The 114,642-nt window shown below is 58.5% G+C and carries 106 protein-coding genes, 1 pseudogene and 3 riboswitches (2 of these 110 running past the window's edge); of the genes and pseudogenes, 41 read left to right on the forward strand and 66 right to left on the reverse strand.

Annotated features, from left to right (window positions below; all coding sequences use genetic code 11):
* From QUE41_RS11685 to QUE41_RS11705, 5 genes are all read left to right on the forward strand, one after another.
* Positions 1-400, forward strand: partial view of a vWA domain-containing protein gene (locus tag QUE41_RS11685; protein WP_286339221.1) — the final stretch only. Its footprint begins 764 nt before the window's first position; the window shows 400 of its 1,164 coding nt (coding positions 765-1,164); the start codon falls outside the window, past its left edge; the stop codon is at positions 398-400.
* Positions 401-409: 9 nt separating this feature from the next.
* Positions 410-1,519, forward strand: coding sequence for an AAA family ATPase (locus QUE41_RS11690; protein ID WP_286339222.1), 1,110 nt, complete (start codon positions 410-412; stop codon positions 1,517-1,519).
* Between the two features lie 106 nt (positions 1,520-1,625).
* Positions 1,626-2,465, forward strand: a complete 840-nt coding sequence (locus QUE41_RS11695) for an AraC family transcriptional regulator (protein ID WP_286339223.1) — start codon at positions 1,626-1,628, stop codon at positions 2,463-2,465.
* An 11-nt stretch (positions 2,466-2,476) separates the two neighbouring features.
* Positions 2,477-3,208 (forward strand): AzlC family ABC transporter permease, encoded by a 732-nt coding sequence (locus tag QUE41_RS11700; protein ID WP_286339224.1) that lies wholly within the window; start codon positions 2,477-2,479, stop codon positions 3,206-3,208.
* Entirely contained in the window at positions 3,205-3,510 is a 306-nt protein-coding gene (locus QUE41_RS11705) for an AzlD domain-containing protein (RefSeq protein ID WP_286339225.1), read from the forward strand. Before QUE41_RS11700 ends, QUE41_RS11705 begins: the two co-directional genes overlap by 4 nt.
* A gap of 23 nt (positions 3,511-3,533) precedes the next feature.
* On the opposite strand, the gene QUE41_RS11710 is transcribed toward QUE41_RS11705, so the two are convergent.
* Positions 3,534-3,845 carry a YciI family protein gene (locus tag QUE41_RS11710; RefSeq protein WP_286339226.1) on the reverse strand — a complete coding sequence of 104 codons (312 nt, stop codon included), beginning with the start codon at positions 3,843-3,845 and terminating at the stop codon, positions 3,534-3,536.
* Between the two features lie 317 nt (positions 3,846-4,162).
* Here QUE41_RS11710 and QUE41_RS11715 point away from each other — a divergent pair, with 317 nt between their 5' ends.
* The gene (locus QUE41_RS11715; protein WP_286339227.1) at positions 4,163-6,073 is read left to right on the forward strand and encodes a methyl-accepting chemotaxis protein; all 1,911 of its coding nucleotides are present in this window, start codon (positions 4,163-4,165) and stop codon (positions 6,071-6,073) included.
* Between the two features lie 29 nt (positions 6,074-6,102).
* Here QUE41_RS11715 and QUE41_RS11720 read toward each other — a convergent pair whose 3' ends face one another.
* The 3 genes from QUE41_RS11720 to QUE41_RS11730 all read right to left on the reverse strand — a co-directional run bounded on the left by QUE41_RS11720 (position 6,103) and on the right by QUE41_RS11730 (position 8,118).
* Positions 6,103-6,408, reverse strand: a complete 306-nt coding sequence (locus QUE41_RS11720; protein ID WP_286339228.1) for a hypothetical protein — start codon at positions 6,406-6,408, stop codon at positions 6,103-6,105.
* A gap of 137 nt (positions 6,409-6,545) precedes the next feature.
* Entirely contained in the window at positions 6,546-7,496 is a 951-nt protein-coding gene (locus QUE41_RS11725) for a phytanoyl-CoA dioxygenase family protein (RefSeq protein ID WP_286339229.1), read from the reverse strand.
* 121 nt (positions 7,497-7,617) lie between these two features.
* Complete coding sequence (locus tag QUE41_RS11730) at positions 7,618-8,118, reverse strand: CIA30 family protein (protein WP_286339230.1); 501 nt, start codon at positions 8,116-8,118, stop codon at positions 7,618-7,620.
* A gap of 869 nt (positions 8,119-8,987) precedes the next feature.
* On the opposite strand from QUE41_RS11730, the gene QUE41_RS11735 reads away from it, so the two are divergent.
* Complete coding sequence (locus QUE41_RS11735; protein ID WP_286339231.1) at positions 8,988-9,566, forward strand: histidine phosphatase family protein; 579 nt, start codon at positions 8,988-8,990, stop codon at positions 9,564-9,566.
* 4 nt (positions 9,567-9,570) lie between these two features.
* On the opposite strand, the gene cobA is transcribed toward QUE41_RS11735, so the two are convergent.
* From cobA to QUE41_RS11805, 14 genes are all read right to left on the reverse strand, one after another.
* Positions 9,571-10,896, reverse strand: a complete 1,326-nt coding sequence (cobA, locus tag QUE41_RS11740) for a uroporphyrinogen-III C-methyltransferase (protein WP_286339232.1) — start codon at positions 10,894-10,896, stop codon at positions 9,571-9,573.
* Complete coding sequence (gene cobM / locus QUE41_RS11745) at positions 10,889-11,671, reverse strand: precorrin-4 C(11)-methyltransferase (RefSeq protein ID WP_286339233.1); 783 nt, start codon at positions 11,669-11,671, stop codon at positions 10,889-10,891. Before cobM ends, cobA begins: the two co-directional genes overlap by 8 nt.
* On the reverse strand, positions 11,668-12,498 hold the full coding sequence (cobJ, locus tag QUE41_RS11750) for a precorrin-3B C(17)-methyltransferase (protein ID WP_286339234.1): 831 nt from the start codon (positions 12,496-12,498) through the stop codon (positions 11,668-11,670). The genes cobM and cobJ overlap by 4 nt, the downstream gene beginning before the upstream one ends.
* A gap of 92 nt (positions 12,499-12,590) precedes the next feature.
* Positions 12,591-14,120, reverse strand: coding sequence for a cobalamin biosynthesis protein (locus QUE41_RS11755; RefSeq protein ID WP_286339235.1), 1,530 nt, complete (start codon positions 14,118-14,120; stop codon positions 12,591-12,593).
* Positions 14,117-14,869 (reverse strand): precorrin-2 C(20)-methyltransferase, encoded by a 753-nt coding sequence (gene cobI, locus QUE41_RS11760; RefSeq protein ID WP_286339236.1) that lies wholly within the window; start codon positions 14,867-14,869, stop codon positions 14,117-14,119. Before cobI ends, QUE41_RS11755 begins: the two co-directional genes overlap by 4 nt.
* Positions 14,866-16,122 carry a precorrin-6y C5,15-methyltransferase (decarboxylating) subunit CbiE gene (gene cbiE / locus QUE41_RS11765; protein ID WP_286339237.1) on the reverse strand — a complete coding sequence of 419 codons (1,257 nt, stop codon included), beginning with the start codon at positions 16,120-16,122 and terminating at the stop codon, positions 14,866-14,868. The genes cobI and cbiE overlap by 4 nt, the downstream gene beginning before the upstream one ends.
* A complete protein-coding gene (locus QUE41_RS11770) occupies positions 16,119-16,772 on the reverse strand; it encodes a precorrin-8X methylmutase (protein WP_286339238.1) in 654 nt (217 codons plus the stop codon). The genes cbiE and QUE41_RS11770 overlap by 4 nt, the downstream gene beginning before the upstream one ends.
* Entirely contained in the window at positions 16,769-17,920 is a 1,152-nt protein-coding gene (locus QUE41_RS11775) for a cobalt-precorrin-5B (C(1))-methyltransferase (protein ID WP_286339239.1), read from the reverse strand. Before QUE41_RS11775 ends, QUE41_RS11770 begins: the two co-directional genes overlap by 4 nt.
* 90 nt (positions 17,921-18,010) lie before the next feature.
* A riboswitch (cobalamin riboswitch) is annotated at positions 18,011-18,150 on the reverse strand.
* A 99-nt stretch (positions 18,151-18,249) separates the two neighbouring features.
* A complete protein-coding gene (locus QUE41_RS11780) occupies positions 18,250-19,020 on the reverse strand; it encodes an ABC transporter substrate-binding protein (RefSeq protein ID WP_286339240.1) in 771 nt (256 codons plus the stop codon).
* A complete protein-coding gene (locus QUE41_RS11785; protein WP_286339241.1) occupies positions 18,989-19,741 on the reverse strand; it encodes an ABC transporter ATP-binding protein in 753 nt (250 codons plus the stop codon). The genes QUE41_RS11780 and QUE41_RS11785 overlap by 32 nt, the downstream gene beginning before the upstream one ends.
* Entirely contained in the window at positions 19,734-20,684 is a 951-nt protein-coding gene (locus tag QUE41_RS11790) for a FecCD family ABC transporter permease (protein ID WP_286339242.1), read from the reverse strand. Before QUE41_RS11790 ends, QUE41_RS11785 begins: the two co-directional genes overlap by 8 nt.
* On the reverse strand, positions 20,681-21,418 hold the full coding sequence (locus tag QUE41_RS11795; protein WP_286339243.1) for an ABC transporter permease: 738 nt from the start codon (positions 21,416-21,418) through the stop codon (positions 20,681-20,683). Before QUE41_RS11795 ends, QUE41_RS11790 begins: the two co-directional genes overlap by 4 nt.
* A complete protein-coding gene (locus QUE41_RS11800) occupies positions 21,411-22,280 on the reverse strand; it encodes an ABC transporter ATP-binding protein (protein WP_286339244.1) in 870 nt (289 codons plus the stop codon). Before QUE41_RS11800 ends, QUE41_RS11795 begins: the two co-directional genes overlap by 8 nt.
* Positions 22,281-22,323: 43 nt before the next feature.
* Positions 22,324-23,295 (reverse strand): sirohydrochlorin cobaltochelatase, encoded by a 972-nt coding sequence (locus tag QUE41_RS11805; protein ID WP_286339245.1) that lies wholly within the window; start codon positions 23,293-23,295, stop codon positions 22,324-22,326.
* Positions 23,296-23,400: 105 nt separating this feature from the next.
* A riboswitch (cobalamin riboswitch) is annotated at positions 23,401-23,603 on the reverse strand.
* Between the two features lie 173 nt (positions 23,604-23,776).
* Between QUE41_RS11805 and QUE41_RS11810 the strand changes: the two genes are divergently transcribed.
* A complete protein-coding gene (locus QUE41_RS11810) occupies positions 23,777-24,187 on the forward strand; it encodes a DsrE family protein (protein WP_286339246.1) in 411 nt (136 codons plus the stop codon).
* 36 nt (positions 24,188-24,223) lie between these two features.
* Here QUE41_RS11810 and QUE41_RS11815 read toward each other — a convergent pair whose 3' ends face one another.
* Positions 24,224-24,655, reverse strand: a complete 432-nt coding sequence (locus QUE41_RS11815) for a hypothetical protein (RefSeq protein WP_286339247.1) — start codon at positions 24,653-24,655, stop codon at positions 24,224-24,226.
* 387 nt (positions 24,656-25,042) lie between these two features.
* Between QUE41_RS11815 and QUE41_RS11820 the strand changes: the two genes are divergently transcribed.
* Positions 25,043-26,257: an NnrS family protein gene (locus QUE41_RS11820; RefSeq protein ID WP_028111093.1), complete on the forward strand. Its 1,215-nt coding sequence runs from the start codon at positions 25,043-25,045 to the stop codon at positions 26,255-26,257.
* 74 nt (positions 26,258-26,331) lie between these two features.
* Positions 26,332-27,687, forward strand: a complete 1,356-nt coding sequence (locus QUE41_RS11825; protein ID WP_028111092.1) for an ammonia-forming cytochrome c nitrite reductase subunit c552 — start codon at positions 26,332-26,334, stop codon at positions 27,685-27,687.
* Here the strand turns inward: QUE41_RS11825 and cobD are convergent.
* The 14 genes from cobD to QUE41_RS11895 are packed head-to-tail and all read right to left on the reverse strand — an operon-like array spanning position 27,678 to position 41,316.
* A complete protein-coding gene (gene cobD, locus QUE41_RS11830) occupies positions 27,678-28,727 on the reverse strand; it encodes a threonine-phosphate decarboxylase CobD (protein ID WP_286339248.1) in 1,050 nt (349 codons plus the stop codon). The two genes, QUE41_RS11825 and cobD, sit on opposite strands and share 10 nt — an antisense overlap.
* On the reverse strand, positions 28,727-29,641 hold the full coding sequence (cbiB, locus tag QUE41_RS11835; RefSeq protein WP_286339249.1) for an adenosylcobinamide-phosphate synthase CbiB: 915 nt from the start codon (positions 29,639-29,641) through the stop codon (positions 28,727-28,729). Before cbiB ends, cobD begins: the two co-directional genes overlap by 1 nt.
* Positions 29,635-30,609 (reverse strand): TIM barrel protein, encoded by a 975-nt coding sequence (locus QUE41_RS11840; RefSeq protein ID WP_286339250.1) that lies wholly within the window; start codon positions 30,607-30,609, stop codon positions 29,635-29,637. Before QUE41_RS11840 ends, cbiB begins: the two co-directional genes overlap by 7 nt.
* Entirely contained in the window at positions 30,609-31,370 is a 762-nt protein-coding gene (gene cobS, locus QUE41_RS11845) for an adenosylcobinamide-GDP ribazoletransferase (RefSeq protein WP_028111089.1), read from the reverse strand. The genes QUE41_RS11840 and cobS overlap by 1 nt, the downstream gene beginning before the upstream one ends.
* Positions 31,367-32,677, reverse strand: a complete 1,311-nt coding sequence (locus QUE41_RS11850; protein WP_286339251.1) for a cobyrinic acid a,c-diamide synthase CobB — start codon at positions 32,675-32,677, stop codon at positions 31,367-31,369. The genes cobS and QUE41_RS11850 overlap by 4 nt, the downstream gene beginning before the upstream one ends.
* The gene (locus QUE41_RS11855) at positions 32,674-34,140 is read right to left on the reverse strand and encodes a cobyric acid synthase (protein WP_286339252.1); all 1,467 of its coding nucleotides are present in this window, start codon (positions 34,138-34,140) and stop codon (positions 32,674-32,676) included. The genes QUE41_RS11850 and QUE41_RS11855 overlap by 4 nt, the downstream gene beginning before the upstream one ends.
* A gap of 4 nt (positions 34,141-34,144) precedes the next feature.
* Positions 34,145-35,209 (reverse strand): nicotinate-nucleotide--dimethylbenzimidazole phosphoribosyltransferase family protein, encoded by a 1,065-nt coding sequence (locus tag QUE41_RS11860; protein ID WP_286339253.1) that lies wholly within the window; start codon positions 35,207-35,209, stop codon positions 34,145-34,147.
* Complete coding sequence (locus tag QUE41_RS11865) at positions 35,206-35,823, reverse strand: histidine phosphatase family protein (RefSeq protein WP_286339254.1); 618 nt, start codon at positions 35,821-35,823, stop codon at positions 35,206-35,208. Before QUE41_RS11865 ends, QUE41_RS11860 begins: the two co-directional genes overlap by 4 nt.
* Positions 35,820-36,329 (reverse strand): bifunctional adenosylcobinamide kinase/adenosylcobinamide-phosphate guanylyltransferase, encoded by a 510-nt coding sequence (cobU, locus tag QUE41_RS11870; RefSeq protein WP_286339255.1) that lies wholly within the window; start codon positions 36,327-36,329, stop codon positions 35,820-35,822. Before cobU (QUE41_RS11870) ends, QUE41_RS11865 begins: the two co-directional genes overlap by 4 nt.
* Positions 36,326-37,144, reverse strand: a complete 819-nt coding sequence (locus QUE41_RS11875) for a cobalamin-binding protein (protein WP_286339256.1) — start codon at positions 37,142-37,144, stop codon at positions 36,326-36,328. Before QUE41_RS11875 ends, cobU (QUE41_RS11870) begins: the two co-directional genes overlap by 4 nt.
* Positions 37,141-37,662, reverse strand: a complete 522-nt coding sequence (gene cobU, locus QUE41_RS11880; RefSeq protein ID WP_286339257.1) for a bifunctional adenosylcobinamide kinase/adenosylcobinamide-phosphate guanylyltransferase — start codon at positions 37,660-37,662, stop codon at positions 37,141-37,143. Before cobU (QUE41_RS11880) ends, QUE41_RS11875 begins: the two co-directional genes overlap by 4 nt.
* Entirely contained in the window at positions 37,659-38,657 is a 999-nt protein-coding gene (locus QUE41_RS11885; protein WP_286339258.1) for a FecCD family ABC transporter permease, read from the reverse strand. The genes cobU (QUE41_RS11880) and QUE41_RS11885 overlap by 4 nt, the downstream gene beginning before the upstream one ends.
* Positions 38,644-39,477 (reverse strand): ABC transporter ATP-binding protein, encoded by an 834-nt coding sequence (locus QUE41_RS11890; protein ID WP_286339259.1) that lies wholly within the window; start codon positions 39,475-39,477, stop codon positions 38,644-38,646. Before QUE41_RS11890 ends, QUE41_RS11885 begins: the two co-directional genes overlap by 14 nt.
* 42 nt (positions 39,478-39,519) lie before the next feature.
* Positions 39,520-41,316, reverse strand: coding sequence for a TonB-dependent receptor domain-containing protein (locus QUE41_RS11895; protein WP_286339260.1), 1,797 nt, complete (start codon positions 41,314-41,316; stop codon positions 39,520-39,522).
* Positions 41,317-41,505: 189 nt separating this feature from the next.
* A riboswitch (cobalamin riboswitch) is annotated at positions 41,506-41,689 on the reverse strand.
* 261 nt (positions 41,690-41,950) lie between these two features.
* Between QUE41_RS11895 and QUE41_RS11900 the strand changes: the two genes are divergently transcribed.
* Positions 41,951-43,243 carry a MipA/OmpV family protein gene (locus QUE41_RS11900; RefSeq protein WP_286339261.1) on the forward strand — a complete coding sequence of 431 codons (1,293 nt, stop codon included), beginning with the start codon at positions 41,951-41,953 and terminating at the stop codon, positions 43,241-43,243.
* A 90-nt stretch (positions 43,244-43,333) separates the two neighbouring features.
* Complete coding sequence (locus tag QUE41_RS11905; protein ID WP_286339262.1) at positions 43,334-43,930, forward strand: DUF5610 domain-containing protein; 597 nt, start codon at positions 43,334-43,336, stop codon at positions 43,928-43,930.
* Positions 43,931-43,992: 62 nt separating this feature from the next.
* Here QUE41_RS11905 and QUE41_RS11910 read toward each other — a convergent pair whose 3' ends face one another.
* Together QUE41_RS11910 and QUE41_RS11915 are read right to left on the reverse strand one after the other, a co-directional pair.
* Complete coding sequence (locus tag QUE41_RS11910) at positions 43,993-45,201, reverse strand: DUF5692 family protein (RefSeq protein WP_286339263.1); 1,209 nt, start codon at positions 45,199-45,201, stop codon at positions 43,993-43,995.
* 9 nt (positions 45,202-45,210) lie between these two features.
* Positions 45,211-46,104 (reverse strand): DUF5692 family protein, encoded by an 894-nt coding sequence (locus QUE41_RS11915; RefSeq protein WP_286339264.1) that lies wholly within the window; start codon positions 46,102-46,104, stop codon positions 45,211-45,213.
* 571 nt (positions 46,105-46,675) lie between these two features.
* Here QUE41_RS11915 and QUE41_RS11920 point away from each other — a divergent pair.
* Positions 46,676-47,515: a class I SAM-dependent methyltransferase gene (locus QUE41_RS11920; RefSeq protein WP_286339265.1), complete on the forward strand. Its 840-nt coding sequence runs from the start codon at positions 46,676-46,678 to the stop codon at positions 47,513-47,515.
* A 72-nt stretch (positions 47,516-47,587) separates the two neighbouring features.
* Here the strand turns inward: QUE41_RS11920 and QUE41_RS11925 are convergent, their stop codons facing one another.
* A complete protein-coding gene (locus tag QUE41_RS11925; RefSeq protein WP_286339266.1) occupies positions 47,588-47,980 on the reverse strand; it encodes a hypothetical protein in 393 nt (130 codons plus the stop codon).
* 507 nt (positions 47,981-48,487) lie between these two features.
* Between QUE41_RS11925 and QUE41_RS11930 the strand changes: the two genes are divergently transcribed.
* From QUE41_RS11930 to QUE41_RS11940, 3 genes are all read left to right on the forward strand, one after another.
* Positions 48,488-49,906, forward strand: coding sequence for an Ig-like domain-containing protein (locus QUE41_RS11930; RefSeq protein WP_286339267.1), 1,419 nt, complete (start codon positions 48,488-48,490; stop codon positions 49,904-49,906).
* Between the two features lie 197 nt (positions 49,907-50,103).
* Positions 50,104-51,333: a M1 aminopeptidase family protein gene (locus QUE41_RS11935; protein WP_286339268.1), complete on the forward strand. Its 1,230-nt coding sequence runs from the start codon at positions 50,104-50,106 to the stop codon at positions 51,331-51,333.
* A 139-nt stretch (positions 51,334-51,472) separates the two neighbouring features.
* The gene (locus QUE41_RS11940; RefSeq protein ID WP_286339269.1) at positions 51,473-52,675 is read left to right on the forward strand and encodes a DEAD/DEAH box helicase; all 1,203 of its coding nucleotides are present in this window, start codon (positions 51,473-51,475) and stop codon (positions 52,673-52,675) included.
* A 75-nt stretch (positions 52,676-52,750) separates the two neighbouring features.
* On the opposite strand, the gene QUE41_RS11945 is transcribed toward QUE41_RS11940, so the two are convergent.
* From QUE41_RS11945 to QUE41_RS11955, 3 genes are all read right to left on the reverse strand, one after another.
* Complete coding sequence (locus QUE41_RS11945; RefSeq protein WP_286339270.1) at positions 52,751-53,269, reverse strand: TlpA family protein disulfide reductase; 519 nt, start codon at positions 53,267-53,269, stop codon at positions 52,751-52,753.
* A 189-nt stretch (positions 53,270-53,458) separates the two neighbouring features.
* A complete protein-coding gene (locus QUE41_RS11950; RefSeq protein WP_028111071.1) occupies positions 53,459-53,692 on the reverse strand; it encodes a DUF350 domain-containing protein in 234 nt (77 codons plus the stop codon).
* Positions 53,689-54,774 (reverse strand): hypothetical protein, encoded by a 1,086-nt coding sequence (locus tag QUE41_RS11955; RefSeq protein WP_286339271.1) that lies wholly within the window; start codon positions 54,772-54,774, stop codon positions 53,689-53,691. Before QUE41_RS11955 ends, QUE41_RS11950 begins: the two co-directional genes overlap by 4 nt.
* A gap of 231 nt (positions 54,775-55,005) precedes the next feature.
* Here QUE41_RS11955 and QUE41_RS11960 point away from each other — a divergent pair, with 231 nt between their 5' ends.
* Positions 55,006-55,881, forward strand: a complete 876-nt coding sequence (locus QUE41_RS11960) for a zinc metalloprotease HtpX (protein WP_286339272.1) — start codon at positions 55,006-55,008, stop codon at positions 55,879-55,881.
* Here the strand turns inward: QUE41_RS11960 and QUE41_RS11965 are convergent, their stop codons facing one another.
* The 4 genes from QUE41_RS11965 to QUE41_RS11980 form a co-directional block, all read right to left on the reverse strand.
* Positions 55,882-56,967, reverse strand: coding sequence for a glycerol dehydrogenase (locus QUE41_RS11965; protein WP_286339273.1), 1,086 nt, complete (start codon positions 56,965-56,967; stop codon positions 55,882-55,884).
* A gap of 650 nt (positions 56,968-57,617) precedes the next feature.
* A complete protein-coding gene (locus tag QUE41_RS11970; protein WP_286339274.1) occupies positions 57,618-59,132 on the reverse strand; it encodes a DUF1254 domain-containing protein in 1,515 nt (504 codons plus the stop codon).
* A gap of 432 nt (positions 59,133-59,564) precedes the next feature.
* Positions 59,565-60,089: a hypothetical protein gene (locus QUE41_RS11975; protein ID WP_286339275.1), complete on the reverse strand. Its 525-nt coding sequence runs from the start codon at positions 60,087-60,089 to the stop codon at positions 59,565-59,567.
* 10 nt (positions 60,090-60,099) lie between these two features.
* Positions 60,100-61,029, reverse strand: coding sequence for an SDR family NAD(P)-dependent oxidoreductase (locus QUE41_RS11980; protein WP_286339276.1), 930 nt, complete (start codon positions 61,027-61,029; stop codon positions 60,100-60,102).
* A 92-nt stretch (positions 61,030-61,121) separates the two neighbouring features.
* Between QUE41_RS11980 and QUE41_RS11985 the strand changes: the two genes are divergently transcribed.
* Positions 61,122-61,814: a TetR/AcrR family transcriptional regulator gene (locus QUE41_RS11985; RefSeq protein WP_286339277.1), complete on the forward strand. Its 693-nt coding sequence runs from the start codon at positions 61,122-61,124 to the stop codon at positions 61,812-61,814.
* A gap of 183 nt (positions 61,815-61,997) precedes the next feature.
* Here QUE41_RS11985 and QUE41_RS11990 read toward each other — a convergent pair whose 3' ends face one another.
* Complete coding sequence (locus QUE41_RS11990) at positions 61,998-62,534, reverse strand: HEPN domain-containing protein (RefSeq protein WP_286339278.1); 537 nt, start codon at positions 62,532-62,534, stop codon at positions 61,998-62,000.
* A gap of 265 nt (positions 62,535-62,799) precedes the next feature.
* Here QUE41_RS11990 and QUE41_RS11995 point away from each other — a divergent pair.
* A protein-coding gene (locus tag QUE41_RS11995) for an IS3 family transposase (protein WP_286339200.1) occupies positions 62,800-63,962 on the forward strand; the annotation gives its coding sequence in 2 pieces (ribosomal slippage) (positions 62,800-63,055 and positions 63,055-63,962; 1,164 coding nt in all).
* An 8-nt stretch (positions 63,963-63,970) separates the two neighbouring features.
* A pseudogene (locus QUE41_RS12000) lies at positions 63,971-64,270 on the forward strand (transposase); the annotation flags it as partial.
* Positions 64,271-64,744: 474 nt separating this feature from the next.
* Here the strand turns inward: QUE41_RS12000 and QUE41_RS12005 are convergent.
* The 3 genes from QUE41_RS12005 to QUE41_RS12015 form a co-directional block, all read right to left on the reverse strand.
* The gene (locus QUE41_RS12005; RefSeq protein ID WP_286339279.1) at positions 64,745-65,725 is read right to left on the reverse strand and encodes a DUF6602 domain-containing protein; all 981 of its coding nucleotides are present in this window, start codon (positions 65,723-65,725) and stop codon (positions 64,745-64,747) included.
* 647 nt (positions 65,726-66,372) lie between these two features.
* Positions 66,373-67,497 (reverse strand): M14 family metallopeptidase, encoded by a 1,125-nt coding sequence (locus QUE41_RS12010; RefSeq protein ID WP_286339280.1) that lies wholly within the window; start codon positions 67,495-67,497, stop codon positions 66,373-66,375.
* Positions 67,498-67,633: 136 nt separating this feature from the next.
* Positions 67,634-69,622, reverse strand: a complete 1,989-nt coding sequence (locus QUE41_RS12015; RefSeq protein WP_286339281.1) for an SDR family oxidoreductase — start codon at positions 69,620-69,622, stop codon at positions 67,634-67,636.
* Between the two features lie 136 nt (positions 69,623-69,758).
* Here QUE41_RS12015 and QUE41_RS12020 point away from each other — a divergent pair, with 136 nt between their 5' ends.
* The 3 genes from QUE41_RS12020 to cls all read left to right on the forward strand — a co-directional run bounded on the left by QUE41_RS12020 (position 69,759) and on the right by cls (position 73,069).
* A complete protein-coding gene (locus QUE41_RS12020; RefSeq protein ID WP_286339282.1) occupies positions 69,759-70,607 on the forward strand; it encodes a helix-turn-helix domain-containing protein in 849 nt (282 codons plus the stop codon).
* Between the two features lie 61 nt (positions 70,608-70,668).
* Positions 70,669-71,520 carry an endonuclease/exonuclease/phosphatase family protein gene (locus tag QUE41_RS12025; RefSeq protein WP_286339283.1) on the forward strand — a complete coding sequence of 284 codons (852 nt, stop codon included), beginning with the start codon at positions 70,669-70,671 and terminating at the stop codon, positions 71,518-71,520.
* An 85-nt stretch (positions 71,521-71,605) separates the two neighbouring features.
* Positions 71,606-73,069, forward strand: coding sequence for a cardiolipin synthase (gene cls / locus QUE41_RS12030; protein WP_286339284.1), 1,464 nt, complete (start codon positions 71,606-71,608; stop codon positions 73,067-73,069).
* Positions 73,070-73,173: 104 nt separating this feature from the next.
* Here cls and QUE41_RS12035 read toward each other — a convergent pair whose 3' ends face one another.
* The 8 genes from QUE41_RS12035 to QUE41_RS12070 form a co-directional block, all read right to left on the reverse strand.
* A complete protein-coding gene (locus QUE41_RS12035; protein ID WP_286339285.1) occupies positions 73,174-73,848 on the reverse strand; it encodes a TorF family putative porin in 675 nt (224 codons plus the stop codon).
* 86 nt (positions 73,849-73,934) lie between these two features.
* On the reverse strand, positions 73,935-74,870 hold the full coding sequence (locus QUE41_RS12040) for a carbamate kinase (protein ID WP_286339286.1): 936 nt from the start codon (positions 74,868-74,870) through the stop codon (positions 73,935-73,937).
* Between the two features lie 12 nt (positions 74,871-74,882).
* The gene (gene aguA, locus QUE41_RS12045) at positions 74,883-75,992 is read right to left on the reverse strand and encodes an agmatine deiminase (RefSeq protein ID WP_286339287.1); all 1,110 of its coding nucleotides are present in this window, start codon (positions 75,990-75,992) and stop codon (positions 74,883-74,885) included.
* A gap of 110 nt (positions 75,993-76,102) precedes the next feature.
* Positions 76,103-77,200 carry a Rossmann-fold NAD(P)-binding domain-containing protein gene (locus QUE41_RS12050; RefSeq protein WP_353506846.1) on the reverse strand — a complete coding sequence of 366 codons (1,098 nt, stop codon included), beginning with the start codon at positions 77,198-77,200 and terminating at the stop codon, positions 76,103-76,105.
* Between the two features lie 48 nt (positions 77,201-77,248).
* A complete protein-coding gene (locus tag QUE41_RS12055) occupies positions 77,249-78,625 on the reverse strand; it encodes an APC family permease (protein ID WP_286339289.1) in 1,377 nt (458 codons plus the stop codon).
* Positions 78,626-78,703: 78 nt separating this feature from the next.
* Positions 78,704-79,717 carry an ornithine carbamoyltransferase gene (argF, locus tag QUE41_RS12060; RefSeq protein ID WP_286339290.1) on the reverse strand — a complete coding sequence of 338 codons (1,014 nt, stop codon included), beginning with the start codon at positions 79,715-79,717 and terminating at the stop codon, positions 78,704-78,706.
* A gap of 24 nt (positions 79,718-79,741) precedes the next feature.
* Positions 79,742-80,836, reverse strand: a complete 1,095-nt coding sequence (gene aguA, locus QUE41_RS12065) for an agmatine deiminase (protein WP_286339291.1) — start codon at positions 80,834-80,836, stop codon at positions 79,742-79,744.
* An 80-nt stretch (positions 80,837-80,916) separates the two neighbouring features.
* Positions 80,917-81,516 (reverse strand): TetR/AcrR family transcriptional regulator, encoded by a 600-nt coding sequence (locus QUE41_RS12070; protein ID WP_286339292.1) that lies wholly within the window; start codon positions 81,514-81,516, stop codon positions 80,917-80,919.
* Positions 81,517-81,935: 419 nt separating this feature from the next.
* Here QUE41_RS12070 and QUE41_RS12075 point away from each other — a divergent pair, with 419 nt between their 5' ends.
* Both QUE41_RS12075 and QUE41_RS12080 read left to right on the forward strand, forming a co-directional pair.
* The gene (locus QUE41_RS12075) at positions 81,936-82,109 is read left to right on the forward strand and encodes a hypothetical protein (protein WP_286339293.1); all 174 of its coding nucleotides are present in this window, start codon (positions 81,936-81,938) and stop codon (positions 82,107-82,109) included.
* A 97-nt stretch (positions 82,110-82,206) separates the two neighbouring features.
* Positions 82,207-82,839 carry a hypothetical protein gene (locus QUE41_RS12080; protein WP_286339294.1) on the forward strand — a complete coding sequence of 211 codons (633 nt, stop codon included), beginning with the start codon at positions 82,207-82,209 and terminating at the stop codon, positions 82,837-82,839.
* On the opposite strand, the gene QUE41_RS12085 is transcribed toward QUE41_RS12080, so the two are convergent.
* Complete coding sequence (locus QUE41_RS12085) at positions 82,833-83,330, reverse strand: lactoylglutathione lyase family protein (RefSeq protein ID WP_286339295.1); 498 nt, start codon at positions 83,328-83,330, stop codon at positions 82,833-82,835. The two genes, QUE41_RS12080 and QUE41_RS12085, sit on opposite strands and share 7 nt — an antisense overlap.
* Positions 83,331-83,447: 117 nt before the next feature.
* On the opposite strand from QUE41_RS12085, the gene QUE41_RS12090 reads away from it, so the two are divergent.
* Positions 83,448-84,323 carry a LysR family transcriptional regulator gene (locus QUE41_RS12090; protein WP_286339296.1) on the forward strand — a complete coding sequence of 292 codons (876 nt, stop codon included), beginning with the start codon at positions 83,448-83,450 and terminating at the stop codon, positions 84,321-84,323.
* Here QUE41_RS12090 and QUE41_RS12095 read toward each other — a convergent pair.
* Entirely contained in the window at positions 84,320-86,083 is a 1,764-nt protein-coding gene (locus QUE41_RS12095; protein ID WP_286339297.1) for a putative bifunctional diguanylate cyclase/phosphodiesterase, read from the reverse strand. The two genes, QUE41_RS12090 and QUE41_RS12095, sit on opposite strands and share 4 nt — an antisense overlap.
* A gap of 220 nt (positions 86,084-86,303) precedes the next feature.
* On the opposite strand from QUE41_RS12095, the gene QUE41_RS12100 reads away from it, so the two are divergent.
* The 5 genes from QUE41_RS12100 to trhA all read left to right on the forward strand — a co-directional run bounded on the left by QUE41_RS12100 (position 86,304) and on the right by trhA (position 91,966).
* Complete coding sequence (locus tag QUE41_RS12100) at positions 86,304-87,929, forward strand: amidohydrolase (RefSeq protein ID WP_286339298.1); 1,626 nt, start codon at positions 86,304-86,306, stop codon at positions 87,927-87,929.
* A gap of 20 nt (positions 87,930-87,949) precedes the next feature.
* Positions 87,950-89,560: a VRR-NUC domain-containing protein gene (locus QUE41_RS12105; RefSeq protein ID WP_286339299.1), complete on the forward strand. Its 1,611-nt coding sequence runs from the start codon at positions 87,950-87,952 to the stop codon at positions 89,558-89,560.
* 91 nt (positions 89,561-89,651) lie between these two features.
* A complete protein-coding gene (locus tag QUE41_RS12110; RefSeq protein WP_286339300.1) occupies positions 89,652-90,548 on the forward strand; it encodes a DUF808 domain-containing protein in 897 nt (298 codons plus the stop codon).
* A 223-nt stretch (positions 90,549-90,771) separates the two neighbouring features.
* Positions 90,772-91,212, forward strand: a complete 441-nt coding sequence (locus tag QUE41_RS12115; RefSeq protein ID WP_286339301.1) for a protein-tyrosine phosphatase family protein — start codon at positions 90,772-90,774, stop codon at positions 91,210-91,212.
* Between the two features lie 106 nt (positions 91,213-91,318).
* A complete protein-coding gene (trhA, locus tag QUE41_RS12120) occupies positions 91,319-91,966 on the forward strand; it encodes a PAQR family membrane homeostasis protein TrhA (protein ID WP_286339302.1) in 648 nt (215 codons plus the stop codon).
* Between the two features lie 7 nt (positions 91,967-91,973).
* On the opposite strand, the gene QUE41_RS12125 is transcribed toward trhA, so the two are convergent.
* From QUE41_RS12125 to imuA, 5 genes are all read right to left on the reverse strand, one after another.
* On the reverse strand, positions 91,974-94,154 hold the full coding sequence (locus QUE41_RS12125; RefSeq protein ID WP_286339303.1) for a DUF6351 family protein: 2,181 nt from the start codon (positions 94,152-94,154) through the stop codon (positions 91,974-91,976).
* A gap of 147 nt (positions 94,155-94,301) precedes the next feature.
* Positions 94,302-94,511 (reverse strand): cold-shock protein, encoded by a 210-nt coding sequence (locus QUE41_RS12130; protein ID WP_028111056.1) that lies wholly within the window; start codon positions 94,509-94,511, stop codon positions 94,302-94,304.
* A gap of 144 nt (positions 94,512-94,655) precedes the next feature.
* Complete coding sequence (locus QUE41_RS12135; protein ID WP_286339304.1) at positions 94,656-97,748, reverse strand: error-prone DNA polymerase; 3,093 nt, start codon at positions 97,746-97,748, stop codon at positions 94,656-94,658.
* The gene (locus QUE41_RS12140) at positions 97,735-99,132 is read right to left on the reverse strand and encodes a Y-family DNA polymerase (RefSeq protein ID WP_286339305.1); all 1,398 of its coding nucleotides are present in this window, start codon (positions 99,130-99,132) and stop codon (positions 97,735-97,737) included. Before QUE41_RS12140 ends, QUE41_RS12135 begins: the two co-directional genes overlap by 14 nt.
* Positions 99,132-99,797, reverse strand: coding sequence for a translesion DNA synthesis-associated protein ImuA (imuA, locus tag QUE41_RS12145; protein WP_286339306.1), 666 nt, complete (start codon positions 99,795-99,797; stop codon positions 99,132-99,134). The genes QUE41_RS12140 and imuA overlap by 1 nt, the downstream gene beginning before the upstream one ends.
* Before the next feature lie 162 nt (positions 99,798-99,959).
* Here imuA and QUE41_RS12150 point away from each other — a divergent pair, with 162 nt between their 5' ends.
* On the forward strand, positions 99,960-100,313 hold the full coding sequence (locus QUE41_RS12150) for an MGMT family protein (protein ID WP_286339307.1): 354 nt from the start codon (positions 99,960-99,962) through the stop codon (positions 100,311-100,313).
* A 23-nt stretch (positions 100,314-100,336) separates the two neighbouring features.
* Positions 100,337-101,062 (forward strand): DUF3108 domain-containing protein, encoded by a 726-nt coding sequence (locus tag QUE41_RS12155; protein ID WP_286339308.1) that lies wholly within the window; start codon positions 100,337-100,339, stop codon positions 101,060-101,062.
* On the opposite strand, the gene QUE41_RS12160 is transcribed toward QUE41_RS12155, so the two are convergent.
* Positions 101,025-101,807 carry a class II glutamine amidotransferase gene (locus tag QUE41_RS12160; protein WP_286339309.1) on the reverse strand — a complete coding sequence of 261 codons (783 nt, stop codon included), beginning with the start codon at positions 101,805-101,807 and terminating at the stop codon, positions 101,025-101,027. The genes QUE41_RS12155 and QUE41_RS12160 overlap by 38 nt on opposite strands.
* 270 nt (positions 101,808-102,077) lie before the next feature.
* Here QUE41_RS12160 and fadE point away from each other — a divergent pair, with 270 nt between their 5' ends.
* Positions 102,078-104,528 (forward strand): acyl-CoA dehydrogenase FadE, encoded by a 2,451-nt coding sequence (gene fadE, locus QUE41_RS12165; protein WP_286339310.1) that lies wholly within the window; start codon positions 102,078-102,080, stop codon positions 104,526-104,528.
* 116 nt (positions 104,529-104,644) lie between these two features.
* Here the strand turns inward: fadE and QUE41_RS12170 are convergent, their stop codons facing one another.
* Positions 104,645-105,511 carry a flagellar protein MotY gene (locus tag QUE41_RS12170; RefSeq protein ID WP_286339311.1) on the reverse strand — a complete coding sequence of 289 codons (867 nt, stop codon included), beginning with the start codon at positions 105,509-105,511 and terminating at the stop codon, positions 104,645-104,647.
* A 144-nt stretch (positions 105,512-105,655) separates the two neighbouring features.
* Here QUE41_RS12170 and rnt point away from each other — a divergent pair, with 144 nt between their 5' ends.
* The 3 genes from rnt (at position 105,656) to QUE41_RS12185 (ending at position 108,965) form a co-directional block, all read left to right on the forward strand.
* Positions 105,656-106,336, forward strand: coding sequence for a ribonuclease T (rnt, locus tag QUE41_RS12175; RefSeq protein ID WP_286339312.1), 681 nt, complete (start codon positions 105,656-105,658; stop codon positions 106,334-106,336).
* 158 nt (positions 106,337-106,494) lie between these two features.
* Positions 106,495-107,505: a sensor domain-containing diguanylate cyclase gene (locus QUE41_RS12180; RefSeq protein WP_286339313.1), complete on the forward strand. Its 1,011-nt coding sequence runs from the start codon at positions 106,495-106,497 to the stop codon at positions 107,503-107,505.
* A gap of 134 nt (positions 107,506-107,639) precedes the next feature.
* Positions 107,640-108,965: a Na+/H+ antiporter family protein gene (locus QUE41_RS12185; RefSeq protein ID WP_286339314.1), complete on the forward strand. Its 1,326-nt coding sequence runs from the start codon at positions 107,640-107,642 to the stop codon at positions 108,963-108,965.
* 62 nt (positions 108,966-109,027) lie between these two features.
* On the opposite strand, the gene QUE41_RS12190 is transcribed toward QUE41_RS12185, so the two are convergent.
* Positions 109,028-109,366 (reverse strand): Grx4 family monothiol glutaredoxin, encoded by a 339-nt coding sequence (locus QUE41_RS12190; protein WP_028111045.1) that lies wholly within the window; start codon positions 109,364-109,366, stop codon positions 109,028-109,030.
* 189 nt (positions 109,367-109,555) lie between these two features.
* On the opposite strand from QUE41_RS12190, the gene sodB reads away from it, so the two are divergent.
* On the forward strand, positions 109,556-110,140 hold the full coding sequence (gene sodB, locus QUE41_RS12195) for a superoxide dismutase [Fe] (RefSeq protein WP_286339315.1): 585 nt from the start codon (positions 109,556-109,558) through the stop codon (positions 110,138-110,140).
* A gap of 103 nt (positions 110,141-110,243) precedes the next feature.
* Here the strand turns inward: sodB and QUE41_RS12200 are convergent, their stop codons facing one another.
* Positions 110,244-110,444, reverse strand: a complete 201-nt coding sequence (locus QUE41_RS12200; protein WP_286339316.1) for a hypothetical protein — start codon at positions 110,442-110,444, stop codon at positions 110,244-110,246.
* Between the two features lie 409 nt (positions 110,445-110,853).
* Here QUE41_RS12200 and QUE41_RS12205 point away from each other — a divergent pair, with 409 nt between their 5' ends.
* The 3 genes in view from QUE41_RS12205 to QUE41_RS12215 are tightly spaced (at most 20 nt apart) and all read left to right on the forward strand, a layout consistent with a single transcriptional unit that may run on beyond the window.
* The gene (locus tag QUE41_RS12205) at positions 110,854-112,788 is read left to right on the forward strand and encodes a PrkA family serine protein kinase (protein ID WP_286339317.1); all 1,935 of its coding nucleotides are present in this window, start codon (positions 110,854-110,856) and stop codon (positions 112,786-112,788) included.
* A gap of 18 nt (positions 112,789-112,806) precedes the next feature.
* The gene (locus tag QUE41_RS12210) at positions 112,807-114,075 is read left to right on the forward strand and encodes a YeaH/YhbH family protein (protein WP_286339318.1); all 1,269 of its coding nucleotides are present in this window, start codon (positions 112,807-112,809) and stop codon (positions 114,073-114,075) included.
* A 20-nt stretch (positions 114,076-114,095) separates the two neighbouring features.
* A protein-coding gene (locus QUE41_RS12215) for a SpoVR family protein (RefSeq protein ID WP_286339319.1) crosses the window boundary here: on the forward strand, positions 114,096-114,642 show its beginning. The gene runs 962 nt beyond the window's last position; only the first 547 of its 1,509 coding nucleotides appear in the window; the start codon lies at positions 114,096-114,098; the stop codon falls past the right edge of the window.

The following is a 114,642-nucleotide window of genomic DNA, read 5'->3' on the forward strand; positions in this document are numbered from 1 at the left end:
CCATCAGCACATCCTGGTGGCCGTCGATACCTCCGCCAGCGTCGACGATGGCCAGCTGCAGCTGTTTTTCGAAGAGCTGCACCACATCTGGCGCGCCGGTGCCCAGCTGACCGTGGTCGAATGTGACACTCAGATTCAGCGGCAATACCTCTACCGCGGCGAACCACCCGCAGAGGTCCAGGGCCGCGGCGGCACCTGCTTCGACCAGCCCATTGAGTGCGCCAACCGGCTGCGGGTCGACGCCATCGTCTACTTCACCGATGGCGAGGCACCACCGCCGGAGGTGCCTGCCCGCGCCCCATTGCTGTGGCTGATCCACAGCGACCGGGTTGCGCCCATCAACACACCACTTCGCCACTGTGGCCGGGTGATCCCCATGGCCCCGGCCGAACACAGATAAGAGTTATCCATGACACACAGCCACAACTACAGCTACTACGGTTTAACCTGCCCCGCTCCGGAAGTTCGGCGCTTCATCGAGCACCTGTTGCCTCAGGCCGGACAACGCAGCGTCCCGGTGTGCATCTGGGGTCGTCACGGCATCGGCAAGACCCAGATGGTGGAGCAGATCGCCAGAGACAAGGGGATGCAGTGGCGAGCCATCGCACCCGCCCAGTTTGAGGAGATGGGCGATCTGCTGGGAATGCCGCAGATTGCTGAAGATGAACAGGGCGAGAGCATCACCCGGTTTGCCGCGCCTCACTGGGTGCCCACCGAGCCCGGTCCCGGGATCCTGCTTATCGACGACGTCAACCGCGCCGACGAGCGCATCCTGCGCGGCATCATGCAGCTGCTGCAGAATCATGAACTGATCAGTTGGGCCCTGCCAGAAGGGTGGCAAATTGTGCTGACCGCCAACCCCGACGGCGGCGATTACTCAGTCACCCCCATGGACGACGCCATGCTCACCAGGATGATGCACATCACCATGGAGTTTGATCCCAAGGCCTGGGCCCTGTGGGCCGAAGGCGCCGGCATCGATCCCCGGGGCATCGACTTTGTTCTGACTTATCCGGAGCTGGTCAGTGGTGAACGCACCACTCCCCGCTCCCTGGTGCAGTTTTTCCAGGCGATCGCCCCTATCGAGGACCTCAAAGAGCAGCTGCCTCTGGTGAACATCCTGGCCCGCTCCTGCCTGGATGAAACCACCTGCAGCGCCTTTATCGCCTTCGTGGAGCAAAACCTCAGCAAACTGGTCTCTCCCCAGGCCATGGTGGACGCCAAGGCCTTTGATAAGGAGATCGCCCCGCAGATTGATCGCATCGCCGGTGGCAAAGCCCCGAGAATAGACATTCTGGCAACCCTGTGCACCCGCTTGCATCACTACCTTAAAGTCAGCGGCATCAAACTCAAGCCGGCTCAGGTGGCCAACATCCAGGCCTTCCTGAAGATGCCCCTGCTGCCCAACGACCTGCGCCTTGGGCTGATGCAGGATCTGATGAACAGCGGAAATGCGTCTCTGAAAGGGGTTTTGGCCGACGCCGAGCTGGCCAAGCTCTTTTTGACCAACGCCGCCTAACCTGTGTTGACCGGCCTCGGTGGCCGGTCCGCCTTCCCGGCAATTTTGTACAAGCCATCGCTGTCATCTCGGTTACACTGGTGAGCCGTCAACAGTGAGGCACCCAATGAGCACAGAGCAGGCAGAGTATCGACACTGTCCGGACCTGGGAGGTCTGGAACTGCTGCATGCTCGATATCACAAGCAGAACTTTTCCCGCCACACCCACGAAGGCTACACCGTCGGTCTTATTGAAACCGGCGCCCAGCGCTTCTTTCGCAGTGGTGGCAATCATGTGGCGCCCACCCACACCATCATCCTGGTCAATGCCGATGAGGTGCACAACGGCTGCGCGGCCACCGAGGGCGGCTGGTCCTATCAGGCCATGTACCCCACCCCGGAGCAGTTTGACCTGCTGAGCAAGGAACTGGGCTATCCGGGCGCCCCCTATTTTTCCGAGCCTGTGGTGCGCGACCCGACTCTGGCGGGTCAGCTCAAACTGACCTTCGATGCCTTCAAGACGGAAAACAACGCCCTGTTCAGGCAATCCCTGCTCTATTCGGTGATGGTGCAGTTGATGAGCCGCCATGGCCGCCAGAGAGTCAACGAGCCGCGCACGCCCCGCCCACAACTGCAGATGGCCAAGGAGTATCTGGACGCCCACTGTGCGGATGATGTGGACCTGGAAAGCCTGGCGGCTGTGGTGGGCCTGAGCCCCTTCCATCTGCTGCGGCAGTTTCGCAAGGAGTTTGGCCTTCCCCCCCACGCCTACCAGTTGCAGGCACGGATCCGCCTGGCCACCAGGCTGATTCGAATGGGACTGCCACCCCTCAAGGTGGGACTGGATTGCGGCTTCTATGACCAGAGTCATTTCAGCCGTCACTTCAAGCGGGTGGTGGGCGTTCCCCCTGGGGTCTACGCCCGCTCATGGTCCGGTAACAACCAGGCTCGAACAGCCACAAATTGAGGAGCCTGATCATGTCACAGCATCCCCAACCCGGCAGGGAGGCCCGTCGCGGCGCGCAGCTTTTAAAAGGCACCCTGGCCATGAGCCCCCTCACCCTGGCAGTGCTGCCCTGGGGCCTGCTGGTGGGCTCTTTGGCCATGGACGCCGGACTCAGCCCGCTGCAAAGTCAGGGCCTGTCGGCGATCATCTTCGCCGGCGCGGCGCAGATCGCCATCATCGGTCTGCTCAAGGCCGGTGCCGGGCTCGGTGCCATCCTGGCCACCACCGCCCTGATCACCTCCAGGCACCTGCTCTACTCCATGACCATGAGAAGCAAAGTCAGTGCCCTGCCCTTGCGGTGGCGACTGACATTGGGGTTTCTGCTGACCGATGAGCTGTTTGCCATCGCGCATCCGGGCAAGGAGGAGGCCCAGGATCCCTGGTATATGCTCGGCGGAGGACTGAGTTTCTATCTCGGTTGGAACCTGGCGACCCTGGCCGGGGTGCTCCTCAGTCACCAGTTGCAGGCGTTCGATACGTCGGGGCTGGATTTTGCCATCGCCGCCATCTTCATTGCCCTGGTGGTCCCTGGACTGAGGCGACGCTCTCATTGGGTTTGCGTGCTGGTGACCATGCCCCTGGCCGTACTGGCCGAAGCCATGGCCTGGCCCATGGGGCTGCTGCTCGCCTCGGTTTCCGGAATGGTGGCCGGAGCCCTGTTTGCCAATCTCACCGGCGAATCTCTGATGGAGGGTAAGGGATGATCTGGTTAACCCTGCTCTGTTGTGCCCTGCTGGTGTTTGCCAGCCGCTACCTGTTTCTTGAACCCAAACTGCCGGTGCGCCTGGGACGACGTAGCCAGCAGCTGCTCAGTTACAGCGCCCCGGCGGTACTGAGCGCCATCGCCGCCCCGCTGATCTTCATCAGGGAGCAGAGCATCGACCTCCACTGGCACAACCCCTACCTGGCCTGCGGCCTGCTGGTGGCTGTGCTGGCCAGGTATGGTGCCAATGCCCTGGTCGCCATTGCCGCAGGCATGGGACTGTTCCTGCTCTGGCCTTTCTAGCTCAAAGACAATAGCACCACGGACTAGCGAGGATCTTCTCCCCATAGGGCAACCCGAAACGGGAAGAGTTCGGCCCCCATGACCCCTTCGGAGACGGCAGGGTCGAACTCCATCAGCTTCAGGGCTTCCTCTTGAGTTTCTGCCAGCACAATGACAATGCCAAAGGTGTGCTCATCTTCGGTCAAGGTGCGCCCCGCCATGGCCACTTTGCCCTCATCCTTGAGGCGGCTGAGATAGGCAAAATGCGCCTCCACCGCACTGGCTTCCTGGGGGGTTGGCCCCTGACTGAGCATCTCCGGCCTAAGTGGCCTCAACTTATATAAAAACTGGTTCATCCCTGCTCCTTATCAGACCCGTGTCACCTCAGTGTATGTGAGGAGCAAGCCCGGCACAATTTCCCGCCAAAACAATAACCTTTCCAGGCTCCGTTTCAGGCATCAACACAGAGCCAACCAGAAAAGATTCTCTTTCCGCCTCAATGAAGAACTTGGCCAGGGATCCCACTTTGGCGACACCGAAAAAAAACATCAAAGAAACATGCTCTTGCTCCCATATTCCCGCCACCTTCTGTCGCTAATCTGAAGCCATAAACAAACATAAATCCTGAGCCTCTGACGGTGCTCTGCCGCCTGAAGAACTAACGGAGTCCTTCATGTTAAGAAAGCCCAACATCAAGAACCGCATCATCATCGGCATCAGCTTGCTCGTCTCTCTGCTGATGGCCTTTATCCTGCCGCTTATTATCGTTCAGTTTTCCAAAGCCATAGACTCAGCTGAGCTCAAGCAGCTTAAGGAGCTCAACGAAACCGCTATCACCGAACTCAACGCCTCGGGTCGCCTTGCCCAGGCGCTGGCGACCGTGGTATCACTGACGCCGCAATTCCAGCAGGCTTTCGCCCAGCAGGACAGGGACACCCTGGCCCAGGCAACCCTACCCATCTTCAAGGTGATGAAGCAGGATTATGGCGCCCGCCAGTTCCAGTTCCATAACCCTCCGGCGACCTCCTTCCTGAGAGTGCACAAACCCGCCAAGTTCGGCGATGACCTCTCCTCTTTCCGCCATACAGTGGTAGAGACCAACACCAATCGCTCCCCCATGATGGGACTGGAGCGAGGCGTTGCCGGCATCGGCATTCGCGGTGTGGTGCCCGTCTCCTACCAGGGCCAGCATCTGGGTTCTGTGGAGTTCGGCCTCTCCTTCGGTCAGGCGTTCTTTGACCGGTTCAAACAGACCCATGGGGTAGAGATTGCCCTGCACCTCCCGGATGGCAACAACTGGAAGCCCTTTGGCTCCACCCTGGGAGAACGCCGCCTGGGTTCAGACGCTCAACTGGCCCAGGCCTTTAATGGCCAACCTCAGGTGTTGCAATCGGAGCTGGAAGGCGCCCCTGTCGCCGTCTATCTGCACAGCATCAGCGATTACTCGGGGAAACCCATGGGCGTGCTCGAGGTGGTGATGGATCGCAGCGAAAACCTGGCACTGGTAACCCAGATGCGCAATACGGTGATCCTGGCAGGGTTGGCAGCCCTTGCCATCGGCATCGGCGTCGCCTGGTTCATTGGCCGGGGCATTACCCAGCCCATCGAGGCTACCACGGCCACCATGGCCAACATCGCCGACGGCGACGGAGACCTAACCCTGAGGCTCGATGACAAGGGCCACGACGAACTGGCGGATCTCGCCCGTGCCTTCAACCGCTTCGCCGCCAAGGTGCACAGCACCATCAGCGAGGTCACCGGCGTGGCTGGGCAGCTGGACAGCTCGGCGCAACAACTGGCGTCCATCACCGGCGAAACCCAGGCAGGGATGGACAAACAGCTGCAGGAGACCGAGCAGGCTGCCACCGCCATGAACCAGATGAGCGCCACGGTCGACGAGGTGGCTCAGAATGCCACCCTGGCGGCAGATTCGGCGCAAAACGCCAACAAGGCCACCGATGGTGGTAAGGCCGTGGTCACATCGGTGTCCGACAGCATCCATCGCCTCTCATCGGAGATCGACGGCGCCGTCACCGTCATCCGGGATCTGGAGTTGGAGACCGGACGCATCGACGGGGTACTGGAGGTGATCCGCAACATTGCAGAGCAAACTAACCTTCTGGCTCTGAACGCTGCCATTGAAGCGGCCCGTGCAGGAGAGCAAGGCCGCGGCTTTGCGGTGGTGGCCGATGAGGTGCGCACCCTGGCCAGCCGCACCCAGACATCGACCCAGGAGATTCAGCAGATGATTGAGCAGCTGCAGGGACAGTCTGCCAAGGCGGTGTCGGTTATGGACAATAGCCGCGCCACCTCGGAACAGTGCGTCGCCCTTGCCGCCGACGCCGATCAGGCACTGGGGCAGATCAGCGAGGCGGTCAGCAGCATCACAGAGATGAACATGCAGATCGCCAGCGCCGCCAGCGAGCAATCGGCGGTCTCCAATGAGATCAATAAGAACGTAAATAACATCAATGAGATCGTTGCCGAAACCAGCCAGAGAACCCACAGGGCCGCGTCGGCAGGAGAGGCGATGGCTCAGCAGTCGAACACCCTGAGCAAACTTATCAATCAGTTCAAACTGTAAACGAAAAAGGGGGCGTTTAGCCCCCTTTTTCATCTGACGGATTTCACTTTGAACGAGACATCGAGGGGGTCCCCTCTGAACACCTGGCCAGGTTGGCGAAGGGGTTCCACCTCGAACTCCAGTTCCTGAATACGCTGCCTGAGCAGCTGATTCTCCGCACTGATCTGATTCAGTTTGCGCCGATACTCTTCCAGGTGTTGCCGAATCCCGCTATCCCTGCTGGTTTCGGGCCTGTGTTGCCCTTTGCTACTGAGAGCCAGTGCATTACACAGTATCAGAGCAAACAGGCATCCAATGGCGATGCCGCCAATGAAAGCAACTGCATCCACGCTCATAGACACCTCCTTATACGTCCCTGTTCTGTTTTAAGCGTAGACCAAACCGACGCTATATAAATGTAATAGAGAAATGATAACGTTTAACAACAACTCGGCTTGCCCATATTTTGCCCACAATCTGCGGGCAGATGCTGCTAGGTGACAAGCTGCCTCATCTCGGTTTTGTGCTCTTGTGGCCGCAGATCCGAAGGAACCGGGTACTCGGGATGATAGACATCCCGGCTGGCCCAGACCGCCGGCAATGGCGGCTCCCAGCAGGCCTCTATCTCAGACACCAGTTCCGACAGCGCCTCCTCCTTCCGGGGATATTGCCCCCAGTCGAGCGGCCAGTCGGCTTCATCGGCTCTGGCCAGCACCTGACTCATCCAGCGTCGCCTCAGGTCGGCCCATTGGGAGGACTGGGAACCACTCTCCATCACTGCCTGCCAGGGACGCACCTCCACATAGAGGGTGCGTCGCACCCCTTCAGAACGCTTAGGCTGTGAGCCATGAAGGATCATCATGTCCTGCACCAGGATGTCCCCGGCCCGGGCCGGTTGCTCCACGACGCCTGGGGGCGACCAGCCATAGTGCTCCGACAGGGCTTCAATGGGCTGGGCGCCGTGCTGGGTACCCGGCACGTAGCGCAAACAGCCATCCCCCTGGTCAGCGTCATCCAGATAGAGGCCGATATTGAGATAGGGAAAACGCCTGTCGTGCTGAGCGCCCTGGTGCCAATTGATCACCGGATGGGGGTGCTGATGTTTGTAGAGCAGATCTGCGTGCAGGGGAACCGCTCCCGGGCCACACAACTCTCTGGCCAGTGCCATCATGGCAGGACAGGCCAGAGTCTCAATCAACAGCTCAGAGGCGTGGGCAAGCAGGTTGTCGTATCGCATCAATCTGGGACCCACACGGTCCTCAACGACACAGAAATCCCGGCCATGCAATCCCTGACTGTGCACCTCCAGGGCCTGCTGCTCGAGATGGTCCGCTACCTGGCGCCAACGACGAACCAGGTGGGGGGGAAATGACCCGGGCAGGCGCAGGAAGCCCTGTCTGGAGAACAGACGGCGCTGGTCCGGGGTCAACTGATAGTTTCTCATAGGCCCTCCGTGGCTTGGCTATCAGTGCCTTTCTCTATTTACACTACCGAGTTTGAGAAAAGGAGCAATCCTCTTGCATAAAAAAACATCACAAATAGCTGGGGCTTGTCCGAGCTTGCGCTCAGCTGCTCTGAAGCTGACTCACTGCCGTCAATTGATACAGATTGAGGGCAAAGGGACCACTTTGGCCCTGCCCCATCAGCAACCCAAGCTGCTCGACCCGGCTCTCATCCAGAGGTTCGGCTCCGGCAACGGCGCGACCGCGAAACCTCGGCTCGAACTCGCTCAGGGGCAGTTCAATCACCTCTTCCCTGCCCGGCTGAGTCGCAAAACCGGCTACGTAGAGCACCCCGTCGTATAAGCCATCCATCTTCAGCCTGAGCTGATAGCTGTTGCCGTCTCCCCTGTGCGTCAACCTCAGAGCGCGGCACCCCTCAGGCAATACCAGGGGGCGGCGCATGGAGGCAAAACCTCCGCCATTGTCCAGGGAGACCACGCCTTCAAAACGGCACCCCTGCTCGATGGCCACCATCTGGCTTTGAGACACGCCCCCCATCACGCCATCATTGATGGCGCGCCACCTGCTGGCTTCTTCAGCCTGAGAGAAATCCACAAGTTGCATACTGCCCTCACTGTTTGAGAGTGATCTGGTGTTGAGCCCGCCTCCCCCACCAAAGAGAAAAAGGCGCTCCACAGACACCGCACCAAGGCCTTCAATCCCCGGGTAACCAGTTCTCTCTCTTCAGAATATCCCCTTAGGGGCCATTATTGTAGGCGCATCCGCCGTCCGGGGGACGCCCCGCCTAGTGACGTAATGGGTGGCAGGTAATGAGGAACACAGAGAGTAAAAACCTACTTTGCACGCTTCTTTAAAAGAACTTACAACCAACTCGTCAAAAACCACCAAAACGGCTGAATCGGCAAAATTTAATGTTAACGCCTTGTATGGCATGCCGTCATTGAGCTTAATTTTCAATCGCAAAAGTGTAATTAAGTTACAGGGCGAGCACAGCAGATCAGCACGGCAATCCATCCACAGGCGCATTAGAAATTTGCGATATAAACTTCAGGAATTCTGAACACACAAACTCAACACCGGCGCGGGCTGGAGCGAAGATAAAAAAAGGCAGCGCTGATGAGACGCCGCCTTTTGCAGGGAAATGATAATGAACCTAACACCGTAGAATTGTAGTTAAGTTCACAAATCATCTTACTCATTACAGACTCAATTGGAACTGGCATTTGTCACATATTTTCACTAAATCAGGCTCGATTGTCTGTTTTGCAGCCAGAAAACGCTACCAGTCGATAACAAAACATCTCTCATCACGGATTTGGCGAAAAGTTTGATACGAAACGCATGATTTAAACAGGCAACCATCCACATCTGCGTGAGAGCTGCATCACCAATGGAAAACTACTGTGGAAAGTAACATTGTCATCACACACCAGGGACTGGTGTACTGTCGGGTCTGAAGTTGGAGACCTCTCATGTCCCTTATCTACTGCCGCCACGGCAGAACCCAGTGGAATGAACTGGGCACCTTGCAAGGCACTTTTGACAGCCCGCTTACAGAAACTGGCAAAGACCAGGCTCGTGACAGCGGCCGTCTGGCCGCCCTCCATGCACCCCAGCTGATCTACTGCAGCGAACTCGGCCGTGCCCGGCACAGTGCCGAACTGGCCAACCTCGCCCTCTCTGTGCCTGTGCTGACCTCGCCCCTGCTTAACGAACGCTGCTTTGGCGCCCTGCAAGGGCTGGACAGAACCACTCATCCAAAATGGTGGCAGGCTTACACCCACAGGGAGCAACAGGACTGCATGGCCATACCCGGCTCCGAAGCCGCATCCGAGGTAGCTTATCGAATCAGTGCGTTCTGGACTGAGATGCGCCAGATGCACGGCGATACGCGCATTCTGGTGGTGGGTCACGGTGAGTGGCTTAAGATTGCCCTGAGCCTGGCATGGGGCATCCCCCCTTGGAGCGGCGTGCCTCCTTTGCCGGATAATGGCCAGGTGTGGCGATTGGAGGAGATGCGCGGACTGATGCCACAGCAGCAGTCCGCGTAAGAATCTAGGCTGCCACGCGGCTGGCCTCTGGTGCCGCATCGTTGACCCTGAAGCCAAGGCGCTGCGCCTCAGAACGCACCCGTTCACAACCGCTGAACACCAGGGCATCGGGGCTCAAGAGATCATGCTCCACCAGATAGTGGAACGCCTTCTCCTCCTCAGCGGTAACCATGGAAGCCTGAACCAAGGGGTAAACAGGCTCAATCACGCGGACCTGACGCAGGCACAAGCCTTCAGAGGCATACTTGGTGATGCTCAAAGCCTCTGAAACGGGCTCTTCCGCCTGATTGATGAACAGCCCCTGTTGCGCCATCCAATGACAGGCCTGCTCAGTGCCCGACAGCCGCCAATGCCAATGACGGCAGTCCAACTGCTGCTCCAGACAAAGGCGGTACAGGCTCTGAGCCGCTTCCCGGCTGTCCAGCCACAGTTCCTTGGCTGCCAGCAACTTGTGCCAACCTGGCTCATCCAGTGCAACGCTCTGTTCAATCTGAGGCGCCTGAACCACTACTGCGCCCTGCTGGCGCATGGACTCCAACAGAGCAGAGTCCCCACCGCAATCGAGCACCTGAACCCCGCTGAGAGGCAGTTTGCCTCGCCAGTCCAGCTCTTCAGACAAGGACACCACCTGCCCCATCACCACCAACATGGGATCCCCATTATCAAAGTCGGCAATGCGCTCACCTATCTGCTTCAGTTCTGCGGTGATCATTCGCTGCTTATGACTGGTGGCGGCTGCGATCACCGCCACCGGCGTGCCTGGGTCCCTGCCTCTCTCTATCAGTTCCCTGGCATGCTGAGCCAGTTTTTTCGCCCCCATGTAGAGCACCAGGGTGCCTGAGCTCTGGCCCATCGCCGCCCAGTTGCTGATGGTGGTGGATGCCCTGTGGCCGCTGGCAAAGGTCACATCAGATGCCATGCCATTGCTGGTCAGCGGAAAACCGGCGTAGGCCGCCGCCCCCAATGCCGAGCTGATGCCGGGCACCACCTCATAGTCGATGCCATGATGCTGCAAACAGCGACACTCTTCGGTGGCGCGGCCGAAGATGAAGGGATCGCCGGCCTTCAGGCGCAGCACACTGCGCCCGGCCAGTGCCTGCTCCACCACTTCGGGGTGCATACCATACTCGATGCTGGTGCCGCAGTAGCCCCGGTACCCCACGGGGATCATGGTGGTGCCCGCAGGCACCAGTGAGAGCACCGCCGCATCAATAAGCAGGTCATAGCAGACCACGTCACACAGATGCATCAGTTCATGGGCGCGGCGGGTCAACAGGCCAGGGTCACCTGGGCCGGCTCCCGCCAGATAGACCTTTCCCGGCTTAGTCATGACTGACCTCCGCGTCGGTGATCCGCGCCCGGCGAAAGCCATGGGTAAACTCGGCGGCGTAGAGGCGCGAGTCCCGAAACTCTGTGGTATCCAGCACCTTTGAGACGATGATCATCGCCGTCGCGCGGATCCCGGCACCTTCGACCTGCTCCACTATGGTGTCCAGGGTGCCACGCAGAATACGCTGCTCGGGGTGGGAGGCTTTCTCCACCACCGCCACCGGCCAGCTTCCCGGATAGACCTCCTTGAGCTCCCTGGCCACCTTGCGGATCAGGCTGGCAGAGAGGAACAGGCACAGGGTGGCTTCATGCTCGGCCAGAGACTTGAGGTTTTCCTTCTCCGGCACCGGGGTGCGACCGGATGCCCGGCTGAGGATGATGGTCTGGCACTGCTCAGGCAGGGTCAGCTCCTGACCCAGCGCCGCCGCCGACGCCTGGAATGAGCTCACTCCAGGCACCACCTTCCAGTCGATGTTCAGCTTGTCCAGCCTGCGGGTGGTCTCTGCCAGGGAGCTGTAGATGGAGAGATCCCCGGTCTGGACCCGGGCCACATCCTGACCCTTCTCTTGGGCATCGACGCACACCTGGATGATCTCATCCAAGTCCATGTTTTCGGAGCTGAGCACCAGGGCATCTTCCCGGGCACGGGCTACCACCTCTTTGGGCACCAGAGATCCGGTGTAGAGCACCACGGGGCAGGACTCCACCAGGCGGGCACCCTTGACGGTAATAAGATCCGGATCGCCTGGGCCGGCGCCAATGAAAAATACGGTCATGCTGATACCTCCAATTGAGTTTCGTCCAGGGAGCGTCCCCGCTTCTGGCCCGCCTTCACGGAGCCATCGTTCAAGTCGTACTTCTTGCTGTACCCGCGAGGGGTGATGATGAGATCGGCAAATCGGTAGCTCTGACTGTTGCCCACCACCACGGCGGCGGTCATGCCGAACTCCAGATCGGTAAAGCTGTCCAGGGTGGAGAGCTGCACCGATTGCTCCGGTCGATAGGCGTTGTCCACGACGGCGACCGGCGTATCCCCGCTACGGTGCTTGAGCAGGATCTGCTGCGCTTCGATAATTTGTTGGGTACGGCGGCGGGATCTGGGGTTGTAGAAGGTGATGGCAAAGTCCGCCATGGCCGCCCCCTCGATGCGCTGACGAATCAGGCTCCAGGGGGTCAGCAGGTCCGACAGAGAGATGGTGCAGGCATCATGGCCCAAAGGCACCCCAACCAGGGACGCACAGGAGTTGGCTGCGGTGACGCCTGGGATCATCTGTACCGGCAGATCGTCGTTGCCGCGCCAACCCTTCTCTGCCAGTAATTCATACACCAGAGGCCCCATGGCGTAGATCCCCGCATCACCACTGGAGATGATGGCCACCCGTCTGCCGGACAAGGCTGCCTCGACGGCGAGGGAGGCTCTGTCCACTTCCCGGGTCATGCCACTGGCACTGGTTTCCTGACATCCCAGCAGGGGACGAATCATATCCAGGTAGGGCTTGTAGCCTACGACCAGGTCGGCTTCTTTGATGGCCAGAGACGCCATGGGGGTTAACAGCTCCAGAGAGCCGGGGCCGATGCCCACAATACTCAGGTGACCACTCATGGTGGTGCCTCCTCAAATCAGGTTTATTTCTCTGTGTGGACCGCTGCCAATCAGCAGACCACTGTTCAATGGGTTTGCCGGTACCCGGGGCATCACGGGCAGGGCTCCATGGTGGCCAGGCTCTGGGCAGGCACCACCTCAGCCAGGGCCCGCCCCTCACTAAGGGCCTGGAACACTCTTTGCCACTGCTCTTTGGAGAACCCTTCCAGGGATTGCAGCCACTGGCTGTGATTCACATCCACACCTCTGGCGTAGATCACCGCCGTGGCCCGCTGGCGACAGGCTCCGGCGCAATGGCTTCGGGTCACCTTGATGCGGTTTTGGCCCTTGGAGAGGTTCATCTCCTTGAGGATCTGCCGCAGCTGATGGGCCAAACCATCGGCACCGGACTGCTGGCAACGGCCGCCCTCGCACACCACCAGGTGATGGCGGTAATGGCGCACGGGTTTCGGCGCCCCACCTGTGGCCAGGCCTTTGTGACTGGCGCGAGTGCGCGAAGGCCCGGAGACAAAGTTCTTCATTGCCCTGCGAGCCAGGGGCTCCTCAAAGGGGATGACACAGGCGGCCAGGGTCAGGTTGTACCCCTGCCCCTGGTATTTGAATTTGGGCACCAGCAACTTGTCAGCGCCACTGCTGTGCAGACAGGCGGCCTCGGCAACGGACGACACTCCGATGCAGCGCAGGACGGTATCCGATGGGTTTTCAACGCCCTTGACGTCTCTGAGGGTGTCGGCGCCGAAACATTCAAAGGGCAGTTCAAGGTTTTGGGCCGCACCCAGGATCCCCACTTCATCGGCCTTAAGGTCGATGGAGGCGAAACGCGCTAGCGATTGCGGGTGCAGGTTGTGGGCCTGCAAAAATGCCTCGATGCCCTGCTCTATCACCGCCTGGGGGGTGTTGCGATCGCAACCGATGCCGAGCACCAGATCCCTGGGGCGCCACAGCGCCACCGGCAGGGTCAGCTTGGGCAATGTGCGGCTGCGGCTGATCACCACCGCCGCGTCCATGGCTTCCACCGGCGGCAACTCGGCTGATTCGCTGACCTTGAGGTGCTCGGGCATGGGCTCCTGCCCCTGCCACCAGGCTTTCTCTCCCCCCTGCTGCCAGATTAGGGTGGGACGATGGTTGACCACGGCGCTGGCCACCCGAGTCAGGTCGTCTTCGCAGTCAGGGTCGAGGTGCCAGCCGAAGGGCTCACCCAGGGTGTCGACTGAGATAAGCCCTGAGCTGTCGGAGGCCGTGGTAAGGGTGGCGGTGGCGCCTAACAGCGCGGCGACCCGTATCGCCATCTGGTTGGCACCCCCTCGGTGACCACTGAGCACAGGGATGGCAAAGTGGGCATTTTCATCGATGCACACCACACCGGGGTCCTGCCGTTTGTCCTGAAGCAGCGGGGCCAACATGCGGGTGGCGATGCCGGCACTGAACAGGAACAGGTGATGGTCGTAGGAGCCAAACTGCTGCTTTAGGTGTTCCGCCAGAGGCAGGCTGAGCGCCTGCTCGCCGCCCCAGTCACCCTGCCTGTCCAGCACAAACAAACGCGCACCGGGCAACTGAGCAATCAGCTTTTGCCCCAGCTCTGCGCCTTTGCGGGTGATGGCATGGATGGCAATTCGGCTCATTGCTGGCCCCGACGCAGGATGCCCTTACGGCCGCGAATGGAGAGCTGAACCATGGCGAAGTAGCGATGCTCCTCGGGCACCTCTCGCAGATCCCGGTACACCTGCTGATTCTCGCCAGTGGCGTGGGAGACATAGGTGGCGCAGTGCAGCAGCCCCATGGGCTCCAGCATCTCAATCAGCGGCTTGACCATACGCCCGGCCTTGATGAGGATGATGGTGTCGAACTCCTCAATCAGCTTGGGCAGCATCTCGATGCCGTAGGTCGCCGGCACCACGCAGAATCGCTCCTCGCCATCGGCCAGAGGGATGGTGGTGGCCGCAGGCACCGCGGTGATGGAGCTTACCGCAGGCACCACTTCCACCTGCAGGTCGGGCAGGCGCTCTGCCAGCTCCTCCTGAAGGTAGGCCCAGGTGCTGAATACCGACGGGTCCCCCTCGGTGATGAAGCCCACGTCCAGCCCCGCCTGCAGTCGACTGACCAGAGCCTCGGCGGCCGCCTCCCAGGCGGGGACGGTGATGGAGACATCTCGAGTCATGGGAAACCACAGATAGAGCGCTTCACCGCGCATGCTCTCGGCATCCAGCTCCTGCTGGGCAATGGCCCAGGCAAAGGAGTCTGCCTGGCCTTTGTTCTTTTCAGGAATGGCGATCACATCCAGCGACTGCATCAGGCGCAGGCTGCGCAGAGTCATCAGATCGCCGGCGCCTGGGCCAACACCAATGGCGTAGAGTTTTCCCGTTTTGTTCATTGGCCTTTGGCCCTCTTTTCAATGGTAAACAGATGAATGGGGTTATCCCCCTGGTATCGGGTGTAGTGCGCCAGGCTCTGACCGTGGGCGGCAGAGAGCATCAACACCTGGGCATCGACGCCGGCGTCACGGCACAGTTGGTGCAGCTCGCTGAGGCTCTCTAGGGTGACCGCGCTGAACACCAGCCGGCCTCCGGGTTTGAGTCTGGCCAGGGCCAACTCGAAGATGGCCTTCATCTCTCCGCGGCTGCCGCCACAGAACACGGCGTCGGGGTCGGGCAGTTGCTCCAGAGCCTGGGGCGCCCGCCCCTTGATTAAGGTGAGGTTGTCCACCCTGTGGGCAAAGCGGTTTGCCTCCAGGGTGGGATAACATTGGTCATTGCACTCCACCGCGTACACCTGACCCTGCCAGGCCTGCTTGGCGGCTTCGATGCCGATGGAGCCGGAACCGGCGCCCAGGTCCCACACCACGGAATCCGGTTGAACCCTGAGGTTGGCCACCGCCACCGCCCGAACCGGCGCCTTGGTGATCAGCCCCCTGTCTGGGGTGCGCTTGGCGTAGGCGTCATCCGGACAGTGACCGGGATACCCGCCCCAGCGCAGAGCGTCTGTGCGCTCCAGCATCATCAGATTCAGAGGCTGAACAGGCTCGGCCTTCCCCTGGGTCAGTTCCTCGACACTGAAGCTGCGCACCCGCTCGTTGACCCCGCCCAGGGCTTCGCACAGGTGAACCCGCCAGTGGGTTTCCCCGAACTCCAGCAGGTGTTGAGCCACGCTCTTGGGGTTGTGCTCGGCATCGGTGAGCAGGACGAAACGCCCGCCCTGCTGAAGCCTGGCCACCAAACCGGCCAGGGGTCGGCCATGCACCGACAGCAGGCCGGTCTCCTGACTGGCCCAGCCAAGTCGGGCACAGGCCAGTTGCATAGCACTGAGGCTGGGAATAATCTCCAACTCCGGAGGCTGCTCCAGGCCATCGAGGAAGGTTTTGATGCGGCTGCCGATGCCGAAGAACATGGGATCGCCTGAGGCCAGCACACAAACATCCCTCTGCTGGGCCGACTCGGAGATGGCCTGCAGGTAGCCCTCAATGGGGGTAGTCAGTTTCAGCCGCTCTCCCTGAAACTGGGGAAAGAAGGCCAGATGGCGGCTGGCACCGGCCAGCACCTCGGTTTCGGCCACCGCATTGATGGCGCGGCTGGTCAGGCTAAGGCAGCCATCATCGCCGACGCCAATGACCCGGATGCGCCCTTTCACTGTGCCGCCTCCACCATCAGGGCATGCAGGGTGGACACCACCAGGGGGCTGCCCCCTTTACGGCCCACAGAGGCGATGTAAGGCACCCCGCTCTGAGCCACCAGGGCATCTTTGGATTCGTCGGCACGGACAAAGCCCACGGGAATGCCGATGATCAGGGCGGGTTTGGCCTCGCCGGCCTCGACCATGCGAAGCACTTCAAACAGTGCAGTGGGGGCATTGCCCACGCCGACGATGGCGCCATCGAGCAGTCCCTGGTCCCGGGCAAAACGCATGGATTCGATGGCTCTGGTGATCCCCTGCTCCCTGGCCCGTTCGATCACCTGGGGATGGCTGATGAAGCACTGACAGGTGACGCCAAAGCGCTCGCTGCGCACCGGGCTGACACCGGCGGTGATCATGGTGACGTCGGAGATGATGTTGCAGCCACGGCGCAGGGCCTGGACTCCGGCCTCCACCGCGTCCTGGGAAAACTGGAACAACTCTTTAAACTCAAAGTCTCCAGTGGTGTGAATGGCGCGCCGCACCACATTCCACTGACCAGGGGTGAAGGGGTGACCCCCCATGTGTGCCACCTCCTGATCGATGATGGCGAAAGAGTCAGACTCGATTTGCCGCCCCTGGGCGGTCAGTTGTTGCATGGCACTCATTGAGGCTCTCCATGGCGGGCGCAGGCCAGGGTGGAACCGTCGAAGTCCACCAGGCGAACACTCACCGAAAAGGCGTTGTGGGAATAATCGGCGCAGTGGCGGGCGGCCTCGGCGCAGAGGGATTGCAGATAGGATTGGGGTAACACCCCACGAACCAGATCCAGGATGTGGCGGCCGGTATTGGCCTGACGAATCTGGTCAATGACCGCCTTGTCCTGACAGTGGTCTGCGGCCAGGCTGGCCATGAGGTCAAAATCGATGGGGCGGCCACTGACATGGGTCATCATGGTGCCGGAGACCAGCTTGCACAGCTTGCCGATCATGGTCACCAGCTCCAGCCGCCGAACCCCGTAGCGGGTGCTGGCGCGCAGGCCCACTCCGGTAAAATCCCCCACCTGAATAAAGGCGGTGTCGGTGAGATCCGGATGGTGCGACATGGCCGCCTTTTCGGTGCGACTGCCTGTGGTCAACACCACCTGCGACAATCCCTGGGCGCGGGCCACCTGGATACTCTGGCGAACCGATGCGGCATAGGCGGAGGTGGAGTAGGGATTGACCGTGCCTCTTGTACCCAGAATGGACAGGCCACCGATGAGTCCCAGGCGACGGCCTATGGTTTGCTCCGCCAGGGCCTCCCCGCCGGGGATGCTGACGGACACCCGGGCTCCGGACAGCCCGGATTGCTGAAGCAGAGGCAGCAGGTGCTCACGCATCATCTTGCGGGGCACCGGGTTGATGGCCGGCTCCCCCACCGCCAACTCCAGTCCAGGCAGGGTCACAATGGCCACTCCCTCCCCCGCTTCGAAGCGGATGCCAGGCTGATCTTCCAGTTGCACGGTGGCGGTGATGGCCGCCCCGTGGGTGCAGTCGGGATCGTCCCCCGCATCCTTGATCACCGCACAGCATGCGCGGCCCGGTTCAAGACATTGGGGAATGACGTCGAAACTGGCCTGCTCGCCAATGGGCAGCTGGATGGTGACCCGCTCAGGTGCAGAGGATTCGCCACCACACAACCACTGCAGGGCAGCCAGGGACGCGGCGGTTGCGCAGGCGCCTGTTGTGTAGCCCCGTCTGAGCTCACCCCGGTGGCGGCTCTTGCGGATTCGGGTGACCCCGGCGGCGGATGGCGATTGTTGTGTATTGGTCACTTGAAGCGTTCCACTAGAATCTTTGGAAGCTCAACGACAGGGGGCGGGTGCAATGATCTCTCACTACTGCCGGGTAGGCCCGCCTGGCGTTTAGCGTCAAGGTTCGAGGTGGGTATTCTGGCTTTCAGCGATGCTGACTACAGTTGCGGGTACAGCCCGGAATTTCGATCCGGTTCCCCCTGCCCGGCTCCGATTTTGGAGACGGGCCGCCCTCTTGCGGGCCCCTTGAACTGTGCCCAGTCTAGAGAGCCCGTCTGTCAGAAACACTGTGGAAAGTTGAAGTGATTTTTGCCCGTGAAGCTGATCAGCCTGGGCGAACCGAATTCTGTCTACAAATTGGGCTTCAGCGAAGACTCCTCGTCCAAAAACAGGCGGTTAAGCTCCAGGGCCAGGTCAAAGGAGTGGCCATTGGCCCGGGAGAAAGCGAGCTGATCCACCACGACCTCTTTCGCCTTGAGTCTGGCGTAGTGGGGCCGGCTCAAAGGCTTTGAGGGACTGCGGTTCATCGGGCCCACCTGATAGAGGTAGAGATCCGGGCGATTCATCAGCACCGCTTCCGGACTGAACTTGATCAGTTTGCGACTGGAGGGGGCCAACAACTCTCCCCCGGCGGCCTTGATGATGTCGGCGACAATGTTGCCCCGACCTGCAATGGTCAGGGGCATCTCGGTAACCTCAAAGATCACTCCAGGGGCCCTGGGCACAGGCCGCAGTTGCGCTCGCAAGGCGCTGAGCTCGGCAACAAGCCGGGCAGCCCTGGGCTGACACTCCAGGGCCTGACCCAGCTCCGTCACCCCACTGAGTACCCCGTCCAGGGTCACCGGGTTATAGATCAGGATTTTCGCCCCCACCAGGCTCTGCATCTCTGAGCTGAAAAAGCGCTCCGAGCCCAGCACAATCAGGTCCGGATTGAGGCTGCGCACCAGCTCCAGGTTGGGCTTGATGTGACTGCCCACTTTAAGGGCATGGGGAAAATCCTCGTTGGACCGGGTGACGCCCACCACCTTGTGGGCCTGCCCCAGCCGCTGAAACAGATCCCCCGCCGCCGGTGCCAGCAGCACCACCCGCTCATGGGCCTGGGCGGTGGCGGCGAAAAGCAAAAGCGCGAGAATCCACAGACACCGATACATCGTACACCTCTGATAATATTTCCGGAGTCACCCCTGCTCGGGGTACGTCAAACAGCAACTGCCCCTGCTTGAAAAACAGGAAGCGGTCAAAATGGTCATAAGCCAGATTGATGTCGTGCACCGCAGTCACCACGGTGGCATCCAGGCTGGCCAGATGGGCAAAGATTTCCAGGGTATGGCGCACATCCAGGCTGGCGCTGGGCTCATCAAGAAAGATCACCGGCGTCTGCTGGTTCAGCACGCGGGCCAGCATCACCCGCCTCTGCTCACCACCGGACAGCTCTCCGTAGCTGCGATGGCGATACCTCAGCATGTCCACCCGCTCCAGGTTGCTGAGGCTGAGTGCCCGGTCCTCCTGGCTGTAGCCCTGGGGCCCCAGGTGGGCAAAACGCCCCATCAGGGCCACCTCCTCCACGGTAAAGGGGAAGGAGACCTCGGAGAACTGGGCCAGCAGGGAGAAGGTCTGAGCGCGCTCGCCGAAAGGGATCGCTGCCAGCTCGCGGCCGCCATAGGCGATACTGCCCGCCCGGGGCTGGGTCAGGCCAGTCATCAGGGACAACAGGGTGCTTTTGCCGCAGCCGTTCTCGCCCATCAGGGCCACCTTCTCTCCCGGTGCAATCACCAGGTGGTCGAGCTCCAGCTGGAAACCGGAGCGGTGAAACGACAGTTGAGTCAGTAGGATCTCAGCCATGCCACAGTGCCTCGCGACGGGTTTGAAGCAGATAGAAGAAGAATCCGCCGCCTAAGATGGCGGTGATGATCCCCACCGGCAGCTCGGCGCCACCGGGGATCACCGTGCGAGACAGGGCGTCGGAGGCCACCAGCAGGCCACTGCCCATCACCGCCGAATAGAACAGGTTGAGTTTCATGTCACTGCCGAACAGACTGCGGGCCACATGGGGCACAATCAGCCCGACGAAGCCGATGATGCCGGAGAAGCTCACCGCCACCGACACCATCAGGGTAGAGAGGACAAAGGCCCAACTGCGCAGCTGCTTGACGTTGACGCCCAGACTCTGAGCCGACGCCTCATCCAGGCTGAGCAGGTTCAGCGCCTGGGCCCGGCGGCTGAGGAAGAGATAGACCCCGGCCAGCAGAGCGGCACACAACACCAGCCTGTCCCAGCTCACCAGGAAGATCCCTCCCATCAGCCAGTAGACAATGGCATTGAGGGAGTCCTCGAAGTAGTACTTGGAGAAGCTGATGATGGCGGAGGCGACAATGTTCATCACCACCCCGGCCAGGATCATGGTGATGGGATTGATGCGCCCCCGGGTCTGGGACAGGCGATACACCAGGCCAAGGCCGCCCAGTCCGGTGGCAAAGGCGCACAAAGCGACCCAGTGGCCCGGCACGCCCAGGGCGATGGCCAGCACCGCCCCCAGTGCCGAGGAGGACGCCGCGCCGGTGGTGAAGCTGTCCGCCAGGGGGTTTTTCAGAGTCAACTGATAGACACTGCCGGAGAGCCCCAGCATGGCTCCGATGAGAGCGGCAAACAGCACCCTGGGCAAACGCAGCTCGGTCACTATGCCTCTGCCCACCTCATCCAGTTCCAGGGGGTTCAGCCACTGGGGACCGGCCAGGGTCGCCCCGCCGCAGGCCAGCAGCAGTAACACCAGGCTGAGGGTCCTCAAGGCTCCATCCTCTTCAGGGTGTGCAGCGCCACCGCCGCCAACGCCAGGTTGAGTCCCGCCAGAATCCCCATGGACAGCAGGTCGAGGCTTTGCCCCAGCAGGGCGTGGCGCAGCAGATCGGCGCTGTAGGTCAGGGGCGAGAGTGTCGCGACCCACTGAATCAGCAGTGGCATCTGCTCAACAGGAAAGAAGGTGCCGGAGAGGAACATCATTGGGGTGATGACAAAGGCGTTCATCGACGCCTGGTCCCTGTGGTTTTTCATCTTCAGTGCCACGATAAAACCGATCTGGGCAAACGCTGCCAGGTGCAGCAGCAGAGAAAACCAGAATCCCAGGCCAAAACTCAGCTGAATGCCACACAGCACCGCATAGACCATGATGATCGCCACCGGGATCATCCCCCGGGTAACGCCGTAGAGCATCTCCGCCACCAGCACCTGCCAGCGCTGAACCGGCGCCAACAGAAACTCCTCGAAAATCTTCAGATAGAAGCGGCTGATGTTGATCTCCGTGGCAATGTTGTAGCTCTGGTTCATGCTGGCCATGGCCAGCAATCCGGGCAGCAGGAAACTCAGGTAGTCGGTTCCCTGAACTACTGAGTCCTTGCCCACACCAAAGCCGAAGGCCATCAGGTAGAGGAAGGGGGGCACCGCCGCCGCCAGCACCACCCGGGGCAACTTGCGGGAGAGCACGCGTACCTCCCGATAATAGATTCCAACAATGCCATCAACCATGGGTCACCAACCGAGTGCCCGTCATCTGTAAAAACGCATCCTCCAGGGTGGTGGGGCGCACGCTGCCGGACTCCTCTATCTCTCCCAGGCGGGACAAGGCCAGCTCGCGGCTGTCGAAGAACTCCACCCGGTTGCCCTCCCCCACACGCTCGAGGGCAAAGGGCCCCAAGGCCCGAGTCAGGCTGGTGACATCGCCGTCGGCGATGACCCTGCCCTTATCGATAAACAGCACCCGGGAAGCCAGTCGCTCCGCCTCCTCCAGGTAGTGGGTTGTCAGCAAAATTGTGCACTCCTGATCCCGGTTGATGCGGCTGAGAAACTGCCACATGCTGCGGCGACTGTGGGGATCCAGTCCCACACTGGGCTCATCCAGAAACAGGATTTTCGGCTTGTGCATCAGGGCACGGGCGATCACCAGCCGCCGCTTCATCCCGCCGGAGAGCTTGTCGGCGGTCACCTCTCTTTGCTCCATCAGTTCGGCAAAGGCCAGGCTGCGATCGACGGCGGATTTCAACTGCTGGCCCCGCATGCCATACAGCAGCCCATGCACCTTAAGGTTCTCGGCGCAGCTAAGCTCGCGGTCCAGGTTGTTGTGCTGAGGCACCACCCCAATCAGGCGCTTCAGAGCCAGTCGATCGCTGCTGTAGGGCTCCCCCATGTAGCGAATCTCGCCACAGTCCGGTTGCAACAACCCGGTGAGCATCTTAATCAGCGTGGTCTTTCCCGCACCGTTGGGGCCCAACAGAGCACAAAACTCGCCAGAAACGAGTGAGAAGCTGACATCGTTCACGGCCCTGCGCTTACCAAAGGTGCGCGTCAGTTGGGCCCCCTCCAGCACCGGGCTGGGTTCAAAGGTCATCATGGCTCTCCAAAATGCCGGGCTGACCCTCAGCCCGGCGAAGGGATCAGTTCAATACAATGCCCGCTGCATCTGCAGCGTCGGCCAGGTGTGTCAGGTAGCGCTGGCGCACTTGTGGGGTTTCGCCCAGCCCCTTGAGCACCGGCGTCACCTCGATGCCCGCGCCCAGGAGCTGAACCTTCCATGAGTCCTCTTCGTCGCCGGCCATGTCATTGGTGGCGTGGTCTCCTGCCACCACCATCATCGGCTTGAGCACCACCTTGGTGACGCCATCCTCGCTCAAGCGGGACTTGAGGCGGTCGAAATCGGGGTGTCCCTCCACCAGGCCCACATAAGTGCTGACCTGGGGATACTGCTGGTTCATCAGCTCCTCAAGTTCGTAGTAGAGACCGGTGGACAGGTGGTCATTGCCGTGGCCCATGTAGACCAGTGCCGCGCCCTGCTCTTTCGCCATCGCCACGTCTGCCGAGAGCGACTCGGCCAACTTGGCCAGATCCTCCCGATATTCGAATGCCGGACCCCAGCTGCCCATCAAGGGACGGCCTACGGCGATCCTGTTGAACGGCTTCCATCTGGCCTTAACGGTGTCGATGCCGGCCAGGGCATCGGTGTAGGCCAACAGGTCGGTGAACTCCTCCCCATGGGTCAGCAGGGTGGTCTGTACCACAATGTCGCGATAGCCCTGGTCCTGTAGGTCCGCCAGGGTGCCCAGTACGTTCTTCACCGAATAGAGGGATTCCGGGACCTCAGGGTGAGCCGCCCGGTACTGGGCATCATCACGGCGGGCCTGCCAGCGCTTACGAATGATGTTGGAGGTAAAGGCAAAATGCACCGGAGTGTCCGGGTAAGCCGCCTGCACATCCTGCTGAATCTGCAGAAGTGAACTGAGCGCGGAATCATAGGTGGTGCCGAAAGCCGCCAGGACAATGGCGCTGGAGTGATCCGATTCATTGAGAGGCGCCGCAGAGAGGTTGGCGCTAAGAAGAGCAGCGGCGGCCGCAATCTTAAGGGGTTTCATGGAGGTGAATTTCCTTTCGTGCCCAAGGGCACTGTGGACGGCCAATGTCCTGAACTGTTGCTGGCGCCAGAGACTGGCTGCTCCAGGGGTAGGCCCGCCCCGGGATCCAGCACGACAGCAAGGGCAGGTCTCCTGGCTTACGACTCGCGCTCCGCTGCCCTTCCCGGCCTGGGCCAGTGGCGTTTCAGCGGTGCGTTACCTGTTGGTAGGGCCGATTACAGTTGCGGGTACAGCCCGGATCTCTCATCCGGTTCCCTTCGCGGCCAGTTGGCAGCGGCACGTATGGCTCCCTTGCTGGGGCCATTGTAGAAACTGGCTTTGAGGGAAACACTGTGGAAAGTTGAAGTGATTTTGGCGAGTACTTCAGGGCGTGATCCAGGTCCGCTTCGGTTTTTGCCGCTCCTCCTTGCCGCGGATCCGGACACTATCTAGAGTTAAATGTGACCTTCCATCTGCCCCGATTGCGGGGGGAGGAAACACCATGACCATCATCCGCACCAGTCTGCTCATGCTGCTGCTTCCCATGGCAGCCCTAGCCCAGCCAACCAAGGTTGTCTTCCATATCGATGATCCCACCCAGGGACGCTTCGCCCTCTACATGGCCCAGGATCATCTTCGCCTCAATCCGGAGATGAAGATCACTCTGGTCGCCTATGCCGGCGGCGTAGACTTCCTGCTCAAGGGGGAAGCGGACAGGGATGACAAGGCTTACGCTCCCAGAGTGGAGGCTCTGATGGAGAAAGGGGTGCAGTTCCGTTTCTGCGCCTCCACGTTGCGATTCAGGGAACTCAGCAAAGACCAGGTATTGGCCGGTGTTGAGTTTGTCCCTTCGGGCACATTGGAGATAATCCGGCTGCAATCGGAAGAGGGCTACGTTTATATCAAGCCCTAGATAGGAAAGGGGAGCTCAATGCTCCCCTGGTTTCCACTACAGACAGATCAGCGCGTGCTGACGGATCGCCTTTTCAAGATCCGGGAAATCGTTGATCTGCTCTGACACCACAAACAGCGGCTGCTGCCTGGCGTCCTCCACCACCATCACCTGAGAGGTGCGGTCGTAGTAGGCGTCATCCACCTCCTGCCACAGGTGACGGATGAAGTTGCCGTCGGCACTGGTGAGGGTGAAGCCTACCGGGTCCACCTGAATCTCGGTATTGAGGTAGGGGATGAGTCGCAAGATCTGATAAGTCATGCGAAAACAGCACAGCCCCAGGGCGGCACAAAACAGAATCAGCGACCAGTGGGGGGTGTCCACCCAGGTCGGAAACATCAGCGTGAGAATGCCGGCGATGGCCACCAGCGGCAGTTCGATGTGAACCCGTTGTTTTACCTCATCGGGGTGAGTAAATACATGAGTCATAGTTCCGCTTCCCTAACTGAGGCGCCATGGCTGCCGCCTTTCCTACTCCCTAAGCCTATAACATGGCCCCATTTCGGTCACTTTTCCACCAAATATCACCCCCTTATACAAATACAGTATGAATTTAGATCGCCGAACTATTGCCTGATGCCGCATAACTGGCCTGTATTTGTTCAGTCAACGGCCGGGAGAGTGGAGGTATTTACCCCTTAAGTAATAGGCACTTGGTGAACCAGTTCACACTTTGCCCTAGCCCTTAAGACAGCTCTTGAGCATTCCCGAGTATTTCACTAAAGTATAACTGTCATTTTGAATGCATCTTTAGAGTTTGAGTTAGGCCTTCTCTTAACAGTGCCCAAAGTGACACCCAATTTTGCAGGTGACCCTATGCTCAATATCGATGATCCCAACTTCAAAGATCCGACCCCGGCGCTGTTCCGGCTCGGCTTCCGTCCCATGTTCCTCGCCGGCGCCGCCGCTGCCGCGTTGCTGATCCCCTTGTGGTTGCTGGTCTGGTACCTGCCAGGGCAATCGCCGATTCTGAGCCCTAGCTTCTTTACCCCGGTGATCCCCATCTGGTGGCACCCTCATGAGATGCTGTTCGGGTTCGCCATGGCCATCGTCGCCGGGTTCCTGCTGACCGCCACCCAGAACTGGACCAATCAGCCTGGCCTCAAGGGTTGGCCCCTGGCCCTGGTGTTCTTGCTGTGGCTAGTGGCACGGGTCAGCCTGATGCTGCCTACCGCCATTCCCCTGTGGTTGCCCGCCGTGGCCGACGCCGGCTTCCTGCTGATCACCGCCGCCAAGATTGGCCACTCCATCATCAAGGTCCATCAGTGGCGCAACCTGGGTTTCCCTCTGCTGCTGCTGTTGGCCACCGGTGCCAACCTCTACAGCTACTACGCCCTCTACCAGAGAGACATGGTGCTCTCCACCACCCTGTGGCAGGCGATGATCTGGTGGATGGCACTGATGATCACCTTCGTGGGCGGTCGGGTGGTGCCGTTTTTCACCGCCATCCGCATCAAGAGGGGCAAACCCTCTCCCCTGCCCTATCTGGACTGGCCTCTGTTTATCGCCCTGGCGGTGCTGGCCGTCAACTCGGTCACCCATACCCTGAGCGGCGTGGCCCTGCAGGCTCTGCTGGTGGCCGCAGGTGCTCTGCAACTGGTACGTCAGGCCCGTTGGTTCCCCCACAAAACCCTGAAAGAGCCCATGTTGTGGTCGCTGCACCTGAGCTACCTGTGCATCGCCCTGGCCCTGCTGGGGATGGCCCTGTTCCTGGATAACCCCCATGTGGAGCGTCAAATGCTGCATCTGGTGGGGGTGGGCGCCATCGGCGGCATGTGTCTGTCGATGATCTCGCGGGTCTCCCTGGGTCATACCGGCCGCAACATCTATGAAGGCCCGGCCATGGCACCTGGATTTATGATGATCCTGGCCGCGGCCCTGATTCGCGCCTTTGGTCCCATCCTCTGGCCGGAGAACACCGTCGTCTGGCACTGGCTGGCCGCCAGCCTGTGGACCGCCGCTTTCGGCTTGTTCCTGTGGCACTATACCGGCATGCTGAGCAAGCCCAGGCTGGACGGACGCCCCGGATAAGCGAAGTGGGTGCAGGCGAGGCCTGCACCCTCGACTAAATTTACAGATAATCAGAAGAAGATAACGAGAACCCCATGCGCATCATCACTCCCCTGCTGCTGTCGGCCCTGAGCTTTAGCCTGCACGCCGCCGACGCCGTCCCCAATAGCTTCTGGAAGGAGCGCGCTCCCCTGGAGTACCAGTCCTGGCAGACCACGGAAAGCCAGGGCGAGCGTGAGGATATGCTGGCTCAGCGCCCCCAACTGGTGGTGCTCTGGGCAGGCAGTGCCTACGCAAAAGAGTTTCACAGCCCCAGGGGGCATCGCTTCGCCATCTCAGACGTGGCACAAACCCTGAGAACCGGGGTAGCGCCTGCACAGGGCCAGAAGGGGATGTCCGCCAGTTGCTGGACCTGCAAAGGGCCGGATGTACCCAGGATGATGGCCAAGCTGGGTGAAGAGGGGTTCTCTGGCAAGAACTTCACCGACCTGGGCACCGAGATGGGCAACACCGTCGGCTGCAGCGATTGCCATGAAACCGATTCCACCAAGCTGACCCTGAGCCGCCCCCATGCCCAGAAGGCGATGGCCAAGGTCAGCCTGCCCTTCAACGAACAGAACGCCGCCATGCAGGGTGCCCAGACCTGTGGCCAATGTCATGTCACCTACTACTTCCAGCCTGAAGCCAACAACAAGGTCAACATTCCCTGGATCTTCGGCAGCACCGCCGATGACATTGAGCGCTACTACGACACACGTCGTTTCTATGAGTGGTCCCACCCCATCTCCCGCACCCCGATGCTCAAGGCTAGGCACCCGGAGTTTGAGCACTGGAGCCGAAGCCACCACGCCAAGGAGGGAGCCACCTGCATCACCTGCCACATGCCTCAGGAGCAGGGTGAAAACGGCAAGAGCTTCAGTGAGCACCGGGTAGGCAACGCCCTGGATCGTTTCGATCAGGCCTGTGCCGGCTGCCACGACAGCAAGGCCGGCGTAGAGGCGGCCCTGAGGGTGAACAAAGAGAAGATCGACACGCTGCGGACCGAAGTGGAGATGCTGCTGGTCAAGGCCCACTACGAGGCCAAGGCGGCCTGGGATGCCGGCGCCGAATGGTACTTTATGGATGAGCCGCTGATGAGCATCCGTCACAGCCAGTGGCGTTGGGACTTTGCCGTCTCCTCCCACGGACTGTATGCCCATAATCCTAAAGAGGGGGTGGAGCTTCTGACCACCGCCCTGTCTCAGGCGAAACAGGCCCGGGCTCAACTGGGTGAGATCCTGCTTCGCCTCAAGGTGGAGAAGGTGAGCTACCCGGATCTCTCCAGCAAAGAGGCGGTCCAGGCTGCGGTGGGGCTCGACATGGAGAAACTCACCGCCGAGAAGAAGGCCTACATCGACTCAGAGATCAAGAAGCACTGGCCAGAAGCGGCCAGCCGATTGCCTCACGAGTAAGTGATCAGCAGTGGCAGCGCCTCGGCCAGGCGTTGCCACTGACTCTCATCCAGGGGCAGACCAAATCTCAGCCCATCCCCCTCATCGGTCAGCCGCACCAAGATCCCTTCACCACACAACTGTTTGTGCCAAATCGCCGCCCTGGGGTGATAGAGGGTCTGAAACAATCCGGTACCACAGAGTCTGCCCCCCAGGGGTTTGAGCTGTTGGTGCAAGCGATTTGAGGCCGACGTCAGCCGCTCAGCTTGCCGCGCCTGCCACTCCTTGTCTTCCAGCGCTCGGCGACAGGCGATACGACTGGGTCCCGCCAGGGTCCAGGGCCCCAGCTCATCGGTCAGCTGTGCCAACAGCCAGGGTTCAGCCAGGACAAAGCCGGCGCGGATTCCTGCCAGACCGAAGAACTTACCGATGGAACGCAGCACCACCAGACCAGGCTGAGGGCACAAGGGTGACAGGCTCTCGGCCGGTTCCACATCGGCGAACGCCTCATCCACCAGCAGCAGGCCATGACGGCACAGCAGCTGTTGGTGCCAGGCCAATAATGACCCCTTTTCCTGAACCTCTGCGGTAGGGTTATTGGGGTTGATCACCACCAAGGCAGCGATCTCCGGGGCCAGGACTTCGCCCGGGTGACCCTCATAATGAACCACCTGCCAACCGGCGCGCTGCCAGGCTTTCTGGTGCTCCTTGTACCCGACCCTGGGTAAAAGAACTTTGAGGCCGGATTGCCAACGCCCCTGGCTCTCCATGCGCCCACGCCAAAGCTTGGGTATGGCCTGGATTGCCGCCTGAGAACCGGCCACCGGCAACAGCGATGGGCAGCCATAATAGCTACGGGCGGCCGCTTCCAGGCCATCTTCACACTCGGGCAGCCGGTTCCAGCTCGCCACCGGCATCTCGCCGACCGGATAGGTCCAGGGACTGACGCCGGTGGAAAGATCCAGCCACTTCTCGAAGGGGATGCCATACTCTTCGGCGGCCTGACGTAGCCGACCACCATGGTGCAGGGCCGAGGGCGTTATCGATCTCAGCTCAGTCATCACAGGCCTCCCCAGAGCAGCAAACCGATCAGGGCACACAGCACTGCCCAGGCCCAGGCGCCCCTGTCCACCAGGTTGACCGCGCGCTGCACCGACTCACCGGTGGGCGCCGGCCCCGACCCCAATTGAGGTTTCTCGCAGCTGTAGCCATCGTATTGGGCGGCGCCGCCCAGGGTCACCTGCAGGGCCGCGGCTCCTGCCGCCATCACCGGGCCGCCATTGGGGCTGGCGCACTGCCTGCCCTGTTCGCGGGCACAGCGCATCGCCTGTCCGGTGTGCCCTTGCAGAGCATAGGTGAGTACGGTTAACCGCCCGGGAAGCCAGCCCATCAGGTCATCCAGGCGGGCCGCGGCCCAGCCAAAGTTCAAATAACGGGGGCTCTTGTAGCCCCAGCGGGCGTCCAGGGTGTTGACGATGCGAAACGCCACCGCACCAGGCACCCCGGCAATCAAAAACCACAGCAGCGCACCAAACACCGCGTCATTGCCATTTTCCAGTACAGATTCTATGGTGGCCGCCGCCACCTGGGTGTCACTGAGTCCGGCGGTCTTGCGACTGACCATATAACCCACCCGCTCCCTGGCCAGGGGCAGATCATCGGCTTTGAGGGCATCGGCCACCGCCTGCCCATGCTCGCCGAGGCTGCGATTCCCCAACACCAGATAGAGCACCAGCACCTGAGCCCACCAGGGCAGCGGCCACAGTAGCAGCAATCCCAGGGGCAGAAGCAGCAACGCCACCGCCAGCACGCCCCGTTCGGTGTTGGGGCGATAGAGCCGGCACTCGAGCCAGGAGATCAGTCGGCCCAGCCCCACCAAAGGGTGAAAGCGGCGTGGCTCGCCCAACAGGCGGTCCAACAGCAGAGCCAGGATGGGGATCATCAGGGTAAGCCACAAGGGCTGAGGGTCTAGCATGGGAGTACCAGGGTTCGTTGTTGTTCGATGGCCTCGCCCCAGCCCTGCAACGAGTGCTGGGCCAGTTCGTGCACCAGATGGTCAGGCTCACAGGCCTCCACCAGGGGACGCAGATTCGCCTCAGTAAAGGGGTGGTGACCGTCGATGGTGCTGACGTGTTTCAGCGCCACCTCCAGCTCGTACCAGAAATCGGCGCAGCCCTTGTAGGGCTCGCTGCGACGTTTTGCCTGCTCGATGTAATCGCCGCTGAGGCTGCAGTTCAGATGCAATGCGTGGATCTCCTGACTGAGATCCAACCGCTTGAGCTCCTGCACCAGCCAGGCGACGCCGTCAGATTCGTTTCTGAGGGTGGTATTGGTGGCCATGCGATGACCGCTGTCGAAGCACAGGCCGCAGTTGTCATGGTTCACCAGTTGACGCAGAGTGTCGTACTCCTGGCGGTCGTCCAGGCGGAAACTGCCGGGCCACCACAGGTTCTCGAACAGCAGTTTGCCCTTGTAGCGGCTTTGGGCCAGGGCGGCGTTGAGCAACTCGGCGCACACCTCCAGAGTCTCGCGCCAGTGCCAGGGAAACGCCTGGGTGAACAGGTTGTCCATGTCACAGGTGACCGGATGGAACACCACGTAGGGGATGTTCAGATCCGCCGCCAGATTCAGCTGATGCACATAGGTGTCCACCAGGCACTGGGGCTCCAGTCCGCCATAGAAGTGCTCTACGGTCTGGCGATCGCCAAAGATCTTGAGCAGTTGTGGCCAGTCCTGGCGCCAGAACGGCGTCAGTATGGGAAAGAAGGTCAGGTGCAACCCACCGGCCAGATCCGCCGGCACACTCTCTTTGGCCCAAAGCCCATGAGGGGCGTATTCGAAGCCGTCGAAAGACCAGCGACTGAGCCACTCTCTGGCCTCGGACCAATCTTTCAACAGGTGGCCCGGGGCGGGATTGACGGTGATGTTCAGCAGTTGCTTCATCAGAGCCAGCCCTGATTCATCATGGCCACCAGGGCGATGAGGGTGGCACACTCGGTCAGCTGCTGGGTGGCGCCCAGGGTATCGCCGGTATAGCCCTGGATGTGGCGATGCATCAGCCAAGTCATCAGAGCAAAGACACCACTCCACACCAGCGCCAACACCGCCGCCGCCTCATAAGGCAGCATCAGCAGCGGCAGGGCAGCGCAGATCATCAGCGCCAGCTGGTCGCCGAAGCCCGGCGAGTGCTGGCGTTGTGGGGTCTTACTGCCCTGCCCGGTTCTGGCGTAGGGCAGCAGCACCGGCACCAGTCCGGCCACCGCCCGGCTGCCAGCATGACTCACCAACAGCGCCACCATGGCCAGTCCCAGGTGCAGCTGAGTCAGGGCCACCGCCTTGATGGCCAGGGCGCCAATGAGGGCCAGCACCCCGTAGGTGCCTATCTGACTGTCCTTCATGATCGCCAGCTTGCGATCCCGTTCCCAGCCGCCCCAGAAGCCGTCGAAGGTGTCCGCCAGACCATCTTCATGGAAGGCACCGGTGATCAGCAGCAGCAGAACCAGCACCGACACCACCGCCAGTGGCTGGCCCAGCCAGGGCGTCAACACAGACAAAGCCCCTGCGGCTATAGCGCCCAACAACAAACCGATGAGGGCAAACCAGCGGGCGGAGCGGGCCACACTGTCCGGGTCGAAGGGCACCCAGGCGGGCATCCTCAGCCGGGTCAGAAACCCCAGGGCGGTCAGGATCAACTTGGGGTTCATGGGTGCTCCCCTAAAAACCAGTTGGCCACCAGGGCCGGCGCCGATGGGAAGTACCAGTGGACATAGGAGGCCACAACGCCCCCAAGCTGGTAAACGGGCTCGGCCACTTTCACACGCCCGGGCTGGGTCGCAGTGGCGATGGGCTCAAGTTGTATCTCGCTGCTGGAGTAATGGAAGCAATGACCGCGAAGGGTGAAGCCCTGGATTTCGGCGCTGAGCATGCCAATTCCCTGCAGGCGCGACTGCATCTGGGCGCTGCCGGGGAGGACGCCCAGCATCTCTGTGCCCTCCCCCCATTTATCGGTCAGGTGCTCGAGCAGATAGAGCATGCCGCCACATTCGGCCACCACCGGATGACCGGCATCGGCAAAGTCGCGGATCTGTTGCATTAGAAGGGTATTGTCGGTGAGAGCCGGACCATGGAGCTCCGGGTAGCCCCCCGGCAGATAGAGGGCGTGGCACTGGGGCAGCTCATCGGTCAGGGGCGAGAAGTGCACCAGCTCGGCGCCGAGCCTGGTCAACAGCGCCAGATTGTCCCGATAGATAAAAGCGAAGGCGGCGTCATCGGCCACGGCGATGGTGCGTCCCGTCAGGGGCCGCCCTACCATCTTCAGCACAGGGTCTTCAGGAACAGGCTCGAAGAGTACGGGTTCAGGCAGGGGCATGTCGCAGCTCTCGCCCAATTTGGCCGCGGCGGCATCCAGCCAGGCGTCCAGATCGGGCAGCTCGCGGGCCTGCACCAGTCCCAGGTGTCTGTCCGGCAATGCCAGGCTCTCATCCCGGGGCAGCCAGCCGCAGAAGGCGATCTCCTCCGGCAGACTCTCCTCCAGCATCAGGGCATGGCCCGGGCTGCCCACCTTGTTGGCCACCACCCCGAACAGAGTGACGTCTTCGCGGTAATGGGCCAGGCCGCAGGCGATGGCGCCAAAGGTCTGAGCCATCTTGGCCGCCGGGATCACCGCCATGGCGGGCACCCCAAACAGGGCGGCCAGATCGGCACTGGAGCTGCGGCCGTCGAACATCCCCATCACCCCTTCGATGAGGATCAGGTCGGCTTCGGCGGCGGCCGCGGCCAGGTGACGGCGACAGGCGGCCTCCCCCATCATCCCCAAATCCAGCTGATAGGCAGGCTGGCCGCTGGCGACCTCATGGAAGATGGGGTCAATAAAATCCGGTCCGGTCTTGAACACCCGCACCCTCTTACCCCGATTGCGCCAGTAACGGGCCATGGCGGCCACCACAGTGGTCTTGCCACTGTCACTGGCCGGAGCCGTCACCAACAGTGCCGGGCAGCTGTAACGGGTCATGACTGCCACCCCTTAAGACCGGCAAACACTTTGTTCAGATCCAGATACTGTTCCAGGCAATCGGCGAGGCGATCGATCCCCTGCTCTCGCAAGGCGTCCATATCCTGGGCCTGTGCGTGCTGTGCCTCCAGCCCGGCCCAGCGCAGCAGCAGGTTGCAGGCCTGGGGTTCATCGAACAGCCCGTGCAGGTAACCACCGAGTATCTGATTGCCAGGGTCGATGGCCCCGTCGGCCTCACCGGCCAGCACGAAGGGCTGGCTGGCGGTCACCTGACTGCGGCCGGCGTGGATCTCGTAGCCGGTCACCGGGGCACTCTCCCCTTCCAGAGACAGGGTTCCCTGCACCCGGGTCAGGCGCTTGTCGCCGGTGAGTACGGTGACCAGGTCCAGATAGCCCAGGCCATCGCTGCTGCCGGGCGCCCCTTCGACGCCATCGGGATCCTCGATGCGCTGACCCAGCATCTGGTAACCGCCGCAGATGCCGATCACCTTGCCACCGAAGCGCAGGTGGCGGGCAATCTGGCGATCCCAGCCCTGATCCCTCAGCGCCTGAAGATCGCCCCGGGTGCTCTTGGAGCCGGGCAGGATGATGAGATCCGCCGCGGGCAGGTCGTTGCCGGGACGGACAAAGGTCAGGTCCACCTTGGGGTGCAACCGCAGGGCATCAAAATCTGTGTGATTGGAGATGCGCGGCAACCCGGGCACCACCACCTTGAATCGGGCGTCCTCATCGGTCTGCTGCACATTGATGGCGTCCTCCGCCTCCAGATACAGACCGCGCAGGTAGGGCACCACGCCGAGAACCGGGACACCGGTCTTCTGCTCCAGCCAGGCCAGGCCGGAATCGAGCAGGCTGGGGTCACCGCGGAAACGGTTGATGATAAAACCCTTGACCCTGGCTTTCTCGGTGTCGGACAGCAGTTCGAAGGTGCCATAGAGGTGGGCAAACACCCCACCCCGATCGATGTCGGCCACGATCACCACAGGGCAGTCGGACGCCTCGGCGAAGCCCATGTTGGCGATGTCATGTTCACGCAGGTTGATCTCTGCCGGGCTGCCGGCCCCCTCAACCAGGCGAGCCTGATAGCCCTGGCCCAGCTCCTCGAAGGTATCCAGCACCATCTGCATCAGCTTGGGCTTGTTTTCGTGGTACTCCCGGGCGTCCATGTCGGTAAGCGCCTTACCCCGGACAATCACCTGGGCACCGGTATCTGTATTGGGTTTGAGCAGCACCGGGTTCATCAGCACGCTGGGCTCCAGGCCACAGGCCTGGGCCTGCACTGCCTGGGCTCGGCCAATCTCGCCGCCCTCGGCGGTAACCGCACTGTTGAGTGCCATGTTTTGTGGCTTGAAGGGCGCAACCTTGATCCCCCGCCTCGCCAGAACCCGGCACAAACCGGCCACCATGACACTTTTACCTGCATCGCTGGTGGTGCCCTGCACCATCAGTTTGAATCCACTCATGCTGTTACCCGAATCGGTTCATGTGTTCGATGACGGCCCTGTCCAGCCCGTCGATGATCTCGGCCTGAGACAGGCCCAACTGCTCCGCCAGCACCAGGCAACCGCCCAGGCCACAGCCCTCCACCACCAATCCCTGTTCATACAGGTTAAGACAGTGGTGACGGCTCTGATTAAAGTCTGTGCGGTTAAGGCGAAGCTGCCACTGCCCGGGCAGATGCCCCAGTACCTTCTCGCCCTCTCCGGAGAGCACCCAACGGGTGGTATCCACCGACCCGGTCAAGGTGGGGCGGCGTCGGTGAGCCGCCAACAGCGGCGCCACAAACATCATTCCCCCGGCCAACCTGGGCAGTGGCAAGCCTTCTGGCCAGTGATGCAGGGTCTGATAGACCGCTCGCTGAATGGCGTCGTGAAATCGCTCATTGGCCAGCAGGGTATCGACACAGAAGGTTTGACTGTGCTGGCGATACTCCTGCTCCAATTGAGAGAGCAGCGCCTGTTTCTGCATCAGCTTGGCCCTGTCCTTGGTGCTGCCCGCCGGGGTCAGCCCCAGTCCGGTCAGCAACCTGAGCCACAAGGTGGAGAAGGTGGTGCCGCCAACGCCGCATTCGGCCAGGATACTTATCTGCCCCTGCTCCGCCTGACTCAGTAATTCCGGTAAAAGGTGTTGCTCAATCAGGGTCTCGGTATTGGCTTCGACTCCGCCAAGGTGGCGTGCAGAGGCCAGCCAGCCGCAGTGGCCCGCTTTCGGGGTCGCCACACCGAAGTTAAAACTGCGAAACTCAACCTTGAAGCCCTTGGAGGCCAGCAGTTGCAACAACCCCCGGGTCAGCACCGCCGGACTGATGCCGCCGTTTCCCAGAAGGCCCTGGACGGTCAGCGCCGTGGGCGCCGGCGCGTTGGTCAGGGGCGTCAGCGCCTCACCAGAGCAGATCAGCTCCGAGTCTCGGGTGGGCGTCAGATGCATCAGGTTTTTGCCCGCACCGGCGTCGCTGAGGTTATGCAGCTCCGGCAACTGGGTGGCCGCCCCATTGAGAATATTGAAAACAATGGTGTTCTGTGCGGTGCTCATGAAGTCTCCTGGGGGTTATACAGCTCCACCAGTTGAGGCCACACCTGGCCCTGTTCATCCTGGTACAGACTCAGGGTAATCCGTGCCGCGTGACCCAGGGTCACCCGGCTCAGGTGGGCATTGCCCTTACGGGACCCCTCCAGCAACCAGGCCAGCACCAGGCGCATGACACCGGCGTGGGTCACCAGCAACAGGTTCTTACCCTTGTGGCAGGTCCCGAGCTCAAGCAGCGCCTGCTCCACCCGCTGTTGCAGGGACTCGGTAGACTCACCGCCGGGGGGCGTTTCCTGCCAGGGCTCCTGCCAATAGAGTTCGAACGCGCCATCGGTGCTTTGCCACAGAGTTTGAAAATCCAGGCCATCCCACTCACCAAAATCCAGCTCCTGTAATCTGGGTTCGGTCTCCACCGGCAGCTGACGCTCCCTTCCCAGGGCCTGGGCAAAATCCGCACAGCGGGCCAGGGGCGAGGTGAAGATGGCATCCACCTCCAAGCCCTGACAGCTTTGTCTCATCTGCTGCCAGCCCAAAGGGGTCAGGCCGGGGTCGGTGCGGCCCAGCAGCCGGTCCGCCAGTTCGGGGCGACCGTGGCGCACCAGAGTCAACAGGGTCTTCATACACCTGGCTCCTTCAATACGATGGGGTGGCCCGCCTGGCAGAAAGTGACGCTGTTGGCCTCCTGGGCAATGGCCTGATGCAGTTCACCGGCGGCGGCGACAAAGGCCTGACTCATGGGATCGTCCGGGATCAACCCCTGCCCCACCTCGGTGCTCACCAGCACCACCTCTGCCGCCGACGAAGCCAGGGCAGTGACCAGTTGATCCCTGGCCTGATTGAGATCCGCCTCGGCCATCATCTGGTTGGTCAGCCACAGAGTCAGACAATCAATCAGCAGAAGCTGGCCGGCTTGGGCCTGGGCGATAAGCTCCGCCAGTGCCAGAGGCTCTTCAATGCAATGCCAACTGACCGGACGGCGCTTGCGATGCAGCTCAATGCGCTCAGCCATGGAGGGGTGACTGCGGGCGGTAGCCACATAGACTACCTGCCCCGGCCAGCGATAGGCCCTGTCCTCCGCCAAGGAGGACTTGCCACTGCGGGCGCCGCCCAGATAGAGATGAATCATGGCGCCGACTCCCGGCGCACCTTGTCCACCAGCTGGCACACCATGGCCATGCCGTCGAGCACCCTGGGGCCGGTGCGGTGAACCAGGTCCCCCTGGATCTGAATAACATGCCCCTGCTTGACCGCAGGGATCTCAGGCCAGCTCTCCCAGGCCACCGCCTCCTGGTTACTGTTGCCGTGATACTGGGGCTTAAGGATGAGCTCAGGCATCCGGATCAGCACCTGCTCCATGGCCACCTGGGGGTAATCGGCGGTGCCGTCGTCAAAGATGTTCCTGGCGCCGCAATCGGCGAGGATGCCGTTCATCCAGCCTCCGGAAACCGTGGTCAGGGGCTCAGGCCACACCTGGTAGAACACCTTCACCGGCTCGCCCTGGCTGTATTGCTGGCGCAGTTGTGCCAGTCGAGTGCGAAACGCTTCCGCACTCTTTTGCCCCTGAGCCTCACGGCCGATGGCCATGCCCAGAGATTCAAGCTTGTCGGCCACCTCGTCGACGCTGGTGACGCTGCTGTCAAACATGGGAATTCCCAGGGTTTGCAGCCGCTCGATGATGGGAGCCGAGGTGTCTTCAAAGGAGATCACCACCAGTTCCGGCTGCAGCTCAAGCAGACGCTCGAGGTTCATATGATCGTAGCGACCGATGCGAGGGATCGCCTTGGCCGCTTCCGGGTAATCGGCGTAATCCACCGTCGCCAGGATCTCCTCTCCAGCGCCGAGCTCAAACAGCATCTCCACCGAATGGGGAGAGAGGGCCACCAGGCGCATCGCCTGAGCCGGCAGGGCCAGGAGCATCATCAACAGGACCAGAGCTCTCATGGGCACTCCTTCAGTTCCAGGGGCAAACCGGCAAGGGTCAGGGTGACTTTGTCCATCAGGGGGGAGAGGTGCTGCTGCAGCCAGCCACACTCATCCACGAAACGGCGATTGCCCTCACCCAGGGGCACCACCCCCTGCCCCACCTCATTGCCAATGAGGATCAGCGGGCCCGGCAGGCTGGGAAGGGTATCGAGCAGCGCCTCTTTGGCCCCGGGCCAGTCGCCGCCGAACAACTCATTGGAGAGCCACAGAGTCAGGCAATCCACCATAATCAGGGTGTTGGGCTGGCTGTGCTGTGCCAGAAGATCCCCCAGGTTCCTGGGTGCTTCCAGCAGTTGCCAGTTCTTGGGACGGCGAGACTGGTGATGAGCGATGCGCTGCGCCATCTCCTGGCCCTCGGCGGTAGCGGTGGCGATCACCACCACCTTGCCATCGGTTTGCTGTTGCCACTCAAGGGCGCGGGCCTGTGCCAAGGCACTCTTGCCGGAACGGGCACCGCCGGTGATCAACTGTTTCATGCCAGCCTCCTGCGCCGGTTAATCAACAAAGCGATAAAGAAGCAGCTGCCGAGGATGGCGGTCACCACCCCAACCGGCAGTTCCTGATTGCCAAGGAGCTGACGGGCGAGCAGGTCCACCCACACCATCATCACTGCCCCGAACGCCGCGGTGGCCACTATGGTGGCACCGCTGGCCGCTCCGATAAGCATCCGTACTATGTGGGGCACCATCAGGCCGACAAAGCCGATGCCACCGCAATAAGCCACCAGGGACGCGGTAATCAGCGCGGTCAACAACAACATGCCCAAGCGCAGTGGCGCCACCGCCACCCCCTGGGTATGGGCGCTTTCGTCCCCCGCCATCAAGGCCTGAAGAGGCCGCTGAAACTGATGGATGATCACCAGGGACACCAGCACCACCAACCCGGGGATCCACAGGGTGGCCCAGGTGGCCCGGCTGAAGCTGCCCAGGCTCCAGAACAGCACCGCCTGAATCGCCTGGCTGTCGCCGAAATAGAGCGCCAAGTTGGCCAAGGAGGAGAGCAGGAACGAGATGGCCACACCGGCCAGGATCAGCCCCTCAACCTGACCGTCTCTGGCCATCACCATCACCACCGCCACGGCGATCAGCGATCCCAGGAAGGCGCACACAGGCAAGCCGAGTCCGGCCACTCCCAGGGTCAGGGCCAGAACCGCGCCCAGGGTGGAGCCGGCGGAGATGCCGAACAGATAAGGATCGGCCAGGGGATTGCGGGTAACGCTCTGAAGCACAGAGCCTGACACCGCCAGGCCAGCGCCGCACAGCATGGCCAGCAACACCCTGGGCAGTCGCAGTTCAATGATGATGCGGTCTGACAGACCCTGGGCCGCCTCACCGGTGAGGGCGCGGGCCACCGCCTGGGCCACATCATAGGGAGCTATATCGGCGGAGCCGGTGGCCACGGCCACCAGAGGAGAGATCAGCAGCAGGGGCAGGAGCAGCAGCATCAGCTGCCCGGGTTTAAGCAAGGGCATAGTCGCTATTGTGGTAGTCGTAGGTAATTCTGGGGTGAGTGCCCTGAGGATGGGGGTCGATGCGAGCATCCACACCGTAGGTCTGGGCGATCTGTTTCTGGGTCAGTACCTGACCAGGTTCGCCGAAGGCGGCCAGTCGACCTTCATGCAGCAGCAACAGGCGATCGCAGTAGGCACTGGCCAGGTTCAGATCATGAATGGAGGCCACCACGGTCACCCCCAAGCCACGAAGCAGCTTGAGGGTGTCAATCTGGTAACGAATGTCCAGATGGTTGGTGGGCTCATCCAGCAGCAGCAGTTTGGGTTGCTGCAACAGGGCGCGGGCGATAAGCACCCGCTGACGCTCACCGCCGGAGAGCAGTTCGAAATGGCGATCGGCCATCTCGGTCAATTGCACCCGCTCCAGCATCTCCTCAATCTGGATGCGCTCTTTGCGGCGATCCAGCCTTTGCCACCAGTTACTCTGGGCCAACAGGCCCGTGGTCAGAAATTGACGCACGGTCATCGAAAATCCGCTAGGCAGGTGTTGGGTCACCACCGCCACCTCTCGGGCAAACTGGCGGCGACTCATTGTCTGGGTGTCTCGGCCCCCCAGCAACACGCGGCCACTGGTGGGGTCGAGGTAACGATAGAGGCAGCGCAGCAAGGTGGATTTGCCGACGCCGTTGGGGCCGAGCAGACCCACAAACTCTCCCTGGAATATGTTGAAGCTGATCCCGGAAAGTATGGTTCGGCGGCCATCGCCCCAGCCCAGGTTCTCCACCTCCAGTTGCAGGGGTGGCTGAGGGGTACGGGGTAAGTCGTCAAATGCCTTAAACATGGCGCTGCCTCCGGCGGACCGCAGAGCGGCCCGCGTTTTGGGTTAGAACTGGGTGTAGCTGACGCTCAGGAACCACTCGGTACCCGGACCATTGTAATTGGCGCTGGTGATGATCTCCTCATCCAGCAGGTTATTGGCCTTCAGGCGCACAAACCAGCTTTCCGAGAGCTCATACCCCAGGCTCAGGTCCACCTTATGGTAAGGGTCGAGGTAGTTATCCCCTCTCTCCTTACGCTTGCCCTGGTAGTGGTAGTCCAGAGTCAGGTCCCACTGGGTCCAGGCGTAGGAAGCCGAATAGTCAAACTCGTGCTCACTGCGGCCTTCCAGCTGCTCATCCTTCTGCTTATCTTCGGCGTCCAGGTAGGTATAAGCCACCTGATGATCAAGGCCGAGAGAAGAGAAGTTGACACTCAGCTCGATACCTTGCAAACGCGCTTCAGCGATATTGTCTACTGCCCAAATGTCGTAGTCGAACTCATTCTTTACTCCGGTATTGAACCAGTCAATCAGATCCTCCACGTCGTTATGGAACACGCTCAGGTAGGCGTTATAGCCGTCGCCGGAGTAGCTCAGGGTCAGGTCGCTATTGCTCGCCGTCTCTGAACGCAGATCCGGATTACCAGACCCTGGCCAGTAGAGGTCGTTGAAGGTCGGGGCTTTAAAGGCGGTGCCATGGCCTGCGGTCAGTCGCCAGCCATTGCCGAACCGGTAGGCGGCGCTGAGGTTGTAGGAGGTCTCGGAGTCGATATTCTCCACATCATCGTAGCGCACCGAGGCTTCCAGCAACCAGGCATCCAGGTCGGCGCGGGCCAGGGCATAAACGCCCAAGACGTCGCGCTCATCCTGAGCGTAGTCGCCACGAACGGACTCGTTATAGAAATCCACACCGCCAATCAGGGTCAACACATCGCTGGGCAGATACTGGTTGCTCCAGTTCAGCTGCTCCCGACGGGTCTCATAGATGCTGTGATCTGGGCTGCCATCACGGAAGTTGTCGTTGTAGTCGCGAGCCTGGCCTACACTCAGCTTGCTGGTGTAATCGCCCTGGTTGTACTGGGCACCCAGGTTCCACAAGAAGTTGTCGAAGTCTGCTTCGTTGCCCCCGTAGGAGCTGTCGTATTCGTTGTTGCCGGTGTTGTACTGACCCACCCAGTTCAGCTGCCACTGATTGTTCAGGGTCTGCCCACCGTTGATGCCGGCGGTAATGCGATCAAAGCCATCATCGTCATCTTCGCCGTCACGCTTGGCATCAAAACCATCACCTTGCTCGGTAGAAAGGGTCAGGCTGGTGCGACCATCTCCATGGCCAACGCCAACACCGGCTGCCAGACGTCCATAGGCATCGCTGCCCACGGCAGCGCCGGCATACCACTGACCTTGGTCCAGCTTACGGGTAAAGATTTGGATAACACCGCCGATGGCGTCGCTGCCCCAGACGGAGGCACGGGGACCTTTCACCACCTCGATGCGCTCAATCTGCTCGGGAGAGATGGTGGAGAAGCTGACCGAACCCAGGGTGGCGGAGTTGATGCGAATGCCATCGACCAGCACCAGCACGTGATCGGAGTTGGCACCACGAATGCTGATACTGGCATTCTGGCCAGCACCGCCATTGCGGGTAACGCTGACGCCCGGCAGGCGCTCGAGGAGATCGGCCACAGAGGTGGGGCTGATCTTCTCAATCTCAACCCGCTCAATGGTATTGATGATGGTCAGCTGCTGCTCAGGAGCCGAATCAAAGCGGTCACCGGTGACCACTATCACGTCCTCGGTCGCGGAGGCGGAGAAGGTGGCGCCCAAAGCCAGGGCAACCAGGGAGAAGCGCGTTTTTAAACTCATGGTGTTTCCTTTGAGTTAGAGTTTTAAAAGCGCGGGAATGCTCTCTAGGAGAGGTCGGTACGATCATCACAGATCGCACGCATACAACAGACGTAAGCCAGATGGGTACGACTCAGAGGGCAAGCCTGTGGCTTACCTTGATACTCCAAATTGTTCGTTCAGGCTATCTGCTCAAGAAACCCGCTTGAGTCAAATCAGCAAACCGAGGTAGGTCTCCTGGCTCTCAGCATCCCAACCCTCTCCTTCCCGGTTTCCCAGTGGCGTTTTAAGGGTCGCTCTGATTACAGTTGCAGGTACAGCCGCGGATTCTCACCGCGTTCCCTGTTATGCGCTGGGGGTAAATCCCGTTCGCACCTTGGTTTGGAGGCATGATAACCATGCCACGGATTGAGATTGTGCCAGAGATCACGGCGCTTTCAAGAGGGAAAAATGTGTGTGAAAACCCACAGTCATTCTTTTCGGTTAATTCCACTTTTGGACGTATGGACGTCCAAACCAGGCACCCCAAGGGTTTGCGACGACTGCCCTGCCCTGTTGATCCTCTCTATTTGCCCCACAAATTTTTTTCAGATTTTTTTCACTCATAAGGTTTATGCTGGTTATATCGGACAAAACGACGTGAAATCTGGCACCTATGAAGAAGTTGATGGGCACGGTGGCCCTTCTCTGCAGCAGCCTGGCCTGGGCCGTTCCCGGCAGTGCGCCACAACCGGATTGGGGCATCGCCATCGGCATGCGGTACGCAGACATCCCGTACGACACCGAGGTGGATCAGGTTGCCGACATCGTGCCGCTGATGTTTTTCCATGGAGAGGAATTCTACCTCCACGGACTGGAAGCGGGTTACCACCTTTGGCAACAGGATCAACACCAGACCACCCTGTTTAGCCGGTTTCGATTTTTCGACATCCCCCGGGAATTTCAGAACGACATCCAGGAGGACAGCTTCGACCTGGGTGGCCGCTATCGATACATCCCCCAGCCCGGCCACTTCATCGACACCGAACTTCTGAGCAACAGCCATGGCCGCAGCTATGGTCACCTGCGTTACGGCTTCGACGCTGATTACGGCTCCCTGACCTTGCAGCCCAAGGTGCAGCTGGATTGGCGCAGCCGTGAATTTGTCGAGCACTACTACGCTCTGAACACCGGCCGCGGCCGCTCCGATATCGGGGTCAGCGCTGGCGTCGATCTCTCCTGGCACCTGATCAGCAACCTCTACTTTATCGGCAAGTTGGAAGGCTCCATGCTCGGAGAAGGCGCCGGCGACCTGCCCACCCTGGATAAACGCTTCACCCTGGAGAGCTACGCAGGTATCGCTTTCTTTCCGAACCCGGACAGCAAGGGCGTGTACTTTACCCGTGACCAGTTCAAAGGCCATTACCTGAGAGTGGCTCATGGCTGGGCCACGCCCTCCAACCTGGGGGAGATCCTCAATTTCGACTGGGAGAAGGACCCCTACAACAATCAGCTCACGTCGGTGTTCTACGGTATTCCCCTGACCGATACCCTGTTTGGCCTGCCCATTGATCTCTACTTCACCCCGGGAGCGGTGTATCACCACAGCTCGGAGGTACAGAAGACCAGCTACGAAGGGGTGGTGGCGATCAAAGCCTATTACACCATCGACTGGCCACTGCGCTGGCGCTTCGGGGTGGCCGAAGGACTCTCCTACGTCAGCCGCCCCACCTACATTGAGCGCAGTGAACTGGAGGAAAAGGGCTACCGGCCATCCAAGCTCATGAACTATCTGGACTTTTCTTTCGATCTCAATCTGGGGGATCTGTTCCAGAGCGCCGCCCTGGAGCAGGTGTGGTTTGGCTGGAGCATTCACCATCGCAGCTCTATTTTTGAAAGCTCCTCCGCCTTCGGCCGCATCAAAGGGGGGAGCAACTACAACACCCTCTACCTGCAGTGGCACTTCTAACCTCCGGGTTGATTGCCATTCAAGGTTAAAGTCGAACACAATTTGGCCGATAACAGGGTAATGACAGAAATCCACTGAGGCGCAGTATTGATGGAAGTACGTAATCATGGGGCCGAGGTCTCTCAGGTCGCTCGCAACAAGCCCACTGATGGCAGCAATCACGGCAAAGCCGTATCCGAGGTGGCCAGAAGTAAGAGTCCGGCCCAGGCCGCCAAGGCGATGACCAACGCCAACCTGCTTAATGCCATGGAAAAAGTCAGCCTGAGCTCAGGTCAGGAGTCTATGGCCTTGCTGTATCGCGCCGCCGTGGAAGCCATCGATGAGCACCTGGCCCCCTCCCTGGGGGAGAACTCCACCGAGAAAGGGCTGGAAGCCGGTGTCGACTACTCCCCCGAGGCCACCGCCGATCGCATAGTAGGCTTTGCCACCCAGTTCTTCGAGACCTACCAGGGGCAAAACTCCAGCCTTTCCTTCGATGAACAACTGGATGGGTTTATGAGCGTCATTGGTGAGGCGGTCGACAAGGGCATCGATGAAGCCCGTGGCATTCTCGATGGATTGCAGGTACTGGATGGCGACATCAAAGACAATGTGGACCTGACCCAGAGCCTGGTACACGAAGGGCTCCAGGCATTCAGAGACAGCTTCTATCAGGACGGCGCTGCCGGCGAGAGTACTGACAGCTAAGCCAGAGCATAGGATCACAAAGGCCGCCCAATCAGGCGGCCTTTTTCTTGGTCAAACCAGCATCAAGCCGCTGCGGGCTGTTGCTGCGCCAGACGCTGTTTGCGGAACTCCCACAACTGCACCACGCAGGCGATGTTGAGCACCAGGCTCAGCAGCGCCAGGGAGTAGGTCAGTACATCGTTCCTGGGGAAGATCCACAAGTTGCGCTCGTAGAACTCGGTAAAGGTGAAGTAGAACATGAACCAGGCCGCCAACGTATAAGCTCTGGCCTGCAGCCAGGTGCCCTCCTTGATGAGCAGCGCCGGAATGGTGGCCGCCACAATCACCATCAGCTGCGCCGAGGCAGACGCGGGGAAGTTAAGGTAGACATAGACGAAGTTCCACACGTCGTAGGCGATGATCCAAAGGGCGGTCATCTTGGGCCACACCATATCCTTCTGAGGTGAGTCGTCCGCCTTGATCCCTTTCCAGCCGTAGTAGCAGGTCAGAATCGACAGCACTCCGGCGACGCCGTTGAGCAGGTTGGGGGTAAAGCCCATGGTGAAATCCTGGGCCACCGCCTCGGCGATGTTCAGCGCCAGGAAGCCCACACAGAACAGCTTGGCGAAGGTGTACTTGTGCAAAGGGGTAAAGCGCATCAGCAGGAAGAACACCGACGCCGACACGACGGAGTAGATCTTGGCCCATTTAAACCAGTAGGCGACCCCCTGATAGGGCCAGACGAAGACCGTCAGCAACAGCGACAGGCCGACGAAGAAGGCAAAGCCACTCCATTTCACCAAACGGAACAACTCATTGAGCGCCACAAGGATGATCAGCGTCAGCAAGATGTGAGTCTTGGCCTGAAACTCGTACCAGCGATAGAGGGTAAATTCGGTGTCCTTCTCCATCAGCTTCAGGGATTCCCCAGGCACATTGAGGCTGACCGCGATGTTGTCATGATCCAGTACCGTCAGGGTGGCTTGGTCGAAGTCTTTTATGAGGGAGTCACCCACAGGCAATATTCGAATCTCGTCGCCAACCCGGGTAAAGGGGTGGGTCTCGGCCAGATCCTCGCCATTGAACTTCTTCTCTATGTAGACGGTGCCACCGCGGTTGAACTCAATGTGGTAACTCAGCCCGCCGGTGCCGGGAACCCCTTCCAGCAAAATCTGGTAGGTACCAAGATCGTAGTTCTCCCGGGTACCCTGCTCCGGCAATGCGGCAGCCAGTGCACTGCCCGCCAACATCCACAGCAGCAACAACCCTATCAAACGATTCAGGTATCTCATAACCCCTCCTCAGGCGCGATGGAAATAGAGATGAGACCAGAAACCACCGATGGAGTCCTGGCGCTCCTTGTCGGTAAAGACCCCTTGTGGCGCCGAGGCAGGGTGGCGGAACTTGGTGTCGCAGCCCCCTGTGTACATCTGCCAGTTGTACCAGAAGACGTAGGCCACACTCAGAGCCAGATTGATGATGCCCCACCAGGTGGCGAGTTCAGGATTGGCCCAGGCGGAGGAGTCCATAAAGGGGAAGACGTCGGTCAGGCCCAGCTGCACCACGAAGATCGCCAGGGTGTAGATACGCCCCATGATGTAGAGATCGTGCCGACCGAACACCGAGTAGAGCTCACAGGCGATGAGGATTGCCAAGCCACCGGCAAACTCATCGGGGATGCAGCCAAACAGGAAGGCGGCGTTCCAGGTGGTGTAGAGAAAACACCAACCCAGAGGGAAGTCCACAATCAGATCGCCACAGGTTTTGTCCTCCACACGCCAGAATTTGCCGACGAAGGGGATGGTCAGCACCAGGCAGAAGCCGGACAACGCGTTCCAGGGGTTGCCCAGTTGCCAGTCATGAATGGAGGCCTCGGTGATATTGAGGGCGAGAATGAAAAACAGAAACCACAGGGTCCAAGGCTTTTTAAAGATCTCCCAGAAAGGTCCCTGCTTTTTCTCATAGACGGCGATGCGCATCAGGCTGACCACCACCATGGGCACCAGTACGCTGAAGATCTTGGCCCATTCAAACCAGGTGTCCCGGTTCTCGGCCCAAAGGGGAAAAGTACAGAGGGAGCCAACGATAAAGGCAAAGCCCAGATAGCGATAACGCCGGAACACTTCGGTGAGCGCATAGGTTACGGCGGCGTAGACAATAATGGAGACGATCAGTGTGAGATTAGAGGGTTCCATACCCTTCTCCTTCAAACATCAAGTGAGCCAGCTGAGCTGGCACGACTGTCCCTTGTTTGGTTTCAACCCCTCACAATCCAGGCCCCCCCGGACAATCCCCATTAAAGTCGAAGCCAGTGCCGCCTAGGAAACGCTTCCCTGCCCCACTGCTCCCGACCTCTGTCTACATGGTTGAAAACCAAAAGAAACAAATTAGAGCAATTGCTCTATTTTCAAGATTAAGGTAACACAGCCCCACAGAGATGTTGTGAAGCAGATCAAGATTTATCGGGAATGGTTAAAGCCCCAGCAAAGGTCTAGAGCCCTTTAGTGGGCCGCAACCAACAACAGTAGACTGAACGGCCCCCATTCATCTACCGCGCTATGTAAGATGAAGTGGAGCAATTGAACCATACCCCAGGCGGTGTTAAGGTCTCCTGGTTTTCAATATTGATGAGGAGGTGCGCTATGAAAGTTAAAAAGATGAACAAAGCGATGTTATTGACCATGGTGACGCCTCAATTTTCGGCTTTAGGCAAAGTTTAAGTCCTGGCCTGCGTCACCTTTATCTTGTGTTTATTGGTGACTATTCATGTATCGTCAATTAATCGAAATTAATAAGAAACCAGCGCCTTTTGAGAGTATTACTACCCTCGAACTTTGGACAGATCCTCATCGCGCCGAGCAGATGCTGGCGTATCATTTGAGTGATGCGACCGAGCTTGCTTCCCGCTCTACAGGTCAACGTCAAGCGTCGACCAATTGGATGATCCAGCATTTTGGAATTAAGTCAGGTACTCGAGTTTGTGATTTTGGCTGCGGTCCTGGACTATATACTCAGGCCTTCGCTCGAGCTGATGCCAAAGTAACAGGAGTCGATTTTTCAACTAACTCTTTGCAGTATGCCCGCACCCAAGCGCGTAAATCTGGATTGGACATCAATTACATTGAAGCCAATTATCTTGAATTTGAAACCGACCAGCGCTTCGATCTCATTACGCTTATTTACTGCGGCTTCTGTGCCCTGAGCCCTGAAAACCGTGCCAAATTGCTGAAGAAGTTCGAGAAGCTGCTTACGACGGGAGGCCGTATCATTCTGGACGTCCACTCCCTCAATGCGTATGCGCAGCGCCAGGAATGCAGCAGTTATGAGAAAAATCAGCTTGGCGGGTTTTGGTCAGCAAAAGAGTATTACGGGTTTCTCACGACCTTCAAGTATGACGATGAGAAGGTGGTGCTCGATAAATACACCATCATCGAGCCCAATAACAGCTACACAATCTACAACTGGCTACAGTACTTTGACAAAGCAATGCTGGAACAGGAATTTTTCAAGGCTGGTCTTCAGATTGAGTTGATGTTGGATGAGCTTGATGGGCAGGCTTATACCGGCACTGACCCTGATATTGTTGTGATCGCGAAACGCGCTTGATATCCAGTACTTAAACCTAAGCCGCCCCCTGGGGCGGCTTTTCTCTCTACTGGAAGGAGTCAACTCAGCCAGTTACAGGGTTGGCAGAGTCTCACAGTGGAAATACGCAGCCTCAACTGTTGATGAACGCTCGTACACACCGCCGAACGAGTTGGAACCGGCGAAGCCACGATTGATGTAGTTCGCCCCCAACGTTACGGCTTTCTCTGCAAAGGTCGAGTTGATACGTCGTTCGACTTCAGCGTCATCATCACCAATAGAGAAGACACCTGCAATGCTGTGAGTATTGGGGTTAAATTCTGACGTTCCCTTAATGGTGCAATTGAGAGCCTTATCAGGGTTAGCGTAAGCAATGCGAACGGTTTCCCCTGTCGATGTAATAAAATCACTGGCAAGTGGCGCCACAATGGTTGCGCACCCCACTAAGGTGGAAACAGATACAGCGATGAGAATGTTACTCTTCATTCTATTACCCTTGTTGTTTTGAACCGCGTTTATGTTATCTCAAGGGCGGCGGTGGAAGAACATGGCTAAAATGACTTTTCCGCATACTGCAATGACGTTAAATCACCCTATGACAGCCAATCACAACACAAAACTGTAACCAGCTGATCACATTGTTTTTTTTGTTTTCCTGTATCACTGACTTCCTGCTCTTCTGCTGTGCCCTCCCTCTAGCACAGAGACTCAATTCAGTAATTCGTTCCTACGCGGAGATCCAGTTCACAGATTAAGCTGACGGTACGAAATCGACTATTTGCCGGACAAAATCGACCTCCATTCCTATTGAAGCATTAATTAAATTTTCTCTTGCGAAAAAATAAAATCGCAGAGGAAATGATGATGAAACAACACGTAGTAAAACAAGGTGCTCTGACACTTTGCGCCAGTGCGCTGATCGCGCTGCTGGCAGGGTGTAATGGAGACAGTGACAACGACTCGGATACCAATCTACCTCCAGGCCCGGGAGCAATGTCGGCCATTGCCGTTATCGGTGAAGACACCTCCATCGACGTCCTGGCCGAAGCCAGCGATCCAGAGGGCGACACCCTTTCCCTGGCGGATGCCAAGGTGGTGCAAGGCTCTGGTGAAGTGCGGGTGGAAGACGGCCTGTTGTGGTTTGTCTCCAGCGACTATGGCTTGGCCCAGGTGGAGTACACCATCAGCGACGGAAAAGGCGGCAAGACCCAGGCTGTGGTGGATGTGGAGGTGAAAGCCAGCCTTCAGGATTATGCCGGTACCCAAACCTGTCTGCGCTGCCACCAAGACAAGGCCAGCTTCCTGGAGACCGGACACAACTGGAAATTCACTAAGATTGAAAACGGTGAGGCGCCCGACCTGCCCTTTACCTCCCTGGATGGCGCCTTCGAGCTGTACGAGGGCGTCGAGAACAGCGCAGGAACACCGGAAAGCTGGGCTGACATCAGTTACCTGCTGGGTGGCTTCCAGCGTCAGGCGATTCTAGTCGATAACAACGGCTACATGGTCAACGGCCCCAAGGCGATGTTCGATGTGCTGCCGAAAGGGGAAACCCTGGACGAGACTCGGGTCGTCCCCTTCGCACCAGGTGCGGGCGGCGACGGCATGCCCTACAACTGTGGCCACTGCCACAACACCGGCTGGCGCGACTACACCTCTGAGCCCGATGACCATCGCAACCGCGATCGTCAGGACGGTCTGATTGGCATGGAAGGAACCTTTGCCCAGGCCGGCGTGCAGTGCGAAGCCTGTCATGGTGCCGGTGGCGATCACGCCAAGAGCCCCAGCAAAGACAACATTGTCCGCAACGCCAAAGGCCGGCTGCGCGCTGACTTGACGGCCATGAACCAAGCCTATGGCGACGCGATTGCTTGTGGGGAATGCCACACCAAAGCGGGTGAGCGTTGGTATAAAGATGGGTATATGACCAGCTACGACGAAAAGTTTGGCGGAGACACCATCGGTGGCTTCGTTAAAGACTACTTCGAAGAGGGTCGTAATGCCGGTGATGCTCTGCTGGGCTATGACCCGGATACCGGTGAAGCCACAGGTAAGAAGCGGATGTTCCAGTGTATCCACTGCCACAATCCTCACCTGTCCACCAACTTCCGGGATAAGCCTGGACACGAGGAAGCCCTGACCACCGAGTGCCAGGATTGTCACCCAAGCGTGAAGTTCAACGACGGTCTGGGTGCCATGCACGGTGCCATGGCAGACTGTACCGATTGCCACATGCCGAAGAACTCTCACCTGTTCAAGATCGACCTGTCTCATGCGTCCGAGGATCCGTATCAATACGGCGAGGACGGCAAGTACCGCCAGCCCTGGCTGAGACCGGTACAATCCTGTGGAGGGTGTCACGCAGAAGACTATGACGATCGTGCTACCAGAATCGGCAAGGTTCACAAGTAAACTGTCATAGCCATGACAAAACAACAAGCCAGCGGCCCGACAGTCGCTGGCTTTTTTGTGAGTCACAAACCAGATTGGAATCAAACATCTGTTTTTAATGAACTTTAATTCGCGTCATTTCTCTCAACAAAGAGAAGCATGCAGCGAAAAGCCGCTTAGAAGCTTCACCCTGTTTCCCATTACTGAGAATGGACTCTATGTATCTCAAACTGCCGTTATACGGACTGGCGCTCTTCAGCTTATCCGCACAGGGCTTTACGCCATCAGTCACCTATCAGTTGACGGTCAACCACCAAGACCGACAGTTCGGCAACTTCTCCGTGGATACGTCAACGCTTAATACCTTTACCCTGAGGCCGCCTCGTTCCCTGTCGGAAGCAAGCAAAGATTCCCTGTCCATTCAATGCATCAATGGCGACACTGCCGAGCCAGCCAATTATGGTGAGCCACTGAAGTGTGAACAGCTAAACTGGCGAACCTCCTTCCACTCCCTAGACGATCTGGATATTAATCTGTCCGAGCAAACCAGTTACGTCTCCAGTTCAGGCTGGTGGGTGCTATTTGAATGGGACACCATTCCCAGATTCGAAGGTGTCAGAGACGCGATGGTCTGCACTCAGGTAGATGACCACAGGACTGAAAGCAACTGTCAAAGTCTTCCATCTGCAATCCAGCCACCTCTGATTCTTCCTTTTGGCACACCCACCGCCGCGTTTCAGGAACAAGAGACACACTTTCTGGTTTACACCGATATCATGGGGCGGGAGCTCACCATAAATCACAATCAGGCTCTGCTGAGCAGCCAGTATCAGTATCTCTCTCAGCTTTTGAATCGCACTAAAGCGACTCAGCAGCAACTAAGCCTGGTTTGGGCCGGAATCAATGAAAGCCACGGCATGATTGGCGGCGCTGCAGGCTCCAATGCCTTTGTTTCCAACTACGCAATTGGTGACGGTGGTATCTCCAAACAAAGCAAGGAACGTCTGTTTTGGGTTTCCGCTCACGAACTCTTCCACATGCTTGCGCCCTACTCCTACCCTACCTGGCTCTCAGAGAGCCTGGCCCACTACTACGGCTACAAGTCCTTGGCTAAGTTTGGCGCTCCCTCCAATACGCCCCAGAGAGACTGGGATAGCCAACGAACGAAGATGCCCAACAGTGATGCCAGGCTCTATGAGGCCCACACCAAAGTGACTCAAGAGCGGCAGATGCAGTACTACGGACTGTTCTACGTTAAGGGCGCCGCCTTTTGGCAACGCCTGGATGAGCTGTTGATGCGACATGGCGACAGTCTGGACAATTATCTGCCTCAGCTTGCCGAATGGGTCAGTCAAAATGGACATTTCGACAGCGAGTTCGAAACAACCATGTCAGACATAGTGGGCAAAAAAGCCATGGAGCAGCTACTGTCCCAATTTCTGAAGTAGATGGACAAACAGGCCACTCGAACCAAAACATCAGAACCCCATCGCCCTCATTTCCCGAACCAGAGGGCTTTGCTATACTTCCCGCCCCTTGCGCCGCCACCGTTTGCGGCGCAGTTGTTTCACCAAATTGAGACCACCGATGTCATTCTCCAGCCTGGGATTATCCGCCCCACTTGTCGACGCCGTTGCCGAAGCCGGTTACAGCGAGCCTACTTCTATTCAGCAGAAGGCCATTCCCGTTGTGCTGCGGGGCGATAACCTGATTGCTGCCGCGCAAACTGGTACCGGCAAGACCGCCAGCTTTGTGCTTCCAATTCTGCAGCAACTCAGCCAGGGCAGCCGTGGTCGCAAGAAACGGGTTCGGGCGCTGATCATCGCACCGACCCGCGAATTGGTGGTGCAGGTGGCCGAAAGTGTTGAGCGCTATGGTCGTCACCTGCCGCTGACCTGCCTGGCCATGTACGGCGGCGTAGACATTGAACCTCAGCGCCAGGCGCTGCTGGACGGAGTCGACCTGCTGGTGGCCACGCCTGGACGACTGCTGGACATGTACAGCCGCCGCGCCATTCACTTCGATGAAGTAGAGATGCTGGTGCTGGATGAAGCGGACAAGATGCTGGATATGGGCTTCATCGATGACATCAACGACATCGTCACCAAGCTGCCCACAGAGCGGCAATCGCTGCTGTTTTCCGCCACCCTCTCCAAAAAAGTGCGGGCCCTGGCCAAGAGTGCCATCAGCGATGCGGTTGAGATAAGCATTGCCGCCAGTCAGGCCAGCAAAGCCACCATCAGCCAGTGGCTGACCACCGTAGACAAAGATAAGAAATCGGCCCTGCTGAGCCACCTGATCCAAACCGCCCCCTGGAACCAGGCGCTGATCTTCATCGAAACCAAACACGGCGCCGCCAAGCTGGTGAGCCAATTGGCCAAGCGCGGCATCGAAGCGGACTGCATCCACAGTGGCCGCACTCAGGCGGTCCGGGAACAAATTCTGGCCGACTTTAAAGCCGGCACAATTCGCTATCTGGTGGCCACCGGCGTCGCCGCACGAGGCATCGACATCGATAACCTGGAGCGAGTGGTCAATTACGACCTGCCCTTCCCCGCCGACGAGTATGTGCATCGCATCGGTCGAACCGGTCGCGCGGGCGCCCTGGGTGAAGCGGTGTCTCTGGTCTCCAAGGACGACTTCAAAAACCTGTGCATGATCGAAAGTCGGTTGAATCACCTGATTGAGCGCCGCGAAGTTGAAGGATTCGCACCGAGGAAAGCGGTACCCATCTCCATCCTCAACTACGTACCCAAGGCCAAGCGACAGGCCGTAAAGCCTAAGTCGTAACTCCCCGCCTTCCTCAGCCTTTCGCACCACCCAAAGCAACACCGCCGGCATCTGTGCCGGCGGTGTTAAGAAACTCTAGGCTTGTTTGTCTGCCAGTTGCTTTGCCAGCAGTTCGTTCATGGCATCCACTACCTGCTGGATGTTGCCTTCACCGTAACCCACCCAGCGGTTGGCAATGTTGCCCTCATGGTCAATCAACACCATATGGGGAATGCCATCCACGCCATACTTGCGACCGATCTTGCCATTGCTGTCGCTGGTCAGGGTAAAGGTCAGGTTCTTCAGCTTGTTCTTGATGCGGCGATACTGCCTCTTGTCTTCGCGATAGTTCACCGCCACCACCTTGAGCTGTTCTTTGCCCACAGTGGTCTGCAGCCCCTCCAGCAGAGGCAACTCCTTGAGACAAGGAGGACACCAGGAGGCCCAGAAGGTCACCACCATGATCTTGCCCTGCTGCTCAGAGACACGAACCACGGTGCCATCGTTGCCACGCCCCAGATAATCGGGGGCAACATCGCCGATGTCAGGCATGGAGGCCGCCAGGGAGGAGAAGGAGAAAAGAATGGCGCTAAAGAGAGTTAGAATTTTTTTCACGGTACTTCCTTGCTTACAGATTGCGGTGTATTAGACCCAACACAAACGAATTCCCTTTCATCCGGTCGTTGTTCAACACGGCTGCCCATGGACAACAGTGCAGAGAGTGTACAAGACACGCCTGTTCGAAAACAGGTTTCTCGTCATAAAATCAAAAGGTTAGTCAGACAAGGCTGGCCAAACCCTGCGTTAGTGCATCGCCGAAGACACCACGAAGCCCACAAACAGCAGGATGGTGGACTGGAAGATGGCCACCGCCAGGTTGCCCTTGCGGATCTCCTCAATAAAGTCGATGCGACGGAACACGAACTTATCGATAATCACCAGGGCAATCACGCTGACAAACAGGCTGATGACCGCGTAGCTCAGATTCAGGAACATAAAGACGGCGTTTTGTTCTACGGAGGTGATCTCCATACTCATTTCTCCTTGTTTTCAATCTTGAAGGGCGCATTGGGCGCCTCAGCCCAGCCAATGGACCAGGCGGTAATGGGTTCGATGGTGGCGTGCCCCAGGGTGTCGCTGTAGTAGTTCATGATGTCGGTCACGGCGTAATCCCGGGCGTTACGAATTCGGTAGAGATCGGCGGCGCCAAACAGGTGCAGCATCTCATGGGCCTGCACCTGAGGAACAAAGCTATGGCGGGCACCAGGCACCATCTTTTCGGTGAGCATGGCGTACTCGTAGTGGCAGCGCGGCGCCTGCTCTTTGCTCCGGCAGGAGAGCGCGAACGATCGCGCTTCACCATTGGAATGGAACACCAGGGCCACTTCGCCGCTGGGCGCCTTGGCCTGAACAAACTGGGCCATGTTGCTGTATCCCAGTTGCCGGGCAATCAGGTGCTGGGCGTCACTGAAGAAGGCCTTGGAACGCAGCCACTCCTTGGTGATCCCCTTGGGCGAGGTCAAAAAGAAAAAGCGGGTATTGAAGGTGGGCTTGACCAGCCCATACTCCGAGGCACGACGACCATACCAGTCGGTCACCTGCTGCAGATATTGGCGGTTTTGCAGTCGATCCTTTCCGGACCACTTGCTCCAGCGGTTGTCATTCAGATAGAGATAGAGAATGGTCACCTGACCTTTGAGCTCGCCGGCCATGCCATTGGCCCTGGCATCCCGGTAGTGATCGGCCATGGCCCGCTCCTCCTGCATACGACCAATCCAGCTGTTGATCTCATCGATGCGGGCCGAGGTTGCCCTGCTGTGGTCACCGGCTCTCTGCGCCTGGGTCAGGGACTCAACGGCGTAGTGAAAGTGGCGACGCTCCACCTCGATGTGCGCCCGCAGTTTGTAGAGATACTGCACCACCTGTGGGTTTTGCACCTCAGGCAGCACCGAAGCGATCGCCTCATAGGCGTCATCGCTCTGCTCCTGCTCCATGAACGTCAGAATCTGCGTCAGCCTGGGATCCGCCGGTGGCTTAGGCTCGGTATCTTTGCTGAGGTCACTGAACACCACCTTGGCCACCAACGCCAGGCAGACCAACACCCATATCTTTCGAAACATCGTTGTTATTATCTCTCCAACCGAGCGTCCACCGCTGCAGACCCGGGTTGCGACTGCTAAGGTCGCTAACTAAACCACAGAAAAATCGTCCATTTCAATAGAAAGCCCCCTTAACCACAGCCATTCGCCCTATATCTGTACACCAGTGACTGCATTGTACGGACTGAGCACTTGATAACCACCCTGGCCGCCCTTATACCCTTACTAAGAGAGTCAGCAAATGAGGCGAGGATGGATCCGAGACAACACCTGAGATCCCGGCTGCGAAACGCCCTGCACACCCTGTTTCTGTTGGGAGGCATGGCCCTGCTGTTGATGCTCAGTGGCCATCTGCTGCTGGGACCCGGTACCGAATGGCTGGTGCTGGCCATGCTGATCATCGTGTCGGTATTGCTCCCTACCCTGCCCACTCAGTGGCAGCTGAGAATGATGCGAGTCACCCCCATGACCGGGGCGCCTGGGCTCAAACAGGCGGTGGCTGAATTGGCCAGGCGGGCACAGCTGGAACGCTCGCCTCAGGTGTTCTGGTCTCCCTCCCTGACCGCCAACGCCTTTGCCATGGGCAGTCAGAACAATGGGGTGATTGTGGTCTCCGAAGGCCTGCTCAGACGCCTCAGCGCGCCGGAAATTGCCGGCGTACTGGCCCATGAAGTGGCTCACCTGGCCCACAGTGATGCTTTCCTGCTTAGAATGGCGGCGCTGATCACCGGCTTATGTCGGATGCTGGCCAGCCTGGCCTGGATTGGTGCGCTGATTATGCTGCCGCTGATGCTGTTCGGTATGGCATCGGTGTCCATCGGCGCCCTGCTGCTGTTGATGGTCACCCCCCACCTGTGTGCCCTGTTGCAGTTGGCGCTGTCCCGGGTAAGGGAATTTGATGCGGACAGACGCGCCGCCAGTTTACTGGGGGCACCTGAACCATTGGCCTCGGCGCTGCTGACCATCTCCCGCGAGCAGGCACCACTGTGGCGCGGACTGCTGACACCAACAGGCCAGGGGGATCCCCTGGCCTGGCTCAGATCTCACCCGCCCACTGCGGAGCGAGTGGAAAAGTTGATGGCCTTAAAGGCCGCCCAGTCGCCTTATGCCCACAACGAGCACTGGTGATCAGTTCACCCCGCGGCGGCCCAAACGGTCGGCGGCCAAAATGGCGGCCAGTACCTTCTCTGGAGTTACTTTGAAGGGCATGTTGTGGATGGTTTCGCCATCGGCACAGGCCTGCTCGGCGACGGCCTTAAGCTTGTCCATATCCAGCTCCTTGATGCCCAATTGCCACAGGTGAGTCGGCAGGCCTACGGTGTTGCAGAAGCTCAGTACCTCGGCAATCTCCTCTCTGGGGGCATTCTCCATCACCAGCTGCACCAGGGTACCGAAGGCCACCTTCTCGCCGTGGTAGAGATGATGACACTCCTCCATCAGGGTCAGACCGTTATGGATGGCGTGGGCCGCCGCCAAGCCACCGCTTTCGAAACCCACACCGCTGAGGTAGGTGTTGGCTTCCACTATGCTCTCCAGTGCCGGGGTGGTCACCTTGGCTTCGGACGCCGCCAGCGCCATGGGCCCCTGATTAATCAGGGTGTCATAACAGAGCTTGGCCAGGGCCAGGGCGGTGTTGGTGGGCACCCCACCGGCCAGGTTTTGCGCCTGGCCCTGTGCTGCGGCACGGGCCTCGAAGTAGGTAGCCAGGGCATCGCCCATGCCCGCCACCAGCAGACGTGTGGGCGCCTTGGCAATCAGACCCGTGTCCATCAGCACCACGTCTGGGTTTTTAGGTAGCAGCAGGTACTCGTCGAACACACCCTCTTCGGTGTAGATCACCGACAGGGCGCTGCAAGGGGCGTCGGTAGAGGCGATGGTGGGCACCACCACCACGGGCAGGCCGGCGAAGTGGGCCACCGCCTTGGCAGTATCCAGAGCCTTACCCCCACCAATGCCGATGATCATCTTGCAGCCACAGGAAACCGCCTTGTCCTTCAACCGCTCAATCTCGGACTTGGCGCACTCACCGCCAAACAGAGCAAACTCCACCTCCAGACCCTTGTCATTGAAACTGGCCTGAACCGCCTCCTCGGTTAACCCCATGACGAAGTCGTCTGCCAGCACCAATGAATGCACCTTGGCGTGTGTGGCAATGTTATGAATGGCGCCGTCGCCCTGAACATACTTACCCGGAGACAGAATAATGTTTTCCATGACAAATTCCTTTAAGCTCTGGTGGAAGGAAGAATCTTTTTCTGCCGGGCATCATAACAACGGAAATTAAGACTGTTTGTGATCTGAGTGCAGAACATTTTTCCGCAAAAAGTTTCAGTCGAAGCATTGTCAAAGTGCACTAGCAGACATCATAAATCCATCAAGCCCAATGAGATGAGTCACTTATAACTTGATTTCACTAACGCCTTGCTCATTGTGTAAACGATGCATAAAAAACGGGTACCCCAAGACTCGCCTTCCTAGTTTAGGCCTGAAGCCTCCGGCTCCAACCGAAACCAATTTCCAAATAAAAATCATAAGATACAGCAAGATAAGTCTTTGTCGCTTCGCCATGCTGCTCCAGGACATGGCACAAAGACGCTGACCACTTGCCCATATCCCCAGCTAAATTCCAGGACCAACCAAGTCCAGAAAATAAGCCCCAAAAAAGCACTCACACTTATCAAATTGAAATAAAGCTTGTTGTTTCCTCGATAGTGACAATTAGATTTCGCAGCAATACACCTGATATGAAAGTTCAATATTCTGGATGATTTATTGCTTTACAAAAAAGCACTCCACACAAGGCCGACCTTGTAAGCCCGGCCTTGCTTTTTTATCTCTGAGCACTCGGAATCGGCCTGAGCTCATCAATCTATGACTTTGATCTCACCCAGCCGCCAACTCTTTTCTATCCATGGTTCCAGCGGACCGTAGATACGGAAAACGGTGAACCAACCTTTGCCCGGAATGGTTTCCACCCAGTTATTCTCAAACCCCTTTGGCGGCTTAGGGCCAAAATAGAGGTCATAGGAACCATCCGCATTGGCCTTGATACCCTCAGTTTGGCTCCCCACTGTGGGAAAAGGCTGGCTGCTCTGCAGCTGAGAGCGGGTCTGTGGGTCGTAGACGGTGGCCGCCCAGAACTGCTTAGCGGGAGGATTGGCCGGCACCCGCAGCCGGTAGGTTTTAGACCCATCAAATGGCTGCTTGTTGGCATCCACATAGGCCACGGCATAATCCGAGCCCGCACCAGCCCTTGTTAAGGCCATGGCCGGCGTCACCGCCGTATAGGGGTAGTGAAACATCACGCGGGCGTCGCTGTTCATGGTGTGGCCATCATCCCCGTTGAAGAACACATTCTTGTCAGCAAAGGCCATGATCCAGGCGCTGCCCTCCCCGGGGTAGATCTCCACCCCTTTCATCAGGCCATCGACACGGGGGTGCCAGACGATAGAGCGCGCGGCCGCATTGCCTATGGCAACGGCATCACTCAGGATTCTCCTCATGCGCTTATCCGGCTCAAAGGGCTTCCCCTTCTCTATGCCGATCGCCGCAAACAACCCCCTGGTTTCCGGATCGAGCAGCTCCAAGGGCTCTTTCTGGATAACCGCGTTGATCTCCTCATAGAACTTGAAGTTGTTGGCGTGCACCGTGTTAAACGACTGGCCCGACAGACTGATGAACTCCATCTTCGGCGGACTGTCTTTGTCTGCCAAAGGATAGATTCGCAACCCTTTGGCGTTGTTTACCGCCGCGTCTAAGCCATCCCCAAGGGGGAAGCGCATAAACACCCAGACGTTGTAGCTGGTCGACTGCACGACGAAGTACCCCTCGGGCACTTCTCCTTCAAACCCCGGAGGCAACACCAGATACTTGCCCCCCTGCCCCTTATCCGGCCCTGCAGGCCCCAGATCGCCCAGGTAACGAAACCAGGCGTCGTTAAAGGCGCCCAACGGCCCGCCAGAGGGCACCTCAACCACCACGGGCCCGTCTCGAAGCAGGTCCAATCCAGGAAGCACATACATGGTGGAGGTGTTGCCGGTCAGAAACAGCGGACTGGAATCCATCAGATTGTCGAAGATAGGGATCTTGTGCGCCGCCGTATTGGCGCCAAGGCTCTTGGGGCCCTCAATCAACATATGCAACGAGGCGCCGGGTATGCCCTTCATGAAGGCGTCGAACCCTCTCATGGTATCGATGTAGTCATACACTTTTTCGGCGGTCTCCGGGTAGGGAGCCCCATCAAGAAACTTCAGGGTCCCTATGGAGGTGTTCACCTCATCGGGCGTAGAAATAGAATCCAGAACCTCCTGACTTACATCGGCGCTGGCTGCACTGGCGAACAGAACCGCCGCCCAGGACACTAAGGTCGCTATCCTCATCTGCTTTCTCCTGCGAAAAGCCTCGTCTTTGAGGGGAGAGCCTTCTCCGCAGGAACCGACTTTGGACCAGCAACCGCCAACCCCAGTTAAATTATCCAGAGTTGAAACCATCGCTCATAAAAGGGTTTGCAGAGACGCTTAAACTCACAGAAGTGTTGCAGATAATGCCCGCCCTGCAAGATGGCACCGCGAATTAGGCCGTCACCTAATGACGCTTAAAATGCCCGGCAGCAACGAGAACTTCACTGCCGGACCCTAGCCCCCTCTGAAGCGGACACTCTTAGATGGGCGCCCCTAACCCCCTAGCTTGAGGGCTAAGGCCTTGCCTGAGCCTCTACTCAGCGAGGCGCAACTTATCTACCGGGTGGGCCTCGATGGACTCAAACACGTTACACACCAGGTTGCAGCTTGGACAGACCTCCAGCAGCCCCTTTACTGCTGCGACCGGTCAGCGGCCGGACTGCTCAAGGCCTTGTCTATTTCCGCCTGATACACGGTTGCCCGCTCCTTTGAAAAACCGTCGATAACCAGAGCCGCAAGCCCCAGCACCACCAAGGCTATGCCTATGGCTCTCCAGGTGACGCTTTGGGTCTGCCAGAAGATGCCAAGGGCCAATGCAAACCCGATGGCAGCACCAATAAGCGTATAGAGATACAGCGCCTCGAAGCCAGCCACCCGCTCCTGCTCAGATTGCACGAACCCGCTTGGATCCAGCTCAAACGCCGCCGAGAATTGAGCAAGCTTCGCCGGCGTCGACACAACACCAAAGACTCCCACCCCCAGAAACAGCAGAGCGATCAATGAAATTGGAATGACCAACGCCTGTCCCAGCGGTGTCGCCACAAATCGCCACAGGCCTCCGGCCACCAACAGCAGCAGCAAACCAACACCACAGAGAACCGCCATATCCACCCCTTCGCCGCGAACCCAGGCGTGGGTATGTTCAATAAAAGACATCTCCGCTCTCCTAAGCCGTGGGGCGGGACAGACCCGCCATTTCAAAAGACTGACTCAACAGCCTGATGACCTTGCCGGTATCCTGGGTTTCAGGGTTGGGTGCCATCAAAGTGTCTTCGTAGATGAACTTACCGGACACGCCCCGATACTCCTCCCCCAGAGCTGCGGCCACTATGCGTTCTCCTCCTACCCAGGACGGCGCAGCCAGTCCGCCAAAAAAGACGTTGAACATGCGCTCTGCCCCTTTCAGGTGCCTTCCTATATTGCTTTTGATGTAACCGGGGTTGAGGCAGTTGATGGTGACGTCGCTGCCCTGCAGGCGCTCAGCGACATCGCCCGCATGCATGATCATGCACAGCTTGGCCTGGGCGTAGCTCGCGAAGGTGGACCACTTCTGTTCACGATGCAGATCGTTCAGATCCACATGGCCATATTGCTGCGTCCCCGAGGTCACGTTGATGATGCGCGCCTCAGGAGTGGACTTAACCCGCTCCAGCAGAAGCTCGGTCAACAGCATAGGGCTGAGATAGTTAACGACAAAGTTGAGCTCATAACCTTCCGGAGACAGCATGCGCTCGGCCAGGTTGGCGCCCGCACAGTTGATCAACAGGTCAATGTTGCCGCATCTCTCGAGAATGGCAGAGGCGGCTTGTCTGACACTGTCCAAGGAACTGAGGTCGCACGCGACGGTTGAAACCTCTCCCGCGTAGCCCTTGAGCTTAATCTCGGTGTGCACCAGGGCGCTCTTCTTTGAGGTGCGCGCCACAAGCACAATATCTGCGCCCATGGACGCCAAGCGCTCCAGAGCAATCCGGCCCAAGCCATCGGTACCGCCGGTAAACACAACGGTTTTCCCTCTCAGGTCCTGATCAGGCACCCTGTCTGTCGACTTGCGGGCGAAGAATGTATCTATCCAAAGGTTTCCGGATGGGCGTTTCATGGTGTCCTCATCGAGTCGAATCAAAAGTTGCGCCCATTATAAGACCATCGGTCTCTTATTTAAAAGACTAGTGGTCTTATAGATTGTGAATTATGATTAACGCCCTGATCTGTTGGGGTTTGGAAAGCAAAGAGGTATCAAGCATGACGTTTAAGCGGGCAAGGCAAGCAGAGCAGAAGGCCGATCGCCGGGCCAGCATCCTGGCCAAGGCCCGTGAGCTTTGCGCCGAATACGGCATTCAGAACTGGTCACTGAACGAGTTGGGCCGTCGTGCAGAGGTCAATAAATCCAACCTCTACCGTTACTTTGGCAGTCGGGAAGAGATCTTGATGACCTTGATGACGGAAGAGACAGGCGCCTTTGTTGAGGCGTTTACAGCGGCGACAGAGGGTAAAACGCTCAACGCAGAAGAGTTTGCCAAGCTCATTGCAGAGCAGTACTGCGCACAATCGTTTCTGTGCGAGCTACTGAGCCTGTCTTCAACCTTACTGGAGCACAACGTAAAACTGGAGAAGGTCCGGGACATCAAGCTGGGCAGTGCTTCGCAGATGGGAGAGATCGCTAAAGCCATCGCCCATTGCTTGCCTGGCGTAGACGAGAGTGAGGCCGGCCAGATAGCCTTTACCTCAGGCGTGATTGCCGCCGGACTGTGGCCGATGGCCAACCCGGCCGCCCCCATGCGCAAGTTGACCCAGTTCGAAGGGTTGGAGCACCTGCATTTCGACTTTGAAAGCCAGATGGAACAGATGATGGCGAACTACATCAAAGGGGTTATGGCTAAATGAGGCAAATGCGAGCGCCACCTAAGCGTATTCAACAGAGCGAGAAAGCTCTCTGATTGACACAAGAGGCCTCCTGCCTAGGATGAACTCTCTCTTCCTAACTACAAGACATAATGGCCATCTCTCGAAGTTCTAGTACCATGTGCTCAAACCGCCTAAGGAAAGAGATACCAAGATCATTATTAACTAGATCTCCGATAGCTTTTTATCGGTGACATTGACTAACTCTCTGAAGAAACGTATGCATTTATCCAGCTCATCTCGTTTCACTATATGCGAAGATTGTTTGTCAATCTGCGCTCTGTGAACAGCTTCTCCACGCTTTCTAAGCCATGAATTTAATGCAGTTCTTGCATCTTTCGAAGTATGGTAATTTCCCCAAACCCAACTCTCAGTAATATCGATACCGAAAAATTCTTGAAAGAGATCCTTAGTTTTTTTGGAATCTGGGTTATTGAATGTCTTTAGGTGATCGTTCAGGCGCCCTGTTATGATACTACCAACTTGAGAGCCCATAACCATTCCGTATTTTGCATTGATTAGCTCGGCAGCCACATCTTCAATATACGTTTCCCAAGCAGTCAAAGTCATAATCAAAGTTGCGCGCTTCAGCACTTCTGGAGGGCGTGTGCAGCTATTATGGTGATTCATTGAATCATAACAAGTGATCAACTCCTCTGAGTCCGACAAAGCCAATTCGAACTCTTTTTTTGCTTGAGTCATGTGTCATCCTTGTGTTTAGACGCTGGAGCACAGCTAATAAGCTAGCCCACTTTCATTGTTCTAGAACATATGGAACTAATCCATATATGAAAATCATTGCTACTAAGAGTACCAGATTTATGCTTAAAACAGCCACCTAAGGGATGATATAGCCATACTGTGGACTTTGAGGAGCCTTGATGTCAGCTCTGCTGCTTTGTAGTGGTTTAATGATCCCGGACACCGCTTTAGGTGGTAAAGTCGCCACCGTAACAAGAGGTGTTCAATGACAAGAAAGCGTCGCTCATTCACTGCGGAGTTCAAACTGGAAGCCGCATGCCTGGTACTCGACCAGGGCTACTCCGTCCCTGAGGCCAGTCGATCACTCGATGTTGGAGAGACGGTGATCCGCAACTGGGTTCGCCAGCTCCAAGCTGAGAGAGGAGGCCAGACTCCTAACAACAAGGCTCTTACCCCGGAGCAGCAGAAAATTCAGGAGCTTGAGGCCCGCATTAACCGACTTGAGCGAGAAAAGGCGGTGCTAAAAAAGGCCACAGCTCTCTTAATGGCGGACGAATTCGAACGTACGCTCTGATAGACCAGTTGAGAGAGCAGGAATCCACAGAACTGGTCTGTTCCGCCTTCGATATCTCCACATCCTGTTTCTATGACTACAAGGCCCGAAAACGCTGCGTTGACTCTGAGCGTATCAAGTTTCGTAGCGAGCTACGCCGCTTGTTCAAGGAAAGCCGCAGCTCAGCTGGTAGTCGTGCACTGATGTCGATGATGCAGGAATTGGGGCACAAGATTGGTCGCTTCAAAGTACGTAGCTTGATGAAGGAGGCAGGGCTGACGTCCAAGCAGCCTGGCTCTCATTCCTATAAAACGGCTCAAGTGGAGCGACCGGACATCCCTAATCGGCTTGATCGGGAGTTCGATGTTGCCGAACCCAATCAAGTTTGGTGCGGCGATATTACTTATATCTGGGCCGCTGGTCGTTGGCATTATTTGGCTGCAATCATCGACCTTCACACACGCCGAACTGTGGGCTGGGCCATGTCGGAAAGACCTGATGCCGATTTGGCCGTAAAGGCACTGGAGATGGCATACCAGCAACGCGGTTGCCCAGATGGTGTGATGTTCCACTCTGACCAGGGAAGCCAATATGCCAGCCGAAAGTTCAGACAACGTCTCTGGCGCTATCGAATGACTCAGAGCATGAGCCGCCGTGGCAATTGCTGGGACAATGCTCCCATGGAGAGACTGTTCCGGAGCTTGAAGACAGAATGGATCCCATCAACTGGTTACATGACCGCTCGCGAAGCCAAGCGAGACGTCGCCGCATACTTGATGGACTACTACAACTGGCAGCGCCCTCACCAACACAATGATGGGGTGCCGCCTGCGGAAGCCGAGAATCGGGCTAAACAGGTGTCCGGATTTAGTTGACCACTACAATCAACCGCTTCCCTACTGTGCAGCAATTTGCTTCCTACGCTCGGTTGGTAAAATGCAAAGCCGAATCAGCTGGCAAAAGCTATGGCAGTCAAGGCAGCAAAATCGGCAATCGCCACCTTAAATGGGCATTCAGCGAAGCCTGTGTGCTGATCCTAAGAGACAACCCGGCTGCAAAGCGCCACCTAGAACGACTACAACGACGAATGAGCAAAGCAAAGGCGTTATCGGCACTTGCCCATAAACTCGGTCGTGCCGTGTATTTCATGTTGAAGAATAGGCAGGTATTTGATCACCAATAATTTTTCAACACATAAGTTTTGGGGTATGGGATTAGCCACGCACATAACTAGGGCAGCAACACTCAGCATCAAGAGGTGTATCGACTCACTAAGGCATGACCTCGTTGAAAAGATACCCATATGCAGAGCTAGAATCTGATGCCTTGATTGGAAGTCCCATACGCCCAACCCAACAAGGAGCTACCCAGGAGGGTTTGCACCCTGACTGAGCCTGAAAATAACTGGACTCGCAAAGCGATAAGCCAATGGACTTGACTAGGACAGCCTAGGGTTACCGATGAATGTCTAGTGCCCCAATGGTAGCAACACCACCATTGGCAGCGGCAGAGCGCCGTGTAAGAGAGCCTCAATATGTGTTTGCGGCAAACGCTCGCAATGACAGGCGAAGCAATGCCACTTGGTTAGCTCATTGCACTGACAATCAGTTCGGTGGGAGTACGCCCTTACTCTTGACCGTTAGAAGGCTCATATGTGTTATAGGGATTCAGTACACTTATCAAAACATAATCCTGGAGGGTATTCTGTAAGATCCCCATTAACGATGCTAGGCTTGTTTGCCAAAACATAAAGAAGATGCAGTATGAAATAGGTAAATCCATTCCTAGACCATTTTAGACTATACCCATCAAACCGGTCGTGAATAGGGCTTAAGTAGGTAGTATTAAAACTCTTAAAAAAATGCTGTGTATTTCTTCCATCTTTCCGGATATCTAAAATACTAAATGAAGGCGGAGTAGTATTTGGTGATATAGATGAATCAGCTTGTTTCTCTAACACATAGTTATCAATATCGTTGTATAGTTTTTCACTTCGAAGTGGAGGAGATTGCATATTTCCTACTTTCTCAAAAAAACCCGATACCTCAAAGTTCTTATCGCACCTTAAAACACAACCGAAATCGAATAGGCGGTCTCCAGTTTCACCGACCAACTTTGCGAGCGGTGTGATGCTATTTCGCTTGGATAACTGGGACTCAAAAAAAACTACTGCGGTTTTGAAACCAGAGGAGAATCGACTACCAATGTTTCTAAGCCTTTCTAAGCCATCTCTAGCTGATTTCGCGTTTTTAGCATTAAATGCTGCCTTCACTTCGAGCACACACCTTACATAACGTAAAGGAATTGCCTTATGTTGCCCTTGTGACGCCAAATCACTGTTATGACTTTGCCATAGAACAGGACAGCCCTTTTTCTCATAGATTATTACGTCGAAGTGGTATTCAGTGTAATCGGAAGGCTCAACTATCGGCGGAATTATGAAGCCAGAGGTGACGCCATATTCTTCCGGCAGACATTCGATGAGCCAGTTTCGGAGTGTCGATTCAGCTATGACACCGTGCTCAGTCTGTAATGGTCTATTCTCATTTTCAAACTTTGCGAGATCATACTGAGCAAGCATTCCCCTACGGTTCAGTTCGAACTTCTTCCATCCAGCTGTATAGTAACGCTCTTCCATATTAATCTCATTTGTTGTTATAAACAATATATTTTAGAGCAATTAATCACTACATAGCTGCAGCTTGATAGTTTTGCCCTATTACAGCGTATTATTCGGCAACTCGCCGCCTTTCACTCATTACAACTTTGCCGCCTATCCACAATTGATGACATTCTACATTCAATCAAAATCTTTTCACTTTCAATTTTTTAGGGGTTCAATTGAGGAATTTCTTCAAAGCTCTGTTGCGTGCAAGGCGGATCCAGCTCGTAAAAAGGCGGAAGGAACCCATATCTGTATACATAACCAGCTAAAACAACAACTTTAAGTTAGTAAGTGCCAACCTGTATGTGGTTGATATTAATGATATTTTTTGTTTAAGGACTCAAGTTTCGCCCAAGCTTCGCCATGGACGAACACGGTCATTCGTCACCCTTGCCAGAAATCATCCTTAACCAACTGTTTCCAAAAGAATGTTTAAGGTACACCCTGTTGCAGGTGTTTTGTAGGGGGCAAATCACAGAGTACAAGATCTCGTCGTCAACGGACGACCGCTTTTGGCACCAAAGCAGTCATTGAACGATTACTCCGGCACATTTTCTGCCCTTCAGGTACAAAAAAGGCCGCCTACCGGCAGCCCTTCTCATTGTTATCTCGAATCGCTGTTACAGCTTACCCATCACGGCGTTGACCGCAGCAAGGGTGTCGCGGCCGAACTGGTGGCTGCGCTGGGGTGACCAGCCGTAGTCTTCGTCCGGGGCGAAGTCGTGGTCTTTGAACGGCATCTCGACGGTGTAGGATAGGCAGTCGAACTGCTCGGCCACCCAGTTGGAGCCTACGGTAAGGTTGGCTTCGCCGGGCTTGTCTTTGTCGTAGCCGTACTCATCCTGGAACTCTGGGGTAATGGCCATCAGGGCGGACTTGAAGGCGTCCTCCAGGGCTTTGCGCTCTTCGCCGTAGGAGGGAGTGCCCTCACTGCCAGCCACGAAGTTGTAGGGAATCGCTTCGTCGCCGTGGACGTCCAGGAACATGTCGATGCCGGTTTCCAGCATCTTCTGGCGCACCAGGAACACCTCGGGACTGCGTTCCATGCTCGGTTCGGCCCACTCTCGGTTGAGGTTTACGCCAATGGCGTTGGTGCGCAAGTGACCGCGGATGGAGCCATCGGGATTCATGTTGGGCACCACGTAGAACACGGAGTTGCCCAGCAGGGTGCGGCCTACGCTGTCTTCATCGTCCAGCAGGCGGGTCAGCAGGCCTTCGATGAACCACTCGGCCATGGTCTCGCCAGGGTGCTGACGACCAATGACCCAGACAATCTTCTTGCCGGGCTCCGGAGTGCCGATGGTCAGCAGACTCATATCATTGCCATCCAGGGTGTGGCCCAGGGTCTCCAGGGTGCACTCCGGGTGCAGCTGGGCGTGATGGATCAGGTCCTGGTGACGGCCATAGCTGTAAGGAGCGAAATAGGCGAAATAGATGGAGTTGTGCTCCGGGGTCACCTTGAAGCTCATGGTGTCGCCGTCGAACTCGGCGGGGATGCGGAACCACTCCTCACGGTCGTAGGAGGCGGCTACCCGGTAGTTGTCCCAGCCTTCAGGGTAGGCAGACTTGACCAGGTTCATCAGCTTGATGCTGTGCTCCTCGCCCACCTGGGATTCCAGACGGAAATGAAACCACTGGTAGAACTCGGACTGGTTGTCGTTGGGGATGGTCAGCTGGATGTCGTCTTTGGACTCCGCTTTCACCACATTGATGGCGCCACTTTCAAAGTTGCTGAAGATCTTCATTGAACTGTCCCTGTGAGGGTTCCTACTTACTTAAGTGCTGGAAAGACTAACACAGGATATGAAGTGCCAACAGCAAGACACCCGACCGCCAGGGGCGATCGGGTGTCAAGTCAGTACAACAGTTTGTCGGCTTCGATTACAGGTAGTTACCTGACATCAGCGCCGCCAGAGCCACCTGCTCTGGAGTGGGCTTCACCTCCTCTTCGGGCAGGCCCTGGGCGGCGGCGGTGTCCGGGAACATCTTGTAGGTGGTGGACATCAGCAGCTCATACAGCTTGGGCGCCAGGATGTTGGCCGCGCGCATGGCGCTGCCGATGGCGGTGTTCACCTCCACATGCTTCTCAAGAATCGCCTCCTCGATCATCGCCACCGCTTCATCCGGGCTCAGGGTCGGGGCGAACTTGTACATGGGCGAGGACTCAATCATCGGCGTACGCACCAGAGGCATGTGCACGTTGGTGAAGGACACGTTGTGTTCGCAGTACTCCGCACCGGCGGACTTGGACCAGGCGTCCAGCGCCGCCTTAGAGGCCACATAAGCGGAGAAGCGCGGGGCACTGCCACCGAGTACGGCGATGGTGGAGATGTTGATGACGTGAGCGCCACCGGCTTCCACCATCTTGGGCAAGGCCCGCATGGTCAGGCGCACCGGCGAGAAATAGTTGAGCTGCATGGTGCGCTCGAAATCGTGGAAGCGGTCGTAGGTCAGCTTCAGCGAACGGCGGATGGAGCGACCTGCGTTGTTCACCAGCAAGTCCACCGCGCCATGCTCCTCATGGATGCGGTCAATCACCTGGTCACACAGCTCCAGGTTGTTGAGGTCGCAGTTGTAGCTGTAGGCTTCGCCACCCTCGGCCAGGATCTCCTGCTCCACCTCTTTGAGCTGCTCCATGCCGCGGGCCACCAGCATCACCTTGGCACCGGCACTGGCCAGACGAATGGCCAGGGCACGGCCGATGCCGGAGCTGGCCCCGGTGACCACCGCCACCTTACCTTCAACGTGCTGTTCCAGGGTGCGGCTGCCCATACGGTTGGGATCCAGGTTGCGCTCCCAGTAGTCCCACACCACACCGGCATAATCGCGCAGCGGCGGTACGGCGATGTCGGTGCCCGCCAGGGCTTTGCGGGTGTTAGAGTCGTCGAACTTGGTCTTAAGATCCAGCAGCTTAAGCGCCTCTTTTGGCACCTTGAGGCTGGCCAGAGTCTGGTCAATCAGGTGACGTACCGTGGGCAGGTTCAGCAGGGCGCCACGCATGGGCCCAGGAATGAAGTCCAGCAGGCCGGGGCTGATGCCCGCAGAGAGACGGGAGCCGTGAGCGGCCTGGGAGAACACATCCAGGGCCTCAATCATCTTCACCCCGGGGTTGTCCACCAGGTGGTAGCACTGGCCCTGGGTCTCAGGCGCATTGACGATGTGGTCGATGGCGTTGGCCACGTAGTCCACGGGCACCATGTTGAACTCACCGCCCTTGATGCCGATGGCCGGAATCCAGCTGGGCAGGATGTTGCGCAGCTTCTGCAGGGTCTTGAACAGGTAGTAAGGACCATCAATCTTATCAATTTCACCTGTCTTGGAGTGGCCGATGACCATCGAGGGCCGGAAGATACGGTACTCCATCTCCTCCTGCTCGCGCACCAGGGCTTCGGAGTCGTACTTGGTCTTGAGGTAGGGGTTTACGTCCAGGCCAACGCCCTGCTCGAACATGTGCTCGTTGAATACGCCGTGGTAGAAGCCGGCAACGGCAATGGAGCTCAGATGGTTGAAGCATTTGGCGCCGGCAAACTTAGCCAGGGCCAGGGCCTCTCTGGTGCCACCCACGTTGATGTCGTGGTTGAGCTGGGCAGATGCGGTGATGTTGTACATCGCCGCGCAGTGGATAAATTCGGTGACCTTACCGTGGATCTTCTCTTTGTCGACGTCGCTGACGCCGAGCATGGGCTCAGCCAGTTCGCCCTTGATGATGGTGAACCTGCTGGGATCGAGATTCAGCAGTTCGCAGTTCTCTTCAAACTTGTCCTCTGTGCCCTCCCGCACCAGGATAAAAATCTCACCTTCCCGCTTGGCCAGGTTGGCCAAAATGTACTTTCCAATGAAACCAGTACCGCCAGTAACAAAGTAACTCATACCCGCCTATCTCCATCCGTAGATAATGACTTTTTTAATAATGGCGGTAAGTTAGTGGTCTATCTATTACCTCCGAGGTAATATTAAACCTAGAAAATGTGATGGTTTTTGCATCAATGGATAAAAAGGATTGATGATGCATGAAGCGGGACTGACCATGCCCAAAGGCGCCTTTGGGAGACTACTGAAATTTTGGCGAAAAACCCGGGGGCTGAGCCAGGAGAGCTTGGCCCATAAGGTGGGTTCGTCGCTCAGACACATCAGCTTTCTGGAAACGGGCAAATCCCTGCCTGGCCAGGAGTTGGTGGAGAAGCTGGCGGAGCTGCTGGAGCTCAACGTCAGAGAGACCAACAACCTGCTCGCCTCCGCCGGATACGCCCCCACCAGCTTTACCCTCAAACCCGACTCCTATGAACACCACTGGCTGCGACAATCGCTGATTGCCACCCTGCGCGGCTTCGATCCCTTTCCGGCAATGATCATCGACCAGTACGGCAGTGCCAGGATGATCAACCGCGGCATGCTGACTCTGGTCAAACGCTTCGCCCCGGCCACCGCCGCCAAAGACAGCTTCAACATGGTGGATCTCATCTTCACCGAACAGGGGTTCAAGCCCTTCCTGATTGGCTGGGAGGACACAGTGTGTGCCCTGCTGATGACCCTGCAGCAGGACATCCTGATGTACCAGGATCCCTGGGCCAGTCAGTTGCTGCAAAGGGTGCTGCAAGAGAAGTCGGTGCCCAAGGACTGGCGCAAGCGCGGCTCCAAGCAGATGAATGTGACAGGCTTTGTGACCACCACGGAATTTCCCGGGCGCGGGGTGGAACAATGGATGCACGTGTTTCATACCGTCGGGGCCACCAGTTTTGTGTCTGAGCCCAAGTTAATGATTCACGCCATCTTTCCCAAGGAGCACTGCTGCGATCCCAAGTGGGAGGAGCTGGTGGCGCGCTGCGACGCCGACCATCCACTGCTGCCCTATTGACCAATCCTTAATCAGAAGCGATCATTAGGCCTTTATTTGCGCCGCTTCTGGAGGGTTTGGGTTGAAACACATTGCTCTGTCACTGACCACTGCCGCCCTGCTCTCCTTGGGACTGAGCGGCTGCCCCTCGGCGCCACCACCAGGCACCCAGGCCTGGGTGATGCCGGCGGCCACCACCGCCACCGACGCGCCCGAGCCCCTGCCCCATCGATTCTCGCTGATCTCCTGGAACATCCATAAGCAACTGGGTGAGCCCCAGTGGCAACAGGAGTTTGCCCGGATGCAGCATGAGTACACCCCGGACCTGCTGGCGCTGCAGGAGGTGAACGTCAACCCGACTGTCGCCCCTGAGCTGTCGCCCTACCATTACGCCTTTGGCGCCAACCTGCAAAAGCGGGACGGCAGCCAGTCCGGGGTAATGAGTCTGACCGGCAGCCCCATCCTCAGCGCCAGGCTGAAGCTGACCACCCCGGCTGAGCCCATTACCCACACCCCCAAGGCGGCGCTGCTGACCCAGGTTGCTTTGGATGAGCAGCAAAGCCTGATGCTGGTGAACATCCACGGCATCAACTTTGTCACCAACAGCGATTACCGCCAGCAGCTGGATAATCTGGAGAAGCGCATCGCCGCACACCAGGGGCCGGTGATCTTCGCCGGCGATTTCAACACCTGGTCATCCCAGCGGCAGAAGCTGCTGACCGCCCTGGCCGGTCGCCAGGGGCTGAGGCAGGTGCAGTTCAGCGATAATGAGAAGTCTGAGATAAAGCAGTTTCTTGGGCAGCCGCTGGATCACATCCTCTACAGCTGCCAGCTGACCCCGGTCGCCGACAGCAGCCGGGTGCTCAGCGAGTTCACCAGCTCGGATCACACCCCGCTGCTGGTGGAGTTCGAGTACAGCCCGGTGTGCGGCTGAGCAAACATAAATCTGAACCAAACCCCTGTTCCCAGCGCAGATTCGGTGTATATTTGCTACACATAACCGCCACTTAGCAGACGATGTGAGTCAGTTTTATCAATTCGTAACCCTGGCACTGGTGGCCGGCTACTGGATTCTGGTGGCTGGTGTCACCCTGCGTATCGTGCTTAAGCGCCGCCCCTTCGGGGTCTCCCTGGCGTGGATGCTGCTCGTCTACATCATTCCCCTGTTCGGCGTCATCGTCTATCTGCTGTTTGGCGAGATGAACATAGGCAAAAACCGCAAACGCCGGGTCGGCGCCATGACCATCCCCTTCCAGCAGTGGTATCACAAGCTGCAACAAGCCGCCGAAGTAGGCAAAACCAAGGGCCCTCACGCCCGCCCCCTGCACGAATTGAGCCTGCGCCGCCTGGGGATCCCTGCCCTGATGGGCAACGACCTGGAGCTGATTGAGAACTGCCAGGAGATCCTGCGCCGCATCATCGTCGACATCCGCAACGCCAAAAGCTCGGTGCATCTGGAGTTCTACATCTGGCATCCCGGCGGCCTGGCCAACGAGGTGGCCGACGCACTGATTGAGGCGCGCCAGCGAGGGGTTCAGGTAAGGGTACTGCTCGACGGGGCCGGCAGCCGCGACTTCTTCAACAGTCTGTGGGCCTACAAGATGGAGTCCGCCGGAGTAGAGATTGTCAAAGCCCTGGGTGTGAACCCACTGCGGATGTTCCTGCGGCGAATGGATCTGCGTCAGCACCGCAAGATCGTGGTGATTGATCAGGAGATCGCCTACACCGGCTCCATGAACCTGGTGGACAGCCGCTACTTCAAGCAGTCCTCCGGCGTGGGGGAGTGGATCGACATCATGGTGCGCATCACCGGCCCGTCGGTGCTGTCGCTCAAGGCGCTGCAGGCCTGGGACTGGGAGTATGAAACCGGGCTGCGTACCCTGGAGGAGATGGACCCGGAGCGGCTGCAGGCCAAGCCGGACCACAGCCACGCCAGCCACTCGGTGCAGGTGATCCCTTCGGGCCAAGGGCTGCCGGACAACCTGATTCAGCAGGTGCTGCTGCTCTCCATCTACCATGCCCGCAAGAGCATCGTACTGACCTCCCCCTACTTCGTACCCAGCGAACAGCTGGTGGATGCCCTGCGCACCGCCGCCCAAAGTGGTGTCGAGGTGAAACTGATCATCCCGGACAAGAACGACTCCTTTATGGTGGAGTGGGCCAGCCGCGCCTTCTTCTCCGAGCTGCTGCGCTCCGGGGTGGTGATCTACCGCTTCAATGGCGGACTGCTGCACACCAAGTCGATGCTGATTGACGATGACCACTGCATTATCGGCACGGTGAACCTGGACATCCGCAGCCTGCTGCTCAACTCCGAGGTGTCTCTGGCGGTGGATGACCCTGAGTTTTGCCACAACCTCGGCAATCTGCTGCAGCGTTACCTGGATCAGAGCCATCGCCTCGATGGAGTGCGCTGGGCGGAACGCCCCATGTGGAAGAAGCTGGTGGAGCAGTTTTTCTACACCTTTGCCCCTCTGCTGTAAAAAGCCATCCCTGAGGATGGCTTATCTCTGTCTGCAACTCGTGTAATCCAAAAAAGGACCCGACCATGTCTGGCTAGCCGGGCCAAGGATGAGCCCGTCGGGGTTCAGAGCTCGAACGCGTAGAGCCAACCTACCAGAAACTTAGGGTCATCCTGGCTCTTGTCGGTATCACTGACGGCCCAGTAAACATCACCGACCTGCGTGGTTTTGGTTAAGGTAATCTTGTAGTCGATGTAATCCTCCTCTGTTGCCACATCCCAAAAGGTCTTACCGACGGACGCACTGATCACCAGGGTCTCGGACAGGCCGTATTCTGCGCTCAGCGCCACATAGAGCGCATCTTCGTAGATCTCGGCACCGCTGTCGGTATTGGTGGTGTAGGCAGTCTCCAGCCCCAGTCCCTTCCAGTTGAGCTTGGCGTACAGCTCACCGAAGTCGGCGTCGTAGGACTCGCCCTCAAACCCGGCGTTGGGGTAGGCGTAATAGATGTAGCCAAGATCAAACCCCAGCCCACTCAGCTCACCGGCGTAGCCGCCATAAAGGTCCACCTCGTAGCTGGTGTCATCGCCAAAGTCGACGCTGGATGCCCAACCTCCCACATAGAAACCGGACTCGCCCAGGTAATCCAGGCCGGCAGAGACCGCCGGTGCCCCATCGGACAGGCTGGTTCCGCGCCACAGGTAGTCACTGGCCACCCCGAAATTGCCATAGAGTTCCGCGTTGGCCTGAGTCGCGGCAAACAGGCCCAAAGGAAGACATAAATACGCCATTCTGTTCATAACACTCTCCTTAAATGGGCAAAGCTTTCCCGGACCCAATCCACCGATTCGGCTCACTGCCCTGCCCTGGTTTTCAGTCGAATTTGTCAATAGTAGGTTTTCTCAGCGGTTGGCTCGATGTGAGTGCCACACTCACCCTTGAGGATGCCGTCAAGCTGGTACAGGGAGCCGATAACCGCCCGGCGGCCGGTGTTCTCCACAAAGCGACAGACGGCGTCGACCTTGGGGCCCATGGAGCCGGCGGGGAAGTCGTACCCGGTCAGCGCCTCGGGGGAGATGCGCTTGATCTCCTTCTGCGCCGGGGTGCCAAAGCCTTCGCAGACATTGCCATCGGTCAGGATGATGAACATATCGGCGTCGATGCACTCGGAGATCATCTCGGCGGTGTAGTCCTTGTCGATGACGCACTCGATGCCGCAAAGTTTCTCCTGCTCATCCCGGTAGACCGGAATGCCGCCACCGCCGCCGGCAATGACCACACAATCGATGTTGAGCAGCGCGTTAATCTGGTCAATCTCCAGCACCTGCTTAGGCTTGGGAGAGGCCACCACCTGGCGGTAGTACTCACCATCCGGTTTGTAGATCAGGTGCGGGCGGTCGCTGGTGATCCGATCCGCCTCCTCCTTGGAATAAACCGGGCCGACAAACTTGGTGGGATTGCCGAAGGCGGGATCGTCCTTGTCCACCAGGGTCTGGGTGATGATGCTGACCGGGCGGCAGCCCTCATCCTCGTTGAGCAGCTCCTGTTGCAGCAGGCAGCCGACCATGCCACAGGTTTCCGCGCTGAGGACATCCATGGGATAGGGGGTGATGTCCGGCTTCACCTCGTGGTAGCAGGCGTTTTGCTCCATCAGCATCCCCACCTGGGGGCCATTGCCGTGTACAATCACCAGCTCGTTGCCCCGGGCGATCTTGGCGATGCTTGCGGACGCCTTCTTGATGTTGTCGTGCTGATTGTCCAGAGTCTGGTGCTGGCCCCGTTGCAGCAGGGCGTTGCCACCCAAAGCCAATACGATACGCATTGCCTGGCTCTCCTATTTTGCGCCCGCAGGCTGTTCGTGGGTGATGCAGTGGACGATGCCGCCACCGATGGCGATCTCCCGGGCGTTTGGCAGCTTGACCACCTCGCGACCTGGGAAGCAGCCCTTGAGGGTCTCTACCGCCAGGTCATCGTTGGGATCGTCATAGCTGGGGATGAGGATCAGACCATTGCCGATGAGGAAGTTGATGTAGGATCCCACTTGCTCGAAACCGCCATCGATCTCCAGGTTGTAATCGGCCAGATCGTAGTTCTCCGCCTCTTCGGGGGTGATGAGGATGGGATTCTTGGGCGCCAGCATCTTAACCACCTGCAACTTGCGACCCTGGGCGTCGGTTTCGGTGGAGAGGATGTCGTAAGCGGTGCGAACGATGTCGTAGTTCTCACTCTTCTCATCGTCGGTCCACTGCAGCAGCACCTTGCCAGGCTCAACCCAGCAGGCCAGGTCATCGATGTGGCCGCCGGTGCAGTCGGTTGCCAGGCCTTCGGGCAACCAGATCACCTTGTCGACGCCGCAATACTCCTTCAGGTGCTCTTCAACCTGCTCCTTGGTGAACTGCGGGTTGCGGTTGCGGTTACACAGCACCGCTTCGGTGGTCATCAGGGTGCCCTGACCGTCGGTGTGGATGGCGCCGCCTTCGACGGTGATGGGCGCCTTATACAGATCCAGCCACTCCACCTCACAGATCTTTTCCGCCACCTGAGCGGTCTTATCCCAAGGGAAGTAGTGACCATCCTCCAGACCGCCGTAGGCGTTGTAGAGCCAGTCCACGCCACGCACTTCACCGGTTTCATCGTTGATCACAAAGCTGGGGGCGGAGTCACGGCACCAGGAGTCGTTGATAGACATCTCCACCACCCGCACCTCTTCCGGCAGCATGTAACGTGCAGTCTTATATTGGTCGCCACTGGCAATCACGGTCACAGGCTGATATTTGGCGACGGTTTTACAGATGTCGACCCACACTCTTTGAGCAGGCTTAGCGCCACTGTGCCAATTATTGGCGTGCTCGGGCCAGATCATCCAAAGTTGTTTCTGACGCTCCCACTCGGCAGCCAGGCGGAAGCCATCTTTTTTGGGCGTTGATTGAATTTCAAAAGGCATAATATTTTCCAATTCTGCGAGTTGTTGCTGACAATAAAGATGAAGAGCCCCCCACCGAAAAGCAGAGCGCTCTTCAGTGTCAGCGATATTTCAATTACTCTGTATTCGTTCTATTTAGGAAAAATAGAATTCAGCAGCTTGTCCGTACGAGCCTGGAAGAACTCAATGTCCTCCTGTTTTGGCTCAATATGATGCGGATGACTGTAATAAGTCAGCAGGGCCATCATGGCACTCAGACGGTTTTCCGCTTCATCAAACACCACAGAGCGGCCGCTCTCCATCACCTCACGGGTCACCTCCTTGTGCTCCTCCCACTGGGTGCCGCCGGCGTTGGCTGGCAGAACGTGCATAAACTTGGTTTCCGGGCCCGCCTTCTCCATCAGTTCCATGGTGGTCACATAGTTCTCACCGAAGATGACGTCACGTTTGGACACCTCTTCCGGGCTGCGTCCCCAGCACCACTCTTCTGCCTGGATAAAGTCGGCTCCCACCACCTCGTTGACGTCGTCGGTGATGATCAGGCGGCCGCCAGACAACTCGTTGTTGGCGTTGGCAATGTCGATCACCTGTTGCGGCAGGTTATAGCCCATGGGGCTGATCACCTTCATGGTCATCCCCAGCTTGGAGGTGGCGTAGGCCAGGGAGGCGGTTGGAGTGGAGGCATCACCAATCACCACCACCACGGCGTCTTCCAACTTCTTACCCTCTGGCAGGTGCTCTTTGATGGTCAGCAGATCCGCCAGGCACTGGGTGGGGTGGTTACCGCAGTCGTCACCGTGGACATCGCAGCTCATGGCGTTGATCACCGGAATGGTGGACGCCTCGGCATAGCGCTCGATGTCGGCATAGAGATCATCACGTATCATCACCACATCGCACATGCGAGCCACCACCCGGGAGGTGTCTTCCAGGGTCTCCTTGGTGTTCAGGTGAATATCCCGTGGAGACAAAAACAGTGCGTGGCCGCCCAACAGAGTGGCTGCGGTTTCAAAAGACACCCGGGTGCGGGTAGAGGACTGCTGGAATATCATCCCCAATGACTTACTCTTGAATGTTTGAGGCAGTGCATTTTTACGACGGGCTTCTTTTAATACTTCCATTAACTCAATCCAATTAAGAATTTCCTCTTTACTGAATTGGTTCATATTAAGAAAGTGAGTCAAATGTTGTTTATTAAGCACAGTTGCGCTTGAGCTAGGAAGTCTCATACCTATCTCCAGTTATATTTAAATTGTATTTAGGGTTGTTTGTTTAAATTAAACAGACTCGGCGATCTCTTCGCCTTCACCGTTATCCATTTTGGCCAGGCACCGATTCACCATCAGCATGCCTACCCCTATGGTGATCACGCAGCCCACCAACAACGAGGTCAGATAGAGCGAGTCAACAGGCTCTCCCGGGGGCACCAGCAGGAACCAGATGCAGGCACAAATAACCACAAAGGGCGAGAGCGCAATCAGCCTGACCATTGCCTTGCCGCCTTTCACCTTGAAGGGCCTGTGAGCAACGCCGTCAATCTTTCTCAGCCGCAGGAAAGCCGAGAACATGGTCAGATAGGGCAGGAAGAAGATGATGGTGGAGAAGGCCAGCAGCACCCAGAACAGCTCTTCGGCGTCCTTGGCCATAAAGCCATAGAGGATCACCTCGGCAATGGAGATGGCACCGCCGAGTAGGGCTGCACCGATGGGCGCCTTGGTCTTGGGATGCATCTTGGCAAACACCGAGGGCAGCTCACCCTCCTGCCCCGCCGCCATCGCAGCTTCGTTCGCAGCCATACACCAGGTCACGTTGTTGGTGAAGAAGGTGAACATCAGCATGGCCCCCAGGGCATAGATGATCAGGGCGTTGTTGTTACCGAAGATGGACACGAAGGTATCCACGAAGCCATTGATCAGCCCCAGCTCCTCAACGGGTACCGACACCAGGATGCCAGCGGTGGCAAACAGGTACATGACGATGACAACCACACCGGCAATGGCGAACCCTTTGGGGATGCTCTTCTCTGGCGATTTGATGTGGCGTGACATACAGGCGATGGTGTCCCAGCCACTGACGTTGAATACCACCATGGCCAGGAAGCCGATGCCAGCGCCCCATTGGGGCATCATGGTTTCGGTGGTGAACTCTGTGGCCGACCCCTTGGTCATGGCCACGTAGATGCCGCCTACCGAGAGAATGATGATGAACAGCAGTTTCAGGATTGCGCCAATGTTGGGCAGCCACTTGGCGAACTTCATGTCCTGACACAGGGCCAGGGTCATCAACACAATCAAGCCGATGCAGATGCTCGCCTGAGCGACGTAGCCCATGTCCGGGAAGAACAGCTGGGCAAAGACACCGGAGAACAACAGGAATGCGGTCGGGACGAACAGCATCATATTGATCCAGTACAGCCAGGACAGGTTGCCGGCCGCCCGGGCGCCATAGGCCCGCTTGATCCAGTCGTAGATCCCCCCTTCATTGGGATAGGTTGTTGCCAGCTCTGCCACCACCAGGATGTAGGGCACCACATAGACCACGGCGATGAAGATCCACCAGAAGTAGACCTGGGCACCGACACTGGCTGCAGCGGTAAGCTGATCCAAAAACAGCAATGCGGAGATTACATAGAGCACGATATCAAACGTGCCCATACTTCTACCTTCAGACATAATGCCTCCTTGGAGAGTTATGCCGGGACTCAACTCTCATCCGCAGCCCCGGCGAGTCGATCACAGATTCCGTGACATCAGAAACTCTTTAACAACGTTTTCCGCGTGGGCTTTCATCCTGGGCTTCTCTTCGGTCTGCAGCATGGAGACCAACAGCGCCATCTCGGAGTACATGCGGTTTTCCGCCTGGTCGAAGATGATGCTGCGGTCGTGATCCATCACCCAGTCGGTGACCTCGGCGTTGCGGATGGCGGGCAGGTAGTGCATGAACTTCATGTGGTCCGGCCCTTTGCGGAAGACGGCTTCGTTGACCTGGAAGTTGGGAATAAAGATGCTCTTACGGCGCTCGGCATCGTCTTCCTGGCCGTGATACCAGAGGGTGCCGGTGTAAACGAAATCAGCGTCGCGTATGGCGGCTTCGGCGTCCTCGGTGACAATGAACTGGCCACCACCAGCCTCTGCGGCATTCTGCGCCCGCTCCAGGTTCTCACCGGTCAGGCGGAAGCCTTCAGGGGAGACGTGGTACAGCTTGATGCCAAAGCGAGTCAGGAACTGGGCGTGGTTGTTGGCAACGCACTCATAATCTGAGGTATCGCCAATCCAGGCGACGGTCAGGTCGGACAGCTCCTTCTCCTTTGGCTTGTGCTCAAGGATGGTCATCAGGTCGGACAGCACCTGGCAGGGATGCAGAGTCCAGGTCATGGCGTTGATCAGCGGGATGTCCACATGCTTGGCAAACTCCAGCATGTCGTCATGCTCGTGCACCCGGGCGCAGACGATGTCACAAAAACGGGAAACCACTTTGGCGGTATCGTAGAGAGACTCATAACCGGTTCCCATGTGGATCTCACCGGGTCTCAGGTAGAGGGCGTGACCGCCCAGTTTGGTCATGGCCACTTCGAAGGAGATGCGGGTGCGGGTGGAGGATTCCTCAAAGATCATCCCTAAGGACTTTCCTTTGAGCAGCTCTGGACAGGCGCCAACCTTGTCGAAACTTTTCAGCATCAGAGACAACTCGGCCAGATCCAGAAGTTGCTCGTTAGTGAAGTCGATGGGATCAATAAAGTTATTCATCATATTTACCTGCTATGTTTTATTTTACGCTTTTGGTTGTTGCTGAGTAATACAGTGGATATTCCCGCCACCCAATATAATTTCCCGGGCAAAGATACCCACCACCTTGCGGTTGGGGAAATAATCTTCAAGGATGTTATGAACTACTTGGTCGTTTGCATCATTAAAGGTCGGATATAAAACGATGTTGTTACCTATATAGAAATTAAGGTAAGTGGCCCCCGTTCTATCACCGGGTTGCCTTGGCTCGGCATATTCATCCATGTCGATGCCAAAACACTCCTCTTCGCTATAAATAATGGGTTTTGGCTGAGGGAACTTGACCACTTTTAATTTTCTTCCCTGGGCATCAGTTTCCGATTCGAGAATATCCAGGCAGCGCTTGGACAATGCATATTGCGGGTCACTCTCATCGTCGGTCCATGCGAGGGCGACCACCCCAGGGGCCAGGAAACAGCATACGTTGTCCACATGACCGTCGGTCTCATCTTCGTACAGTCCGTTTTCCAGCCAGATAACCTTGGAGATGTTGAGATAGTCCTCGAGGTACGTCTCCACCTGCTCCTTGGAGAGGTCTGGATTGCGGTTGGGATTGAGCAGACACTCTTCGGTGGTCACCACGGTGCCTTCACCGTCAACATGGATGCTGCCCCCCTCCAGGACGATCTCCGGCCGGTATCTGTCCGCCCGCTCCATCTCCAGGATCTTCTGCCCCGCCAGCTCACAATGATTCCAGGGAAAGTGCAGGCCTTCGGACAGGCCGCCATAGGCGTTGAACTGCCAATGTACACCACGCAGATCTCCCTGATCGTTTATCAGAAACGTCGGTCCCGCATCCCGTGCCCAGGCATCCTTGTGCTCCAGCTCCACCACCCTCACATGCTCAGGCAGTCGAGCCCTGGCGTTGCGGTACTGGGCCGGTGAAGCGCACACAGTCACTGGCTCCGACTCGGCGATGATGCTGGCCACCTCGATAAACTTCTGCTGAACGGGTTTGGCCCCCAGCCTCCAGTTATCACTGTTCTCTGGCCAAATCAGCCAACAACCAGAATGAGGTTCCCATTCCGCAGGCATGCGAAATCCATCTTCCCGAGGCGTTGTACTCAGAGTTCTAGACATTGCTTTCTCCATATTTCAGGCAATAGGGGGCCTGGGGACAGATATCTGCCCCTAGGGTTATCTTGCTTTAGAGTTTTCGGTTATTTTCTGGGAAGATACTCTGGTAAGTAATAACTCAGGTATCTTTCAGTCAACTTTATCGATTCTTCAATGATGTGTTTTGGAACAGGTTTACCCTCTTCATCCTGAGAAAAATAGAGGCTGTCGCCGGCTTCCAAAGCAATAGTGAATATATTGATACCGGTGGGTAACTCGGGCAATTTAAAGAAGCGCGCATACTGCTTCTCGATCTCAACACCCAATTGCTGGTCGATATCTTTGGATGCCTCTTTTATCGAGACAAAAGGGTGCTGGCTGTACAATAGTTTCTTGGCAAGAGGATTGTTATCGCAATACTCCATCAGTGAATACTCGATGTGACGGTTAATATCCTTCCAATGTTCGATGCACTTATCGTCCAGACAGGTCCGGGTGACCTCGATAAAATCATCAAACACCTTGGTCATCATCACGTACATCAGTGACTCAACATTGGGGTAGTAACTGTAGATGGTTGAGGAGGACATATGCGCCTCAGAGGCGATGTCGTAGATGGAGATATTATTGATATTGTGCGACCTCGCCAGTCGCATCAGCGCATCCTGAATCCGCTGAATTCTCTCATCCTTAGTCTGCTTCATCTCCCCCCCCGACACACCCTTATACAGGGCACTGAATTTTGGTTTGACCTTACTGTATCTGCCTGCCGGGGGAGGAAGTTGATATGTGTCAATTCCTCTAATGCTTAGTGTGAATGAGGTGTGTATGGCGTTACTGAGGCGCATATGGGATGGATTTAGAAGCGATAGTCTAGAAGACTGATACAGATCAATAGTTAACTACCGTCGTGGCCCAAAACCTGCTTAATAGCATCCACCACCAGGCTGACAATCTGACACGGATGCCCCGAGCTTGACCCATTGCCTGCCTTTACCCCCGAGCACGCCTCAGCATCCCGGTTGCACCAATTCGTCCGGGTACCACTACCCGACAGGCACAATACAAATTCTCAAACCAACAAAATTAAGGGGATATACAAACAGAGTAACGGAGAGGCTGATTGAGGCGATCAGCATATCAGCGCTCAAGAAAACGTCCTCACGACACATCGGACACGATCAAGCGTGTGGGCACCTGCATCGCCTGCCACTCCGACGGCAAGGCCCTGGGTAAGGGGGAAGCCCCGGATGGCATCACCCACAGCAAGCTGATCAAGGCCCAGATGGCCAAGTAGTTCGCTCGCAACTGAAAAAGGGCCCTTCGGGGCCCTTTTCACGTTCTACTGAGAGGCCGATTGGTATACTGGCCTGTGACCTAAGGAGGGAGTGAGCATGAGCAGCAGGTATCGGGATCCGGGCTACCCATTGAGGTATTGGGCCACCCAGGTAGAGGTGAACTGTCCCAGGTGCGACGCTGTCGCCCTGATTAAAGGCAACCCGGACATCCGCGACTGGCACGCCACCCTGTTCTGCCCTCACTGTGCCCACAGTCTGAAAACCGGCAAAGACCATTGGCAGGGACCGGTCGCCGGTTTTGGCTCTCGCCCCTGTCAACGCTGCGGCTTTCAGTCGGTGCACTGCAGCCTGAGTTTTGAGTCGGTCAGCCAGGTGTCATCCTCCGTGGGCCATGCTCCCTGCCCCAACTGTCAGGCCGACAATGCCATAGAGCTCTCCTTTACCCGCTCTGCCCCGGCGGATCACGCCATCGATCCCTACTTTGGGCTGGAGCTGGCACTGAAAGAGCCCACCCGCCATGGGGTGGTCTGGGTCTACGGCGCGGATCACCTCAAGGCGCTCAAAGCCTACATTCAGGCCAGCCTGCGCGAAGGCAGCGGCCTGAAGTGGGCCTACTTCACGCGGCTGCCCAGTTGGATCAAGAGCGGCAAAAACCGGGAAGAGGTGCTCAAGGCGATCGCCCGCCTGGAGCGGCGGGCGATAAGTCAGGCCAAGGCTGAGACTCAGTAGGCGCCGGATGAGTAGGTCAGCTCATAACTGTGGCTGTAGATCTCCAGGATGTTGCCGAAGGGGTCTTCCATGTACACCATGCGGTAAGGCTTCTCACCCGGATAGTAGTAACGTACCGGCATACGCTGCTTGCCGCCGGCAGCCAGAATCTTCTCCACCAAGCCTTCCAGATCGGGATCCTGAACCGAGAAGTGAAACACGCCGGTTTTCCAGAATTCAAAGTTGTTCTCCGGGTTCTGTGCATTGGGGAACTCAAACAGCTCGATGCCAATCTTGTCGCCGGTGGCCAGGTGGGCAATCTTGAAGCTGCCCCAGCCCGGGCCGAACACATCGTTGCACATGATGCCGATGGCGCTGTCATCCTCGGTCACCTCGGCCGGTTCCATAATGAGATACCAACCCATCACCTCGGTGTAGAATTTAACGGCCGCCTCCAGATCAGGGACTGAGATGCCGATGTGGGAGAAGGTACGGGGAAATTGCTGAGTCATGTTGATTGCCCTGTTCAGTGAATATGCTGCACAGGTTAGAGAACTGGGCCCAAAACTTGAAATTATGGTTTTTGATTTTTATGATAACGCAACGTAATTATACTGGTATTGTCTGACATGCTGAATCTCATCTGGCTGCAAACCTACGTGACCCTGGTGGAAACCGGCCACTTCACCCGCACCGCCGAAAAGCTGGCCATGACTCAGCCTGGCGTCAGCCAACATGTGCGCAAGCTGGAATCTCATTTCAATCAGACCCTGCTGCAGCGGGAGGGCAAGAGCTTTCAACTGACCCGGGCAGGCCGTGAGGTATACCAGCAGGCGCAGCGCACTTTGGCTGAACTGTCGCAGCTGGAGCAGCACCTGGCCACCGACAACCCCTTTTCCGGCCCCATCCGCTTCGCGTCACCGGGCAGCCTGGGGCTGAAACTCTATCCTGAGCTGTTGGGAATGCAGCAGCAACACCCTGGATTGACCATAGAGTACACCTTCGCCCCCAATGAAGGGGTGGAGCGAGAACTGCTCAATCGAAACCTGGACCTGGGCCTGATCACCCGGCTGGGGGACAAGCCGGACCTGGCCTATCGCCCTTTTGGGGAGGAACCGCTCTATCTGGTCACCCCGGCTGAGGTAACCAATCCCAGTTGGGAGGATCTGATGCGACTGGGGTACAACGAGCATCCGGATGGAGAGCACCACATCAGCATGTTACTGGGTGCCAACTTCAAAGAGTTTCAGCAGCTCAGCCAACTGCCCAAGCGGGGATTCTGCAACCACATCGGCATGCTGCTGGCCCCTGTGGCCAAGGGATTGAGCTTCACCGTCCTGCCCAAGTACGCGGTGGAAGCCTTCGCCGAACTGGAGAAGGTGGCGATCCACCCGTTGGAAACCCCGGTGTGCGAGCCTATCTATCTGGTGTACCGCCGCCATCAACCCCAACCCACCCGGGTCAGGCATGTTATCGACACCATAGAGCCCCTGCTCAACCCCTAGTCGGTTTCCACCGGAGGCCGGCTGAACTGTTGCCAACGCTGGCGCACCAGGTGTTCGAAACGGACCGGTGCCACAGGTGGGCTGATGAGGTAACCCTGCCCCGCTTCGCAGCGCTGACTGCGCAGAAACTGATACTGATAGTCGGTTTCGATCCCCTCGGCGGTCACCACCATCTCCAGATTGTGAGCCAGGGCAATGATCGCCTGAATGATGGAAGCGTTGCGCTCGTCATTTTCCAGCTCACGGACAAAACTTCTGTCGATCTTCACCCTGTCCACCGGCAGGGTTTTCAACCGGCCGAAGGAGGAGTAACCGGTACCGAAGTCATCGATGGCAATGGCCACGCCGGCCTGGCGCAGCTTCCACAGTTGGGCCGCCATCGCCTTACCCTGCTGCAACAGCATGGATTCGGTGACCTCCACCTCCATGCACTCTGGAGGGATACGGTGGCGCTCCAGGGTGTCCAGCATCGACTCCACCAGATCGCCGTTTTCAATCTGACGCACAGAGATATTGATGCTCACCTGCTTGAGGGGCAGCCCCAGGTCCAGCCAACGGCGCATCTGAACACAGGCCATCTCCAGCACCTGGCGTCCCATCTCCACGATCTGGCCGCTCTGCTCAGCCTGCTCAATGAAGGCATCGGGGGAGAGCACACCTCGCAGGGGGTGGCGCCATCTGAGCAAGGCCTCGGCACCGGTGATCAGGCCGCTGTCCAGATGGAACACCGGCTGGTACACCAGGAAAAACTCTTTGCGCTCCAAGGCATCACGAATCTCGTTGACCAGGTTGCGCTCCTGGGCCTGTTCCGCCGCCAGCCTGGCACTGTAGCAGCAGAGCCTGGGACCTGAGCTGCGCTTGGCCTGAAACATGGCGCTCTCGGCGTGTTGCAACAGGGTACGGGCGTCTTCCGACTCCTTGAGGTGAGCCACCCCCAGACTGCACTGAATCCCCAGAGTAAAGCTGGCCAGAGAGATGGGCTCGCCGAGGAACTCCAGCAGGGCCTCGGCCCATTGCAGCGCCTGGGCCTGAGTCTTTCCCGGTAACACCACCACGAAGGTGTCACCGTGGAATCGGCCCAGATCGCCCTGCTCCCCAACCCGGCCCGCCAGCCGCCTGGCCACCAGCTTAAGCACCTTATCCCCTGTCCTGAAACCGAACTCCTCGTTGATGCGTTTGAACTGATCCAGGCCGATACAGACCAGGCTCAGTGGTCCCGAAGGTTCGGACAACTGGGTTTCCAGCGACTTCACCAGAGCCCGGCGATTGGGCAAACCGGTGAGCACGTCCACAAACTGGGAGCGCTTCAGTCTCTGCTCCACCTCTTTCACCAGGCTGAGATTACGACCTGTGGCCAGCAGGGCCACGTCGTTGACCAGGGGGATGGCGGTGAGGATGATCTCACAGGGAATGAGATCGCCGTTGGTGTGCTGATGGAACCACTCAAACCTGTGGTGGCCCAAATCGATGGCGCACTGGATCTCCTCCAGGGCGCGCTCGTAGGACGAGGTGCCACCGGGCTGCAGCTCGGGGCTGATGTCTCCGGGCGACAGGCCTACCAGGTTGTCAGGAGAATCAAAGCCCAGTTGCCGTGCCGATTCCGCGTTGCTCCAGATGAAGCGGTCACCAAAGAGCACCCACATCATGTCGGTGGAGTTGGCAAACAGCACCCGGATCACCTCCAGGTACTCCAGCAGTTTCGTCTCGGTAAGCGAGCCGCTCAGTTTGCCTACCTCAGAAAGCTGTCCTTCACCGTCCATCTACACCCATCCATAGAGATTATTGTCCCCTAAGTTAACATGGCCATTTATCACATAAAAGTCATAGATATTCGTCAATTAGGCAACAATTGCGACCACAGTTTTTCCAGATTCGGCCCTTGGTCGCACCCTCTGGCAGATTGCGCTGCCCCAGGAGAAGCTGCTAGGGTGTTCCCCTGCCTAAAAACATAATAAGTAATTAAATTCAAAAGGAATTGCCATGCGCCCCCTGATAGCAGCCCTGGCCCTGTGCGTCTCCCTGCCCGCCGCCGCAGACACCCTGCTGGTGGACAACGTCAACGGCTATACCCTGACTGAAAATGGCCTCAGCCAGTTTGGTGCCCTGATGGTCAAGGACGGCAAGGTGGTGGACACCGGTGCCCGGGGCGCATTTACCCAGGCGGACCGTCGCCTTGACGGACAAGGGATGACGCTGCTGCCCGGGCTTACCGACGCCCATGGGCACATCATGGGCCAGGGTTACCTGCAATCCGATCTTAACCTGACCGGTGTCAGCAGCAAGGCGGAGGCCCTGGCCAGGATCAAAGCCTATGCCGAGGCCAATCCCCAGGCCCAGTGGATACGTGGCCGGGGCTGGAATCAGGAGCTGTGGCCCGACCGCGCCTTCCCCAGCGCCGAGGATCTGGATGCCATCATCAAAGACAAGCCGGTATGGCTGCGCCGGGTCGATGGCCATGCGGGCTGGGCCAACTCCAAGGCCCTGAGCCTGGCGGGCATTAAAGACAACACCAAAGATCCCGACGGCGGGCAGATCAGCCGCAACAGCCAAGGCAAGGCCGATGGCATTTTGGTGGACAACGCCATGTCTTTGATTGAGGAGAAGATCCCCGCCCGTACTGAGCAGGAGAAACGGGTGGCCCTGGATGTGGCACTCAAGCAGCTCTCCAGCCTGGGACTGACCGGCGTCCACGATGCCGGCGTGGGCTACGACACCCTGGCCCTCTATCAGGCCAAGGATGCCAACGGCACCCTGCCCCTGCGCATCTACGCCATGCTCTCGGACGTAGACACCCTGAGCCGGGTGGCGGGCCCCTATCAGGGCGACCACCTGGTGGCCCGCTCCGTCAAACTCTACGCCGATGGCGCCCTGGGCAGCCGCGGCGCCGCCCTGTTGGATGACTACAGCGACATGAAGGGTCATCGAGGCCTGCTGATCCATCCGGTACCCGAGCTGAAAAAGCGCATCAAGGCGGTCATCGACCGCGGCTTCCAGGCCAATGTTCACGCCATCGGCGATCGCGGCAACCGAGAGGTGCTGAGGGCGATGGCCCAGTTTGGCGACGCGAGTCAGCGAAACCGCATCGAACACCTGCAGGTGGTGGCCCCGGAGGACTTTGATGCCATCAAGTCCGCCGGCATCATCGCCTCCATGCAGCCCACCCACGCCACCTCGGACATGAACATGGCGGAGGACCGGCTGGGCCCGGTGCGCATTCATGGTGCCTACGCCTGGCGCACCGTGCTGGATAAGGGGATCCCCCTGGCCGCCGGCTCCGATTTTCCCATTGAGTCAGCCAACCCCTTCTGGGGACTCTATTCCGCGGTGGCCCGTCAGGATCATCAGGGCCAGCCAGAGAAAGGCTGGTATCCGGAGCAGGCTCTGACCCGGGAGGAAGCGCTGCACGCCTTTACTCTGGGGGCCGCCTATGCCGCCTTCCAGGAGACGCAACTGGGCTCCCTGGAACCCGGAAAGGCCGCCGACTTCATTCTGGTGGACAGGGATTACTTCAAGGTGCCGGCCCATCAGATCTGGCAGACCCGGGTGCTGGCCACCTACCTGGACGGCGAAGCGGTGTTTGTTGCCGAGGAGTTTGAACAGCAGTAGTTCACGGCTAAGCTGTCTCCATGGAAACGCTTGTTACATCAGAGGGCGCCGAACTGGCGTCCGATTACTACCTGACCAACTTTCAGACGCTGACGGAGGAGGTGCGCCGCCGCAGTGCACACCTGCTCAGTCCTGAAGAGACGCGGTGGCTGCGCCGCTTCGACGGTCTGGAACGCACCCAGCAGTGCCTGCTGGTCAGACTGCTCTCTCGCAAAGGCCCCCTGTTTCGCCTGGACAAGCTCAGTTACGCCGAGATCCCCGACCTGGCAGGATGCGCCCAAGCCCTGGTGGAGACCGAGCTAGCAGCTTGGCACCCGATCAGCAACTGGACTGAGCTGGGCGGCCTGTGCACCAAGGCTGAATTGCTGGCCATGGCGCCGGACGCCAATCCCAAGCTGCGCAAACCGGAACTGCTGGACAGCTTGAAGTCTCAGCCTTTACCCAGTCACCGGTTACAGGTTCTGAACCTGAAAGGTTCGTCGATTCTGGACACGCTCAGGCTGCTCTACTTTGGCAATCTCCACCAGGATCTGGCCCAATTTGTGGTGACGGACCTTGGCATTCAGCGCTTCGAGTCCTACCCCATCACCGCCGACGGGCTGGCGATCGACTCCCGAGAAGCCCTTGAGACCTGGCTGTCATTGGGCGAGCTGGCCAAGGCATGCCACCTCTGCCTGGAGAGGCGAAATCCCGACGGGCTGCTTGAACTGGCCCCCAGGCTGCCAGATCCTCTGCCCTGGCCGGAGATTGAGCGCAAACGTCAGAGGTTAGCACTGCTGTTCGCCAGAGAGTGGGAGCGCCGGGAGCAGTTCGACCAGGCGCTGATGCTCTATGATCAGACTGCCCTGCCTCCGTCGCGAGAGCGCCAGGCGCGCATCGCCCTGAAGCTGGAGCAGACTGAGCCAGCCCTGCGCCAGGTCACCCGGATGCTCCAAGCCCCTCAGGATGAGCAGGAAGCCACGGTCGGTGCCCGGTTGGGCAAGCAGCTGGCTCGTCAGGGCCACTGGCACTGGTCGCCTTTGCCCGCCCACAAGGTGCGGCAGCAGGCTTTGACCCTGTCCGACAATGGAGAGCGGGTGGAATTGCAGGTGGCCCAGCATTATCAGGCCCAGGGATGGCAGGTGTTTTACTGCGAAAACAGCCTGCTTAACGGCCTGCTGGGGCTGGTCATCTGGCCTGCCCTGTTTGAGCCGGTGCCCGGCGCCTTCCTCAATCCCTACCAGATGGGCCCCAGAGATCTGTACCGCGCCCAGTTTGCCGAGCACCGCCGCAAGCGGCTCGACAAAGAGTTGCGCCATTGGCGGCCGAAGCAACTGCTGGCGCGGTACCGCGACAAGCAGGGGATTCTGAACCCTCTGGTGCAGTGGGACTGGTTTCCCATTGAGCTGGCCGAGCTGGCCCTGGCGACGCTGCCAAGGTCGCTGCTCGACGCCTGTTTCCAGAGGCAGTTGTTTGACTTAAGGGGCAATCGCAGCGGCCACCCCGACCTGTTTATGGCCAAAGAGAGCCAGGCACGCTGGCTTGAGGTAAAGGGGCCGGGAGACCGGCTGCAGGACAACCAGACACGCTGGATGCGCTTTCTGGAGGATCAAGGGGCCGACGTTGCCGTCTGCCAGGTCAAATTCGAGTAATTAATCTCGGCTAGACTATTGCCGAAAACAGCCCGGAGGACTACTCTTGGCGCCTTAGAATCTTTGCACTTTGTAACAGGAAATCAACAACATGGCAGGAGCCAGCCTTCTAACCCTTCTCGATGATATCGCCGCTCTTCTGGATGACGTGGCCCTGATGAGCAAGGTCGCCGCCAAAAAAACCGCCGGCGTCCTGGGAGACGACCTGGCGGTCAACGCCGAGCAGGTCTCAGGCGTAAAGGCCGACCGTGAACTGCCCGTGGTGTGGGCGGTCGCCAAAGGGTCGATGATGAACAAGGGGATACTGGTGCCCGCCGCCCTGGCCATCAGTGCCTTTATCCCCTGGCTTATCACCCCACTGCTGATGCTGGGGGGTCTGTTTCTCTGCTTCGAAGGGGCCGAAAAGGTGTTGGAGATGCTCTCCAAGGAGGGGCATCAGGCCCCGAAAGATCTCAGCGGTGAAGATCAGCACCAGTATGAGCAGACCAAGATCAAGGGCGCCATCCGTACCGACTTTATCCTGTCGGCGGAGATCATCGTCCTCACCCTGGGCGTCGTCGCCGCCGCCCCCTTTGTCACCCAGCTGTCGACCCTGGCAACCATCGCCGTGCTGATGACCATCGGCGTTTACGGCCTGGTGGCGGTGATCGTCAAAATCGACGATGCCGGCCTCTATCTGAGCCAGCGCCCCTCATCGGTCAGCCAGAGCATCGGACGGCTGTTGCTGGCTGCGGCCCCCAAACTGATGAAGTCCCTCTCCCTGGTGGGCACCATCGCTATGTTCCTGGTGGGCGGCGGCATCCTCACCCACGGCGTGCACCTCATCAGTGAGTGGATCTCCGAAGCCGCCGCGGAAACCGCGCTGATCCCCGCCATCGGTCAGATCGTCTCTGCCGTGGTCCCCACCCTGCTCAATGGCCTGACCGGTTTGCTGGCCGGCTTTGTGCTGGTGGGTGCTCTGCATCTGGTACAGAAGGTGAAAGGCTAAACTCCAAGCCGGCGGCGAAACGCCGCCGGTTATCCTTTCTCATCGAAGTTGTCGTCAACTTTGATCATTTTTAAGCCAAATGAGACGAAATTGACTGCAAACTGTTACTGACTGAACCCTTCCTGAACCGCCCTGCCGGTTATTATCCAAGCAGTTCACCCCGTTTAATTTCTGTTCAGCTAACGCCCCCTAGACTGATCTCACAAGTGAATGGGAGAGCGTCATGAACCAAGAGGTACATCTGACCCCGAGATGGGTACAACCCGGCAAACTGGCCGGCATCCGCAAGCCCAGAGCCCATGAACTGGGTGCTCTGGCCAAGGCTCGTTTTCAAGCGGTGATCTCACTGTGTGACGACCAGGACAATCATCAACTCTATCAGGACTGGCAACTGCCCTTCCTCTGGTTGCCTGTCTCCTGTGGCCAGGTGCCCAGTCGAGTGCAGCTGGAGCAGATGGTTCGCTTCATCGAACGCTTTGAAGGCGCCGTAGCCGTCCATTGCAATGGCGGACAGCGCACCGCTGCTGGCCTGGCTGCCTATTTGATCCACCAACAGGGCGACTTCGATGCGGCACTGACCACCATCGAAAGCATCATGCCCGAGCTGGAACTGGATGAGGCGCAACTGATCAGCCTGCTGCAACAGGCCAATGTGATTCAGTAAAGTTTGGGCGGCTATAATCAGCCACCTACGAATTTGAGCTAACACTTGTTAGCTCAAATTCAAGCTGCTAAGATTCTGGTTCGACCTGTGTCACAGAGAGAGCCCGATGAGCACCCAAGTCCACCCCTACTCCACTGGCGAGGAGATCGCCAATGCCGTAACCCACGGGCTGGGTATTGCCGCCGCCATCGTGGGCCTGACCCTGATGCTGACCAAGGGAATTCCTGTCCTCAGTGGCTGGGAGATTGCCAGCATCAGCATCTATGGCGCCAGCCTGATCCTGCTGTTTCTGTTCTCCACCCTCTACCACGCCATCAGCCACCCAGGTGCCAAGCAGGTGTTCAAACGCCTGGACCACTGTGCCATCTACCTGCTGATTGCCGGCACCTACACCCCGATGATGGTGATCAGCCTGGACGACTGGAAAGCGGACCTGGTGCTGGCCACCATCTGGGCCATGGCCCTGGCGGGAATCCTGTTTAAGGCGTTTTTCGTTCACCGCTACAAGAAGCTGGCCCTGACCACCTACCTGGTGATGGGCTGGCTGTGCCTGCTGGTGATCTACCCTCTGTATCAGGCGATGCCCAACGCCGGCTTCAACCTGCTGTGGATTGGCGGCCTCTGCTACAGTGGCGGCGTCGCCTTCTATGTGGCCAAACGCACCCCGTACACCCACGCCATCTGGCACCTGTGTGTCCTGGGTGGTGCCGTGTGTCACTGCGTGGCCATCGCGGTGTTCGTGATTCCCAGCTAGCCCTCGGCTAAAACCCCAGCTCCGGAGTCAGATCCGGCGGCCTGAGGGCATCCACCCGGCTCAGGTCGCACACCCCGGCGGGGAAAATCCTCTCAAGCTTCTCCAGGTACAGGGTCATATCCCGCTGCCCATACTGCCCCTGCTCGATGGCCTGAGCCACAGGGATCAGCCGGCATTGGAACACGCTGCCCTCCCAGGGGCCACCGGCCTGAATCCTGGAGTTACTGAAGTGGGGGTAGTGCTGGCTGCACACCCCGGCGGGTTGACCGTTCCAGGGACCGTCCCAGGCATCGTCGCCTCGATAGATCACCGTGCCGGCTTCATCAAAACAGAGGTCGTTCAGGCTTTGAGGCCGGGATTCGCCCCGGGCCCTGGCCTCCAGCCAGGCCTCCATCGCCTCGAAAGCTTCGGCGAGAGGGGTGTAGTCCTGATGCGACACCCAGATAAGCTGGTTCTTCCTGTGCCCCTCCCAGGCCAGGATCCGTGCCCTGGCCTCAAAGGAAGCCGAAAGGTGGTGCATGTCCAGCTCCGGCTCCAGATAGTGGCGCAAGTCGATAACAGGCAGCGGGTTGCTGCCCACAAACACCTGACCACTGCGATAGGCCCGCTCGACGGCCAAGGGGTCGGGCTGACGTCTGGCCGCAGGGGCTCCTTCGGTGATGTTGTGGTTGCCCCACAGCGACAACCACAAGGGCAGCTTGTGGCCCAGAGGCAGCCAGATGGACTCCGCCTCCATCCGGTGCGGCGTGCGCCAGCTGCCGATGTAACGATTCAGATGGAGAAACTCCGCCGGGGTGATCTCACCGCTCACCAGAGAACGCAGCCCATACTGCACCCCCATGTTGCCCCAGGCGCTGCGGGCGTAGCCCTGAGGGTCACGGCCATAAATTTGAACCAGATCTTCCCAGTAGCTCCAGTGCCCCTGGCTCTGGATGGGTTCGGAGAACATGGGCCGGATATAGCCCTGATGAGGGTTGTGGATCAGCGCCGACAGGCCGAACCAACCGTTGATGCACTCGCTGGACCCCTTGGGCCAGCTTGGCCAGCGCCCGTGCAGCAACTGGTTCAAAGGCTCCAGGAAGGGGGCCTTATGATCGAAGCCGGCCTTGGCGTTCATCCCCTCCAGAGACACCCGGTTGTCAAAGTCCTGCCATCGGTGGTTCCTGTTGGCCCTGAAGGCGTAGTAGGTGTTGAGCAGGTCGCAGTCCAGACCATAGAGGGTCTGGGTGACCATGTCCGGGTAGGCGTAGAGCGCCAGGGCACCATCGAACACCTGGGAGCGGTTCTGGGCCATCAGGTACTGAGCCAGGCCACCGCCGGATCCGCCGATGCCTATGGTGTACCTGGGCTGGCCGTAGAGGCTGGTGAACTGACGTTTCACCCGACGTGCGGTGTCCTCCGCCCGGATCATGTTGTAGGTGTAGCTGGTTTTGTTGCCGCTGGAGGTGATCACCGCGTAGCCGCTACGCAACTGATCCCGGCGCTTGCTCACCAGCCTGAACGGCTTGACCCGCCCCTGTCGAAAACCGATGCCGCTGCCACCGTGAAACTGGTAGATGAGCTTGCGATTCCACCAGGGGGCCTGAGTGCGGTCATGATCCGGAGTCCCGAGCATGGCGATGTGGTAGATGTATCGGTTGATGGTGCCACTCTCCACCCGGTAGATCTCGGGGACCGGCTGGCCATCTATCTCGGTGGAAGCGACCGCTTCAGGGGGCGGAGGAAACTGGCTGTCATAGCGGCGCACCTTACCCCTGGTGTCGACGAAGTAGTAGTTCAGCTGACTGGGCAGGCCACAGTCGCGGCTGTAGCCAAGGATGCGGCTGCCCTGAACGCCGCCGCGCTCCTCGTAGACAGGCACGCCATAGCCTTTATGGTTATCCACCACGGGCTGGCCCAATCCGGCCAGTTGAGTCATGCAGAAGAAGGGGTACTGGCTCTGGCCGGCATACAGGGTCTCTGCCGGACCAACCTGCCCCAAAGGGATGGGAAACGGATAGGTCTCCTCTGGGCGTGGGACCAGGGCCAGGTGTGGCTGATAATCGATAAGGGGGGCGTTTGTGGCAGGCGCAAGCTTGTTCACCTGCATCTCATGGTAGGGGTGGGTCCAGCGCTGATACTGAAAATAGCCCAACACACTTAACAGGCTGACCAACACCAGAGTCAGAAGATAGAGCAACCATCTCATGGCTCACTCCCAGGCGGCCCAACATGAGACTAAGTGTGGTTCAAACCCGGGACAGCCCCCAAAGGGCAGAGATGAAAGAACAAATTTCAGGCAATAAAAAGGCCCTCGCCTGACGGCAAGGGCCCTAAAATTCTGCTTGGGTAAGTGTTAGATAACGCTTACGTTCTCAGCTTGAGGACCTTTTTGGCCTTGAATTACGGTCATGGTCACTTGCTGACCCTCAACCAGGGTACGGCGTCCACTGCCCTGGATAGCAGAGAAGTGCACGAACACATCCTTGCCATCTTCACGGGAGATGAAGCCAAATCCTTTTTCGTCGTTAAACCACTTAACTGTTCCAGTAACTTGTTCAGACATATCTAACTCTTTTTCAATCAATCGTACGAGCGGTCCTTACCGCCCGTTATCGAGTTCAAGTATACGCAGGTTGTCGCCGTTTACAAACCTTCTGGTGAATTTTTTATCAGTTAATGTGCCCTGATCAAAAATGATCCCTTTTTGTTAACGAAAATTTCGAGATTGAACCCTGAAATTGTCAAAGAGTTCACTTCTGTCCCGCAAACGGCCCGCCATCAGATGCACCACGCCCTCCCCTTTTTCGACTTTTCCGCTCACTTGCATCAGTTTTGCCGTGAGGTAGGGTTGCCGCTGAGCCTGGGCGGTCCGACTCCACACCACCACATTGGCGTTGCCGGTTTCATCCTCCAGGGTAATGAAGGTCACGCCACTGGCGGTTCCCGGACGCTGACGCCCCACCACCACTCCGGTCAGAGTCACCAACTGGCCATGGCGGCAGGCCATCAACTGCTCGGCGTTCACCTGGCCCTTCATCAAACCACGGCGGCGCAACATCGACATGGGGTGCTCCCCCAATGTCAGCCCCAATTGTGAAAAATCGGTCAGCATCTCCTCCTCCGCCTCAGGTCGGCACAGGGTCACCTCACTCTCCAGGGGAGTATCGCCAAACAGAGGCAACTGCTCCGCCACCGCCGCCAGTTGCCAGCGCGCCTGGTAACGATGGCCAGCCAGGCTCTTCAGGGCGTCCGCCGCCGCCAGCCGCTCCAGCTCCTGGCGCCCCAGCCCGGTCAGTGACGCCAGCTGCTGGCTGTCACGAAAACCACCTGGGGGACGGCAATCCATCACCCGGCGCCCCGCCTCTTCGCTGAGCCCCTTCACCAGCCTCAGCCCCAGGCGCACCCCGGCCTCACCGGCAACGGGCTCCAGCGTATGATCCCAGCCGCTGTGGTTGACCGACACCGGCAGCACACTGACTCCGTGGCGGCTGACATCCTGCACCAACTGAGAGGGGGTATAGAACCCCATGGGCTGACTGTTGAGCAGGGCGCAGCAGAAGGCCGCCGGGTAGTGGTATTTGAGGTAGGCGGACACATAGGCCAGCAGGGCGAAACTGGCGGAGTGGGACTCGGGAAAGCCGTACTCACCGAAGCCGCGGATCTGATTGAACACCTGACGGGCAAAGGTTTCGCTGTAGCCCCGTCCGGCCATGCCAGAGAGCAGCTTGGTCTCAAACTGGTCCAGCTCCCCATGGCGTTTCCAACTGGCCATGGCCCGGCGCAGGCGATCCGCCTCACCGCCGGAGAAGCCAGCAGCCACCATGGCCAGCTTGATCACCTGCTCCTGAAAGATGGGCACTCCCAAAGTACGCTCCAGCACCTCCCGCACCGCCTCACTGGGGTAACTCACCGGCTCCAGGCCGTGACGGCGGCGCAGATAAGGGTGCACCATGTCCCCCTGAATGGGGCCGGGGCGAACGATGGCGATCTGAATCACCAGGTCGTAATAGCTCCTGGGACGCAACCTGGGCAGCATGTTGCTCTGGGCCCGGGACTCAATCTGGAACACGCCGATGCTGTCTGCCTGGCACAGCATGTCGTACACCTCGGGTTGCTCCCGCTGCACATCCTCCATGCCATAGGGCTGACCTTGCCACTGACCAATCAGGTCGAAACAGCGGCGGATGGCGGTCAGCATCCCCAGGGCCAGCACATCCACCTTGAGCAGTCCCAGGGCTTCCAGGTCGTCCTTGTCCCACTGGATCACCGTCCTGTCCGCCATGGCGGCGTTCTCTACCGGCACCAGCTCCGCCAGGGGCCCCTGGGAGATGATAAAGCCGCCCACATGCTGGGACAGGTGGCGGGGAAAACCAATGAGGCTCTCCACCAGAGGCACCAGATGGGCAGCGGCACCACTGGGCAGCCCCTCCTCACTCATCAGCGCCTGGGTCTGATTCTGCCAGGAGCTCTCTTTGTCACGGCGATCCACCTGCTTGATCAGCCGCTCCTGATAGCTCTCATCCAGCCCCAGGGCCTTGCCCACATCCCGCACCGCGCTCTTGAAGCGGTAGCTGATCACCGTGGCAGCCAGGGCGGCGCGCTCCCGGCCATACTTGCCGTAGATGTACTGGATCACCTCTTCCCGACGTTGATGCTCAAAGTCCACATCGATGTCCGGCGGCTCATTGCGCTCTTTGGAGATGAAGCGCTCGAACAGCAGGCTGACCTGGGTCGGGTCCACCTCGGTGATCCCCAGGCAGTAGCACACCACGGAGTTGGCCGCCGAGCCCCGCCCCTGGTAGAGGATCTTGCGGGAACGGGCGAAGCGGACGATGTCATAGATGGTCAAAAAGAAGTAGTGATACTCCAGCTCATCGATAAGCTGCAGCTCCCGCCGGATCTGAGCCGAAACCGCCTCGGGCACCCCATTTGGGTAGCGCCAGCGTGCCCCCTCTTCGGTTTGCTGACGCAGATACTGGGAGGCACTGAGCCCCTTGGGCACCACCTCCGCCGGATACTGATAACGCAGCTCCTCCAGTTCGAACTGGCACAGGTTGGCGATCACCTGGGTCTGTGCCAACCACTGGGGGCGATAGCGACGCGCCAGCGCCGGCAAAGGTTTAAGGTGAGCCTCCCGGTTGCCCTGCAGACGCCAGCCGGCCTGAGCCAGGGTGCAACCGTGGCGCACGCAGCAGAGCAGATCCAACAGGGGCTGGCGATCAGGCTGGTGCATCCGTACCCCCCCGGCGCACACCAGGGGCAATGACCAGTGCTGACCCAGGGCCTCGGTCAGGGCCAGGGCGGGCGCATCGTCCGGGGTAAAATGGCGCTCCACCAACAGCCACAGCCGCCCCTTAAACAGGGGCACCAATTTAGCGATCACCGTGTCCAGGGCCTGCCGCTCTGCGCTCACCACCGGCTTAAGCAGCAGCAGGCACTCCTCCAGGTTGGAGGCCAGATCCTGCCAATGTACGGCATACTCCCCTTTGGGGCTGCGCCGCCGGGCCCGGCTGATCAGGGCGGAGAGCTGGCCATAGCCCCGGCGGCTCTGGGCCAGCACTACCAGGGTGGCTTCCTCAAAGCGAAACTCACTGCCGGTGATCAACCTGATGCCATGCTCACGGGCCGCCTCCCATGCTTTGACGATCCCCGCCAGGGAGCACTCGTCGGTGAGGGCGATGGCGCCATACCCCAGGCTGGCGGCCTGAGCCACCAGTTCCGCAGGGTGGGAGGCCCCCTGCAGAAAGCTGTAATTACTCAGGCTGTGCAGTTCGGCGTAACCCAGATCAGAACCAGCCATGGATAAACCACCCCAGCTCATCCCGATATGCCCAGCACCAGCGGCCATCGTCGACCTGGGCCAGGTAGTAATCCCGGGCAACAGGGGCGCCGTCCCACCAGCCACTCTCCAGCCGCTCCGGCCCCTGACGCAGCTGCAGTTGGCTTCGCTCAATCTCCTGAGGCGACTCCAGCAGCCAGGGTGGCCGAGGTTTATGGGGAGCTGCAGAGCCCAGGGCGCCCGGCTCGCCCCAGCACCAGGCCCGCTCCGGACGGATCTCATCCACGCAGCCCACTCCCCTGACCCTGGACTCCCCCAGGCGGGCAATCAACTGAGACACCAGCTCCCAGGCCGGGTTGTGCTCACCGCCGGGCAGCACCTGGGCACTCAAGGTGCGGGCGTCGGGGTCCAGTTCACTGAAACGCTCCGCGCTCACTACCAGCTCCACCACAGGCTGATACAGGGTTAGGCGTTCAAACCTCAGCTGCACCAGCTTAAACAGCTGCTCACTGCGGTGCTCCGCAAAGCCCGGACGCAGCACTATGACCTGGTCCGGCCCCTGGCGATGCACCAGAGTCAGGGTAAAGGCATCGCAGGAGAGCTGGCGATGGCGCAGGAACTCTCCCAGGGCCGCCAGCATGCGCTTCAGGGGAAACAGCAGCACCTGGGCCAACTCCACCTCCTCCATCAACACCAGTTTCTGACGAAATCCGGGGGGCGGCTGATACTCCTGGCGGGGATCGGGCAACTCCCCCCACAGCCGGGAGAGATAGAGCAGCAGTTCACTGCCAAACCGCTGCCCCAACTCCTGCCTGGGCAGCCTGTAGAGCTGCTCAGCCTGGCGAATGCCCATTCCCAACAACCGCTCTCCACTGTCTCCGGGCAACTCCAGGGCAGCCACAGGCAGAGCCAGCAGGCTGGCCCTGAGCGCCTCCTCCTCCAGGGTGTTGCCATCCTCGCCACTGCGAGCCAGCAAGGCCGCCGCCTGCGGTGTGTGCCCCAGCCCCTGGCGGCAGGGCAGCCCCAGGGTCTCCAGGCTCAAATTCAGGGCCGCGCGCCACTGGGCCAGGCCACCAAAGAGCCGCAGCATGCTGCCCGCCTCCAGCAGCAAACGGTCCGGCGGCACCAGCACCACCCGGCCGCTGAACCCATAGGCCCAGGCCCCCAACTCCTCCAGCAGAGGACCGTCGTCGGCCATGGGCTCCAGCAGCCTGAGCTCCGGACACAGGGAGGTGGCCGTAGCCAGGCTCTGCCCCCGGGCCACACCGGCATCCCGGGCCAGACTGTTCAGTTGCAGCACCTGTATGGGTTGTCCTCCCACCAAAGCCAGGGGAGGAGCCTGTTCCAGGGTTCTGGCCTGGTGGTGCAGCTGCAGATCGATAAAGTGCAGACCCAACCACAGCATTACCAGGGTCCCTGCACTAGGGTCGCCCTCCCCTTTGCGGGGAGCGGCCCCCAGCCAGAGGGCGCCAGAGTCACTGGCTGAGACGACTGAGGCCAGCCACCGCGCTGCTTGAGGATCTGCAAATTGTGCCCCCCACGGGTCAGCGACAGCCGAAGGCGCAAACTGACCGGATGGCTCTCCTGCTCCAGCTCCGGAGGCAGGAACACCAGGGCGACGCTCTCCCCCTTCTCCGCCGCCAGCTGCAGTCGCCGCGACTCACTCACCGACAAGGCATCGAGCCAAAGCAGCACCCGCTGGCAGCTGCCGCTGGCCAGGGCCTGCTCCGCCGCCCACAACTGCTCTTTACGATCCAGCTCGGTCAGGCACAGCAGCCGGGACAGGTCCAGCTCCCGACTCCAGGCCGGCGCATAGGGCACAAAGGGCGGGCAGATCAGCAGCAGCCACTGATCCTCCGCCGGGGTGACCAGACTCTGCAGCAACAGGGCCTCACCACTGCCAGGGTGGGCCACCAGCACCTCCACCACCCCTCTGTCCGGCCAGCCCTGGCGGGCCAGGCGCTGGTCCAGGCCGGGAAAGCCTGTGGCGATGCCACACTTATCCTGCTGCCACTGGCTGGCCAGCCACAGGTCATCACGCTTAAGCAGGGAGTCAACGGGTTTCAACATTTTCAGCACCAAACAAAATACTGTACGCATATACAGTATTAATCATCTTGGCTTCAGATCCAAGGGATCTCTGGGAACCAGAAGCGCTTGGGCAAAGTCCTAAAGAAAAGCGCTAAAGAATTCAGTAGACTGGCTGCCCCCAAACAGGAAGGACAAAGACGGATGAGTGAACCCAAGCCCCTGACCGGCGAACAGAGGATCTGGCAGGTGTGCCTGATGATCCCCGAGGGCAAGGTGGTCAGCTATGGGCAACTGGCGGATCTGGCGGGGCTGCCTGGCCGGGCCCGGTTGGCAGGGCGGGCAATGCGCACCGCCCCCAAGGAGATGGCGCTGCCCTGGTACCGGGTACTGGGTGCCGGTGGCAAGATCTCCCTGCCCAAGGACTCCCCGGGCTACCGGGAGCAGCAATACCGTCTGCGCCAAGAGGGGGTGGAGGTCAACGGCAGCCGCATCAACATGAACCGCTATCAATGGCAACCGGATCTCGCTGAGCTGCTTTGGCAACTACCCTTTTAAACAAGCCCTAAGGAGGATTGCCCATGCGAGCCCTACTCACCCTGTTTCTGCTGCTGCAGACCCTGGCTGTTCAGGCCAATCCGCTGCTGCCCTACCGGGCGGACTATCAGGTGTGGCGCGGCGACTCCGAGCTGGGCGAAGGCTACTACCAGCTGGAGCTGTTGGACGATGGCCAGTACCGCCTGGGTTACCAGAGCAAGGTGGGCTTGCTGTTTCTGTCCGATACCCGCACCGAAACCAGCGAATTCAGGATGGTGTCGCAACTGGTGCGCCCCACCCTGTACCGGATGAAACGCTCCGGCACCGGCCCGGATTTCAAATCCTGGATCCGCTTCAACCCTGATCAGGGCCCCATTCAGGCCCAGTACCGGGATGAGAAAGCCACCCTGCCCTGGAGCGAACCCAAGTTCGATCCCCTGAGCTATCAGCAACAGTTGAGGCTGGATGTGGCCGCCGGGAAGACCGAGATGGCCTACCCCATCATCTATAAGGCCAGGGAGAAGGAGTACCGCTACAGGGTGGTGGGTGAGGAGACCCTGACCCTGCCCTTTGGCACCCTGGAGACCATCAAGGTGGAGCGGGATCGGGGGGAAGGCAGCAGCCGTCAGACCTATCTGTGGCTGGCCAAGGCGCACCACCTGGTGATGGTACGCCTGATTCAGTACAAGGATGGGGATGTGCAGGCGGAGCTGAAACTTACCGCCCTGGAGTTCAAGGACGACCCGACGCTACAGGCAAGCCATCCTTAAACAGCTGCCACTCGCCCCCCTCCATGGTGTGCCACTGCTCGTTATGAGTCAGCGGTCGGGTGGCGATCACCGTGACTATGTCCTTCTCGGTGGTTTCCTGTTTAAAGTCGATCACCATATCGGTATCGATCAATTTGGCCTCACCAAAGGGCGCCCGCCGGGTGATCCAGCACAGGTTGTTGCTGCACAGAGCCAGCAGATAGCGGCCATCGGTGAGCAGCATGTTGAACACCCCAAGCTCCCTCAGTTTGGCCGCTTCCTGGGCCACAAAGCGAAACGCCTGACGCATATCCTTGGGCTTTTCCGGGAAACGCTCCGCTAGTTTGTCCATCAGGTAGCAGAACGCCAGTTCACTGTCGGTATTGCCTACGGGATGGAACCGTTTGGGCTTCATCTTATCGGTGTAGCCACTGAGCTGGCCGTTATGGGCAAAGGTCCAGTAGCGGCCCCATAGCTCCCGACAGAAGGGGTGGGTGTTCTCCAGCGACACCCGGCCCCGGTTCGCCTGGCGGATATGGCTGATCACCGCCTTACTCTTGATGGGGTACTCCTTGATCAGGGCGGCCACCTCAGACTGGCAGCTGGGCTGACAATCGCGGAAGGTGCGGTTGCCCATCCCCTCATAGAAGGTGATGCCCCAGCCGTCGGTATGGGGACCGGTGACACCGCCCCGCTCCACCAGTCCGGTAAAGCTGAAGACGATGTCCGTGGGTACATTGGCGCTCATCGCCAGCAATTCACACATGGCTTTACCCGTATCATTCTCTATTACAACGAAGAATAACCAGATTTTAACGTTCGCGCACCCCGCCAGGCCGGCGTTTGCTCAAAGGCTCGCCACCAGAGTCTGTTCTTTTCCCTATACCCAGCAGCAAATAATCGCAATTAGATCTTGAAGAAGTTCAAACATGCGTTTAGTTTTTATGTGACAGAGGTCCGACCAGACCATATACTGTGACAGAGAGCAAACCTGTCGGTAGCCCGTATCCCGGCAGGTGACACAAGGAGAAATAACGTGACTACCCTAATTTGGAGCATTGCCTCTATCCTGGTGTTAGGGGGCCTGATCTACAAGCGCGCCTCACTGACCCTGTTTACCCTGGTGGCCGCCGCCGCCCTGGCCATCGGCAGCGTCCTTGGCATCGTGGGCACCCTGGCCTGGATCCTCTTCGCCATCATCGCCGTCCCATTCAACGTCGCCTCCCTGCGTAAGAGCTTGTTGACCAAGCCCGCCCTGAAGGCGTTCCGTTCCGTGATGCCCGAGATGTCCCAGACAGAAAAGGACGCCATCGAAGCGGGCACCACCTGGTGGGACGCGGACCTGTTCTCCGGTTCACCTGACTGGAAGAAGATGCATCAACTGCCCATGCCTCGCCTGAGCGCCGAGGAGCAGGCTTTCCTGGATGGCCCGGTCGAAGAGGTGTCCCGCATGGTGAACGCCTTCCGCGTGTCTCACCAGGACGCCGATCTGACCCCTGAGGTGTGGCAGTACCTGAAGGACAACAAGTTCTTCGCCATGATCATTAAGAAGAAGTACGGCGGCCTGGAGTTCAGCCCCTACGCCCAGTCCCAGGTTCTGCAGAAGCTGGCCGGCGTCGATTCCGTACTGGCGTCCACCGTGGGCGTACCCAACTCCCTGGGCCCGGGTGAGCTGCTGCAGCACTATGGCACCGAAGAGCAGAAAGACCACTACCTGCCTCGCCTGGCGATTGGTAAAGAGGTGCCCTGTTTTGCCCTGACCAGCCCTGAAGCCGGCTCCGACGCCGGTGCCATCCCTGACTACGGCATCGTCTGTAAGGGCGAATGGGAAGGCAAAGAGGTGCTGGGTATGCGCCTGACCTGGAACAAGCGCTACATCACCCTGGCCCCTGTGGCCACCGTGCTGGGCCTGGCCTTCAAACTGCGTGACCCTGATGGCCTCATTGGCGATCAGGAAGAGATTGGCATCACCTGCGCCCTGGTCCCCACCGACATCGACGGTGTGATCATCGGCCGCCGCCACTTCCCGCTGAACACCATGTTCCAGAACGGTCCGACCCAGGGTAACGATGTGTTCGTGCCTCTGGACTTCATCATTGGTGGACCCAAGATGGCCGGTAAGGGCTGGCGCATGCTGGTTGAGTGTCTCTCCGTCGGTCGTGGCATCACCCTGCCCTCCAACTCCGCCGGTGGCATCAAGGTGGCCGCCGCGGCGACCGGTTCCTACTCCCGCATCCGTCGCCAGTTCAAGACCCCCATCGGTAAGATGGAGGGGATCGAAGAGCCTATGGCACGCATCGGCGGTAACGCCTACCTGATGGAAGCGGTGAACGCCATGACCACCACTGCCCTGGGTCTGGGTGAGAAGCCTTCGGTGATCTCCGCCATCGTCAAGATGCACCTGACCGACCGCATGCAGAAGTGTGTCATCGACGCCATGGATATCCACGGCGGTAAGGGTGTGTGCCTGGGTCCCAACAACTATCTGGGTCGTGGCTACCAGGGTGCCCCCATCGCCATCACCGTAGAGGGTGCCAACATCCTGACCCGCTCCCTGGTGATCTATGGCCAGGGCGCCATCCGCTGCCACCCCTATGTACTCAAGGAGATGGAAGCGGCCTTCGATAAGGACTCAGGTCGCAGCCTGGAGAACTTCGATAACGCCGTCTGGGGCCACGTGGGCTTCGTCTTCAGCAACCTGGTGCGCAGCATCTGGTTCGGCCTGACCGGCGCCCGCTTCAGCAGCGCGCCCTACTCAGACGTCACTAAGCGTTACTACCAGCACATGAACCGCTTCAGCGCCAACCTGGCCCTGCTCTCTGATCTGGCCATGGCGATGCTGGGCGGCAGCCTCAAGCGTAAGGAGCGTACCTCCGCTCGCCTGGGCGACCTGCTGAGTCAGCTGTACCTGACCTCCGCCACCCTGAAGCGCTATCAGGACGATGGCCGTCAGACCGACGACATCCCGCTGATGCAGTGGGCCGTGGAAGACAGCCTGTTCAAACTGCAGACCTCTCTGGTGGAACTGCTGGATAACTTCCCCGCCTTTGGTGGCCTGCTGAAGTTCCTGATGTTCCCCCTGGGTCTGCCGATGAAGCGCACCTCCGACAAGCTGGACCACCAAGTGGCCAAGATCCTGCAAACCCCCTGCGCCGCCCGCGATCGCCTGATTGCCGGCCAGTGGCTGGAAGCCCACGAGAACAACCCCGTGGGTCGTCAGGAGCAGACTCTGCGCAACATCCTGGCCGCCGAGCCTCTGTTCGACAAGGTGTGCAAAGCCGCCGGCACCAAGCTGCCCTTCTGGAAGCTGCATGAAGTGGCCGAGAAGGGGCTGGAGCTGGGTGTACTGACCGCCGATGAGGCTCAGCTGCTGCGCGATGCCGAGACCGGCCGCCTCGAGACCATCAACGTGGATGATTTCGATCCCGAGGAGCTCAAGGCCAACCCGGTCGAAGTGGAGCCCACCAAGCCCGTACAGGCCGCCTAAGTCCCCAGGCTGCCTGAACCAAAACCCCGGCTTTATGCCGGGGTTTTTCTTTGTGCTGGAACCGGAAACAAGCCACAAAAAAGGGGCCGTCAGGCCCCTGCTTCACAGATGAGTCGCTAGCGCTCCATCCGAATCACCACCCGGCGGTTCTGAGCCCGGCCCCGGTTACTGGTGTTGCTGGCGATGTGACGCTTCTCGCCGTGGCCCTGGCTAACGATGCGGTTGGCGTCGATACCAGACTCGACGAAGAACTGCTTGAGCTTGTCCGCCTGCTCATGGCTGAGCTTGAGGTTGGACGCCTCAGAGCCAAAGCTGTCGGTATAGGCGTCGATCAGCACCAGCTCCAGAGTGGGATCGTAGGAGAGAAACTCGCGAATGCGCTCCAGCTTGCGGCGGGAGTCGGCGGTCAGCTCACCGTTTTTGTCCCGGAAGTTCAGCACCGTATAGGAGATGTCCTCGAAACTGTAGGGCAACAGGCTGTCGATGCAGGCAACGAACTGGAAATAGCTGTTCTGGAAGTTGGCAGAGCTCAGGCCCACCGCCACCTGATTGACCGGGTTATACCAGTCCTGGTAGTAAAAGGTGGGCTGCATCCCCTGCTCCAGCTCGGTGAGCATCACCCAGGCGGCGTGCTTGGGCACCTCGGCATCGAACTGGGCCTGGTAGGTCACGTCCACAATGGGACGGGCCGGCACACCGGGTCGCCAGGAGGGCGCCACGGAACGCAGGCTGGCCCGGGTGGCGCGCTCAGGCTTACGCCGCATCTCAAGAATGAAGTTGAGATCGGTAGAGCGCCCCGCCCTGCTGTTGAACACGGCGGTACCATAATGGGGAATGGTGTGGGTCAGGGTACACTGGAGCGGATTTGAGGTTTCCAGGTTCCAGTGTGACTGATCAATGGACGCCACGTAGTTCCTGACCCCGCCATAGGCGGAGCAGGAGAGCATCGCACTCACAATCACTGCACCATATCTCAATCGCATTTAGGCTACCCTGAGGTTGTCTGTTACCGCCTGTATCGGCATCGCGGCAGAAAGCTTTAGACTATTTCTTCACCAACCAAATTTTTTGCATTATCCCGGGGCTTTGCGATAATTGCGCCCCCCAAGAGAAACAAAGCTGGCGGCATGACCCCTATTAAACCAGAAAATCTGCTCGTAAACCGCTTCCGCGGCTATTTTCCCGTGGTGATCGACATCGAAACCGCCGGCTTCAATGCCGCCACCGACGCGGTACTGGAGATCGCCGCCGTCACCCTGGAGATGGACGCCGATGGCTGGCTCAAACCGGCCCAGACTCTGCACTTCCACGTGGAGCCCTTCGAAGGCGCCAACCTGGAACCTGCGGCTCTGGAGTTCAACGGCATCGATCCCCACAATCCGCTGCGCGGGGCGGTCTCGGAAAAAGAAGCGCTGCAGGAGATCTTCAAGGCTGTGCGTAAGGCTCAGAAAGCCGCCGGGTGTCACCGCTCCATCGTGGTGGCCCACAATGCGGCGTTCGATCATGGTTTCCTCAATGCCGCCATCGAGCGGGCCAAGATCAAGCGGGTCCCCTTCCACCCCTTCGCCACCTTCGACACCGCCACCCTATCCGGCCTGGCTTTGGGTCAGACGGTACTGGCCAAGGCCTGCCGCACCGCCGGCGTCGAGTTTGACAATAAGCAGGCTCACTCCGCCCTGTACGACACCGAGCGCACTGCCGAGCTGTTCTGCCACATCGTCAACAAGTGGAAATCCCTGGGTGGCTGGCAGGTGCCAGAAGAGAATGTGAAAAGCGGTGAACCCCTGAAGCAGGATGAAGAAGAGTAATTAAATCAGAGCCGTATCTAGCGGCTCTCACTCCTTGTCCTAGCAATTCACGACACTTCAATACCTCGACGGCGTCAAACTTTCGTCACTTGTAACAATTTTGACGATTTTTCGATACAATGCGCTCATAACTATCAAAAGAGCAACATCGCTTGCCTATGAGTGCCCAACTACTTTTAAAGGCTCACCAGGGGCTGAACCAGGCTTTGCGGCAGCTGGCCCTGGGCTGTGGCGTCAAACAGACCCTGGACAGCCTGATTCAGCTGGCCGAAGAGATCACGCCGGAAGTTCGGGTGTCGGTGCTCTCCTACGACTCGGAGAGCCAGACCCTAAGCACCCTGAGCGCCCCCAGCATGCCGAGCGAATACAACAACGCCATCGACGGTGTGGCTGTCGGTCCCACCGTGGGCTCCTGTGGCAAGGCCGCCTTCTTTAAGCAGGAGGTGTTTACTTCGGACATCTATGACGATCCTAACTGGGAGGCCTTCCTGCCCCTGGCGAGAATGGCAAACATTCGAGCCTGCTGGTCTCTGCCTGTGGTCTCCAGCCGAGGCAACCTGCTGGGCACCTTCGCCCTCTATCTGGATAAACCCGCCCAGCCCAGTGAGTTCGAACAGGAGTTCATGACCCTGATGAGCTCGGTGGCCGCCGTGGCCATCGAAAAAGATGAGGTGGAAAAAGAGCTCTATTATGCGGCGACCCACGACTCGCTCACCGGCGTCGCCAACCGTCATCAATTTTGCGCCCGGCTGGATCAGCTGATGGCCGCCTCTCACCGCACCGGGGCTCCACTGGCGCTCTACTTCATCGACATCAACAACTTCAAACGCTTTAACGACAACTTCGGCCATGCCTTTGGCGACAGGGTTTTGATCAAGGTGGCGGAGCGGCTGCGCAGCATCAGCCGTGACATGGACGTGGTCGGCCGACTCGGTGGCGATGAATTCGTCCTGCTGTGTCCCCTGCAGCAGGACACCTGTGCCGAAGCCATCCACTCCCGGCTGATGAATGAGTTGCAGCACCAGCTCAGCGTAGAGCAGGTGGATGTGGTGGCCAGCATCGGCCTGGCCCTGTGGGAGCCTGCCGAGGCCAAAAGCGCCGAACAACTGATCGCCGACGCCGACCGTCAGATGTACCAGAACAAACAATCCCTCAAACGGGCCGACTGACACCGGTCAGACAGCCCGATTTCCGTCACACAATTGCACCCGAACTGCATATTTATCTGGACACTTCCCCTGTGAACCTGAAAATGGTTCGTTTCCCTCTTAAAACAGCAATCAACCATAGGTAACAAATAATAATGAACGCCGTCGTCATTGCGGTACTCCTGGTACTGGTGCTCAGCCTGGCCAGAGTCAATGTGATCATTGCGCTCACCGTCAGCGCTCTGGTTGCCGGTCTGCTTGGCAACATGAGTCTGGCAGAGACCATTGATGCCTTTAATACGGGCCTGGGTGGCGGCGCCACCATCGCCCTGGGTTATGCCCTGCTGGGGGCCTTTGCCGTGGCGCTGAGCCACACCGGCATTACCGACAGCCTCTCCCGGGCCATCATTGGCCGCCTGGGCGGCCGCCCTGACCATCAGGCGGTCACCGGCGTCAAGTACGCCCTGCTGGTGGCCATTCTGCTGATGTCCGTGGCCTCCCAGAATGCCGTTCCCATTCATATCGCCTTCATTCCGATTCTGATCCCGCCTCTGCTGGGTGTGTTCAACAAGCTGAACCTGGACCGACGCCTGATCGCCTGTGTCCTGACCTTTGGCCTGGTGACCACCTACATGGTGCTGCCCGTGGGCTTTGGCGGCATCTTCCTCAAAGACATCCTGATGGCCAACCTGGTGAGCAACGGCCTGGAGATGCAGGCGGACGAGCTGATGGGCGCCATGTTCATTCCGGCCCTTGGTATGGTGTTCGGCTTGCTGACCGCCATGTTTGTCAGCTACCGTAAGCCCAGAACCTATGAAGATAAGGAGCTGGACGGCAGTGAGCACGTTGAGCACCAGCCCTTGAGCGGCCTGCGCATCGCCGTGGTGATGGTGGCCATCGGTGCTACCCTGGGGATTCAGCTCTACACCGACTCGATGATCTTCGGCGCCCTGGCGGGCTTCGTGGTCCTGAACCTGGGCGGCATGGACAAGGGGATCTCCAGCCAGGACCTCTTTACTCAGGGGGTCAGAATGATGGCCACCGTGGGATTCATCATGATCGCCGCGGCGGGCTTTGCTGCCGTGATTAAGGCCACAGGCGAAGTGCCCGCCCTGGTGGACTCCATCCAGGCGATGATTGGTACGGACAAGGCTCTGGCGGCCTTCCTGATGCTGCTGGTGGGCCTGTTTATCACCATGGGCATTGGCTCCTCCTTCTCCACCATCCCCATTATTGCGGCTATCTATGTGCCTCTGGCCATGGGCTTTGGCTTCTCCACCCCGGCGATCATCGCCCTGGTGGGTACCGCTGCCGCCCTGGGTGACGCCGGCTCGCCGGCTTCCGACTCCACCCTGGGTCCTACCGCCGGCCTCAATGCCGACGGTCAGCACGACCACATCTGGGATTCTGTGGTGCCCACCTTCCTGCACTACAACCTGCCGCTGCTGGCCTCTGGCTGGCTCGCGGCCATGGTGCTGTAGAATCAAAACGACAAAAGGGGCGCCAGTTGGCGCCCCTTTTTATTGCAGTTCCGAGGAGAGCGTTACTCTGCCTCCTGCTCCTTGTACTTGGCGGCAGTCTCGGTAACCAGGCTTTGCAGCTCACCGGTACGGGCCATCTCAAGGATGATGTCACAGCCGCCAATCAGCTCACCTTCAACCCACAGCTGCGGGAAGGTTGGCCAGTTGGCGTACTTGGGCAATTCGGCACGAATATCAGGGTTTTGCAGGATATCCACGTAGGCAAACGCTTCACCGCAGTTCACCAGCATCTGGGACGCCTGAGCGGAAAATCCACAGCTAGGCAGCTTGGGAGACCCCTTCATGTACAGGATGATGGGATTTTCCGCGATTTGTGACTTAATCTTCTCTACAGTTTCCATGAGTACCACATCTGGTAGTGATCTTGATTCTCATTCTATTAAAAGTGCAACCAAACCCCAATGTATTTTTTCGATGAAGTCAGTTAGAACATTCAATTGGGAACATGATGCACGTCACAGGTTTAGGGAGTACAATGCTCCCATAACGGAACAAAACCAACAGCTAAATCAGCTAAATGGAGAACGCAAATGGCTTTCGAACTACCTGCACTGCCTTACGCTAAGGATGCACTGGAGCCCCACATCTCAGCCGAGACCCTGGACTTTCACCACGGCAAGCACCACAACACCTACGTGGTTAAGCTCAACGGCCTGATCGAGGGCACCGAGTTTGCCGGTAAGTCTCTGGAAGAGATCATCAAGAGCTCCAGCGGCGGTGTCTTCAACAATGCCGCCCAGATCTGGAACCACACCTTCTACTGGCACTGCCTGTCCCCTAACGGCGGCGGTGAAGCGACCGGTGCCATTGCTGACGCCATCAACGCTGCCTTTGGCTCTTTTGACGAGTTCAAAGCCAAGTTCACCGACATGGCGATCAACAACTTCGGCTCCAGCTGGACCTGGCTGGTTAAGAAGGCAGATGGCAGCCTGGATATCGTCAACACCAGCAACGCCGGCACTCCGCTGACCGACGAGGGTGTTACTCCTCTGCTGACTGTCGACCTGTGGGAGCACGCCTACTACATCGACTACCGCAACGTTCGCCCTGACTACATGAAGGGTTTCTGGGCCCTGGTAAACTGGGAGTTTGCCAACCAGAACTTCGCTGGCTAATCGGCAGCAAAGAGATTGAGGGAGCCATAGGGCTCCCTTTTTTGTGCGCCAGGATCAACAAGGGAGCCGTCCGGCTCCCTACTATGCTAAATGCTCTTCCCCGTTAATGTTCTGAGGTGAGCTTATCCCAACCCTGCCATTCGCCAGACTGAGAGAAGAAGCTCTCCGGATCGTCTGGCACCCAGCTTGGACGACTGTTTTGCTGATGGTATTCGCGCCACTGCTCTTTGTTGTGAATGCCGCACCATCTGGCGTAGGTTGAAATCATCTCAATTGAGACCTGGTCGTGTTGAGTCACTGACATAACGCTACTTCCTGTGTAACCAACCGAAGACACTTTAGCAAAAGCTCAAGCCTACCTACTAATGGTTAATCATGACATTTATGTGACAACCATCACGGCCCACCTCAACCCTGTTCGAACGGGGATCACAGCAGCTTATCCGGTGTATCTCTGCGCAAGTGCAGACAAATTTTCTGAGCAATTCCGTCACCTGGACCGTATAGAGTTGAAACCCCTGCTGCAATGCCGGGGTCTAACTCTTAGGTGAGGAGGATTTTCGACCCTATTCCATTAAACCCATGAAATATTTCGTCTTAAAAATCTATGGTTTGCTGTCCTATTTAGAAATATTGGGTCTACGCTTAATGCTAAGGGTTGGAGATGACTGCCCTGCCAACGGCGCGGCAAAACTGATTTCAGGGGGTGACCGATGACCATTTTCCAGCACTATCAGCAACGTTATGAACGTACCCGTGACGAAGAGATGAGCATCCAGGACTATCTGGAGTTGTGCAAAGTTGACCACAGCGCCTTCAGCAGCGCCGCAGAGCGACTGCTGGAAGCCATAGGCGAGCCCGAGATGGTGGACACCGCCAAGGATCCCAGGTTGTCCCGCATCTTCTCAAACCGGGTTGTGGCCAGGTACCCTGCCTTTTCCGAGTTTTACGGCATGGAAGAGGCGATTGAGCAGATCGTCGCCTACCTGAAACACTCGGCTCAGGGTTTGGAAGAATCCAAACAGATCCTCTATCTGCTGGGGCCTGTGGGCGGCGGTAAATCTTCTCTGGCCGAGAAGCTGAAAAAACTGATGTCCAAGGTGCCCATCTATGTCCTGAGCGCCAATGGCGAGCGCAGCCCGGTGAACGACTCTCCCCTGTGCCTGTTTGACCTCGAAGAGGACGGCAAGCTGCTGGAGGAGGAGTACAAGATCAACAAGCGCTACCTGCGCAACATCATGTCTCCCTGGGCAGCCAAGCGACTGCACGAGTTCGGCGGCGACATCAGCAAATTCAAAGTGGCCAAGGTGTACCCATCCATCCTGGACCAGATCGCCATCGCCAAGACCGAACCCGGCGACGAGAACAACCAGGACATCTCCTCCCTGGTGGGTAAGGTCGACATTCGTCAGCTGGAGCATTTTGCCCAGAACGATGCTGACGCCTACGCTTACTCCGGCGCCCTGTGCCGTGCCAACCAGGGGATCATGGAGTTTGTGGAGATGTTCAAGGCCCCCATCAAGGTACTGCACCCCCTGTTGACCGCCACCCAGGAGGGCAACTACAACAGCACCGAGGGCCTGTCCGCCCTGCCCTTCGCCGGCATCATCCTGGCACACTCCAACGAATCGGAATGGCAGACCTTCCGCAATAACAAAAACAACGAAGCCTTCCTCGACCGGGTGTACATCGTCAAGGTGCCTTACTGCCTGCGCACCTCTGAGGAGAAAAAGATCTACGAAAAGCTGCTGGACAGCTCGGATCTGAGCCAAGCCCAGTGCGCCCCGGGTGTACTGGATATCCTGGCCCAGTTCAGCGTCCTGTCTCGCCTGAAGGATCCGGAAAACTCCTCCATCTTCTCCAAGATGCGGGTGTACGACGGTGAAACCCTGAAGGACACCGACCCCAAGGCCAAATCTCACCAGGAGTACAAAGACTACGCCGGTGTGGACGAGGGAATGAACGGCCTGTCCACCCGTTTCGCCTTTAAGATCCTGTCCCGGGTATTCAACTTCGATCACAGCGAAGTGGCCGCCAATCCGGTGCACCTGTTCTATGTGCTGGAGAAACAGATTGAGCGTGAGCAGTTCCCTCAGGAGATGGCAGAGCGCTACCTGGAACACCTGAAAGGTTACCTGATTCCCAAGTACGTGGAGTTTATCGGCAAGGAGATTCAAACCGCTTATCTGGAGTCCTACTCCGAATATGGCCAGAACATCTTCGACCGTTACGTCACCTATGCGGACTTCTGGATTCAGGATCAGGAGTACCGGGATCCGGAAACCGGTCAGCTGTTTGACCGGGCCGCCCTGAATGCCGAGTTGGAGAAGATCGAGAAACCCGCCGGGATCAGTAATCCCAAGGATTTCCGTAACGAGATCGTCAACTTTGTGCTGCGAGCCCGGGCCAACAACGCCGGAAAGAACCCCAACTGGGTCAGCTACGAGAAACTGCGCACGGTGATTGAGAAGAAGATGTTCTCCAACACCGAAGATCTGTTGCCGGTGATCTCCTTCAATACCAAGACCTCTGCGGACGAGCAGCAGAAGCACGATGACTTCGTCGACCGCATGATGGAGAAGGGATACACCCGCAAGCAGGTTCGCCTGCTCTCCGAGTGGTACCTGAGGGTACGCAAGTCATCCTGATGCGGTGGGAGAGTGCCTATGACGCATTTTATCGACAAGCGCCTCAACACCAAGGGCAAAAGCACGGTGAACCGCCAGCGTTTTCTGCGTCGCTACAAGAAGCAGATTAAGCAGGCGGTCTCCGATGCTGCCACCAACCGCAGCGTCACCGATGTGGAAAGTGGTGAGAAGATCACCCTGCCCACCAAGAACATCTCTGAGCCGGTGTTCCACACCGGCCGAGGTGGGGTTCGCCAGACGGTTCACCCGGGGAACGATCAGTTCCACCGGGGCGACCGCATCGACCGTCCTCCTCAGGGGGGCGGCGGTGGCGCAGGTCAGGGGCAGGCCTCTGACAGTGGTGAAGGCAGCGACGACTTCGTGTTCGAGATCTCCAAGGATGAGTATCTGGATATCCTGTTCGACGATCTGGAGCTGCCCAACCTGCAGAAGACCGCCCTGGATAAACTGGTGGAGTTCAAGACCGTAAGAGCGGGCATCACCTCCGAAGGACAGCCGGCCAACATTCACATCGTGCGTTCGTTGCGGGAGTCCCTGGCAAGACGAACCGCCATGACCGCAGGAAAACGCCGGGCCCTGAATGAGGCGGAAGCCAAACTGGAGGCTCTGACCAACACGCCCGGCTCCAGCAGTGAGGAGATTCTGGCCCTCAAGGAGGAGATTGACGAGCTGCGCAAACGGATCAAAGCGGTGCCCTTCCTGGACACCTATGATCTTAAATACACCAACTTTGCCAAGCAGGCGGTGCCTACCTCCAAGGCGGTGATGTTCTGTCTGATGGATGTCTCAGGCTCTATGGACCAGGCCACCAAGGATATTGCCAAGCGATTCTACATCCTGCTTTACCTGTTCCTGACCCGAACCTATAAGGAGCTGGATGTGGTGTTCATTCGCCACCACACCCAGGCCAAAGAGGTGGATGAGCAGGAGTTCTTCTACAGCCAGGAAACCGGCGGCACCATAGTCTCCAGTGCATTGAAACTGATGCATGAGATTCAACGGGAGCGCTACCCTTCCAACGAGTGGAATATCTACGCGGCCCAGGCCTCGGATGGCGATAACTGGGCAGACGATTCGCCCCTGTGCCGGCAGTTGCTGGATCAGTCGCTGCTGCCCACTTGCCGCTACTTCACCTACATAGAGATCACCAACCGGGCCCATCAGACCCTGTGGCGCGAGTACGAGACCCTGGCCCAGGCTCACTCTCACTTCGCCATGCAACATATCCGTTCCGTGGAAGATATCTTCCCGGTATTCAAAGAGCTGTTTAAAAAGCAGACGGCCTGATTCCATTTGGGGGGAAACCGATGAGTGAGAAACGTACCCTGTCAGACGGACCAGACTGGACCTTTGACCTTCTGGATCAGTATCACAATGAGATTGAGCGGGTGGCAGGACTCTACCGTCTGGACACCTATCCCAATCAGATAGAGGTGATCTCCGCCGAACAGATGATGGATGCCTACGCCAGTGTCGGCATGCCCATCGGCTACTCCCACTGGACCTTCGGCAAGAAGTTCATTGAAACTGAACGTCACTATAAGCGCGGTCAAATGGGCCTGGCTTACGAGATCGTCATCAACTCCAACCCCTGTATCGCCTACCTGATGGAGGAGAACACCATCACCATGCAGGCCCTGGTGATGGCCCACGCCTGTTATGGTCACAACAGCTTCTTCAAGGGCAACTACCTGTTCCAGACCTGGACAGACGCCGACTCCATCATCGACTACTTGGTGTTTGCCAAGAACTTCATTGCCGAGTGCGAAGAGGCCCACGGCATCGACGCCGTCGAAGAGTTGCTCGATTCCTGTCATGCCCTGATGAACCTGGGGGTGGACAGATACAAGCGCC

This window comes from Ferrimonas sp. YFM (genome assembly GCF_030296015.1).
Taxonomy (GTDB): domain Bacteria; phylum Pseudomonadota; class Gammaproteobacteria; order Enterobacterales; family Shewanellaceae; genus Ferrimonas.

Coding starts and splice junctions, on each gene's coding strand:
- QUE41_RS11690 (WP_286339222.1), top strand. CDS start 410: ATGACACACAGCCACAACTACAGCTACTACGGTTTAACCTGCCCCGCT.
- QUE41_RS11695 (WP_286339223.1), top strand. CDS start 1,626: ATGAGCACAGAGCAGGCAGAGTATCGACACTGTCCGGACCTGGGAGGT.
- QUE41_RS11700 (WP_286339224.1), top strand. CDS start 2,477: ATGTCACAGCATCCCCAACCCGGCAGGGAGGCCCGTCGCGGCGCGCAG.
- QUE41_RS11705 (WP_286339225.1), top strand. CDS start 3,205: ATGATCTGGTTAACCCTGCTCTGTTGTGCCCTGCTGGTGTTTGCCAGC.
- QUE41_RS11710 (WP_286339226.1), bottom strand. CDS start 3,845: ATGAACCAGTTTTTATATAAGTTGAGGCCACTTAGGCCGGAGATGCTC.
- QUE41_RS11715 (WP_286339227.1), top strand. CDS start 4,163: ATGTTAAGAAAGCCCAACATCAAGAACCGCATCATCATCGGCATCAGC.
- QUE41_RS11720 (WP_286339228.1), bottom strand. CDS start 6,408: ATGAGCGTGGATGCAGTTGCTTTCATTGGCGGCATCGCCATTGGATGC.
- QUE41_RS11725 (WP_286339229.1), bottom strand. CDS start 7,496: ATGAGAAACTATCAGTTGACCCCGGACCAGCGCCGTCTGTTCTCCAGA.
- QUE41_RS11730 (WP_286339230.1), bottom strand. CDS start 8,118: ATGCAACTTGTGGATTTCTCTCAGGCTGAAGAAGCCAGCAGGTGGCGC.
- QUE41_RS11735 (WP_286339231.1), top strand. CDS start 8,988: ATGTCCCTTATCTACTGCCGCCACGGCAGAACCCAGTGGAATGAACTG.
- cobA (WP_286339232.1), bottom strand. CDS start 10,896: ATGACTAAGCCGGGAAAGGTCTATCTGGCGGGAGCCGGCCCAGGTGAC.
- cobM (WP_286339233.1), bottom strand. CDS start 11,671: ATGACCGTATTTTTCATTGGCGCCGGCCCAGGCGATCCGGATCTTATT.
- cobJ (WP_286339234.1), bottom strand. CDS start 12,498: ATGAGTGGTCACCTGAGTATTGTGGGCATCGGCCCCGGCTCTCTGGAG.
- QUE41_RS11755 (WP_286339235.1), bottom strand. CDS start 14,120: ATGAGCCGAATTGCCATCCATGCCATCACCCGCAAAGGCGCAGAGCTG.
- cobI (WP_286339236.1), bottom strand. CDS start 14,869: ATGAACAAAACGGGAAAACTCTACGCCATTGGTGTTGGCCCAGGCGCC.
- QUE41_RS11770 (WP_286339238.1), bottom strand. CDS start 16,772: ATGAGTGCCATGCAACAACTGACCGCCCAGGGGCGGCAAATCGAGTCT.
- QUE41_RS11785 (WP_286339241.1), bottom strand. CDS start 19,741: ATGGCTGAGATCCTACTGACTCAACTGTCGTTTCACCGCTCCGGTTTC.
- QUE41_RS11795 (WP_286339243.1), bottom strand. CDS start 21,418: ATGGTTGATGGCATTGTTGGAATCTATTATCGGGAGGTACGCGTGCTC.
- QUE41_RS11800 (WP_286339244.1), bottom strand. CDS start 22,280: ATGATGACCTTTGAACCCAGCCCGGTGCTGGAGGGGGCCCAACTGACG.
- QUE41_RS11805 (WP_286339245.1), bottom strand. CDS start 23,295: ATGAAACCCCTTAAGATTGCGGCCGCCGCTGCTCTTCTTAGCGCCAAC.
- QUE41_RS11810 (WP_286339246.1), top strand. CDS start 23,777: ATGACCATCATCCGCACCAGTCTGCTCATGCTGCTGCTTCCCATGGCA.
- QUE41_RS11815 (WP_286339247.1), bottom strand. CDS start 24,655: ATGACTCATGTATTTACTCACCCCGATGAGGTAAAACAACGGGTTCAC.
- QUE41_RS11820 (WP_028111093.1), top strand. CDS start 25,043: ATGCTCAATATCGATGATCCCAACTTCAAAGATCCGACCCCGGCGCTG.
- QUE41_RS11825 (WP_028111092.1), top strand. CDS start 26,332: ATGCGCATCATCACTCCCCTGCTGCTGTCGGCCCTGAGCTTTAGCCTG.
- cobD (WP_286339248.1), bottom strand. CDS start 28,727: ATGACTGAGCTGAGATCGATAACGCCCTCGGCCCTGCACCATGGTGGT.
- cbiB (WP_286339249.1), bottom strand. CDS start 29,641: ATGCTAGACCCTCAGCCCTTGTGGCTTACCCTGATGATCCCCATCCTG.
- QUE41_RS11840 (WP_286339250.1), bottom strand. CDS start 30,609: ATGAAGCAACTGCTGAACATCACCGTCAATCCCGCCCCGGGCCACCTG.
- cobS (WP_028111089.1), bottom strand. CDS start 31,370: ATGAACCCCAAGTTGATCCTGACCGCCCTGGGGTTTCTGACCCGGCTG.
- QUE41_RS11850 (WP_286339251.1), bottom strand. CDS start 32,677: ATGACCCGTTACAGCTGCCCGGCACTGTTGGTGACGGCTCCGGCCAGT.
- QUE41_RS11855 (WP_286339252.1), bottom strand. CDS start 34,140: ATGAGTGGATTCAAACTGATGGTGCAGGGCACCACCAGCGATGCAGGT.
- QUE41_RS11860 (WP_286339253.1), bottom strand. CDS start 35,209: ATGAGCACCGCACAGAACACCATTGTTTTCAATATTCTCAATGGGGCG.
- QUE41_RS11865 (WP_286339254.1), bottom strand. CDS start 35,823: ATGAAGACCCTGTTGACTCTGGTGCGCCACGGTCGCCCCGAACTGGCG.
- cobU (WP_286339255.1), bottom strand. CDS start 36,329: ATGATTCATCTCTATCTGGGCGGCGCCCGCAGTGGCAAGTCCTCCTTG.
- QUE41_RS11875 (WP_286339256.1), bottom strand. CDS start 37,144: ATGAGAGCTCTGGTCCTGTTGATGATGCTCCTGGCCCTGCCGGCTCAG.
- cobU (WP_286339257.1), bottom strand. CDS start 37,662: ATGAAACAGTTGATCACCGGCGGTGCCCGTTCCGGCAAGAGTGCCTTG.
- QUE41_RS11885 (WP_286339258.1), bottom strand. CDS start 38,657: ATGCCCTTGCTTAAACCCGGGCAGCTGATGCTGCTGCTCCTGCCCCTG.
- QUE41_RS11890 (WP_286339259.1), bottom strand. CDS start 39,477: ATGTTTAAGGCATTTGACGACTTACCCCGTACCCCTCAGCCACCCCTG.
- QUE41_RS11895 (WP_286339260.1), bottom strand. CDS start 41,316: ATGAGTTTAAAAACGCGCTTCTCCCTGGTTGCCCTGGCTTTGGGCGCC.
- QUE41_RS11900 (WP_286339261.1), top strand. CDS start 41,951: ATGAAGAAGTTGATGGGCACGGTGGCCCTTCTCTGCAGCAGCCTGGCC.
- QUE41_RS11905 (WP_286339262.1), top strand. CDS start 43,334: ATGGAAGTACGTAATCATGGGGCCGAGGTCTCTCAGGTCGCTCGCAAC.
- QUE41_RS11910 (WP_286339263.1), bottom strand. CDS start 45,201: ATGAGATACCTGAATCGTTTGATAGGGTTGTTGCTGCTGTGGATGTTG.
- QUE41_RS11915 (WP_286339264.1), bottom strand. CDS start 46,104: ATGGAACCCTCTAATCTCACACTGATCGTCTCCATTATTGTCTACGCC.
- QUE41_RS11920 (WP_286339265.1), top strand. CDS start 46,676: ATGTATCGTCAATTAATCGAAATTAATAAGAAACCAGCGCCTTTTGAG.
- QUE41_RS11925 (WP_286339266.1), bottom strand. CDS start 47,980: ATGAAGAGTAACATTCTCATCGCTGTATCTGTTTCCACCTTAGTGGGG.
- QUE41_RS11930 (WP_286339267.1), top strand. CDS start 48,488: ATGTCGGCCATTGCCGTTATCGGTGAAGACACCTCCATCGACGTCCTG.
- QUE41_RS11935 (WP_286339268.1), top strand. CDS start 50,104: ATGTATCTCAAACTGCCGTTATACGGACTGGCGCTCTTCAGCTTATCC.
- QUE41_RS11940 (WP_286339269.1), top strand. CDS start 51,473: ATGTCATTCTCCAGCCTGGGATTATCCGCCCCACTTGTCGACGCCGTT.
- QUE41_RS11950 (WP_028111071.1), bottom strand. CDS start 53,692: ATGAGTATGGAGATCACCTCCGTAGAACAAAACGCCGTCTTTATGTTC.
- QUE41_RS11955 (WP_286339271.1), bottom strand. CDS start 54,774: ATGTTTCGAAAGATATGGGTGTTGGTCTGCCTGGCGTTGGTGGCCAAG.
- QUE41_RS11960 (WP_286339272.1), top strand. CDS start 55,006: ATGGATCCGAGACAACACCTGAGATCCCGGCTGCGAAACGCCCTGCAC.
- QUE41_RS11965 (WP_286339273.1), bottom strand. CDS start 56,967: ATGGAAAACATTATTCTGTCTCCGGGTAAGTATGTTCAGGGCGACGGC.
- QUE41_RS11970 (WP_286339274.1), bottom strand. CDS start 59,132: ATGAGGATAGCGACCTTAGTGTCCTGGGCGGCGGTTCTGTTCGCCAGT.
- QUE41_RS11975 (WP_286339275.1), bottom strand. CDS start 60,089: ATGTCTTTTATTGAACATACCCACGCCTGGGTTCGCGGCGAAGGGGTG.
- QUE41_RS11980 (WP_286339276.1), bottom strand. CDS start 61,029: ATGAAACGCCCATCCGGAAACCTTTGGATAGATACATTCTTCGCCCGC.
- QUE41_RS11985 (WP_286339277.1), top strand. CDS start 61,122: ATGATTAACGCCCTGATCTGTTGGGGTTTGGAAAGCAAAGAGGTATCA.
- QUE41_RS11990 (WP_286339278.1), bottom strand. CDS start 62,534: ATGACTCAAGCAAAAAAAGAGTTCGAATTGGCTTTGTCGGACTCAGAG.
- QUE41_RS12005 (WP_286339279.1), bottom strand. CDS start 65,725: ATGGAAGAGCGTTACTATACAGCTGGATGGAAGAAGTTCGAACTGAAC.
- QUE41_RS12010 (WP_286339280.1), bottom strand. CDS start 67,497: ATGAAGATCTTCAGCAACTTTGAAAGTGGCGCCATCAATGTGGTGAAA.
- QUE41_RS12015 (WP_286339281.1), bottom strand. CDS start 69,622: ATGAGTTACTTTGTTACTGGCGGTACTGGTTTCATTGGAAAGTACATT.
- QUE41_RS12020 (WP_286339282.1), top strand. CDS start 69,759: ATGCATGAAGCGGGACTGACCATGCCCAAAGGCGCCTTTGGGAGACTA.
- QUE41_RS12035 (WP_286339285.1), bottom strand. CDS start 73,848: ATGAACAGAATGGCGTATTTATGTCTTCCTTTGGGCCTGTTTGCCGCG.
- QUE41_RS12040 (WP_286339286.1), bottom strand. CDS start 74,870: ATGCGTATCGTATTGGCTTTGGGTGGCAACGCCCTGCTGCAACGGGGC.
- aguA (WP_286339287.1), bottom strand. CDS start 75,992: ATGCCTTTTGAAATTCAATCAACGCCCAAAAAAGATGGCTTCCGCCTG.
- QUE41_RS12050 (WP_353506846.1), bottom strand. CDS start 77,200: ATGAGACTTCCTAGCTCAAGCGCAACTGTGCTTAATAAACAACATTTG.
- QUE41_RS12055 (WP_286339289.1), bottom strand. CDS start 78,625: ATGGGCACGTTTGATATCGTGCTCTATGTAATCTCCGCATTGCTGTTT.
- argF (WP_286339290.1), bottom strand. CDS start 79,717: ATGAATAACTTTATTGATCCCATCGACTTCACTAACGAGCAACTTCTG.
- aguA (WP_286339291.1), bottom strand. CDS start 80,836: ATGTCTAGAACTCTGAGTACAACGCCTCGGGAAGATGGATTTCGCATG.
- QUE41_RS12070 (WP_286339292.1), bottom strand. CDS start 81,516: ATGAAGCAGACTAAGGATGAGAGAATTCAGCGGATTCAGGATGCGCTG.
- QUE41_RS12080 (WP_286339294.1), top strand. CDS start 82,207: ATGAGCAGCAGGTATCGGGATCCGGGCTACCCATTGAGGTATTGGGCC.
- QUE41_RS12085 (WP_286339295.1), bottom strand. CDS start 83,330: ATGACTCAGCAATTTCCCCGTACCTTCTCCCACATCGGCATCTCAGTC.
- QUE41_RS12090 (WP_286339296.1), top strand. CDS start 83,448: ATGCTGAATCTCATCTGGCTGCAAACCTACGTGACCCTGGTGGAAACC.
- QUE41_RS12095 (WP_286339297.1), bottom strand. CDS start 86,083: ATGGACGGTGAAGGACAGCTTTCTGAGGTAGGCAAACTGAGCGGCTCG.
- QUE41_RS12100 (WP_286339298.1), top strand. CDS start 86,304: ATGCGCCCCCTGATAGCAGCCCTGGCCCTGTGCGTCTCCCTGCCCGCC.
- QUE41_RS12105 (WP_286339299.1), top strand. CDS start 87,950: ATGGAAACGCTTGTTACATCAGAGGGCGCCGAACTGGCGTCCGATTAC.
- QUE41_RS12110 (WP_286339300.1), top strand. CDS start 89,652: ATGGCAGGAGCCAGCCTTCTAACCCTTCTCGATGATATCGCCGCTCTT.
- QUE41_RS12115 (WP_286339301.1), top strand. CDS start 90,772: ATGAACCAAGAGGTACATCTGACCCCGAGATGGGTACAACCCGGCAAA.
- trhA (WP_286339302.1), top strand. CDS start 91,319: ATGAGCACCCAAGTCCACCCCTACTCCACTGGCGAGGAGATCGCCAAT.
- QUE41_RS12125 (WP_286339303.1), bottom strand. CDS start 94,154: ATGAGATGGTTGCTCTATCTTCTGACTCTGGTGTTGGTCAGCCTGTTA.
- QUE41_RS12130 (WP_028111056.1), bottom strand. CDS start 94,511: ATGTCTGAACAAGTTACTGGAACAGTTAAGTGGTTTAACGACGAAAAA.
- QUE41_RS12135 (WP_286339304.1), bottom strand. CDS start 97,748: ATGGCTGGTTCTGATCTGGGTTACGCCGAACTGCACAGCCTGAGTAAT.
- QUE41_RS12140 (WP_286339305.1), bottom strand. CDS start 99,132: ATGCTGTGGTTGGGTCTGCACTTTATCGATCTGCAGCTGCACCACCAG.
- imuA (WP_286339306.1), bottom strand. CDS start 99,797: ATGTTGAAACCCGTTGACTCCCTGCTTAAGCGTGATGACCTGTGGCTG.
- QUE41_RS12150 (WP_286339307.1), top strand. CDS start 99,960: ATGAGTGAACCCAAGCCCCTGACCGGCGAACAGAGGATCTGGCAGGTG.
- QUE41_RS12155 (WP_286339308.1), top strand. CDS start 100,337: ATGCGAGCCCTACTCACCCTGTTTCTGCTGCTGCAGACCCTGGCTGTT.
- QUE41_RS12160 (WP_286339309.1), bottom strand. CDS start 101,807: ATGTGTGAATTGCTGGCGATGAGCGCCAATGTACCCACGGACATCGTC.
- QUE41_RS12170 (WP_286339311.1), bottom strand. CDS start 105,511: ATGCGATTGAGATATGGTGCAGTGATTGTGAGTGCGATGCTCTCCTGC.
- rnt (WP_286339312.1), top strand. CDS start 105,656: ATGACCCCTATTAAACCAGAAAATCTGCTCGTAAACCGCTTCCGCGGC.
- QUE41_RS12180 (WP_286339313.1), top strand. CDS start 106,495: ATGAGTGCCCAACTACTTTTAAAGGCTCACCAGGGGCTGAACCAGGCT.
- QUE41_RS12185 (WP_286339314.1), top strand. CDS start 107,640: ATGAACGCCGTCGTCATTGCGGTACTCCTGGTACTGGTGCTCAGCCTG.
- QUE41_RS12190 (WP_028111045.1), bottom strand. CDS start 109,366: ATGGAAACTGTAGAGAAGATTAAGTCACAAATCGCGGAAAATCCCATC.
- sodB (WP_286339315.1), top strand. CDS start 109,556: ATGGCTTTCGAACTACCTGCACTGCCTTACGCTAAGGATGCACTGGAG.
- QUE41_RS12200 (WP_286339316.1), bottom strand. CDS start 110,444: ATGTCAGTGACTCAACACGACCAGGTCTCAATTGAGATGATTTCAACC.
- QUE41_RS12205 (WP_286339317.1), top strand. CDS start 110,854: ATGACCATTTTCCAGCACTATCAGCAACGTTATGAACGTACCCGTGAC.
- QUE41_RS12210 (WP_286339318.1), top strand. CDS start 112,807: ATGACGCATTTTATCGACAAGCGCCTCAACACCAAGGGCAAAAGCACG.